The organism is Streptosporangium sp. NPDC049248 (assembly GCF_040678965.1).
Classification (GTDB): domain Bacteria; phylum Actinomycetota; class Actinomycetes; order Streptosporangiales; family Streptosporangiaceae; genus Streptosporangium; species Streptosporangium fukuiense.
This window is the reverse complement of record NZ_JBFAQY010000002.1, coordinates 118,105-231,517: the sequence shown is the minus strand read 5'-3', so window position 1 is coordinate 231,517 and position 113,413 is coordinate 118,105. Positions and strand designations below refer to the sequence as shown.

Sequence of the window (113,413 nt, the reverse complement as noted above, 5' to 3'; positions counted from 1 at the left end):
CGCCCGCCACCTGGACCGAGTTCCTGGACGCGGTGAAGAAGCTGAAGGCGGCAGGGATCACCCCGATAGCCCTCGCCGGCAAGGCCAAGTGGCCGGGCCACTACTACTGGGCCTACCTGGCCATGCGGGTGGCGGGCCTGGACGCGCTCAGCCAGGCCGGCACCACCAACGACTTCACCGGCCCCGACTTCGTCGCCGCCGGGCAGCGGCTCAAGGAACTCGTCGACCTGCAGCCTTTCCAGAAGGGCTTCCTCAACGCCGACTACTCCACCCCCGACGGGCAGGCCGCGACCGTGAGCAACGGCAAGGCCGCCATGGAACTGATGGGCCAGTGGGCGCCGTCCGTACAGAAGGACTCCGGCAAGGGCCTCGGGGACGACCTCGGGTTCTTCACCTTCCCGTCCGTGGACGGGGGCAAAGGCTCCGCGGGCGACGCGTTCGGCGGCGGCGGCGGCCTGGCCGTGGGCGTCAACGCCCCGCCCGCCGCGCTGGACTTCCTGAAGTTCGCGCTCAAGAAGGAGAACCACTCCAAGGCGGTCGCCGCGGGAGGTGTGCTCCCGGTGCTCAAGGGGGAGGAGTCGGCCGTCACCGACCCCAACATCAAGGTGGTCTCCGACGCGCTGTCGGCCGCGACCGGCTTCCAGCTCTACCTCGACCAGGCGTACCCGCCGGCCGTCGGCCAGGAGGTCAACGACGCCGTGGCCGAACTGATCGCGGGCAGGAAGACGCCGGAGGAGGTCGTCAAGGTCATCACCGAGACGGCGAAGTCGGAGTCGGAGTAGCCGTCCGCATGAAGGTGACAGAGCCGATCGAGGCCAGGGAACCGACGGTGAGCACGGTGAAGGGGCGAGGTCGGTGACGACGATGACCGGGCCGGACGCACGTCCGGCCCCTCCCGGAAGAAGACCCGCCGAGCGGCGAGGACGGCGCGAGGGGCGGCGCCGGGGAAAGGGCTGGATCACCGCGATCCTGTTCGTGCTCCCCGCCCTGGTCCTGTTCACCCTGCTGGTACTGACGCCGATCCTGGTCGCCGGCTACACCAGCCTCCACAAGTGGAACGGCATCGGGCCGCCGAGCGACTTCATCGGCCTGGACAACTTCACCCGGCTGCTGAACAGCGACATCTTCATCGGCGACCTGCGAAACGGCGGCATCCTGGTCCTGCTCTCCCTGGTGGTGCAGCTGCCGCTCTCGCTGGGCCTGGCGGTGATGCTGAACCAGCGGATCCGGGGGCGCGCCCTCTACCGGCTGCTGTTCTTCGCGCCGTACATGCTCTCCGAGGCGATCACCGGCGTGCTGTTCTCGCTGATCCTCTCGCCCGAGGCGGGTCTGGCCAACCGGCTGCTGACCTCCTGGGGGCTGGAGCCGTGGAGCTGGCTGTCGGAGCCGGACACCGTGTTGTTCTCGCTGTTTCTGGTGATCACCTGGAAGTACTTCGGATTCCACATGATCATCTATCTGGCCGGGCTGCAGGGCATCCCCAAGGAGTTGCACGAGGCGGCCAGGATCGACGGCGCCGGCGGCTGGAAGGTGTTCCGGTACGTCACCCTGCCGCTGCTCGGCCCCACCGTCAGGGTCAGCGTGTTCCTGTCCGTCATCGGCACGATCCAGCTCTTCGACCTGGTCTGGATCCTCACCGGCGGCGGCCCCTCGCACGCCTCGGAGACCATGGCCGTGAGCATGTTCGAATACGGTTTCAAACGGACCCAGATCGGTTACTCCAGCGCGATCAGCGTCGCCATGTTCCTGATCAGCCTCGTCTTCGCCCTCGGCTACCAGCGGTTCGTGCTGCGCCGGGACCTGGAGGGGGCCAGTACCACGATGGGAGACCACCGATGATCGCCCGGTTCCGGACGGTCCCGATCCACGTGATCGTCTGGGTGGCGGCGGTCTTCATCGTCGTCCCCTTCGTGTACGGCCTGTTCGGTGGTTTCAAGACCACCGCCCAGCTGTCGGAGAACCCGCTCGGCCTGCCCTCCCCATGGGTCACCGAGAACTACACCGACGTGATCGCCACCGGCGCGTTCTGGCGCCAGCTCCTCAACAGCCTGTTCATCGCGGTGGCGACCACCGTGCTGGTGGTGTTCCTGTCGGCGATGGCGGCCTTCGCCTTCGCCCGGTTCGCCTTCCGCGGCCGCGAGTTCCTGTTCACGCTGTTCGCCATCGGGCTGATGTTCCCGTTCGCGGTGGCGATCCTGCCGCTGTTCATCCTGCTGCGCACCTTCGGCCTGCTGGACAACCCGCTCGGGGTGATCCTGCCGCAGGCCGCGTTCGGGCTGCCGCTGACGATCATCATCCTGCGCACCTTCTTCCGGTCCATCCCCAACGAGGTCGAGGAGGCCGCCACCCTCGACGGCTGCACCCCCTTCGGGTTCTTCTGGCGGGTGCTGCTGCCGATGGCCAGGCCCGCCCTGGCCACCGTCTCGGTGCTGGCGATCGTGGCGAGCTGGAACAACTTCTTCCTCCCGCTGGTGGTCTTCAACGACCCGAACCTGTGGACGCTGCCACTGGGCGTCCAGCAGTTCCAGGGGGAGTACGCGGCGGACACGGCCAAGATCCTGGCCTACGTCATCGTCTCCATGGTCCCGGCCCTGGCCTTCTACGCGGTCGCCGAGCGCCAGCTGATCAGCGGCCTCACCGCGGGCGCCACCAAGGGCTGAGCCGGGACCTCATCGCTGTGTCGAACGACCGTTGTGGAGAGTGAGAAACATGACCCTGAGTGTCGCCGGATCCCGTCTCGTCGATTCGGCCGGCACCCCGGTACGGCTGCGCGGAGTAGGCCTCGGGGGCTGGCTGAACATGGAGAACTTCATCACCGGATATCCGGCCAACGAGGCCACGATGCGCGCCGCGGTCCTGGAGGTGCTCGGCGACGACCGGGCCGAGCTGTTCTTCGACCGCCTGCTCACCTCGTTCTTCGGCGCCGACGACGCCTCGCTCCTCGCCGACCTCGGCACCAACTGCGTCCGGATCCCGATCAACTACCGCCACCTGGAGTCCGACGACCGCCCCTTCGAGATCATCGAGCAGGGCTTCCGCCACCTCGACCGGGTGATCGGCCTGCTCGCCGAGCGCGGCATCTACAGCGTCATCGACCTGCACGCCCTGCCCGGCGCGCAGAACCAGCACTGGCACTCCGACAACCCCACGCACATAGCCGCCTTCTGGCAGCACCGGCACTTCCAGGACCGCGTCGTCCACCTGTGGGAGGCCGTGGCCGACCGCTACCGGGACAATCCGTGGGTGGCCGGCTACAACCCGGTCAACGAGCCCGGCGACTCCGGCGGGCAGGTCGTCGGCCCCTTCTACGACCGCCTGGTCAAGGCGGTCCGCGCCGTCGACCCCGGACACGTGCTGTTCCTGGACGGCAACACCTACTCCACCGACTTCTCGATCTTCCGCGAGGTGTACGAGAACACGGTCTTCGTCTGCCACGACTACGCCCTGGCCGGCTTCGCACACGGCGGCCCCTACCCCGGCCACACCCGAGGCGAGTGGGTGGACCGGGCCCAGCTGGAGAAGTCCTTCGAGCGGCGGACCGTCTTCCAGCGCGAGACGGGCACCCCCCTGTGGGTCGGCGAGTTCGGTCCCGTCTACACCGGCGACGCGGAGGTCGACCGGCAGCGCTACCAGATCCTCCGCGACCAGCTGGAGATCTTCGACTCCCACCAGGCCGGCTGGTCGCTGTGGACCTACAAGGACGTCGGGCTGCAGGGCCTGGTCAGTGCGGGTGAACCGTACATGAGCCGGTTCGGCGACTTCATCGCCAAGAAGGGACGGCTGGGCGCGGACCGGTGGGGCTCGACGATGGAGGAGTCGGCGAGTGAGCTGGCGCCGCTGCACCGGCTGGTGGAGACCGAGTTCCCCTCCTGGAACCCCTACCCGTGGGGTGCCCGCTACCAGACCGACGACCTGATCCGGCACATCCTCATCGCGCAGGCGCTGGTTCCCGAGTACGCCGAGCTGCTGCGAGGCTGCTCCGACGAGGAACTGACCGCCCTCGCCGACTCCTTCGCACTCGCCCGGTGCGCCCGGCGGCAGCCACTGCTCGACCTGCTCGCCGAGAACCTGCTCGCCGGGAACCCGGGCGGCGACGCTTGACGAAGCCGTAAGGCGGTGACGTCTGAGTACCCACTCCTACCTGACCGAGGAGCCCAGGAGATGCGCACCCCCCGGCCGCGAACAGCGGTCCTGGCCCTGTTGTCCCTCGCACTGTCGTTCCTGGCAGGCGCGTCGACCGTCCCCGCCGCGCACGCGGCCGCCACCGTCGTCGGCTACGACTTCGAGTCCGGCACGCAGGGCTGGGAACCCCGGGGCTCCGGGGTCTCGGTCACCGCGACCACGGACTCCGCGCACGGCGGAACCCGATCCCTGCTCACCGGCGGCCGCAGCGCGACCTGGCACGGAGCGGCCGTGACCCCGCCCTTCGAGAAGGGCGTCGGCTACCAGGTGACCGCGTGGGCGCGGGCCGCCGCCGGTCAGCCGTCCTCGACGATCGCGCTCACCATGCAGCGCACCCCGGCAGGCGGCACGACGGTCTACGAGCGGATCGCGGCGGCCACCGTCACCGACTCCGAATGGGTCCGGCTGTCCGGCACCTACACCTACGCGACCGACTCGGCCCTGTCGCTGTACGCGGAGAGCTCGGACGAGACCGTCGCCTTCCAGCTCGACGACATCGTGGTCACCGCCGACACCGACCCCACCCAGTCCGGCCTGACCAGCGACTTCGAGACCGGCACCGCGCAGGAGTGGACCGCGCGCGGCGGCGCCACCCTGACCCCGGGAGACGGCTTCGCGCACACCGGGGTCTACGGCCTGGGCGTGACGAACCGGCAGGCCTCCTGGGACGGTCCCGCACGGACCGTCCTCGGCAAGCTGGCCAAGGGATCGAAGTACGAGCTGTCGGTGTGGGTGCGCACCGACAGCGCCCAGAGCCTGGGCCTGTCCGTCGAACGGAGGCTGGACGGCACCCCCGCCTACGAGCGGGTGGCCGCGCCCAGGGCACCGGCCACCGGCGAGTGGACCAGGCTCGCGGGCACCTACACCCTGGCCCACGACGTGGACTTCCTGAGCGTCTACGTCGAGTCGGCCGCGGGGACGGAGCCGTTCGCCATCGACGACTTCCAGCTGTCCTACGTCGAGCCCAAGCCCGTCCAGACCGACATCCCCTCGCTGAAGGACAGAGTGCCGTTCACCGTCGGCGCGGCCTTCTACCGGGGCGCCACCCTGGGCGAACACGCCAAGCTGATCACCAAGCACTACGAGAGCGTCACCCCCGGCAACAGCCTCAAGTGGGACGCCACCGAGCCGGCCGAGGGTACCTTCACCTTCGCCGACGGCGACTACCTGGTCGACTGGGCGACCGCAGAAGGCCTGGAGTTCCGCGGCCACACCCTGGTGTGGCACAGCCAGACCCCCGACTGGGTGTTCGAGGGCGCCACCAAGGAGATCCTGCTCCAGCGGATGGAGAACCACATCCGCGCCGTGATGGGCCGCTACAAGGGCAGGATCGGCACCTGGGACGTGGTCAACGAGGTCATCGACGAGAACCGGCCGGACGGTCTGCGCCGCTCCCCATGGTTCGAGATCGCCGGTCTCGACTACATCAGGACCGCCTTCCGGGTGGCCCGCGAGGTGGACCCGGACGCGACGCTCGTCATCAACGACTACAACACCGAGTTCCCGCGCAAGCGGCAGGCGCTCTACGACCTGGTCAAGAAGCTGCGCGCCGAGGGGGTCCCGATCGACGCGGTCGGCCACCAGTTGCATGTCAACGTCGAGCAGCCGCCCACCTCGTTCATCGAGGACACGATCGAGAAGTTCGCCGGGCTAGGTGTCGAGCAGCAGGTCACCGAGCTGGACGTGAGCGTCTACACCGACTTCGTGACCTCCTACGACACGGTGCCCGCCGAGATCCTGGCCCTGCAGGGCCACCGGTACCGGGAGATCTTCGACGTCTTCCGGCGGCAGGCGGACCACCTGTCGTCGGTGACGATCTGGGGCGTCGCCGACGACGCGACCTGGCTGTCGTCCTTCCCGATCACCCGGACCAACCCGCCGCTGCCGTTCGACGACGAGCTCCAGGCCAAGCCCGCCTACTGGGGCATCGCCGATCCCGGCAGGCTGCCCCCGCTGACCCGGAGCCTGAACGCGCCCGCCGGCACGGTCACGGTGGACGGCAAGCGGGACGACGAGTGGAACCTGCTGCCCGACGCGCCCATCGCCAGGATCGGCGACCTGTCCGCCGGCTGGCAGGCGCGCACCACACCCGCCGGCCTGTACGTGCTGGCCGAGGTCAACGACCCGACCGACAACAGGAACGACACGGTCACCCTCACCGTGGGCGGCACGCCGTACCGGGTCCAGCGAGGTGGCACGCACGCCCACGGTTTCAGGGCGCACACCAGGAAGACCGCCACCGGCTACCGGGTGGAGGCGCTGCTCCCCTCGGGGACGGCCACCGGTGTCAAGGTCGTTGTGGCCGACGCGGGGGGTCAGGAGACCTCCTGGGCGGGTGAGCTGGCTCCCATCCCGGCGATCCGGACGACCCGCGCGCCGAAGAGGACCCCGGTGGTGGACGGCGTCGTGGACGCCGCGTGGCACCAGGCGCCGGAGATCACCACCGGCACCCGGATCCAGGGCACCTCGGGGGCGACCGCCAAGGTGCGGGCGATGTGGAACTCCGGCACCCTCTACGTGCTGGCCCGTGTCACCGACCCCGAGCTCAGCGAGGAGTCGCCCAACGCCTGGGAGCAGGACTCCGTCGAGATCTTCGTGGACCCGCAGAACAACAAGACCAAGGGCTACGACGACGACGACGGCCAGTACCGGATCAGCTTCACCGGCAGGCGGACCGTCGGCGGCACCTTCGACGCCTTCGCGGTCAAGGAGAACCTGACCGGCGCGGTCACCCGCACCCCGGACGGCTACCTGGTGGAGGCGGCGATCAGGCTGCCCACGGTCACCCTGGCCAAGGACGCCCTGCTCGGCTTCGACATCCAGGTCAACGACGCCGTCGGCGCCACCCGCGCGGCCGCCGCGACCTGGAACGACCCGACCGGGCGCGGCTACGTCGACACGTCGAGGTGGGGGGTGCTCCGGCTCGTCAGGTAGCGCCCCGGGCCGCCGGCCCGCACGCCACACGGCGTGCGGGCCCGGTGCCCCCTCTTTCGGGAACGCGGACCTCCGGAAGAGGCCGCCTGCCCCGGCCAGGAGGTCGCGCGGGCGAAGGATCCGCACACGCCAACGGAGGACCCGTGTACGCCAACCCCGTCATCCCCGGTTTCCACCCCGATCCCTCGGTATGCCGGGTGGGCGCGGACCACTACCTCGTCACCTCGTCCTTCGAGTGGTTTCCCGGGGTCCCGATCTTCCACAGCCGGGACCTCGTGCACTGGCGGCAGCTCGGTCACGTGCTGGACCGGCCCTCCCAGCTCGACCTGGACGGCGTACGGCCGTCCGGCGGCATCTACGCTCCCACCCTCCGGTACCACGACGGCGTCTTCTACATGATCACCACGCTGATGGACGAACCGGGCAACTTCCTGGTCACCGCCACCGACCCGGCCGGGCCGTGGAGCGACCCGGTCTGGTTCCCCGACACCCGGGGCTTCGACCCCTCGCTGTTCTTCGACGACGACGGCCGCGCCTGGATGACCGGCACCCGGGAGAAGGCGGCCAGGCGCTATGACGGCGACACCGAGATCTGGCTGCGCGAACTCGACCTCGCCACGCTCAAGCCGGTCGGCGAGGAGCACGTGATCTGGGAACCGGTGCAGCGCGGCGGCATCTGGTCCGAGGGCCCGCACATCTACCGGATCGGAGCCCACTACTACCTGCTGACCTCCGAGGGGGGAACCGCCGAGGACCACGCGGTCATGGTCGCCCGCTCCGAGCGGATCACCGGCCCCTACCGGGGAAACCCGCGCAACCCCGTGCTCACCCACCGCCATCTCGGGCTGCGCCACCCCATCACCAGCGTCGGCCACCCCGACCTGGTCCGGAACGCGGAGGGCGAGTGGTGGTCGGTGCTGCTCGCCACCCGCCCCTACGGCAGCCCCCGTGACGGCCACCCGTCCGGCGGCGGCTCCTTTGACGATCACCTCGCCGGCGGTTCCCCGGACGGCCGGCTCACGACGGCCGCGGTCCGGGCCGCCGGCGGCTACAACCTGGGCCGCGAGACCTTCCTGACCCGGGTGCGCTGGGAGGACGACTGGCCGGTGTTCGACCAGGTCGAACCGCGTATGCCGGCCCCCTCGACGCCGGTCCACCGCTGGCCCGCGGCTCCCGCCTGCGACCACTTCGACGCCGGACGCCTCGCGCCGGTCTGGAATCACCTGCGCACGCCCAGGGAGCCGTACTGGAGTCTGGCCGACAGCCGCCTCACCCTCCGGGCGCTCCCGCAGACCGTGTGCGAGCGGGCCGCGCCCAGCCTGATCGCCCGGCGGCAGCAGCACATCGCCTTCGCGGCCCACACGGTGATGGAGTTCCGTCCGGAGGGGGAGGAACGCGCCGGGCTCGTCCTGCTCCAGAACGACGACTTCCACCTCGCGCTCACCCGCACCGCGCGCGGCCTGGAACTCACCCGAAGGGCCGGGGGCGCGGACACCCTCCTGGCCGGCGCCGACATCCCGCCAGGGCCGCCCGGACCGCCAGGACCGCTCTGGCTCGGCGTGGAGGCGCACGGCCAGGACTACCAGGCCCGGTACGCGCTACGGCCCGGCGAGTGGACCGACCTCGGAGATCCGGTGGACGGCCGGGTCCTGAGCTCCACCGTGGCCGGAGGCTTCACCGGTGCCATGATCGGCCTGTACGCCACCTCCAACGGCCACCCGAGCACCAACACGGCCGCCTTCGACTGGTTCGAGTACCTGCCGCTGCCGTGGTGACCGTCGTTCGGCGGCCACCCGGGTAAGGTCGCGCCCGGCCTCGCGGAATTCGCCGAGTGGGGAGCCGTCCGGAGCGCCGTGCCGCCCGCCTCAGCTCTCCGAGGGGCTGGGGCTCTCCGGCAGGCTCGGGCTCTCCGAGGGGCCGGTGCTCTCCGTGGGGCTTGGGGTGGAGACCCTCTCGGCCTTGAGCAGCAGGTCTATGTGCTCCTGCACGACGGGCTTGGCAACGGTGGCGAGCTTCTTCACCTCGGGGGAGGAGCCGTTCTCGATCTCCTGCTCTATGGCGGCGAGGGTCTCGTGGTGGCTGTGGAGCTCCGCGCTGATCCAGGCCCTGTCGAACTCCGCGCCACTGAGGGCCGACAGCTCGTCGAGCTGCTTGCGCTGCTCGGTGTTGGGCGTGTCAGGGAGTTTGACGCCGAGCTGATCGGACACCCGGCGGACGGCCTTGTCGAGTTTCTTGTGATCCTTGATGAAACGCTTCGCCAGTTTCCGGACGATCTTGGTGGTCTTCTGGTCCTGCTGGCCGGCGGTCTTCTCAAGGGCGGCCTTGCTCGACTCGATCTCGGTCAGGTTGGACTGGTGCGCCTGGACGAGGAAGTCCCTGTCCTGCTGGCTGACGGCCTGAGGGGAGGGGGATGGAGCGGGGGTGGGGGAGACGACGGCACCGGCCGTGCCGCCCATCGCGGCCACGGTGACGGCCACCAGGATGATCATTTTTCGAATCATCGGATCCTCCGTCGATCAATCCACGGTCGGAACTGCTATCTCCTCCTCATATGCGCGTATCTATGGAGATATAGCGCCACAGGCGGTAAATCATGACAAAAGGTCATGCGTATGAGCACGACGGCCGATCAGGCACCCGCCGCACCTCGCCCGTCCCACCCGGTACGGATGCGAACGCCCCGCCAGGACGTCCGGCGGTGGGGCGTCATGCCGCGATGCCGTCCACGTGGGCCACCCGGACCTCGGGGGCCCACGCGGGCGTGCCGGAAAGGTCAGTTCCTGAAGGGCCGGGGGCGGTACGGCTCGGCGAGGAAGGCGAGTTCCTTCTCGCTCAGGGCCAGGTCCACCGCGGCGACCGCGTCGTCCACGTGCCTGTCCTTGGTCGCGCCCACGATCGGCGCCGACAGGCCGGGCTGGTGGAGCAGCCAGGAGAGCGCCACCTGGGCGGGAGGAACCTCGCGCTCCTCGGCCAGCTGGGCGACCCGCTCCAGGATCAGCCGGTTGTTGTCGGCGTCGTCATAGAGGGCGTCGATGCGCGGGTCGCTGCCCGCGCGGGTGGTGGTCTCCTCGGCTCCGGCGCGGGCGAGCAGTCCCCGGGCCAGCGGGCTCCACGGGATCAGGCCCACTCCCTGGTCGAGGCAGAGCGGGTTCATCTCCCGCTCCTCCTCGCGGTAGAGCAGGTTGTAGTGGTTCTGCATCGAGACGAACCTCGTCCAGCCGTGGGTCTCGGCGACGTGCTGGGCCTTGGCGAACTGCCAGGCGTACATGCTGGAGGCGCCGATGTAGCGGGCCTTGCCCGCGCGGACCACGTCGTGCAGGGCCTCCATGGTCTCCTCGATCGGGGTCTCCGGATCCCAGCGGTGGATCTGGTACAGGTCCACGTGGTCGGTGCCCAGCCGGCGCAGCGAGGCGTCGATCGAGGACAGGATGTGCTTGCGCGACAGACCGCGGTCGTTGGCTCCCTTGCCCATCGGCATGCACACCTTGGTGGCCAGCACGTAGTCGTCCCGGTCGGCGAAGATCCTGCTCAGCAGGCGGCCGGTGACCTCCTCGCTGTCGCCGAGCGAGTAGACGTCGGCGGTGTCGAAGAACGTCACCCCCGCCTCGACGGCCCGGCGCACGATCGGCTCGGCGGCGGCCTCGTCGAGCACCCACTCGCCCCACTTGGCGGGATCACCGTAACTCATCATGCCGAGGCAGACCCTCGACACCTTCATGCCGGTGGACCCAAGGCGCACGTACTCCATGTCGAACCTCCAGATCTTCACAACCCTGGGCCCCACCCTACGACCGCCGACTCCGCCCGGTTCGCGCCCCCGCCCGCGCCCGCGGTGCGGTCCCCGCCTCGATCCACCGCCCCAAGAAAATGCCGAGTCTCGTCGTCGCTCCTCACGTACAGTGCGGTCGGCAGGGCGTCCAGGTTGTTCGGCACAAAATGATCTTGGACATCCTGTCCGCGTTCCCGGACACCGTCGGTATTCGAATGTCTCGACGAGAGATATGCCCCCGGTCGAGTCGGCAGTCGTGACAGGGTGAACGAATGGCGACGAACCGCGAGCACTCCCTCCATCTCCACCCCACCGGATTCAAACCGTGGCCGGACACCACTCCGGCCCACAGGGATCTCCTCGCGGCGAAAGCGCTTGTCTACGACCCCTGCGGGTTCACCTGCTCGCAGCCGGTCCCGGAATCCGAGGGGGCCGCGTACGCCGCCCACGCCTTCACCCTTGACGGGCTCGCCATCCGATTCCGCGCAGCCAAGACGACCCCCACCAAGGTCGGCCAGTTCGTCACCGTATGGAAGAGGTCCCCGGGCGGGCCCATCCGGCCTTTCGCCGTAACCGACCCCGTCGACCTCTTCGTCGTCAGCACCCGCGACCATCACCACTTCGGCCAGTTCGTCTTTCCCGTGGACGCGCTCCGCCGACACGGTGTCGTATCAGCGAACGGTTCCGGTGGGAAACGAGCCTTCCGCGTCTACCCGCCCTGGGTGACCACCACCAACCGCCAGGCGGGCACTGCTCAGGCGTGGCAACTGGACCACTTCCTGCACCTGCCCCAGGACCGCCCCGTCGACTCCGCCCGCGCCCAGGAGCTCTACCACCCGTAGGACGGACACCCCAGTCGGGGGACACGACCTCTAATGACTCGTCTTGGTCGACTGCTGCCTTACCGGGGGCCTCATCTCACCTCAGCCCGGCTGTAGAAGTCGTCGCCGGCGGTGGACGAGGCTTCCATCGTCGTGGCGGGTGCGGTAGGCGCCGGGTCCGCCTTCACGGACGGCGCCGCCGCGGCCTGCGCCGTCTGAGGCCGCGTGAACAAGCCCGGCGACTCCGGCGGCCGTCAAACGGTGGCCATCGGATCTACGTGGCGCCCGCGCTGGACCTCGTGGTCGCCGTCAGCGCAGGCCAGTACGACAGGCCCGATCAGCCGACCGCCTCGGTTGTACCCGACGAGGTGATCCTGCCGGGGATCGTGAACTGAGGCGTGCTGACCGCTCCCGCGGGGCGTGTCGTGCCGTCTGGCTGGACACCAAGAAAGTCGCAAGTCCGCTGTCCTAGATTGCGGCCAACGGCCTGCCCGGCAGACGTGAACCGCCCCCCGGCGTGGTCCTGACCATGTTCGGCGGTGAACCGTCCGCCCCTACCTCCCCCTGTCCTCCTAGTTCTTTTGCAATGTGGCGACGTCCTCACCGGTAGTCACGATCCGGGGGTTCCCGCGCCCCCGGTCGGCCCGCCGCCGGACACCGCCACCTCGGGTGAGCAGTTCGCGTGAGCGGTTCGGACACATCCACTGAGAGGTCTTTGAGCATGCACAACGGAAGTGACATCGAGGTCCGCTGGCTGAAGTGGGAAGAGGCCGCCGAGGAGATCCTTGACCTCCGGCGGCGGGTGTTCATGTCCGAGCTGGGGTGGAGTGAGGAGAGGGTGCACCACGACAGCGATCCGGAGGGTCTTCACCTGTGCGCCCTGTCCGGGGGGAAGATCGTGGCCGCCATCTCCGCGTACGTCTACGGTCCCGGAGCGCCGGGGACGGCAGCCCTGGAGTTGCCCGACCTGGACGGGCCGACCGTCGAGATCGGCAAGCGGGTGGCCCTGCAGACCCATCGGGGCCGCCTGATCAGCACGCGGATCGCCAACTCGATGGTGCGGCAGCTCTGCGAGTCGCTCTGCCCGTCCCGGTTCTTCCTCATCGTCCGGCCGAGCCAGTACGACCACCTCCTCGATCGGTACGCGAAGCGGGACTTCGTGGTGCGCGGTGAGGTCGGCTCGGGCGACGACGCGGTCACCGTGATGACCGTGGAGGGCGGAGAGGCCCTGGAGAGGTTCTACCTCAGGCATCGGGAGCTGACCTGGGAGTCGCGGTCCGATGACGAACGGCTGGCGATCCCCTCGCTGGTCCGGTTTCTCGCCGACGAGGGCCGGGGTGACCTGCTGGCGGCGGAGCGCCTCGGCGCGGAGAACTTCTACCTGGACCTGCTGTCCCTACAGGAGGAGGCGCCGCGGCTGAGCGCACAGGGCCGATTGGTACTCGCCGAGCAGCGGCCGCGCCTGGCCTCGACGCCCTTCCCGCCCGCGCCCGCGTCGCTGCTCGACGTCGGCAGCGGGCCCGGGGACTATCTGGCGGCGGTCACCGAGGAGAGCCCGTTCGCCGGCTATCGCGTGTGCGGCGTCGAACCCGCACCCCAGCTGCTCGCCAGGGCCCGCTCGAACTTCCCCGGCCTCACCTTCCACCAGGGCACCGCGTACGCCACCGGTGAGGCGGACGCGTCGCACGACGTGGTCACGGCGAGCTTCCTCTTCGTCCACCTGCGCAGTCCGGATCTGGCCCTGCTCGAAATGCGCCGGGTGCTGCGGCCCGGCGGGCTGCTGTACGTGGTCGACGTCGACGACGCGGCCTTCCGCGGCCCGGACGTGGTCCGCCGCATGCTGGAGACCTACGACCGTGAGTACGCGGCCGACCGTACGATCCTCAACGACCTCCCGGAGCGCGCCGCGGAGTTCGGCTTCCAGCCCGTCCGGAGTTTCTCCACCACGCTCGGCTACGTGGTGGACGCCGAACCGGGGTTCGGTCCCGATGAGATCCGGCTCGGCAGGGAGGAGGCGTGGAGCCTGCTCTCCTTCGTGAGGTCGCAGCGCGGTATCGAGGAGAGCTTCCTGGAGGCGCGCGACCACTACTTCGGCGTGGAATGTGAGATCGGGGTGGACATCAAAACCCAGGTCTACCGGAGACGCCCCTAGACGTACCGGCGACCGTCTCGACACGCCGCCGGTCCGCTCCGGCCGAGGGCACGGCGGCCGGAGCGAGGCAGGGTCCGGGAAACAGGCCCCGGTTCCGTTTCCCGGACCCGGTCCGAGGAGCTACAGGCGCGCCCCGGAGGCCATCGGGGTCACGTCCAGGCGGCCGTCGTCGCAGACGGTCGCCTTGAACGGAATCTCCAGGTGCGCGACCTCGTCCGGCGGGATGATCATCAGCCGTGCGGAGGCCGGGCAGGAGCGGCTCCCGCCGGGCACCTCGCTCCAGTGCAGCCTGGCGTGCGCGCTCGCTCCGGGGCGCAGGGTGATCCGCCGGGGCTGGACGCTCTCCCTGCGCGTCCTGGTGCGCATCGCGTCGCCGCTGCCGTCGATCATGATCAGGCCGACGAAGCCGTACACCCAGCAGGCCCTGGCGGAGGTGTTGGTGAACACCAGCGGCGCGTACCGCTGTCCCGCTCCGGCGTCCACCCTGCCGACGCGCGCGGCGAGCGCCTCGGTGCGGCAGCGTCCGGCGGCGGTGCCGCTGTCCGCCACCCGCAGGCCCGCGGCCTGGACGGCGACGGCGGGGCGCGCGGGGGCGGAGCCCGGAGACGAGGAGGCGGTGGCTGGGGAGAGACTCGCGGGAGCGCCGCCGGAAGCCGGGGCGGCGCCCCGGTCGCGGGTGACGGGCGGGGCGCACGCGGTCGTGGCCGCCAGCACGGCCAGTGCCGAGGCGGCGGCGAGCAGTCCGGCGCCGATGGATCGTTTCATGGTCCGTTGGACGCGCACCGCGCCTGCTTTGTTGCCGTACCGGGCATTCGATGCGGGAGGCCGAGTGAGTGTTCTCTGCTCCGGCGTTCGGGGTGCAGGGGGAAACGGCACGGCGGAGCCCCCCGGCGTCTCACCGCCGGGGAGTGCGTCCGGTCAGGACAGGTGGCGAGACCACCATTCCAATACCGCCTCGAAGCGCTGCAGGCGGTGTTTCGGGCGCCCGCCGCGGCTGAGCTCGTGTCCCTCGCCGGGGAAGAGCAGGAACTCCGCGGGGGTGCCGTTGCGGCGCAGCGCGACGAACATCCGCTGTGCCTGCTCGACCGGGCAGCGGATGTCCTCCTCGGAGTGGACCACGGCGAACGGCAACGTGATCCGATCGGCGCGGTAGAGCGGGCTCATCGCGCGCTGCGCCTCGATGTCGGGACCGCAGTACGCCTCGGCGAAGAACCAGCCGATGTCGGAGGAGCCGGTGAAGGAGTCCCAGGCGTTGACCGCGCGCTCGCTCCAGGCGGCCCTGAACCGGTCCCCGTGCCGGGTGGCCAGCCAGCTCGTCATGAAACCGCCGTAGGAGCCGCCCATCACGCCCACCCGCCCGGCGTCGCACTCGGGCCGCTCCAGCGCGGCGTCGAGCAGGGCCAGCACGTCGTCGGCGTCCACGGTGCCCAGCGCGCCGATCACCGACCGGCCGTGCGCCTGTCCGTATCCGGAGGAGCCGCGCGGGTTCGGCAGGACCACCGCGTATCCGGCGCCCGTGTAGACCTGGGTCTCGTCCAGGAAGGCCCACCCGTGCTGGTGGAACGGGCCGCCGTGCACGTTCAGCAGGACGGGATGCGGGCCTTCGCCCTCGGGCAGGGCCAGCCAGCCGTGGACCGGGTAGCCGTCGGCGGAGACGGCGGTGATCTCCAGCAGCGGGCTGATCCCGGCGAGGGTGCCGGAGAAGTCGGTCAGCGGCCCGTCAGGGGTGACCACCTCGCCGGGGCTCGCGGGGGTGGACACCACCGCGACCACCTGCTCGCCGCAGGAGGTGAAGAACTTGACGCTCGCCCGCTCGCCCAGGATCGGGACGAGCTTCTCCAGTGGCGTGTCGAGGGCGCCGGAGGGGACCAGCCGCAGCTCGACCGCGCCGCGTACCCGCACCGCGACCAGGACGCCGTCCCGCAGCGGTACGGGAGGCAGTGGTTCGCAGTCCACCGACTCCTCCTCGGTCAGCCGGGTCCCGGCCGCCGTCTCAGCCGCCGTCTCGGCCGCTGCCTCGCCGGTGATCCGCAGTGGTGCGCGGTAGAGGCCCACGTTGTGGGCCACCGCGTCGAGTCCGGAGAACTCCGTGCCGAGGTAGAGCACCTCCCCGCCGGGCAGGGCGACGGGATGCTCGGCGGAGCCGTCGCTGCGCACCGCGAGGACCGGGGCGCCGCCGCCGGCCGGGACGGCGTAAACGTCCGTGTGCAGGCTCTCACCGTCGAGGTCGCGGGGGGCCGAGACCAGCACATGCTCGCCGTCCGGTGTCCAGCAGGGGGAGTCGACGTCGTAGGGCCCCTCGGTCAGCCGTACCGGCACCGGGATGTCCGCGAGGGCGTTGACCACGAACAGGCTCTGCCGCCGGTCGAAGGTGAAGCCGATTCCCTCGGTCCGGTAGTGGAGCCCGGTGATCCGGCGCGGTGCCTCGGCCTCGGCGCTCACGCCCTTCTCGGTGCCGTACCGGCCCGGTTCGGCGACCCGGGCGACGAACGCGATCCGGCGCGAGTCCGGTGCCCAGACCGGGACGCCCGCGCCCAGCGGCAGGTCGGTGACCGGCCGGCCCTCACCTCCGCCGGTGGGCATCACGTGCAGTTGCGGGCTGCCGTCGCCGGCGCGCAGGAAGGCGACCCAGGCGCCGTCGGGGGAGATGCGCGGCGCGCTGTCGCGGTCGCCGAAGGTGAACCGGACGGGCGGGCCGTCCTGCGGCACCCGCCACAGGCTCCCGGAGTAGGCGTCGGTCTCCAGATCGGGCCGGGCCACGTCGACGAGAAGGAGATCGCCGTGGCGGGTGACACTGCCGGGCACGTTGAGCAAGGCGAGATCTTCTGGACGCATGGTCAACGACGCTATCACCGTTTTGATCATTTATATGAGCGTTCAAAGCTCTGCGGCTGCCCCGTTCTGGCTGGTCGTCGCGCTGTGCCCTGTTCTTCGGAGAGGAGGATTCTTTATCAGGACTCATTGCGTGAAAGGACAGGCCGGTCGTTGATGGGGGTGCCGCTTTTGCCGGAGAACCCGGTTCCAGCCGGCCGGCGACGGGTGGGACGGGCCATCGGCTGGTGCTCCTCCCGGTCCGTCGCCATCGGCGGGTCATGAGCACGGAGCCCGCCGGGCTCCGTGCTCATCACCCGCCGATCCCCTACCGTGCTCTCAACCGGTGGAAGGCGAAGCCGGCGCCGCCGCTGAAGCGGGCCAGGCGCACCTCGGGCTCCTCACGCGCGGGCTCGGCGCCGGGGTCGATCACGGCCTCGTAGGCGTGGCGCTCTCCCTCGCGGGGCGGGACCGGGACGCATCGGGCACGCGGGTTGACCGCCTGGACCACCGCGTCCAGGGCGCGGTCGCCGTCGCCGCCGAGCTCGGCCAACCAGGTGAGCGGATCGGTCTCCCGGAAGATCGGCGAGTCGGTGAAGCCGAACCTCACCCGGAGCGGTCCGGTGACCTCGACCTCCAGGCCGACGTAGGAGCCCGGCTGGAAGGTCGGATGCAGTTGCAGCACCCTGCCGATGGCGGCGGCGTCGTCGCCGGGGACGTTCATGGCCGCGCGGACTCTGCCCGAGGTGAGGCCGGCCAGTCCGACGAGCACCCGGGACCCCGCGCTACGGGCGGCCGGCTCGCCGTAGTGGTCGCTCATGCTGAGCAGGTAGCCGCGGAAGAGCAGGTGGCTCTGAATCGCCACCTCCTCCAGCACGGCCTGCAGTGCCGCGTGCGAGAGGTCCTCCAGCTGGAAGTCGGTGTCGAAGGGGCCGTCGTAGCCGTCCAGCCCGCCGGGCTCGGCGGAGATCCTGCCCGAGGTGATCGGCAGCCGGGCGAGCAGCGACTCCGCCACCGAGGCCTGGTTGGGGTGCGGCGCGAGGGGCTCGGCGGCGTCGGAGATCTCGACGCGCCAGCGGCAGTGCGGCGTCCGGCCGGGTGGCACGCGGGGCGGGCGGTGCACGGGCAGGAACCTAGCGCGGGGGTTGGTGGCCGACCCCGTCGCGTCGAAGGTGGGGTCCTCGATGGTGTGGCACATGCCGCGGACCCAGTCCTCGCCCATCGGCTCGACGTCGAGCAGCGCGCCGCAGTGGGCCAGTTCGAACTCACCGTGCCGCTCGTCGATCAGCCGCAGCCGGAAGTCCATGAACTGCGGCGGCGCCCCGATGTCGAGCTGGAGATTCTTCAGGATGGCCGAGACGGTGTCACCCCGGAAACCCAGGGCCTCCTGCATCCTGACCGAGTAGATCGGGCTGGCGGCCGCCCACTCCTCGATGGCGACCCGCTCGGCCTCCTGCCTGCCGCCGAGCTCCAGGACCATCGGGACGCCGACGCGGTCCTGCAGGTGGCCGTGGAGCAGCCATTCTCTGCCGAGGACGGCGAGCGCCCCGCGAGAGAGGCGTTCCAGCCGGAAGCCGGGATCGAAGGGGCCTGAGTAGTCGGGCAGCACTGTCACGTTGTGTCCTTCGCCGAGCCGGGACCCTCAAACTAGACACGTGTCCAGGTCTTGGTCAACGAAAAACTGAAACGCGTTCTCTTTTGGTCTGGGGTCCGCCGTCAGCGCAGGGACGGAATGATCATTGTGACGCCGGGGACGGATCCGATCGAGGCGAGCGCGCCTCCCACCTCCTGGAGGCCGATGGAGCGGGTGACCAGTGCGTCCGGGCGGAGGGTGCCGTCGGCGACGGCCGCCAGCATCGCCGGATAGGCGCGCGCGGCCATGCCGTGGCTACCGAGAAGTTCGAGTTCGTAGCCGATCACCCGGCCCATCGGAACCGCGGTGAGCCCCGGCAGCAGACCGACCTGGACGTGGCGTCCCCGGCGGCGCAGGCTCTCGATCGACGCCGCGCACGTCCCCGGGCTGCCGAGCGCGTCGATGGAGACGTGGGCGCCCCCCGAGGTGAGCTCCACGACCCGCGCGGGGACGTCGGCCTCGGCCGAGGTGGCACTGACACAGGCGGTGGCGCCGAACGCCCCGGCCATCTCCAGGGCGCCCGCGGAGACGTCCACGGCGATCACCCTGGCCCCGGCCGCGGCCGCGATCATGATGGCGGACAGGCCCACACCGCCGCAGCCGTGCACGGCCACCCACTCGCCAGGCCGCACCCGGCCCACGGCGTTCACGGCCCGGTAGGCGGTGGCGAAGCGGCAGCCCAGGCTCGCGGCGGTGCCGAAGCTCATCTCCTCGGGGAGCCGCACCAGGTTCACGTCCGCGTGATCGATCGCCACGTACTCGGCGAAGGAGCCCCAGTGGGTGAACCCAGGCTGGGTCTGGCGCTCGCAGACCTGCTGCTCACCGGCCGCGCACGCCGCGCAGGAACCGCAGGCGCAGACGAACGGGACGGTCACCCGGTCGCCGGGCCGCCACGAGGCGACGCCCGCGCCCACCGACTCGACCACCCCGGCGAGCTCGTGCCCCGGCACGTGGGGCAGGACCCGGATGTCCGGGTCGTGCCCCTGCCAGCCGTGCCAGTCGCTCCGGCAGAGCCCGGTGGCCTCCACCCGGATCACCGCTCCACCGGGCGGGGGTTCGGGGGAGGGCACCTCCCGAACCTCAAGCTCGGTTCCAAAGTCGTCGAAGACCACCGCTCGCACCCGCCCACACTCCCTTCCGGCTGTCGGCCGCCGCTTTTCGGCCCCACTCGAACCTGAACACTACTCAATCCGGTCCCGGACACCGTTCCCTTCCCGGTGCCCGCGAGGCATCGTGGGAAGCCAGGGGAGACGCACAACGGGCCCCGGACGTGCCGCGTGCCCTCGTCCGCGGAGGGCTGTGACGAAAGCCCTGATTAGAAGGCGCAAGCTGGGAGAGAGGAGGGAGCACGAGGACCAACTGATCGGACGGTGTGATGGGGCAGAAAGTCGACAAGGACCGTTACTCCGAGGCGGAGTTCCTCCGCTTCGGGGAGAGATTGGCGGAGCAGCTCGGCGCTCTCCGCGAGGTACTCGCACGGCCCGGTTTCGGGGACGGTCCCGTGACGATCGGGGCTGAGCTGGAGATGTTCCTCGTAACGCCTGAGGGCCGCCCGCTGCCCCGCAACCAGGAGGTGCGGGCGGTCGCCGCCGACGACCGGCTCACGCTGGAGCTGGGCAGGTTCAACCTGGAGGCCAACCTGACCCCGCTGCCGATCGCCGGGCGGCCGTTCACCGCCATGATGCGCGAGATGCGGGAGATCATGGCCGTGGTGGACACGGCGGCCGAGACGCAGGGCGGGCAGGTCGTGATGATCGGGATCCTGCCCTCACTGAGCGAGTTCGACTTCACCCACGAGGCGTTGAGCGGTGAGGGGCGCTACCGAGCGCTGGCCAGGGGCATGCGGCGGCTGCGCACGGAGCCCTTCCGGGTACGCATCGAGGGGGTCGAGCTGCTGGAGCTGGAGGTCGAGGGGGTGATCCTGGAAAGCGCCAACACCTCCTGGCAGGTCCATCTCCGCACGCCTCCCGCCGACTTCGCCCGCGTCTACAACGCCGCCCAGCTGGCCATCGGCCCGGTCCTCGCGGTCAGTGGCAACTCACCCGCCTTCCTGGGCAGGCAGCTCTGGGAGGAGACGAGGATCGCGCTGTTCGAGGAGGCCGCCGACGACCGGGACGTCGAGCGGCTCGACCGCAGGGACCGGCGGGTGGGGTTCGGCTCCGGCTGGGCGCGAAGTGCCCAGGAACTGTTCGAGACATGCGTCCGGGACTACGAACCGGTGCTGCCGATGAGCTCGGTGCCGGAGGAGGTGCCCGCGGGCGGCGTCCCGAAACTGGCCGAGCTCCGGCTTCACCAGGGCACCGTGTGGCAGTGGAACCGGCCGGTCTACGACCCGGTCGGCGGCGGCCACCTTCGGGTGGAGATGCGCGCCCTGCCCGCCGGGCCGAGCGCGGCGGACATGGCGGCCAACAGCGCGTTCCTGCTCGGGCTGACCGCGGCCTTGGCCCTCCATCCGGTGGAGGAGTTCCCCTTCGCCGGGGCCTACCGCAACTTCTACCGAGGCGCGATCCACGGCCTGGACGCGCCGCTGAGCTGGCCCGGCCTGCGCGAGGAGGTCCCGGCCTGGCGGCTCGCCCTGGACCTGCTGCCGGTCGCCGAGGCCGGTCTCGGCAGGATGGGCGTGGAGCCGGCCGAGATCCGGTGGGCGCTGGACATCGTGCGGGAACGCGTCACGCGCCGCCGTACCGGTGCGATCTGGCAACGGAAGGCGCTGGCGGGAATGGGGGGCGACCAGGCGGCACGGGCGCGCCTGGTGAGCCGGTACCGGGAACTGTCACAGACCGGGGAGCCCGTCCACACCTGGCCCTTCTAGCTACAAAAGGGATTTGAGTAGAGGCATACTCATGAACTCCGTATCTTGATCCGCCGATCCTGGCGAGACCGGACGAGGAGACCCCCACATGAGTCAGATGAAGGCCGCGCCGGCGGAGCCGTTCGGGTTGAAACGGGACGCCGGCGGCCTCGCGGCCGGGATCAAGGTCCTGGAGCAGGAACTCCAACGGGTCTCCCTCGACACCGTGCTGGCCAAGGCCAATCGCGTCGCGGTCAGGAAGGGGTCGACCGGTGCCGGGGCGTTCGCCAAGATGACCCCCAAACCCGTCGACTGGTACTGCTTCGACGCGGACGACAACGTCGCCAGGGAGTGGTATCCCCAGGGCCTGACCTCCGCCTCCGACGCCGGGATCGCCGGGGGCACGTTCGTGGTGAGCTGGTATCACTCGCCGACCTCGGGGGCCGAGCGGGGCGTGCGCCTGAGCTTCCTGAACACCGCGACGCTCCGGTACCGGCACGTCCTGCTGGTGCGGGTCGCCGCCGACGGGAACATCACGCCGATCAACATCCACGCCGGCGGCGTCGCCTGGTACGGCGGCCTGCTGTACGTCGTCGACACCACACGGGGCCTGCGGGTGTTCGACACCCGGCAGATCTTCGAGGTCAACGGGGACGGCGCGGCCACGATCGGCAGGAAGAGCGGCAGGTACGAGGCGTTCGGCTACCGGTACGTGATGCCGCAGACCGACGCCTGGACCACCACCAGTGGCTCGGTGCGCTTCTCCTACACCGCCGTCGACCGCAGCACCACCCCGCACACCCTGATCTGTGGCGAGTACGTCGACACGGCGGGCACGGTCGGACGGGTGGCCCGCTGGTCGCTGACCGCGCAGGAGACGCTGAACGCCCCCGCCGGCGGCGTCGTCCAGGCCGTGGACGCCCACGCGCTCCCCGTGAGCAAGGTCCAGGGCGCGCTCTCCTACAACGGCACCTGGTACCTCAGCCAGACCGCGGGCGCCGCGGGGAACGGCACCCTGGTCCTGGTCGGCGACACGGTGCGCAGACGGCCCTACCCGGTGGGGCCCGAGGACCTCACCTGCGTCCGCGACAAGAAGACGCTGTGGAGCGTGACCGAGTTCGTGGGCCGCCGGGTGGTGTACGGCGTGCCGCTCTGACCGGCGGGCCGCCTTTCCCGGGAACGGGGACGCGGGAGCGGGTGGCCCCGGCGCGGGGCGCCCGGTCAGTGCAGGGAGCCACCGACCAGGCGGAGATCACCGCCGAGCGAGACGGAGACGGCGGTGGTCACGATCGCGGTGAGCGCCTGGGCGGACATCGGGACGGGCATGGAGGGCCTGGCCTCGCCGAGGACCTGATCGGGGCTGTACGGCAGGTGCACGAAACCTCCGCGGACCCCCGGCCGCTCGGTGGCGATCAGGTGCATCAGGCCGTAGAAGAGGTGGTTGCACAGGAACGTGCCGGCGCTCTGCGAGACGCTCGCGGGCACCCCGACCGCCCGCGCCGCCGCCACGCACGCCTTCACCGGCAGCGTGGCGAAGTAGGCGGCAGGGCCGCCGCGTACCACCGGCTCGTCGATCGGCTGCCACCCGGCGCTGTCGGGGACGCACGCGTCGTCGAGATTGACGGCCACTCGCTCCACGGTCACGTCCGGCCGCCCCCCGGCCTGCCCGACGCACACGACCACCGCCGGGTCGTGCTCGGCCACCGCCGCGCGCAGTCGCTCGAGCATCTCGCCGAACCGGCAGGGGAGCAGTGCGGTCCGCACCCCGGGCACCAGGGCGATCGCCTCCCACGACGAGTTGCCACCGCCGTCGAGCGGCTCGAACCCGGTGAGCAGTACGCCCTTCATCGGCGGTCCTGAGGCAGGGCGCAGGCGGGGGTGCCGCCGGGCAGGCGGTGCCGGTTGCCGGCGATCAGGCGGTAGAGGCCCTGAGCAGCCCAGCGCAACGGCGGGACCCGCAGCGCGAACCCCAGCGGGCTCCACGGGAGACCGGCGGCGATCAGCAGCCTGGCCACCGCCTGCGCCCCGCCGTACACCCCGCCGCCCTGGACCCAGAGCACCTCGCGCTCGGCCCGCTCGCGTGTCACGCCCAGCGCCGGAAGGTCGGCGAACTGCCAGGGGACGACCAGGGCGCGAACCCCGATGCGGCGCTCGGCGAACCTGACGCTCGTCGTGCAGAAACCGCAGTCGCCGTCGAAGATCAGTACAGGTCGTCCTGTCATGCACCCGACACTACCCAGCGGAACCCGATCAAGGCCCGGCGACCAGGGTGACCGCGATCGGGCGGTGGTCGGAGTGTGGGACATCGGGGTTGGCCTGGTCCTTTCCGGTGAAACCCGGGGTGACGAGCACATGGTCGATCTGCTCGACGACGTGTCCTCGGGACGGAACGGTGTTGAACGGCCTGGCCGGGGCGAGGGGGTCGGTCAGGCCCGCGCCGGTCAGCACCTCCCAGGCCCGCTCCCCGGGCTGAAGGTTGAGGTCGCCGGCCACGATCACCGGGGCGCCGTTCCTGGAGGCCTCCCTGACGATCCCGCCGAGCTGCTCGACCTGGTCGAGCTCGCGCCAGCCCGGCGGAGGCTGCAGGTGGGTGCCGATCACGGTGATGTCCCCGCCCTGCCAGCGCAGCCCGACCTCCAGCGCCTGCGCGCCGGTCGGTCCGCCCTGGACCAGCACGTGGTTCCTTATCGAGGTGATCGGCAGCGTGGTGAGCAGGGCGTCGCCCCACACCTCGTCGGTCGCCGGGGCCCAGATGTAGTGCATGCCCAGCCGCTCGGCGATCAGCCGCACCCCGTCGTGGCCGCCGTTGAGCAGCCAGCCCCGGTCGGCCTCGCTCAGCACCACCACGTGCGGCCGCAACTCCCTGAGCGCGTCGGCCTGCTGCTCCAGGGAGAGCCTGCCGGACTCGCCGTACCCCATCCTGATGTTGTAGGCCGCGATCCGCAGCCCGTCACGCGGTGCCTCCCAGCGGGGCCGCTCCCCCTGCCAGAGGGGAACGGCCGCCACCAGCACGACCGCGGCCACGGCGGCCGCCGCGAACCGCCGGTCGTAGGAGCGGCGCGGCAGACCCGTGCTGCCGACCAGACCCAGGACCGCGACGACGAGCGCCGCGCCGATCGGCACCCACTGGTTGGAAAGGTAGAGGTCGTAGGCGGCGTAGTAACCGAAGACGAACACGACGAACAGCAACATGCCTGCCGCCGCGGCCAGGCCGCGCCGCGCCGCCCTGTCCGGGCCGAAGGCCGCCGCGGCGTGCGCCAGACAGGCACCGAGCGCGAGCTGGCCGATGATCTGCGCGGCGATCGTCCAGCTGGGCGCCACACCGTGGACGCCGCCCACGGTGGCCCTGCCCAGGGTGAACGCCACCGCCGAGGCGACCAGGGCGACGGCGGGCGGGAGCGGGCGGCGCAGCACCGGCAGCGCGGCGGGCGCCGCCGACACCACCGCGAACGCCGCCACGATCACGGCGGCGGCCTGCTGGGCGGAGACGGTCGCCGCCTGGGCGTGCGCGGTGTTGCCCGTGTAGAGACCCCAGAGCAGCAGGGCGGGGCCGATGGCCAGCCAGGCGCGGGGGGCACCGGAGTACTCCTCGTCCGAGGGGTCCGCCCGGATCAGGAACAGGCCGAAGAGCCCGAGTTCCACAGCCAGCAGCGCCCATGGGATCGCTCCAGGCCGCCACATCAGGTCGATGCCGTCCAGCGCCGCGTGGATCACCGTGGAGGCCGCCAGGCCGGCGATCACCCCGGCCATCACGGGCCGGGCGTCCCGGCCGCCCATCGCGGTCGCCACCAGCCAGACCAGGCCGGCCAGCAGGCCGAGGCTGGCCACGTACAGCTGCGGGTCCCCGCCCCCGGTCAGCTGGAGTGCCAGCCGAGCCAGGAGCAGCAGGCATCCGGCACCGAGGGCGATCAGCCGCGGCTGGACGAGTCTGGCCAGCGGGACGGTCAGGAAGGCCAGGACGAACCAGGAGAGGGCGTACAGGCCCATCATCTCCGCGGGAGTGCTTCCCGCCCGGCCGAAGAGTGTGATCAGCGAGGGCAGGAAGACCCGCAACACGTCGACCAGCACGACCACGCCGAGGGTTGTGTCCAGGCGGATCCGCATGCTACCTCCAAAGAACGCGAGCTATCCTCGCCTTCTTTGTGACGCATGACAAGGTGCGGTCCGTCCAGGGAGGGAAATCCGTCTTCAGAGCGCCGGAGGTTCCTGCCCGGAGCCCCCGGAGTTCGGGGGGCGGACGGGCCCGCTCGGAGAGGACGAGGGGCCGGCGGCCCCGTCGGCAGCCTCGTCGGCGGACCTGTCGAGGTGGCGGAAGGCCTCGTGCGCCGAACGGACACTGTCGCGCAGCGCCTGTTCCAGGTGGCCGGCGTCCTCGGTCAGCTTCCCTATCTCCGGTACGGCGAAGGCGTCCGCGCCCGACTCCGCCAGGAGTTCCTCATAGCGGGGAAGCCGTGAGCGGAGTATCTCGATCTGCTCGTGGGCGCGTAGCGCCCGCTCGGCGTCGGACACGTGGCCCGCGTAGCGTTCCAGTGCCTCCACCCGCGCGAGCACGGCGGCCTCGCTGGCGGCCAGGGCACGCTCCAGCGGTGCCATGGCCGCGGCCACCTCCGGCGTGCTGCCGCCGTACCCGAACTCGTGGTGCTCGTCGCGCAGTGCGGAGAGCTTGGTCAGCAGCTGGGCGATCTCCCATTCCTGTGAGGGGAGCATCACCGCGTTGCGCACGTCGTCGAGCATGCCCATGGCGTTGACCCGGGAGCGCAGGATGAAGTCGATCGCCCGCTGGGCCCGTTCGAGCAGCCGGCCGGCGTTGTGGTCGAAGTCCTCGGCGGGCAGCAGGTAGCGGCCCTCGTACCAGCGGGCCTCGCGGTACAGGTCGTGTTCGGTCGACTCCGGCTCCAGCGGCTCGCGGGTGGTGAGGAAACCGACGAGGACCACGAGGGCGAGCAGGGCGAGCACGAAGAAGAACAGCTGTCCGGCGTCCGCGAGGAGGAGCAGGCAGGCCAGCAGGAGCGCCGAGACCGCCCCTCCGGACCACAGGAAACGGACGGGCAGCCGCGAGGCGGGCTCGGCAGGCTCGGGACTCCAACCGGCGCGGATGCGCGCCAACAGGGACGCGTGCTGGCGAAAGAGATCGGCGGTCCGGGCGGGAACTTCGGGATCGACCACCACTCGCCGCACAGGCTCGCCCCTCCATCCGGTCGGATTCTCACATCATCGGTCGAGATAGCGGAACGCCTCGTGTGCCGAGCGTACGCTCTCGCGGAGCGCCCGCCGGAGCATGTCGGCGTCATCGCTGAGATGCCCGATCTCCGGTGCGGAGAACCTGGCCGCGCCCGTCTCGGCGACGAGCTGCTCGTACTCGGGCAGGTGAGCTAGCAGGGCCTCGATCTGTCCCTGGGAGAGCAGGGCGCGCTCGGCCTCGGACACGTGGCCCGCGTATCGTTCCAGTGCCTCCACCCGCGCGAGCACGGCGGCCTCGCTGGCGGCCAGGGCACGCTCCAGCGGTGCCATGGCCGCGGCCACCTCGGGACTCCTGCCGCCCCTGGCGAGATGGCGGTGCCTGGCCCGCAGCGCGGAGAGCTTGGTCAGCAGCCGGGCGATCTCCCACTCCTCGGCGGGGAGCATCACCGAGTTGCGCACGCTGTCGAGCATGCCCATGGCGTTGACCCGGGAGCACACGATGAAGTCGATCGCCCGCTGGACCCGGCCGAGCAGGTTCCTGGCGTCGTGGTCGAAGTCCTCCAGGATCAGGAAGCGCCCCTGCCACTGCAGGGAGTGCCGGTACAGGACCCGCTCGACGGAGTCGGCGGGTGAGGGTTTCCTGGCGATGTAGATCACCGTGAGGATGAGGAGGTAGAAACCGATCAGCGTGGTGAGCACGGCCGCGAACGCCGGGAGCGGGACGCCGCCGAGTGCCAGTCCGGCCGCCGCGACCGCGGCCGAGCCGCCGAAGAGCCCGATGAGCACTCCCGGAACCCGGGGTTCGTCGTTCCCCCTTGGGACACGTCCGGTGCGAAGGCGGTAGAGCAGGGGCCCGTTATGACGAAGGAGTTCGGCGATGTCCCTCGGCACCTCAGGATCGACCACCACGCGCTGCACAGGCTCGCCCCCTTTGCCACGTTTCAAAAGCATAGCGATTAACGGTGTTTCAGGTCATGCGTCCTCCCATGGTGCCTCTTTTGGTGCCTCTTTGCCCGCCGGTGATGCGGGCCAAAAAGGTGATCGTGACAATTGTTCCGGACCCGAGGCCGCGTCAGGCGGGGTTCGCCGGGGAAGTCCGGAGGCGAGCGGGCAGGTAGGGCCTTTCCGGGGCGCTCTGGCGGACCTCGCGAGGCCGGGGTTGTCGGATGAGGACCGGGTGCGACAAAGTGGTCAAAATGAAGGAACGACTCCTTTCCGTCGCGGTCCTCGGGCTGGTCGTGTCCGGGTGCGGCTCCGAGGCGTCACTCGGACAGGGTGTGCTGGAGCAGGCGCGGCGGCAGGGAGCGGCTCCGGAGCTGATCTACGCACTGGATCTGCCGGGGTACCGGCTGGCCGAGCAGTCGGCCGGGGTGATCGGGAACGACGGGTTCGGAGCCTTCTACTTCTCCGGTGGCGCGCGCGTTCAGCTGAGGGTCGACCGTGGCACGTTCAGCGACGCCCTGTGCGCGGACACGCCGCTGATGGACGCGGAACCGCCGTCGGCGCCGGTGAGGTGCGAGCGTGACGAGGTGGGCTGGTACCGATCGGGCGGGGGCCGCCATGAGTACACGGCGGTCCGAGCCGATCACTTCATCCGGTTGAACGGCCGCGTCGACGAGGTCGACCGGGCCGCGCTGAAGGCGGCCGTGGCCGGAGCGCGGCACGCGGTCCCGGACGGTTCCGCTACGCCCTCACCGACGCCCGGTCCGGTGGAGCGCGGCGATCTGCCGACCAGCGGCGACGGTGCGCCGAACAACGAGGTGGGACCCGGCGGCTGATCCGCGGAGCCGCTTCTGTCGCTCCGCGCGGGCGGCACGGCGCCGGGAAACAGAAAATCCCAGGCCGAGGGCCTGGGATTTCTCTGGTGGACGATACAGGGATTGAACCTGTGACCTCTTCCGTGTCAGGGAAGCGCTCTCCCGCTGAGCTAATCGTCCTCGGGCACCACCAGAGCGGAAGACGGGATTCGAACCCGCGACCCTCACCTTGGCAAGGTGATGCTCTACCACTGAGCCACTTCCGCATTTCGCTTCGGGTTTCCCCTCGGCGCTCGCACCACCCTACCGGATCCCGGGGGGTCCGAAGGTCGTGCGCTGAGGTGGAGACGGGATTTGAACCCGTGTAGACGGCTTTGCAGGCCGTTGCCTCGCCTCTCGGCCACTCCACCAGCCAGATCCCTGAAAGGACCTGCCGGAGCGGAAGACGGGATTCGAACCCGCGACCCTCACCTTGGCAAGGTGATGCTCTACCACTGAGCCACTTCCGCGTGCTCCCCGGAGACGACTCCGGGGCACGTGAAAACTCTAGCGCCTCCGCAGGGCGGATGCGCGCAAGGCTCGGATCTTCACCTGCCGGCCGGCTGGACGTCGGAGGCCCGGACGAACATGATCCGGTGTCCGAACTGGATCTGCCGGTAGCGGGTCTCGCCCCTGACGACGCGGTGATCGGCGGGATCGAAGGCGGCCGCCCGCAGGTAGGAGGCGCGGGTCGTCGGGCCGGAACTGTAGACCTGACCGGCGGGTATCGAGTACTGCAGCGGGGTCAGGGCCTGCACGGGGACGCCCACCGGGTAGGCGTGCGCCTTCGGGTAGGCCCTGCCGTACACCCTGATCGGGGCGCGGCCGGGTCTGGGCGTCACCAGGGGGCCTGACGCGGGCAGGGAGGTGGGGGCCTCGGCGGGGTCGCTGAACCACGCCTTCCGGCCGAGGTACCAGATCGCGGTCCAGCCGTCCCTGCGCTCGGCGAGCGCGTACCGCTGGCCGCTGGAGGCGCGGGCGGCGTGGTCGTAGACGCTGTACGTGGAGTCGCCGGTGGGGTGCTTGCCGATATCGGAGACCAGCGGCGCGGTGAGGGAGGGGCGGGTGTGCAGCCAGACCGAGGAGGCGCCCAGGCCGCGGCACCCTCCAGGACAGCCGGTGAAGTTCGGGCTGTTGGTGCCGTAGTCGGGTTTGATCAGCACCGAGCGCGCGGCGTCACCGCCGGAGGCGCGCAGCGGGCTGCCGAGCAGTTCGAAGTAGTGGCTCCAGTCCCAGTACGGGCCGGGGTCGTCGTGCATGCCGCTCACGGTCTCCGGGGTGGTGCCCGGCACGTTGTCGTGTCCCAGGATGTGCGCCCGGTCCAGAGGGACGTCGTACTTGGCCGCGAGGTGGCGTACCAGTCTGGCCGAGGCCCGGTACATCGCCTCGGTGAACCAGGATCCGCCCCTGGCCAGATAGCCCTCGTGTTCCAGGCCGATGGAGCGGGAGTTGACGTACCAGTTTCCGGCGTGCCAGCCGATGTCCCTGGCCCGTAGGTGCTGGGCGATGTGGCCGTCGCTGGAGCGGATGGTGAAGTGCCAGCTCAGGTATTCGGGGTTCCTGACCAGGCGGGTCATCGCGTCGTAGCTCGTCTCGCCGTCGTGGATCACGATGTAGTCGATCTTCCGGGGGCCGTCGGAGCGGTCATGGTTGCCGTAGCCGCCGCCCTTGAGCCGCCGGTAGACGGCGGGGAGCCACTCGCAGGAGACGTTCCTCGGGCAGTCGGGCCCCGCGGTGGTTCCCGCGGTGGTTCCCGCGATGCTTCCCGCGGCGGGAGCCGCCGCGAGGGCCGCCGGCATCACCGTGGGCAGGGGGGAGGGGGCCGAGGCGAGCACAGTGGTGATCTTCGTGGCAGGCTCCGTCGCGGGTTTCACGACGATGTCCGTGACGGGTTCGGGCGTGGGGGTGGGGGTGGGGCCGTGCGCGCGGCGCTGTGCCATCGGAGCGGGCGGTTCGGAGAGTGGTGCCCGCGGCGTGGGGAGGCCCGGCGTCGCGGGCAGTACCACCCGTTCGCCGTCATCGGTCACCCGCGCGGCACCGGCCCGGATCGTCGCGTAGACCTCGTCGGCGAAGGACCGTGCCGCCTCCGTCCCCACGGCGCCCTCCTCCGGTACGCCGGGATAGCGGGCCACCGCGCCGTACCAGCCCGCCGGGCCGGCGTCGGGGCTCCCGCCGGTGCGGCGCCGGTAGTCGGCGAGCAGTGCGGCACCGCCCATGATGTTGGCGGAGGGGTCCTCGCGCAGTCGGCGGAGGGGCAGGCCGGTCAGTTCCGAGGCCCGTCGCAGGGTGTCCCGGGGTGGCGCCGCCGCGGTGGTCGGAAGGGCGATCACGCGTGGCCGGGTCTCGTCGCCGCGCGGGTCCTCGCCGACACCGTGGGGCCGACCCGGCCTGGCCCGGCCGTCGACCAGATGCATCGGGCCGTAACCGGCGGAGACGCTGGGCAGCCCGCGGTGGCCCTCCCAGCGGGACTCCAGGTAGGAGACCGCGAGCAGCACGCTCTCCGGCACCCCGTACGTCCGCGCCGCCTTCGCGAAGGCGGCCTGTCTGCCGGACCGCGCACCCGTCCCCGCCGATGACGACGGGCCGGCGACAGCGCCGGGGGAGGCCGCGGCCGTGGCGGGTGCCGGGCGCTTCCGGGGCCAGGTCGGCCGATCCCCCGGGTACGCCGCCTGTGCCGGGACGGCCGAGACCAGTACGGCGAGAGCGGTGACGACGGTGATCCCCGGCAGACGGCGCATGATGGTTCCTCCCCCTCTGATGGCTACTTAGAGTTATCAGAGATTGCCGATTGTCGCGCGTTGTGGCGGGGTTGCGGCATTGTGGAGATTCTCTGCCCGAAATCGGGCAGAAAACTTGGTGTGCTCTCTCCCGGATGCGTATGGTCCTGCTCTGTGCCCACGACACGGCATCCGTATGAGGATCTGATCACTCACCTGACCCGGACGAGCGCGCTCGGCCCGGGGGAGGCGGCGCGAGTCGTCGCCGATGTGCTGGCCTACTTCTCCGAACCCGTTGAGGATTTCGTCAGGCGGCGTCACGCGGAGCTCAAGGGGAGAGGGCTGGTCAATGACGAGATCTTCCCCAGGCTGATCGCCGAGCTGGCGGTACGCCGTGTCGCCGCACCTGAACTCTCCCTGCGTCAGCTGCGCCGGATTGTCTACGGATAAGGAACGGTTACATGTGTGGAATCGTGGCCTATGTAGGGCCCAAGGACGCGGCACCCATCCTGCTGGAGGGTCTGCAGCGTCTTGAATACCGAGGTTACGACTCGGCCGGGGTGGTGGTCTCCAACAAGGGCCTGAAGATGCGCAAGGTCAAAGGCAGGGTGGCCGACCTGGCGGCGGTCGTGCCCGCGAGGTTCAAGGGTGGGCTGGGCATCGGCCACACCCGCTGGGCCACCCACGGCGCGCCCAGCGACGTCAACGCCCATCCTCATCTGTCCGGTGACGAGCGCATCGCCGTCGTGCACAACGGCATCATCGAGAACGCCGACGAGCTGCGCGCCAAGCTGGAGGCCGACGGCGCGATCTTCCTGTCGGAGACCGACACCGAGGTGCTCTCGCACCTGATCGCTCGTACGGTCAAGGAGTCCGACTCCTTGGAGGAGGCCGTCAGGACGGCGCTCAAGCGGGTCGTCGGCACGTACGGCATCGCGGTGATCGACTCCGAGCGCCCCGGCGAGGTGGTGGTGGCCCGCAACGGGAGCCCGATCGTGCTGGGCATCGGGGAGAAGGAGATGTTCGCCGCCTCCGACGTCGCCGCGCTGGTCCGCTACACCCGCCAGGTGGTCCACCTGGAGGACGGCGAGATCGCCGTGCTCAAGGCGGACGGGTTCAACACCTTCGCCAGCGACGCGCGGGAGACGGCCAAGGAGACGCTGACCGTCGACTGGGAGGCGGGGCACTACGACACGGGCGGTTATGAGCACTACCTGCTCAAGGAGATCTCCGAGCAGCCCGACACCGTGGCCAGGACGCTTCGCGGGCGTCTGGACGACCGCTTCCACATCGCCCACCTGGGCGGCCTCAACATGGACGCGCGGGAGACCCGCTCGTTCCGCCGGGTGAAGATCATCGGCTGTGGTTCCGCGTACTACTCGGGCCAGATCGGTGCGCAGCTCATCGAGGAGCTGGCGCGCATCCCGGCCGACGCGGAGCCGGCCAGCGAGTTCCGCTACCGCAGCCCGGTGGTGGAGGCGGACACCCTGTACGTGGCGATCAGCCAGTCGGGGGAGACCTACGACACCCTCGCCGCCGTCCAGGAGCTCAAGCGCAAGGGCGGCCGGGTGCTCGGCATCGTCAACACCGTGGGCAGCGCGATCGCCCGCGAGTGTGACGGCGGCGTGTACCTGCACGCGGGTCCCGAGGTCTCGGTGGCGAGCACGAAGGCGTTCACCTCGACCGCCGTGGCCTTCGCGCTGCTCGCGCTGCACCTCGGCCGGGTGCGGGACCTGTCTCCCGCCGACGGCCGCCGGATCTGCGAGGGCCTGCGGAGGCTGCCGGACCAGATCAAGGAGATCCTGGCGCTGGAGCCGCAGCTCCAGGAACTGGCGAAGAAGTACGCCGAGGCGCCGAGCATGATGTTCGTGGGCCGGGTCCGAGGATATCCGGTGGCACGCGAGGGCGCACAGAAGCTCAAGGAGATCTCCTACGTGCACGCCGAGGCGTACCCGGCCAGCGAGCTCAAGCACGGGCCGCTGGCGCTGATCGGCCCGGACATGCCGACCGTGGCGATCGTTCCCGACGACGAGCTGCTGGACAAGAACCTCACCACGCTGGGTGAGATCCGCGCCCGGGGCGGCCGGGTGCTCATGGTCGGTCACCGCGCGGTGGACCCCAAGCTGGCCGATGACTGCGTCGTGGTGCCCAGGAACGAGATCGAGCTGGACCCGATCCTGCTGTCGATCCCGCTTCAGCTCTTCGCCTACCACGCCGCCGTGGCGCTGGGGCGGGACGTCGACAAGCCCCGCAACCTGGCCAAGAGCGTCACGGTGGAGTGAGAGGGCTCCCGGGGCGGCCGCCGACGGTGGTCGCCCCGGCCGGGGGCGCGGCGACCCCCGGTCTGTGACAGATAGTGATAAAGCGGTAACCTATGGTATAGGGGGTTCTTGGGGGAAGGGGCGCTTATGCGCCGTAGGAGGTTTTTCGCGCTGGTCGCGGGTGCCGTGGTCGTCGCGGGCTGCGACCTGAACGGCGACTCCGCCGGCTCGGCCGTGGGCCGCCTGAGCATCCTCGAACCCACCGCCGACGGCCACGGCTGGGACGGGATCGCGGGCAGGCTCGCCTCCGTCCTGGTCCTGTCGGGGCTGGCACGCTCCGCCATGGCCGTCGAGCGGCCGGGGCCCCTGGGTTCCGTCCCGCGTGACGCGTTCGGCGCCGTGCGCGGTTCGTTCGCGCGCGAGGGCAGGCTGCTCGTCGCCGCGATGCCGATGGTGACGGCCGCGGAGATCGCCAACACCGCCGCGGTGGTGGACGCCGCCACCCCCCTCGCCCGCCTGGTCGGCGACTGGACGGTCCTGGTCGTCCCCTCGGACTCCCGGCTGCGCACCTTCGAGGACTTCGCCGCGGAGCTGCGCCGCACCCCGGCGGCGCTGACGGTCGGCGGCCGGCCGGAGGGCGGTTCCGACCACGTGCTCTACGGCATGATCGGCAAGTGCCTCGGGGTGGACACCCGGTTGCTGGAGTACGCGGGGTTCCACGGTGCCGAGGACGCGGCCGAGGCGCTCCAGGTCGGACGGGTCGCGGCCCTGCTGGGGTCGGCCCGCGCCCTGCGACCCGAGATCGCCGCGGGCCGCCTGCGTCCCCTGGTGGTCTCCTCGGGCAGCCGGCTCGACGGGATCGACGCGCCGACGCTCCTGGAGGTCGAGGTCCGGCTGGAGTACAGCGACTGGTGCGGCCTGCTGGGACCCAAGGGCATGGGCCAGGCGGACCGGGACGCCGCGATCGCCCTGTGTGACAGGATCGACGCCGCGCCGCGCTGGCGCGCCCTGTGCGCGGCCAATGGATGGAGCCGGGTCTACCTCAGCGGTGACGACTTCCGTCAGTGGCTCTTCACCGAGACGGCCCGCACCCGCGGGGTGCTCCACGAGCTCGGACTGCTGAAGTCTTCCGACACAACTTGTTGGGGTAGTTGCGTCAGACGCCCCTAGATGTAGGATCCTGCTCGTTGCTGGTTCGCCCCGGGAGGGGCGAGGCAAGAGGGAACCCGGTGAGATTCCGGGACTGCCCCGCAGCGGTGAACGGGAACGAAAGCCGTCATGTGAGCACTGGGTGAGCCATGCCCGGGAAGCGACGGCCGGTAGGCACGCGCAGGGCGCCCGTGAGTCCGAAGACCTGCCGGTGACGTGATTGTCCAGGGCCTCGTGGGAGGGCCCGCGGAACGAGGCGGTCCGGCGTGTCCGGGATCGCTCGCGGACGCGTGCCCCTCCGGCGGAGCCACAGGGGGAAGTTCGAGCGAGCGAGGGACACCACGTGACACAGGTATTGGCGGAGACGGCGGCGGAGAGCGCGGGGAACGCGCCGGTCGATCGCAGGCAGGCCATCGACGAGGCCGCCGCCCGAGTGATCACCGACCCCGAGAACTCCAAAGTCGCCGCCGCGCTGCTGGCCGAGCTGATCGCCGACGAGGCCGCCGAGCACGGCGTCCGCGACTTCTCCGAGTCGGTCGCCGCGACGCACGAGGCGGGGTTGATCGCCGACGGGCTCGCGGAGTTCGTGGCCGCCCACGCCGGGGTCCTGGACGCGCTCATCGAGCCGGACGCCGACGCCAGATTCGAGTACTTCGGGCTGCGTACCGTCTACGACCGCTACCTGCTGCGTCACCCGCGCACCCGCAAGGTGCTGGAGCGCCCGCAGCACTTCTTCCTCCGGGTGGCCTGCGGCCTGTCCGAGACCGTCGAGGAGGCCGCCGAGCTGTACGCGCTCATGGCCACCCTGTCCTACCTGCCCAGCTCGCCCACGCTGTTCAACTCCGGCTCGCGCAGACCCCAGCTCTCCTCGTGCTTCCTGCTCGACTCGCCCCGCGACGAGCTGGAGGCCATCTACGAGCGCTACGGGCAGGTCGCGCGGCTGTCGAAGTACGCCGGGGGCATCGGGATCGCCTGGAGCCGGATCCGCTCGCGGGGCTCGCTGATCCGCGGTACCAACGGCCATTCCAACGGCATCGTGCCCTGGCTGCGCACCCTGGACGCGAGCGTCGCCGCGGTCAACCAGGGCGGCCGCCGCAAGGGCGCGGCCTGCGTCTACCTGGAGCCCTGGCACGCCGACGTCGAGGAGTTCCTCGAACTGCGCGACAACACCGGCGAGGAGGCCCGCCGCACGCACAACCTGAACCTGGCCAACTGGATCCCCGACGAGTTCATGCGCCGGGTCGAGGCCGACGGCGTGTGGTCGCTGTTCGACCCCAAGGAGGTCCCGCACCTCACCGACCTGTACGGCGCCGCGTTCGACGACGCCTACCGGGCCGCCGAGGCCGAGGGCCGGTTCACCGCGCAGCTCCCCGCCCGCACCCTGTACGGCCGGATGATGCGCACGCTCGCGCAGACCGGCAACGGCTGGATGACCTTCAAGGACGCGGCCAACCGGACCTCCAACCAGACGGCCAGGCCCCAGAACGTCATCCATCTGTCGAACCTCTGCACCGAGATCCTTGAGGTCACCAGCGACGCCGAGACCGCGGTCTGCAACCTCGGCTCGATCAACCTGGCCGCCCACCTGTCTCCGGGCTCCGAAGAGGGGATCGACTGGGCGCGGCTGCGTGCGACGGTCCGCACCGCCGTGCGGTTTCTCGACCGCACCATCGACCTGGGCTTCTACCCGACCCCCGAGGCGAGGGCCGCCAACCAGAAGTGGCGTCCGATCGGGCTCGGCCTGATGGGCCTGGCCGACGTGCTGTTCGCGCTGCGGCTGCCCTTCGACTCGCCGCGCGCGCTGGAGCTGTCCACCCGGATCTCCGAGGAGATCGCGCTCGCCGCCTACCGGACCTCCTCGGACCTGGCCGTCGAGCGTGGCCGCCATCCCTCGTACGAGGAGACCAGGGCCGCCGCCGGGGTGCTCCACCCCGACCACTACGGGGCCGCGACGTCGGCCGCGTGGACGGAGCTTCGGGAGCGGATCGCCGGAACGGGGCTGCGTAACTCGCTGATGATCGCGATCGCGCCCACGGCCACGATCGCCTCCATCGCCGGTTGCTACGAGTGCATCGAGCCGCAGGTCTCCAACATCTTCAAGCGCGAGACCCTCTCGGGTGAGTTCCTCCAGGTCAACCGCTATCTCGTCGCCGACCTGCGGGCCCGGGGGCTGTGGACCTCGCGGATCCGTGACGCGATCAAGCGCGCCGACGGCTCCGTCCAGGACATTCCCGAGATCCCCGCCGACCTGAGGCTGCTCTACCGGACCGCCTGGGAGCTGCCGCAGAAGGCGCTGATCGACCTGGCCGCCGCGCGCACCCCGTACATCGACCAGTCGCAGTCGCTGAACCTGTTCATGGCCACGCCGACCATCGGCAAGCTCTCCTCGATGTACGCCTACGCCTGGAAGGCGGGCCTGAAGACCACCTACTACCTGCGCTCGCGCCCGGCCACCCGGATCGCGCAGGCCACCGTGGCGGCACCGGCGGCCGGGGAGGTCCCCGTCCTCGACCCCGAGGCCGTCGCCTGCTCCCTGGAGAACCCCGAGTACTGCGACGCCTGCCAGTAGACCTGCCGGCGGCCCGTCCAAGGGCACCCCGTCCCTCCCAGCCACCCCTCGGCCACCCCGAAAGGCGTTCTCCCGATGTTGCTCGACCCCGGCATGGATCTCACCCTGCGGCCGATGCGCTACCCCGAGTTCTACGAGCGCTACCGGGCCGCGATCCGCAACACCTGGACCGTCGAGGAGGTGGATCTCGCCTCCGACCTGGCGGACCTGGCGAGGATGACCTCCGATGAGCGTCACCTGATCAACCGCCTCGTGGCGTTCTTCGCCACCGGCGACTCGATCGTGGCCAACAACCTCGTCCTCAACCTCTACCAGCACCTCAACGCCCCCGAGGCGCGCCTCTATCTCAGCAGGCAGCTGTTCGAGGAGGCGGTGCACGTCCAGTTCTACCTGACCCTGCTGGACACCTACCTGCCCGACCCCGACGAGCGGGTCAAGGCGTTCGCCGCGGTCGAGCACATCCCCTCGATCCGTGACAAGGCGGAGTTCTGCTTCCGATGGATCGACTCGCTCGGAGGGCTGGCCCGGCTGGAGACCAGGGAGGACCGGCGGGCGTTCCTGCTCAACCTGATCTGCTTCGCGGCGTGCATCGAGGGCCTGTTCTTCTACGGGGCCTTCGCCTACGTCTACTGGTTCCGCTCCAGGGGGCTGCTCAGCGGCCTGGCCACCGGGACGAACTGGGTCTTCCGTGACGAGTCCATGCACATGGAGTTCGCCTTCGGCGTCGTGGAGACCGTACGGGCCGAGGAGCCCGAGCTGTTCGACGACAAACTCACCGAGCAGGTCACCCGGATGATCGAGGAGGCGGTGGCGGCCGAGCTGGCCTTCGCGGCCGACCTGTGCGGCGACGGCCTGCAGGGAATGGGGGTGGAGCAGATGCGGCGCTACCTTGAGTACGTGGCCGACCAGCGGCTGGTCAGGCTCCAGATGCCCGTCCGGTACGGTACGGCCAACCCGTTCGCGTTCATGGAGTTGCAGGACGTGCAGGAGCTGGCCAACTTCTTCGAGCGGCGGGTTTCTGCCTACCAGATAGCCGTCGAGGGGAATGTCACCTTCGACGAGTCCTTCTGATTGGCTGATGGTCCGGGGAAGAGAGCGACGAGGGGAAGTCGTCAGTGTCCAGCTGGATCATCATGGTCGTTTCCGTGGCCGCCGCGATCGTGGCGGTGGAGGCGGTGCGGAGGGTACTGCGCTCACGGCTGATCGGCGAGAAGTGGGCGCTCGCCGGTCCGGTCGTGAGCCGCTGCACCTGGCCGGGGTTCGCCACGGCCGCCGTGGCGACCGCCTACACCGTCTACGAGCCGGGCATGGCGGAGGGCTCGGTCAGCCAGGTGATCGACCGCGGCCTCAGCGTGGCGATGATCGGGTGCGCCACCTGGCTGGTCATCCAGGCCGCCTACGCCGTCACCGACGTGGTCCTGGACCGCCTGGTCACCGTCCAGGGCGAGGGCAACCGCAAGGCCCGGCGTATCCGCACCCAGATCACCCTGGTCCGCAGGGTGGCCTCGGCGGTGATCATCGTGGTGGCGCTGGGTGCGATGCTCTTCACCTTTCCGCAGGTACGGGCGCTCGGCGCCGGACTGCTGGCCTCGGCCGGGATCGCCGGCGTCGTCGTCGGCATCGCCGCCCAGTCGACACTCGGCAACCTGCTCGCCGGACTCCAGTTGGCCTTCAGTGACGCGCTCCGCCTGGACGACGTCGTCGTGGTGCGGGGCGAGTGGGGCCGCATCGAGGAGCTCAGCCTGACCTACGTGGTGCTGCGGCTGTGGGACGAGCGCCGGCTGGTCCTGCCGGTCTCCTACTTCACCGCCAACCCGTTCGAGAACTGGACCCGGCACAGCAGCAGGGTGATCGGCCACGTGTTCATCCGGGTCGACTGGTCGGTGCCGGTCGAGGAACTGCGCGCCGAGCTCTACCGCGCCCTGCGCGCGCACCCGCTGTGGGACCAGAAGGACTGGACCCTCCAGGTCACCGACACCCTTCCCAACGGGCTGCTGGAGTTGCGCGCCCTGATGAGCGCCGCCGACTCCGCCAGCGCCTGGGATCTCAAGTGCGACATCCGTGAGCATCTGGTGGCCTTCGTCCGCGAGAGGTACCCCCAGGCCCTGCCCCGCTTCCGGGTCGAGAATCCGCTCGTGCCCGCCACCCTTCCCGGGGCACTCACCGGCCTGACGGCGCCGGCGGCGAGGCGTTCCGGCGATGAGGACGGCGATCGGCCGGTTCCGTCCTGAGGCGACCGGTTCCCTGAGCCGGCCGGGCCGGGGGTGCGACATGGAGACGTCTCGGATGCCGCGGTCGCGGCCGCACCCGCCGCGGCCGTTCGGGCACGGTGCCGCGCAGGATTGCTCACTTCAGAGGCAAATGATGCTGAACATGCGGTTTCTCATGATTTGGGGTGGTCTGATGACAAGGTCATAAGACGTACCGGGAGAATCTATCCCGTGCAGATCTCCGAAGGCTTTGAACTGTCCGTTGACCGGTATGTCGCCACATTGAGGATCAACCGTCCAGAGAAGCGCAACGCGCTGAGCGCGGCCATGTGGCGGGCTCTGCCCACGCTGCTCGCGCCGCTGGCGGACGATCCGGCCGTGCGGGTGCTGGTGCTCACCGGGGCGGCGGGTACCTTCTGCTCCGGGGCCGACATCTCGGAGCTCGCCGAACTCGCCGGCAACGGCGACGAGAGCGGCGATGACACGGGGGCGACGGTCGCCGCGGAGCGGGCGCTGGCGGAGTTCCCCAAACCGGTGATCGCGATGATCGAGGGCTTCTGCGTGGGCGGCGGCTGCCAGCTCGCCCTCGCCTGTGACCTGCGCCTGGCCGCCGAGGGAGCCCGTTTCGGCATCACCCCCGCCAAGCTCGGCATCGTCTACCCGCCGAGCTCCACCCGCCGCCTCACCGCCGCCGTCGGCCCGTCCACCGCCAAGTTCCTGCTCTTCTCCGCGGAGCTCATCGGTGCCGACCGGGCCCTGCGCACCGGCCTGGTGGACGAGGTCCTGCCGGAAGGGGAGCTGTCCGAGCGCGTGTACGGCCTCGCCCGCACCCTGGCCGGCCGCTCCCAGCTGACCGTGGCCGCCGCGAAGGAGATCGTGGACGGCCGCGCCGACGAGGCGCGCTTCCTGCTGTGGCAGAAGGAGGCGCGCGAGGAGGTCACCGAGGGCGTCGCGGCCTTCCTCGAACGTCGCCCGCCCCGCTTCACCTGGACCGGGGGTGCCGCGGTCAGTCGGACATGACCTCGTAGAGGTTGCCCGTCTCGTCCGTGAAGAACAGGCCGCGCGGGCGAAGTGGATGGTCGATCCGCCCGTTGTCGTGGTGGGCGGGGTGGTTGCCGTACGGCACGCCTCGGTCCTTGAGACGGGCGAGGATCCCGTCGAAGGTGGCCGGGTCGACGTCGAAGGCCAGGTGGTGCCCTTCGGGGTCTTCCACGGTCATGAAGTCGAGGGTGAGGGACTCGTTCACCCGGACCGGGGCGAAGTGGGCGTGTGCTCCGGCGAGTGGCAGGCACTCCAGGTTCATGATGCCCGCGAAGAAGTCGGCCGCCCCCTGGTTGTCGAGCGCGGGCACGATGGTGTGGTTCAAAGTGATCGTCACTGCCGGGCCTTTCGGTGGAGTCTTCTGAGATCGTTCGAGGACGGGTGCGGTCAGGCGAGATCGGGGCGGGCAGGGGAGACGGCCGCCGGGCAGCCGGTAGGCCGCGATGCCCTCCTCCGGTCGTGACGCTCCGAGGCGGCGGGCCCGGGTGTCGGTGAGCCTGTGCGGCCCACGGAGAGTCAGCTCAGGGCACCGTGGACGAACACGTCGACGAGGTCGGCGCTCGGCTCGGGGGCGCCCTCCGGCCGGCGGGTGCTGGAGAACACCATGGCGAGGAAGAGCGCGGCCAGGCGTTCCGGGGGCAGCCGGAGGGAGTCGCGGTCGGGCTCGAACAGCTCGGCCAGCGCCGTGCGGGTCTCCCGGAACGAGGACTCCCGGTCAAGCCGGGCCGCCTCCTCGCGCTCCGGTGACGGATCTCCCTCCCGGTCCGGGGCGGGCGTTCCGGCCGCCTGCTCCGGCGCAGAGGGCGCCCCCGCGGGGTCCCGGGACGTCGACTCGGGACCCCGCGGGGGAAGGCGCACGCCGGAGCGGTCGCGGGAGCGGCGCCCGGAGGCGTGCAGGGCGGCGATGACGGTGCCGACCCGGGCCATGTGCGCCCGCATCGCGTCGGCGGCCTCGACGAGACGCCCGGTCACTGAACGTCGGCATCCTCGCGATAGCCCCTGGCCTGCACCTCGAACAGCTGGGAGTAGCCTCCGCCCGCGGCCATGAGGTCGTCATGCGTTCCCTGTTCGACGATCCGCCCGTCGCCGAGTACGACGATCAGATCCGCGTCGCGGACGGAACCGAGCCGGTGCGACACGAGCAGGCTGGTGCGCCCCATGCGATGCTCGCGCAGCCGCCGGTGCATCTCGTACTCGGCCCGCGCGTCCAGACCCGAGCTGGGTTCGTCGAGGATGAGCAGGTCGCGCCGCTCGCGCACCATCGTGCGGGCCAGGGTCAGACGCTGCCACTGGCCTCCGGAGAGCAGCACCCCGGTCTGCGTGTCCTCCTCCTCGTCCCCGAAGAAGAGCAGCGTGTCGTAGCCCCGGGGCAGTGCCTCGACGATGTCGTGGACGTCCGCCATCCTGGCATCGGCCGCGATACCTTTCCGCTGCCGACCCGGGGAAGGGCCGATCCGTTCCGGGAAAACGATCTCCACTGCGGTGGGACTTGTCAACCTGCGGTTCCGGTGCGGTCCAGGTGCGGTGAAGCCGCCGGCGGCCGGTGACGGTCTGTGGAGCTCCCGAGGCTGGGGGATGGGCGATGGCCGGCGCCCGGCGCAGTCGCCTCACGTCCCGGCCCGGCCGTCAACGTCGGCTGAACCGGGCGGGGCCGGATCAGCGTTCGACGATCTCGTTCTTGCCGATGACGACGACGCCGCCCCTGGTCACCGCGAACCGGCTGCGGTCGTACTCGAGGTCGAAGCCGATCCTGGCACCGTCCGGGATGATCACGTTCTTGTCGATGATGGCCTTGCGGACGATGGCGCCCCGGCCCACCTTCACGTTGCCCATCAGGACCGAGTCCTCGACCTGGGAGTGGGAGTGCAGCACCACGCCGGGGGAGAGGATCGAGCGCTCCGCCAGCCCACCGGAGACGATCACGCCGGAGGAGACCAGCGAGTCGATCGCCCGGCCCACCCGGTCGCCCTCGTTGTGCACGAACTTGGCCGGGGGGAGCGGATCGTGGCCGGTGTAGATGGGCCAGTGGCTGTTGTAGAGATTGAAGACCGGATGCGCGGAGATGAGGTCCATGTGGGCCTCGTAGTAGGCGTCGAGCGTTCCGACGTCCCTCCAGTAGCCCCGATCGCGCTCGGTGGAGCCGGGCACGACGTTGTCGGCGAAGTCGTAGACCTCCGCGCTGCCCGACTTCACCATCATCGGGATGATGTTGCCGCCCAGGTCGTGCTTGCTCGTCGGGTCGAGTGCGTCCTCCCTGAGCGCGTCGATCATCGCCTGGGTCTTGAAGACGTAGTTGCCCATCGACGCGTAGATCTGGTCGGGCGCGTCCGCCAGGCCCACCGCGTCCTTCGGCTTCTCGCGGAACGCGACGATCCGCCGCCCCGCCGGATCCGCCTCGATGACCCCGAACTGGTCGGCGAGGGAGATCGGCTGCCGGATCGCGGCCACGGTCACGTCGGCTCCGGTCTCGATGTGCTGCGCCACCATCTGCCGCGGGTCCATGCGGTAGATGTGGTCGGCGCCGAACACGATGACGTGGTCCGGCATCTCGTCGTAGATCAGGTTCAGGTTCTGGAACAGCGCGTCGGCGGAGCCGGAGAACCAGTGCGGCCCGAGACGCTGCTGGGCGGGGACCGGGGTGACGTAGTTGCCGAGCATCGCCGACAGGCGCCAGGTCCGGGAGATGTGCCGGTCGAGACTGTGGTTCTTGTACTGCGTCAGCACGACGATCTGGAGGTAGTGGCCGTTGGCCAGGTTGGACAGCACGAAGTCGACGAGCCTGTATATCCCTCCGAAAGGCACCGCGGGCTTCGCCCGGTCAGCTGTCAGAGGCATGAGCCTCTTGCCTTCTCCGCCGGCGAGCACGATCGCGAGGACTCTCATAGGTGGACCCTAACCTGATGAACAGGGATGAAACACTAGGCTGATCGTATGCGAGTGGATCTGCTGACCCGTGAATATCCCCCCGACGTGTACGGAGGTGCGGGAGTCCACGTCGAGTACCTCGCCCGGGAGCTGCGCAGGCTCGCCGACACCCGGGTCCGTTGCTTCGGAGCGGCACGGCAGGAGGAGGGCGTCGCGGCCTACCGGGTGCCCGGCGGCCTGGAGGCGGCCAACGCCGCGCTCCAGGTGCTCGGCGTCGACCTGGAGATGGCCGCCGGATGCGAGGGCGCGGACCTGGTCCACAGCCACACCTGGTACGCCAACTTCGCCGGTCACGTGGCCAAGATGCTGTACGGAACGCCCCACGTGGTCACCACGCACAGCCTGGAACCGCTGCGGCCGTGGAAGGCCGAGCAACTGGGCGGCGGTTACACGCTGTCGTCGTGGGCCGAGCGCGGCGCGCTGGCCGGCGCCGACGCGATCATCGCGGTCTCGGAGGGGATGCGCCGCGACGTGCTGGCGAGTTACCCCGAGATCCCGCCGGAGCGGGTCACGGTGATCCACAACGGGATCGACACCGCGGAGTACGCCCCCGACCGCGGCACCGGCGCCCTGGTCCGGCACGGCATCGACCCGAGCCGGCCGTACGTCGTCTTCGTCGGGCGCATCACCCGGCAGAAGGGCCTCGTCCACCTGCTCCACGCGGCGCGTGACTTCGACCCCGACGCCCAGCTGGTGCTGTGCGCGGGCGCGCCCGACACTCCGGAGATCGCCGCCGAGGTGACCGGGCTGGTGCGCGGGCTCGATCGTGAGGGGGTCGTCTGGATCTCGGAGATGCTGCCCCGCCCCGAGGTGATCCAGATTCTCACCCACGCGACGGTGTTCGTCTGCCCCTCGGTCTACGAGCCGATGGGCATCGTCAACCTGGAGGCCATGGCCTGCGAGACCGCGGTCGTGGCCACCGCCACCGGTGGCATCCCCGAGGTGGTGGCCGACGGCTCCACCGGCCTGCTGGTCCCGATCGACCAGGCGGCCGACGGCACCCCGCACGACCCCGGTGTCTTCGCCGCCGACCTCGCCGAGCGGGTCAACCGGCTGCTGGCCGACCCGGCCCTCGCGGCCCGGATGGGCGAGGCCGGGCGCCTGCGCGCGGTGGAGCACTTCTCCTGGGAGCGCATCGCCGAGCGGACCATGGAGCTCTACCGGCAGGTCGCGGACGGCCGGACGCCGGCCTCCGCCGGAGGGTGAGGGATTCCCTAGTGCTGTGACCGGAAAGGTTCACCGGGTTGCTGCTCGTGGGGCAGCAACCCGGTGAACGTATGTGGTCACAGCACTAGGGCTTGTCCTGGCAGGGAATCGTCGCCGCAGTCGGCGCGGCAGGCGCGTTCTCAAGGAAGGCCTGGGTTGAGACGGCATAGGCGGAACACAGAAGCCGGCCAAGGCGTGTCGCCCTGCCGTCACCGAAACGCCGGGTGGGAACACCCATGACATGCAGGCGCCGTTCCAGGGCCACGCCTGAGACCGCGACCACCGTGTCACCGTACCGATCAACCCAGCGAAACGCGTCCCGGAGCAGCGCAAGGGCAAGCGGGCCGAAACCCGCTGCCGTAGTGCGGGGCCAGGCTCGGCCGGTGGCCAGGCGGCTGAGCTCCCAGATGCTCGGATCGCGAGGAGCGGGGGCGCCGCGCAACGTCTCGGAGAAGACGTCGGGGATCATATAAGGACCGTCGGTGGGCAGGAGCCGACAGCACCCCGTGACCTCCCGGCAGACCTCCCCATGGCTGATCACGTAGACCGGATCGCAGTCGTCGTAGGAATCTCGCTCCATTCCGTGGAGGCTGCCGACGTCCCAGCGGAGGCGTTCGTGGAACACCTCGTAGCGGAGGCGGAACATGCCGGTGAGTAACCACGCCGGGAGGTCATCCGTGCGGCCGACGACAATCCGCTGTACGCACTCCATGGGGCTGGTCAATGAATGGTTACCGGCGTCGATGTCATATCTCTCCAGTGATCGGGTCCCGCGCCACCCACTGGCTGGCGTTCGGCATGCGCTGCACCTCATCGCGCCACTCGTCGACGAGCAGTCCGGCTACACCCCCGGCGTGGCCACCTCACCGGCGAACCGGTAAGAAATCATCCTGATCGGACCATACGCCCTAAACAGGGCGGGTCAAGCACTTTCTATGCCCTCACCAGGACGGGAGCATCCCGTGATTCTGCTGTGTGGTTCTGGCTGCTTGTCCTTCGTGGTCTTCTGTTCGACCTGGTGGCCATCGGCCGCGGCCGCCCCGCCCGCGCGGCTGTGGTCCTGCGCAGGCCGGCCAGGCGCGAGTTCAGCAAACGGCATGGTGGGTTCGTGGTCGCGGGCGGGCTGCCTGCCGATTTCCGCCGGACAGATCTTGGTGGCCGGTCGGTCGGCGAGCTTGTCCTCATCGCCGACCGTCGGCTCGCGGAAGTCGTGGAACTTCCTGATCCGCGCCGGGGGGTACTCGATCGTGCGCCCGGACCAGTCGTAGGCGGCGAACAACTCCGCGTCCACCTTGACCTGTCCCGCCATGAACTCCACCGCTGGGCGAGACAGGTCCTCCCGGCGAGGAAACCTCGCTTCGAGCTCGAAGAACCTCAGCGGCAGACCGAGGCCGAGCCGAGTCGCCTCACAGCACTAGGCGGAGATGAAGTGCAAGATCACGTTGTGCACGTGGTGTGCCTTGTTGTCGCCCCGGAACTCCACCTCGTAGGTGTGGGTGCCCACGTGGATGGCGATGGCACCGGAGGAGAAGAAGGAACCGGCGAGTGACTTGTTGCTCACCACGCTCACCGCTGAGACCCTGGAGTAGGGAATGCTGGTGATGGCGATCCTCTTGCCGACGAACGACTTGTCCTGCACGATCACACGCTTGTCGGTGAGTCCCAGGAAGCCGGTGCCCGTGCCGATGGCGTCGTAGACCGCGATGATCTGCTCGCCGGGCATGAGACCGCTCGCGATCTGCTGGTACTGCTCCTTGCGGTCGTACACAACCTCCGCCATGACGCTCGCAATCTCTCGGGGGATCCGTGCTCCTGTGAAACGAACGTCCGGGGAACGAGGTTCCTGGGCGAGTAAGGTCGGGGCCGTGCACTTTCAGATGAGGATCACCGATCGTCACGGCGGCGTCAGCGCCGAGCCGTACGGCAGCCGCAACCTCGGAGGCCTGTGCGGTGACGAGCCGGCCGCGGTCGCGGAGAACAGGGCCAGGACGGCCGCCGAGTTCGGTCTGGAACGGGTCGTGTTCATGCGGCAGGTTCACAGCGCCGACGTCCGTTACGTCACCGAGCCGTTCGGTGACGACCCGCCGCCGCTGGACGGGATCTGCACCGACGTGCCGGGTCTCGGCCTGGCCGCGCTCTGTGCCGACTGCGCGCCGGTCCTGCTGGCCGAGCCACGGGCCGGCCTGGTGGGGGCCGCGCACTCGGGAAGGGTCGGCACCGTGTCCGGCGTGGTAACGGCACTGGTCGAGGAGATGGCCAAGCGCGGTGCGGACCCGGCGAGGATGACCGCCCTGATCGGTCCGATGGCCTGCGGCACCTGCTACGAGGTCCCGGCCGAGCTGCGCGAGGAGGTCGCGGTACACCTCCCCGAAGCCTGGTCGATCACCTCCAGGGACACTCCGGCACTGGACCTGCGGGCCGCGATCACCTCGCAACTCGGCAGGGCGGGTGTCGGGGAGATCACCCACGACACCCGCTGCACCATCGAGACCGCCGACTTGTTCTCGCACCGCAGGGAGGGCACGACCGGCAGGTTCGCGGGTTACGTCTGGCTGGAGCCCTGACCCGGCTCTCACCCCGGTCCCGCCTCACAGGGGGGGGCGCTCCGGCGCGACCGAAGGTGGTGGAACCCGGCCGGTCGCCGTGACGCCGGTCATGAGGTGACGCGTTCCAGCACGACCACCGGAATCTCCCGGCTGGTCTTCGTCTGGTACTCGTCGTAGGCGGGCCAGGCCGCCGTCATGATCTGCCACAGCTCTGGCTTCTCCTCCGGGGTGGCGGTGCGCGCCCTGGCCGTGAAGCGGTCGCCCAGCACCTGGACCCCGACCTCGGGGTCGGCCTGGAGATTGAGATACCACAGTGGAGGGTTGTCGGCGCCGCCCTTGGAGGCCACCACGAGGAAGTCGTCACCGTGGCGCTGGTAGATGAGCGGGGTGTGGTGCCGTTCGCCGCTCCTGCGGCCGGTGGTGGTGAGGATCAGGGTGGTGGTGCCCTGCCACTCGTGTCCTTCCGCACCATCGGTCGCCTGGTACCGCGCGACATGTTCTTTTCCGTACAGCATGACCTGTCCCCTCTGACGACTTACGCAGGTCATTACCCGTCAGAGGGGATCCGTCACGTCGGGCCGCTCAGTCCGCCGACAGGATGCTGCCGTAGGCGCGGGCGGCCAGATCCGCGATCAGGTCGTGGGGGCCGAGGAGGTCGGCGCACTCGGCCCCGATCTCCTCGGCCGCCGCGCTCGCGAGCCCCGGGGCCGCCTCGGGCCCCAGGACGCACGGGGACAGGGCGATCCGCTGGGCGCCGATGCCGCGGAGCCGTCCGGCGGCGTCGGCCACCGTGGGCGCGCTGTCCAGCGAGGCGACCAGGACGGGCAGCGTCAGCCGAGAGGCCAGCAGCACGGCCGTCGGCTGTGCCTCCGCCGCCGCGTTCTCCCCGCCGACGGTGGCGAGGATGACCCCGTCGACCGGGGTGTCGACCGGGTTGGAGATGTTGAGCAGCCGCATCCGGTCGGCCCGGGCCAGGCTCTTCTCCGACAGCCGGATGTGCAGGGCCTCGGCGAGCAGCGGATGCGGCCCCAGCGGGTCGGTGACCGTCACCGGCACGCCGCTGGCCGCGACGGCCATGGAGATCAGCCGGTCCGCGACCGGGTGCGGGCCGGTCAGCAGCGGCACCACGATGGCGGCTGTGGCGTTCTCGGGCCGCTCCCTGGCCGCCGACTCCAGTTCGGAGGTCAGCTCCTTGGCGTCCTCGCCGAGTCCGGCCAGTCTGACCTGGATCTGTGGGTTGTCCACCCGGATGAGGGCCGCGAGCTCCGCGGCGGTGCCGGTGGCGTCGCCGAGCGCGGCCAGCACCAGTGCCGGCGCCTCGGGCGGGAGCTGGGAAGGCACGGGCCTGCGGTGCCTGCCGGAGGGCCGTACCGGGCGCCCTCGTACGGGGAGGATGGGACTCTCACTCACATGCGCGGACTCTAGGGCCATTTGACTCTTCCCGTGACCGGAAACGGCAGCATTTCCGTCACAACATTCTGAAAGGTGAGGTGCGCGGGATCATCCGGGACGGGTCTCCCGGCGTCTGCCCTCGGCGCGCGGCCGGGGGCCCTTCGATATCAGACATCGCGGTGGCCTTCCCACTCGTCCTCCAGGGCCGAGTGCACGATGGAGTCGCGCCAGGCTCCGCGGGCCCGGACGTGGTGCCTGATCCTGCCCTCCTCGACCATTCCGGCGACCAGCATCGCCAGTTGGGCGGCGGTGTTGGCCGGGGAGCGGGCACCCCAGATGCGGTGCAGGCGCAGGTCGCGGAAGCCGAACGCGAGGATCAGCCGGATCAGGTCGGTGCCGATGCCCCGGCCCCAGTGGTCGGGGCGGAGCCCGAGGCCGATCTCCGCGCTGTGCGGGTGGTCGGCCTCGATGTGCAGCCTGGCGACGCCGAAGGCCTCGCGGCCGTCAAGGTCGGTCACCGCCAGTACGTAGAGACGCCGGGGCTCGGTCTCCGAGGACTTCATCGCCTCGATGATCGACTCTTCGACCTCCTCGCGGGTGCGGGGGTCGAACGGCAGGTGTTCGGTGGCAGTGGGGTCGCCGTATACCGCGTGCAGGGCGTCCACGTCCTCGATGGTGACCTCCCTCAACCGGAGTCTCCTGCCCGAGATCTCAACGTGGCGCATGCGCAGACGCTAACCTCTCGGGAGTTCCAGGACCAGAGATCAATCCAACAAGCGGACATACCATCATTTAATGATCTTATATGTACCGCTTCGCGCCTGCCCAGGCCTGGGGCGCCAGGTGATCTCGGCACCGCCCCGGGGCGTGGACGTCACCTCGACGGGACGACGACGTCGGAGTTTCCCGGAGCGTAGACGGTGATGCCCCCGGGGAGGGCCTTCAGCTTGTCGATCTCGACGCAGGCGCGGCACTTCCGATAGCTCTCCTGGAGCTTCTTGTTCGCCTGGGCCTTGCCGGTGGCCAGCGCGATCGACGCCTTCGCGTCCGCCTCGGCCTGCCTGATCTTCGTTTCGGCCTCGACGTCGGCCTGCGACGCCTTCGCCTTGGCCTCGGCGATCCCCGCCTGGGCGACCTGGGCGCTGTTCACCGCGGTCTGGATCTCGGGCGGCAGCGTCACCCGGACCAGGGTGAACCGCAACCCGGTGAAGAAACGGCCGCCGAGCAGCTGTTCCAGATCGCGCTCCAGGAGCCGGTTGATGCCGTCCTGGGCCCGGGTGATGGAGGCGTTGCTGTCGACGCCGGCCGGATCGGCCCTGGTGGTCGAGGGCTGTACCAGCGCGCAGGAGGAGAGCAGGTCGGCGCAGTCGGCGGCGCCGATCTGGGTGCGCAGGGCGTTGTAGACCACCGGTCGCACGGACTGGATGAAGAACGCGTTCCAGCCCTCGTCCCCGTCCCAGGCGTAGCGGGACTCGCCGTCCTGTCCCAGGTAGGTGCGGGTGCCGTACCTGTCGTCGAAGCGCTTGAGCATCTCGGTGTCGAGGTTGAGTGTGAAGTAGAGCGTGCCCTCGATGCCGAGGTTCACCCCGTCGGCACTCGGCACGGTCACCTCGTCCACGCCGCTGCTGCTGGCTCGCTTGGCGTCGGTGGTGATGGTGTAGATCCGCTGCTGGGCGGGATAGGAGTGCAGCGACGACCACAGGCCGACCCAGGTGAGCCCTGAGCCGGGCGGGATGACCTGGCGGATCCCGGTGTCGTCCAGCGGGCCGCCGTCCCTGACGACGGCCACCTGGCCGGGGTCGGTGCGCTTGAAACCGCCTCCGACGACGATCAGAACGGCCACTGCGGCGACCGCGAAAACCACGGCGACGATGCTCTTGCCAAGGCGCATGCCGGTCCTTTCCTGGGGACGGGCACCGGAGGGCGGTGGCGGGGGATGGCCGTCCCAGGCCACCGACCCACCCGGCTTCCCTGCGTGGTGGGTTCTGATGGGTTTGACGGGCCGGTGAGCCGATGAGTTCGGTGATTTGTGGAAAAGCTTCGGACGATGCGCCCGTTGCCGGCCGACCTCCGCCCGGCTTCCACGTGATGAGAACCCGCGCGCCTTCCACGAGCCCTTCGTGGCCTGCGACCCGGAGTCGATCGGGCTCGTCGAGGACGGTCGTACGCCGAGGCCGAGCGGGTCCTGGGGGGCTGTCTGGACGACGCGGAGGAGGTGCTGGTACGGGCGTATATCCGCGGACCGTAATCACGGAGTAATGCGGCAGAATGGGCGAATGATTCCCTCGAATCTGCATGTGCTCGTGGTCACCGGTCCCGGCCTGGTCGCGGACCTTCGCCTGCTCACCGAGGTGGCCGACCGTGAGTTCGCGGCCCTCGGGGTCGGCGGGACGGTGTCGATGACCTCCGACCTGCCAGGCTTCCGGGCGGCGCTGGAGTCGCCCGGCGCCCTGGTCGTCGTGCCGGGTCCGGATCCGGGGGCCCGCGGCCTGTTCGCCGAGTATCCCGAGGCGGTCTGGCTCGACCTGACGAAGTCCGAGGCCCCGCTCTCCGGGGCGGCGGACGGCGCGTCGGGCACCCACCTGCACGGGCGGGGGGTCTGGGGGCTGACCTGGGCGATCAGGCACGCCGTACACCGGCTGCGCCGACCGGCGCACCGGGTCGGCTACGGTGATCACCCCGAGCAGTGGGCGGAGATACGGCCGCCGTACGGGACCCCGGGGCAGGCGCCCTCGCCCGAGGCCGACGGACGGACACCCGTCGCGGTGCTGCTACACGGTGGTTTCTGGCGCTCGGTCTGGGGCGCGGATCTGATGGACGCGCTCGCCATCGACCTCGCCGAGCGCGGGTTCGCCGCCTGGAACCTCGAATACCGCCGCCCCGACCTGCACGGCTGGGACGCGACCACCGCGGACGTCGCCCGGGGCATCGCCCTCGCGGCACAGGGCGCCCGCGGCCCGCTGGTGGTGATCGGCCACTCCGCGGGCGGGCAGCTCGCCCTCCGCGCCGCCGCCGACGACCGGCGGATCACCCTGGCGGTCTCCCTGGCGGGGGTGCTCGACCTGGCCGAGGGGGATCGCAGGCACATGAGCTCCGGCGCGGTCGCCGCGGCGCTCGGCGGATCCGCCGCCGAGGTGCCCGAGACCTACCTGCGGTCGGGGCCGCTGGAACGGCTCCCGCTGGGAGTGCCCCAGCTCGTCGTGCAGGGGAGTGGGGACGACCTGGACCTGGTCGACTTCAGCCGTCGCTACGCGCGAGCCGCTCAGGAGTCAGGCGATCAGGTGATATATCTCGAAATGTCGGGTGATCATTTCGACGTCATCGATCCCGCGTCACCGATCTGGCGGGCCACCGCGGGGGCGATCGCCGAGCACGGCAAGGTCACCTGACGCGACGGTGGGTCTCAGCCGGACGACAGGGGGCGCCAGGGGACGGGGCTGGACAGCACCATCATGCTCGACGGGTGGCCGTACGGGGCGAGCCGGTCGATCATCTCCTCGAATGTCGTCATCGAGGAGGTGACGACCCGCAGCAGGCAGCAGGCGTCACCGGTCACCCGGTGCACCTCAAGGATCTCCGGCCAGGCCAGTGCCTGCTCGTCGCGGAGCACGCAGCGGGGGCCGTAACACGACATCCTGATCAGGGCGGCCACCCCGCGCCCGGCCCGTGACGCATCGACCCTGGCGTGGTAGCCCGTGATCACCCCGGTCTCCTCCAGCCGCCGTACCCGCTCCGCCACCGCCGGGGCGGACAGGTGCACCCGCCGGGAGAGCTCGCTGTAGGACAGTCGCGCGTCCTGCTGCAACTCGGCCAGCAGTGCCCAGTCCATCGCGTCCACGATCACGCTCCGTCATGCCGTAAGTTGATCTGCCGGATGCCTTCCGTTCCGAAGGCGCAACCCAATAATCACCTTTCTCGCATTATTTTCGTACAGACCGATACGGAGCACCATGGGGGTGTACAGGCGTAGGAGGAGCGATGACCGCTATCAAGCAGCTCACGGAGCAGGACCGTAAGGCACGCGCGGAGGCCAACGACGGTCTGCCGACGCTGGGCTTCGAAGCCGGCACGCCCTACGACGAATACGTGGGCACCGCCGCCCTTCATGATCTTCAGCACACTGTCACCGACGCCCCGGAGGAACTGGCGTTCCTGGTCACCACGCAGGTGATGGAGCTCTACTTCGGGCTGCTCCGCTCGGAGTGGCGTCTGGCCCAGCGGCAGCTCGACGAGGACGACGTCAACGCCGCGACGTGGACGATCAGGCGCACGGTACGGCACTTCGAGGCGCTCAACGCCGCCTGGGCCGCGCTGAGCTGGCTGACCCCGGCGCAGTTCAACACCTTCCGTGACGCGCTCGGCGAGGGATCGGGTTTCCAGTCCGCGCTCTACCGCCATGTGGAGTTCCTGCTCGGCAACAAGTCCGAGGCGCTGATCAGGCCGCACCGCCGCAACCCCGAGGCGCACCGGGAACTGGTGGAGGCGCTGCACCGGCCGAGCCTCTACGACTCGGTACTCGCCATGCTCGCCCGCGCGGGCCACCCGATCCCGGCCTCGGTGCTCGAACGCGACCTCGCCGCGGAGTACGAGCCGAGCGCCGAGGTCGAGGCGGTCTGGGTCGAGGTCTACGCCGGGCCGCTCGCCCCGCTGGCCGAGACGCTGACCGACCTGGCCGAGCAGTTCTCCGACTGGCGCTACCGGCACCTGATGGCGGTGCGCCGCTCGATGGGGGCCAAGCCCGGTTCCGGCGGATCCAGCGGCCTGAGCTGGCTGGAGCGGAGCATGCGGCGGGAGGTCTTCCCCGAACTCTGGACGGCCCGCACCCTGATGTGAGCGCGCCCGACCGGGGCCTGCGAGTCCCCGGAGGCTACTCGATCTCGCTCGGTGCGGCGCCGTCAGCCGGTCTGGCAGACCGGGCACCAGAAGAGGTTGCGCCCGGCGAGCACCTGCGTGCGCACCTCGGTGCCGCAGAGGAAACAGGGCATGCCGGAACGCCGGTAGACGTAGACCTCGCCGCCGTGGTCGTCGACGCGGGGCGGGCGGCCCATCGCCTCCGGAGTGTGCTCGGGCCTGACCGTGTCGATGCGGCCCACCCGGACACCGTCGGTCATCAGGAGCACCAGATCCGCCCAGATCGCCTCCCACTGCTCGCGGGTGAGGTCGCGGCCGGGCCGTGACGGGTCGACGCCCTGCCGGAACAGTGCCTCGGCCCGGTAGATGTTCCCCACGCCCGCGACGACCGACTGGTCCATCAGCAGGACCCCCACGGAGGTGCGGCTGCGGCCGATCCGCCGCCAGGCCGACTCGGGATCGGCGTCCGCGCGCAGCGGGTCGGGTCCGAGTCTGGCGTGCAGCGCGGCCTTTCCCGCCGGGTCGAGCAGTTCGCAGGTGTTGGGGCCGCGCAGGTCCGCGTACTCGCCGGTGTTGCTCAGGCGTAGCCGCACCATCCCGGTCGGCGCGGGCACGGGGACAGGGCCGAAGGCGTACTTGCCGTAGATGCCCAGGTGGACGTGGAGCCACCGCTCGTCGTCGAAGCCGAGCAGCAGGTGCTTGCCGTGGGCGTCGGCCTCGGTGAGCACCCGCCCGTCGATCCGCAGCGCCCCGGCGGCGAACCGCCCCTGGGGGCTTTCCGCGCGGACCTCACGGCCGCCGAACGCCCGCCGGTGCTCTCCGGCCAGTCGATGAATGGTGTGTCCTTCAGGCATTCCACAGAGCGTAATTCATGACGACCACTGCCGCCCCCGGGTGGTCTCCGCTGCCGAACGCGTGCCGGGAAGATCATCGCCGGCCGCTGTGACAGGCCGATGTCCCGCCCCCCGGCGGGCCGAGTCGGGACGTGCTCCGACGATGCGATCACCGAGAGCTTCCTCACCTCACCCGAGTGATCTTGACCATCCCGCTGTGGCACGTTGATCCTTCTGTCATGACCTTGTGGCCGTGGGGCCGCTCTCTCAGACTCCGGTACCTCTCGCACCCGGTTCCTCCGCCGATCCCAGAAAAGGACCCCTCCCGCCGATGACCGTCATGAAAGACCCGGCTGCCGCGACCTGCCCGATCCGCCACCCACTCGACCTGGGCCCCGACGGGGTCAACCGGCCCGGCCTGTACCTCAACGAGCTCTACCACGAGATCCGGGAGGCCTACGGGGTGGTCCCGGTCGTCCGAGCCAACGGCACCGACGCCAAGCTCGTCACCCGCTACGAAGACGTCAAGGCGGCACTGCGCGATCCGCTCCTCTCCCGGGAGAAGGCCCTGCCCTTCGACGACGTCTCCGGCCTGGAGGGCACCATCCTCGGCCTGGACGGCGCCGCGCACGCGGCCGTGCGCGGGCTGGTCAAGGACCACTTCACGCCTCGGGCCATCGAGGCCCGCCGTACCGAGATCGAGCGCTGTGCCGCCGCCCAGCTGCAGGTGATGATCGGCCGCGGTGCGCCCGCCGACCTGCTGGCCGACTTCGCGCTGCCGTTCGCCCTGGAGCTGATCTGCGACCTGCTGGGCCTGCCCGAGGCCGACCGCGCCGACTTCCACCGCTGGAGTGAGGCGTTCCTGTCCCACAGCAACCTGTCGCAGGAGGAGGCCGAGGCCTCGCTGTTCGCGATGTACGGCTACCTGGCGGGCCTGCTGCAGCAGCGCCGCGGCGCGCCTGCCGGCGACCTGCTGTCGCAGATCGCCGTCAACGGCGCGCACCTGCCCGAGCACCAGCTGGTCATGCTGCCGATCGCGCTCATCGTCGGTGGCTGGGAGACCTCCGCCAGCAGTATCGGCACATTCACCCAGGTCCTGCTCACCCACCCCTACGGCGGGTACGACAGCGCCTACCGCTACCTCGTCGACCACCCCGACGACCTCGTCGGCGCGATCACCGAGCTCGAGCGGATGTTCTCCACCACCGCGGCCGACGCCATGCCGCGCTACGTCACCGCCGACACCACCCTGCCCAGCGGCACGCACTTGTCGGAGGGAGAGCTCGTCATCTCCTCTGTCAACGCCGCCAACTACGACCCGCGCGCGTTCGCCGACCCGCACACGATGAACTTCGCGCGTTTCGCGCGTGCCGCCACCGACACCGACATCGAGCGGCACCTGTCGTTCGGCTACGGCATTCACCACTGCATCGGCCGCCACCTCGGCCACGGGGAGGTCGTCGCCGCGATCGGGCTGCTACTGCGCGAGCTGCCCACGCTACGCCTGACGGTGGCCACCGAGGACATCCCCCGAAAGATCGGCCACGCCGTCGGAGGGCCGACCCACCTGCCGGTGGCCTGGAGCTGACAGCTCGACCGACGGTCAGGGCGGCGTGGTCACCGGCTCGGGGCGGTGCTCGCGCCGTCGCCCGAGCAGGGCGTGGGCCGAGGCGGCGAGGGCTGCCCCGGCCGCGTAGGCCACCAGGTCGGCCGCGCCGAACGTGCTGCCGAGCACCAGCCTGGCCACCACGCTCACCTCGGAGAGCGCGGCCGGGACGGGTGTCAGCTGGGCGAGCTCGACCGCCCAGCTGAACGCCAGCGCGCCGAGTGCGGCCCGCGCCGGCGTGATCCGGGGCCACACCAGCACGATCAGCGCGTACACCAGCACGGTGTAGAGGGCGTCGCCCGCGTACTTGCCGAACCAGCCGCCGGTGACCGCGCGGACGGTCAGCCCGGCGGCGACGGTCAGGGCCGCGGCGAGCGCGGCGAGCAGACGGGTGCGGAGGGCGGGCGGCATCCACCCACGATAGCGATCACGCTCCCCGGCCGCGCCGCCGGACACCGTCCGGAGGGAGCGGGGCTCAGGGCAGCCGCCACACCGCGGGCAGGCCCTTGCCCGCGCCGTCCTCGGAGTAGTCGTGCGTGACCTCCAGCAGTTCGGCCATCCGGGCCTGCCAGGTGATGTTCACCGGCAGACCGGCCAGCGACGAGAGCAGCGCCTCGTAGTCGTCGCACTCGATCACGTGGAACAGGTCCTGGCCGCTGCGCCAGATCGTCCACTCGTGCGCGCCGCCCCGCTTGATGGCCTCGACCAGCTCGGCGGGCACCTCCCGGTGCGCCTGGTCGTACTCGGACTCCCTGCCAGGCTTGACCCGGGTGTGCAGCGCGACGCGCATCTCGTACCTCCATGAAGTTGTAGACCGTTATAGCAGTGGTCCGATGTGTGGAGGCCGGGAGGGGGCATGCCTGTTGACGCCCCTCCGGTGCGAACTTAAACTCATCGCATAGTGAATTTACTGCGGCGAACGGCCGTACCGCGGGCGGCCCCCTCGCCGCCGTCGCCGGCCGGTCGTGACAGGGGAGTGTGACACTGTGCGCAGGAGACCCGCGGCCCTCGGAAGCACGATCTTCTTCGCGCTGGCACCGGGCACCGTGGCCGGGTTCGTGCCCTGGTGGATCACCCGGTGGGAGACGGCGGACTCGATGCCGGCGGTGCCGTCCTGGGTCACGGTCTCGCTACGTCTCGTCGGCGCGTCACTCGTCGTCGCCGGGGCCGTGGTGCTGGTCAGGGCGTTCGTCCGGTTCGTCGTGGAGGGGCTGGGCACTCCCGCCCCGATCGCCCCGCCCGAACGCCTGGTCATCGGAGGTCTGTATGGATACGTCAGGAATCCGATGTACGTGGCCGTCCTCGCGGCGATCGGCGGGCAGGCGCTGCTCCTGGGCCGCCCCGTCCTGCTGCCGTACGGCGCCGTCACGGCCGCGGCCGTCGTCGCGTTCGTCCACTGGTACGAGGAGCCGAGTCTGCGCCGCAGGTTCGGCGCCGACTACGAGAGGTACCGCGCGGCCGTGCCCGGCTGGTGGCCCCGTACGCGCGCCTACCGTCCCTGATCCCCGGTCAGGTGGGAGGCGGAGCCGCCGTCACGGACGGGGCAGCCACCCTCTGGTGGCCGCGAGGTAGCCGGCCTGGAAACGGCTGCGGGCCTCAAGCCGCTCCATCAGGTCGGCGGTGACCCGGCGCAGGGTGCGGACCGAGACGTCGAGCCTGCGGGCCACCGCCTCGTCGGTGAGTCCCGCGGAGAGCAGGCGGAGCACCTCGCGCTCCTGGTGACTGAGGCCCTTCTCGTCGCGTCTGCGCTCCTCGCCGAGGGGGGTGGCGGCACCCCAGGTCTGCTCGAACAGCGCGACCAGGGCGGTGACGACGCCCGCGCCGCGGAGCAGGACCGCGCCGACGCTGCTGTCCTCGGGGTCCGTCGGCAGCAGGGCCACCCGGCGGTCGAAGACGAGCATGCGGAGCGGAAGGCCGGGAGTGGTGCGCACCTGGCCGCCGCGCTCGGTGAGCCAGGCCGCGTACGCGCTGGTCGGCTGGTCGTTGCGGATGCTGTCGGTGTAGACGACGCGGATCGCCGTCCCCCGGTCGAGCAGCGCCTCGTCCAGGGGACGGCTCGCCGCGATGTTGTCCAGTGTCTGGGCGCTCTTCGGCTCGAACCCGAGCAACTCCTGCCGGCACTCGGCGACCTGCTCCTCGATCCTGGCGCGGATCGTGTCGATGCCGACGAGTGACTCGGAGTCCTCGCCGGAGCGGGCCGGATTCTGGTCGGCGTAGGCCGCGATCATCTGGGCGACGGCCATCCGGCTCCGCTCGATCTCCTGCTGCTTGGCCAGCAGCGCGGCCTCCTCGCGGGCCAGCAGCGCGGCCAGCCCCACCTCCGGCCGGACCAGGCGCAGCACGTCCGGCTCCTCCCAGGAGGGGCGCAGCAGCGACAGCTTGGCCAGTTCGTCCAGCGTGTCGCGGATCTGGTGGACCGGCCAGCCCAGCTCAAGGCTCAGCTCCACCACGCCGTAGGAGGGATTCTCCAGGATGGTTCGGTAGACGGTTTCCTCGGCGGACCCGATGCCAAGCAGCATGAGCACGACCCCTCCACGGTTCGAGCATGACCAAGACCCGATCTGCGGGCAGGACCCACGATGGTCTCAGCCTGAAACTAGCCAGACGCAGTGACGACGGGGTTATGCGCTCGCCTCCGGGCACGCCGGGGGTGGCGGATCCGGTCCCGGGCCGGTCCGCGGCACGCTGGCATGACCCTGCCACGTTAGGGACCTGCCAGCGGAAACACCTGGTCTATTCGCCGCGTGCCGACCACTGTCGATTCATGTATCTCATCAACGTGCGCCTACGCGCCCCCGAGATCGAAGGCCGCCTGGCCCCACCCGGCGGCCGGATGTCCGCGCGCGAGATCCGGCGTCTGCTCCTGGTGCTGGCGGAGCCCGAGGAGGGGCTTGAGCACGTCTACGGCGAGGAACGCGCCGGCGGTGTGGACCTCGGCCTCTTCATTCGCAGACCCAACCTCGACGCCGCCGAGAGCGCGGCGGCCCGACTCTGCGGGCGCTGTCTCGACGGCGTGCCCGAACTCGCGGGCTGGTCGCTGCTGGGCTGCGGCACCGACCTCGTCCTCGCCCTCGCCCGCTTCGAGACCTCCGGTGGCCAGGTCTGTCAGCGTCCTGCCATTGCAGCGCGCTGACAGCCCCGAGGCCTTCCGGAATACCCGGATATCCACCAAGAATCGAAGTGTCAGAACAAAACGGGAAATGTCCGGTGAAAGTAAGCCGGAAGATCACCCGGGGAACAGCAAAAGGGCGCCGATGATTACCGGCCGAAAGGAAGAAAGAACGATGAATGCCGCGATCCGTCCAGCCGCCCTCGTAATCGGCGTCCTCTCGCTCACCGCCATCCTCACGACCGCCGTGGCGGCCGCGGCCGCGACCGGAGAGAAGGCCGGTGGCCCCGCGGCGACCACGGCCCTCATCCTGGCCGGCGGAGCCGGCTGGCAGTGAGCCGACCAGGAGAAACCCATTCGTAACGGGCACAATGCCCGAGAAGTCGTCCGGGAGGCGACCACCGTGAAGCACCAGGAAGTCGAGTTACTCGCTCTCGGCGCAGGGCCGTCCAACCTCGCCCTCGCCGTGGCTCTCGAAGAGCTCGCTCCGGAACTGGCAACCAGAACGCTGATCATAGAACAGCACGAGAACGTGGCCTGGCATCGGGGAATGCTGCTGCCTTGGACGCAGAGTCAGGTCTCCTTCCTCAAGGACCTGGTCACCCTGAGGAACCCGCAGAGCAGATTCTCCTTTGTGAATCATCTGCACTCGGTGGGAAGGCTCACTGAATTCGTCAACCTGGGTAGTTTCACCCCGTACAGAATGGAGATCTCGAATTATCTGCTCTGGGTCGCGGAGTCGCTCGCCCAGGTGCGCATCGAGTACGGCCGGCGTTGCGTGGCGGTCGAGCCGGTCCTGTCCGGTGACGGCCAGGTCGAGCGCTGGATCGCCCGGCTCGCCGACGGCTCGACCATCGGCTGCCGCACCCTGGTGGTCGGCGCGGGCCGCGACGCGCACATCCCCGAGGTGTTCGAGACGCTCCCTCGCGAGCGGATCATCCACAGCACCGAGTTCAGCCAGAAGGTCGCCGGACTCGACCACGCCGCCCCGCACCGGGTCGCGGTCATCGGCGGCGCGCAGAGCGCGGCCGAGATGCTGTGGGCCACCCACCAGAGCATGCCCAACGCCGAGTGCACGATGATCATGCGCTCCATCGGCCTCAACGGCTACGAGAGCAGCAAGTTCACCAACGAGCTCTTCTACGCCTCCTTCGTCGACGAGTTCTACGAGTCGCGCCCCGAGGCCCGCCGCCAGCTGCTCAGCGAGATGCACCGGACCAACTACGCGGGCCTCTCCCCGGGCATGCTCGAAAACCTCTACCGGCAGATCTACCTGGATCGCCTCACCGGGCAGGAGAGGATCCAGATGATCACGATGGCCGAGATCTCCCAGGCCAGGATCGAGGGCGACGAGATCGTCCTCACCCTCAAGGACAGGAAGAGCGGCCGTCACGACGAGCTGCCCTGCGACGTCCTGCTGCTCGGCACCGGCTTCGACCGCCGGATGCCCTCGCTGATCCGTGACCTGGCCGCCAGGGCCGGCCTCGGCGAGATCGGTGTCGACCGTGCCTACAAGCTGGCCCTGCCCGCCGGGTCGAGCGCCGCCTGTTACCTGCAGGGCGTCAACGAGGACACGCACGGCATCGCCGACTCCCTGCTCAGCACGCTGGCCAACCGGGCCGAAGAGATCGTCGGCGACATCCAGGAGAGCCGGGCCACCGCCGAGCTCCTGTCCCCGTTCGCCCTCCCGGTCGCCTCCTGATCCCCCAGCCCCCCTGAAACCCACCGAGGAGAATCCCCGTGGACCTCCGTTCCTATGACCCTGCCCACCTGCGCCCGGACAACGGCCTGCTCGCCAAGAGACTGCTGCCCTGGGAGACGCTGAACGCCCCGTTCGAGGGGGCCTGGTGCGTCATCGCGCCCGGTACCGCCTCGACCCGGCACGCCCACCACGAGTACGAGATCTTCATCGCGGTCTCCGGCGAGGCGGTCCTGGAGAGCGAGGGCGAGCGCGCCCGCTTCGCCGCCGGGGACGTCGCCTACTTCCCGCCCGGCACCGACCATCAGGTGGTCAACGACGGCAGCGCCGACTTCGAGATGTACGGCATCTGGTGGGACCACGACATGACCCGCACGTTCGAGACCCGGCACCTGGAGGAGAAATGACGGGGACGATCGTCATCGCCGCCACCCCGACGCCGAACGGCGACCTGCACGTCGGCCACATGGCCGGCCCCTACATCGCCGGTGACGTCTACGCCCGCTACCTGCGGGCCGACGGCCGCCCCGTCAACTACAACACCTGCACCGACGACAGCCAGTCCTACATGATCTCGACCGCCCGCAAGCACGGCACCACGCCCGCCGAGCTGTGCGCGACCTCCACCGCGGCCATCCAGCGGTCGGTCGAGGCGATGGGCATCTCGCTGGCCCCGCTGCCGCCCGTCGACGACACCTACCGGCAGACCGTGCTCGACTTCGTCACCGCCCTGCACCGCCAGGGCCGCTTCGAACTCCGTACCGTGCGCATGCCGTACGCGGAGAACGCCGGAACCCACCTGTTCGACGGGCTGGTCAAGGGCGAGTGCCCGGCCTGCCTGACCGAGAGCTGCGGCGGGTCGTGCGAGGGCTGCGGCCACCCCAACCACTTCGACGACCTCGGCGACCCGCGCTCGGTCCTGGACCCCGACGACCCGGTGACCTCGCGCGAGGTCACCGTCCTGGTCCTGCCCATCGAGAACTACCGGGAGGAGCTCACCGCCTACTACGCCGCCCGGACCAGCACCTGGCGTGGGCACAGCAGGCAGCTCATCCGCGAGATCCTGGCCCGGCCGCTCCCGGAGATCCCGATCACGGTGCCGTCACCGGGGTGGGGCATCGACGCCCCGTTCGCCGAGACCCCCGGACAGATCCTCTACCCGTGGGTCGAGGCGATGCCCGCCTCGATCTACAGCACCTGGAAGGCGGCCGGCGGGCCCGAGGGCCCCGTCGACAGCGCCTGGCGTGCCGAGAGCGGCAACCAGCTGGTCTACTTCCACGGCTTCGACAACGTCTACTTCTGGGGCATGGTCGACCTGGTCATGCTGCTGGCCCACGGCGACCGCTACATCACCCCGGACGCCAACGTCTGCAACGAGTTCTACGAGCTGGAGAACGAGAAGTTCTCCACCAGCCGTAACCACCTGATCCGCGGCGCCGACCTGGTCGCCGAGGTGCCGCGCGACCTCGTCCGGTTCTACCTCGCGCTCACCTGCCCCGAGGACCAGCGGGCCAACTTCACCAGGGAGGGACTCGACAAGGTCGCCGGCAGGCGGCTGCGCGAGCCGTGGAACGCGCTCGCCGACCGTCTCGACACCCTCGTCACCGACCCGGGGGAGGAGTTCAAGGTCACCGCCGCCGGCCGGCGCCGGGCCGCGGTGATCGTCGAGAGGTTCAGGCTCTGCTACGACCTCACCTCCTTCAGCCTGACCAGGGCGGCGGACGGCATCGTCACCCAGCTCGGCAGGCTGCTGACCGCCGAGCGTGACGAGACCGGCGACCTGCTGATGGAGGTACGCGCCTTCCTGGCCTGCGCCGCGCCCATCCTGATCGACGTCGCGGCCGAGGCCGAGGCGGCCGGCGTCGAGCTCACCCTCGACACCTCCGCCGAGACGATCGACGCCTTCTCACTACCGCGACTGCCCGGGAGTCCCCGATGAAACTCCTCGCCATCGAAGCCAGACAGAACGCCACCTACTACCAGTCCCGCTACCAGCAGGTTCAGGACTTCGGTGCCGAGCTCTATGTGCTCAACGGCATCGGCACCCCGGACTTCTGGCCGAAGGACCGCTACCGCGTCGTGGGTTCCCAGCGCATCGACGACCTCATCACCGAGGCCAAGAACTGGCACGAGCAGGAGCGCTTCGACGGGATCATCACCTTCTCCGAGTCGGCCGTGACCACGGTCGCGGCGGTCGCGGAGGCGCTCGGCCTGCCGGGCGTGGGCGTCGAGGCGGCCAGGACCAGCCGTAACAAGCTGCTGATGCGCGAGGCGCACCGCAGGTACGACGCCCCGCATCCGGACTTCCGCTTCGTCACCGACCTGCGGGAGGCGCTCGGGGCCGCGGACGACTTCGGCTACCCGGTCATCCTCAAACCCACGCTGGGCGCCGCGAGCAACTTCGTGTTCAAGGTCGACGACCGCGAGGAGATGACGGAGCTGTTCCCGCAGGCCCTTGAGGGCATCGAGGGGATGTCGTGGTTCGAGATGGAGGCGCACGGCCTCGACCTCGGCCCGCACGGCCTGCTGATCGAGTCGTTCCTGGACGGCGAGGAGTTCCTCATCGAGGCCGTGGCCTGGGACGACGAGGTCTACCTCGGCTCCATCGTGGACCGGATCACCGTCGAGGGCGGCACCTTCGACGACGACGTGCACCACGCGCCGACCTCGCTCACCACCGAGCAGGTGGCCGCGGTCCACCGGGTGGTCAGGGCCGGCGCGCACGCCCAGGGGCTGCGGCGCAGCGTGCTGCACGCCGAGGTCCGCTTCCACCGGGGCGAGCCGTACCTGCTGGAGATCGCGATCCGGCCCGGCGGCGGGGGGCTGGATCTCATCGCCGGGATCACCGCCACGCACAACCCGATCCGCGCGGTCATGGACGTGGCGCGCGGCGCCACGCCGAGGGTGCGCCACTACCGGCCGACCGGCGTCCACGTCACCGCGATGTGCCTGCTCTGCGACGCCGGCCGGATCGCCTCGATCGAGGTGCCGGCCGAGGTCGCCGAGTCCGACCGGGTCTTCTTCCTCAAGGTCACCGCCAGGCCCGGGGACGTCATCCGGCGCCCGCCGGAGGGCAACAGCATCCTCGGTTTCCTCGGCACCACCGGCACATCCCTGGAGGACGCGAGGGAGACGATGCTCGACTACGCATCCAAGATCAACGTCACTTTCGTCCAGGAAGGAGAGCTGACATGACACAGCTGGCCGCAGAGGCGTCGCAGCGGACCCGGCGTGTGGCGCGCACCCGCCGCTACCTGATGTGCCCGCCCACCCACTTCGATGTCGTCTACTCCATCAACCCCTGGATGAACCCGGACAAGCCGGTCGACGGCGCGCTGGCCAGGCTCCAGTGGGACGGTCTGCTCCGCGCCTTCCTGGCGCTGGGCCACCAGGTGGAGTTCATCGAACCGCTGCCCGGCTACCCCGACATGGTGTTCGCCGCCAACGGCGCGACGGTCATCAACGGGAAGGTGTTGTCGGCCCGCTTCCGGTACGAGGAGCGGGCCGCGGAGGGCCCCGCCTACCTGGAGTGGTTCCGTGCCAGGGGCTACGAGACCCGCGAGGCGGTCCACGTCAACGAGGGCGAGGGCGACTACCTGCACGCCGGCAGGTACCTGCTGGCCGGCACCGGGTTCCGCACCGACATCCGTTCGCACCGCGAGGCGGAGCGGTTCTTCGGGATGCCCGTGGCGGGGCTGCGCCTGGTGGACCCGCACTTCTACCACCTCGACACCGCGCTGGCCGTGCTCGACCACGACCAGATCATGTACTACCCGGGAGCCTTCTCCAAGGAGAGCCAGGGCGTGCTGCGCGTCCTGTACCCCGACGCGATCATCGCCACCGAGGCCGACGCCGAGGTGTTCGGGCTGAACGCCGTCTCCGACGGCCGCCACGTCCTGATGCCGCCCTCGGCCACCCACCTGATGGACGAGCTGCGCGAGCGCGGCTACGAGCCCATCGGTGTCGAGCTCTCCGAGCTGCTGAAGTCCGGTGGCAGCGCCAAGTGCTGCACCCTCGAACTCAGGGCGGGCCGATCATGATCGACTACGACGGGCGCCGCTTCACCACCGGCGGCGTCCCTCCCACCGAGAGGCACCCGATCGCCCTGTACCGCCAGGACGGGGACCTGCTGTGGGGCGAGTTCTCCGGCGGGCACGCCCGCCGGGGGACCCTCACCGGGCTCTGCGCCCCCGACGGCACCCTCGACTTCGCCTACACCATGGTCCTCGACAACGGCGCCGTCGTGTCGGGCCACTGCCGCAGCACCCCGGAACTGCTCCCCGACGGCCGCGTGCTGCTCCACGAGACGTGGGAGCGCTACGGCGCCCACGCCGACAGCGGTGTGTCCCTGCTTGAGGAGATCGACCCCAACACGTTCACGCTGCCCCACCAGAGGACTGAGAGCTGACCATGACCCTGAACACCATCGCCCGCCCGAACGTGGAGAAGCCCGTCAAGGGCGGCACCGTGACCTGGGCCTGCGCGCCGGGATTCCCCCCGTCCATCATCTTCCCCTTCACCCCGCCCGAGCGCTTCGGCACCCGCAACCTGCTCGAGTTCCAGATCCTGATGTACCGGCCGCTCTACTTCTTCGGCACGCACGGCACCCCCGAGGTCGACTACGACCTCAGCATCGGCGAGCCGCCGCAGTGGAGTGAGGACGGACTGACCGTCACCGTCACCGTCAAGCCCTGGAAGTGGTCCAACGGCGAGACGATCTGCGCGGACAACGTGCTGTTCTGGGTGAACATGATGGCGGTCAAGGGCGAGCGCTACGGCGAGTACGTCCCGGGCTGCTTCCCCGACAACCTGGTCTCCTACGGCAAGCTCGCCGAGGACAAGGTCTACTTCACCTTCGACAAGGTCTACTCCAAGCGCTGGGTGCTGATGAACCAGCTCAGCACCATCACCCCGATGCCCAAGGCGTGGGACCGCACCGCGGAAGGGCCTTCCGACGCCTCCTACAGCCTGGAGAACGTGGCCGCGGTCTACGACTTCCTGATGGGGGAGAACGGCGGCGTCATCGAGGAGGACAACTCCGACCGGGTGCACTGGGCGACGAGCCCGGTGTGGAGCGTGGTCAGCGGTCCGTGGCGGCTGAAGAGCTACACCATGGAGGGCGTCGTCACCTTCGTCCCCAACGAGCACTACTCGGGACCGAACAAGGCGCACCTGGACGAGTTCCGGCAGGTCCCCTTCATGTCCGACGGGGAGGAGTACCAGAAACTGCTCGAAGGGCCGGGCGGACCCGACGGTGTCCAGGTCGGCTACCTGCCGCTGAGCTTCAGCGCCGAGCCGACGGACGACCCCACCAAGGGCGGCCCCAACCCGCTGGGCGACAACTACACGCTGGTCCCGCAGGCGGCCTTCTGCATCCGCTACATCCCGCTCAACTACAACAACCCGACGGTCGCCGGCAAGATGCTCGCCCAGACCTACATCAGGCAGGCGATGCAGCACGCCCTCGACCAGGACCGGGCGGCCCGCGACATCTACCACGGCTACGCCTACCGGCAGGACGGGCCGGTGCCCCGCTACCCGGTGAGCGACCTGGTCTCGCCCACCCTGCAGGGCGCGCCGATCCTGCCCTTCGACCCCGACCGGGCCCGCGAGCTGCTGGAGGCCAACGGCTGGGACACCAGCGTGACGCCCGCCGTCTGCGTCAACCCCGGAGAGGGGCCAGGCCAGGCCGGGGCGGGCATCCCCGGCGGTACCAAGCTCAGCTTCTCCCTCAGGTACGCCGAGGGCCGGCCCGCGCTCACCCGGTTGATGGAGCAGTTCCGCGACGACGCCGTCAAGGCCGGCATCGAGCTGCGCCTGCAGGAGGTCTACGGCTCGGTCCTGGTGGCCGAGGACGCCCCCTGTGTCGCCGGGCCCGACAGCCCCTGCCTGTGGGAGCTGAGCACCTGGGGCGGCGGCTGGGTGTACCACTACCCGAGCGGCGAGATCCTGTTCCGGACCGACGCCGGCGGCAACTTCGGCCACTACACCGACCCCAAGGCCGACGAGCTCATCGACCGCACCCTGACCAGCGACGACCCGGCCGCGCTCTACGAGTACCAGGACTACATCGCCGAGCAGGTCCCGGTCATCTTCATCCCGAACTTCTCGCTGCGGTTGTTCGAGGTTGCCAACAACCTCCGGGGCTTCGAGCCGATCAACCCCTTCGGGATGATCAGCCCGGAGAACTGGTACTACGTCGAGAACGGCGAATGACCCCATGGTGATCGCCGCGGCGCCCGTCGCCGTCATCCCCGCGCAGAACCTCATGGTCCTGCTGCTGCAACTCGGACTCCTGCTCGGCCTGGCCACCGTCCTGGGCCGCCTGGCCGTCCGGTTCGGGCTGCCCGCCCTGCTCGGCGAGCTCAGCGCGGGCATCCTGATCGGCCCCTCGCTGCTCGCCAACGTCGCCCCCGACTTCTCCGCCTGGCTGCTCCCCACCGACCCGGCCAGATTCCACATGATCGACGCCGTCGGCCAGCTCGGCGTCCTGCTGCTGGTGGGTCTGACCGGTATGCATCTCGACCTCGGCTTCATCCGCCGCCAGGGCAGGACCGCCGCCTGGATCAGCGGGATGGGACTGATCATCCCGCTGGCCCTCGGCGTCGGGATCGGTTTCCTGGCCCCCGCCGAGATGATCGCCGAGGGCGTCGACCACACGGTCTTCGCGCTCTTCCTCGGCGTCGCGCTCTGCGTCAGCGCCATCCCCGTCATCGCCAAGGTGCTGATGGAGATGCGCCTGCTCCACCGCGACATCGGCCAGCTCATCCTGAGCAGCGCGGTCGTCGACGACGTGGTCGGCTGGCTGCTGCTCTCGGTGGTCTCCGCGCTCGCCACCGCCGGGGCGCGCACCGGGCAGGCCGCGCTGACCGCGATCGCGCTGCTCGCCGCGCTCGTCCTGGTGGCCGTCCTGCTCGGCCGCAGGGTGGTCGCCAGGGTGCTGCGCGCCGCCGACCGAGGCGGGAGCGCCACCACCATCGCCGCGGTGACGATCATGATCCTGCTCTCGGCCGCGGCCACCCAGGCGATGGGATTCGAGGCCATCCTCGGCGCCTTCGTCTGCGGCGCGCTCGTCGGCTCCTCACCCGACCTGAAGGTCGCCAGGCTGGCCCCCCTGCAGACGCTCGTCGCCGCGGTGCTGGCGCCGATCTTCTTCGCCACGGCGGGTCTGCGGATGGACCTGACCGAGCTGGCCAAGCCGCCCGTGCTGGTGGCGGGGATCGTGGTGCTGACCGTCGCCATCGCCGCCAAGTTCGCCGGCGCCTACCTCGGGGCGCGTATCGCCAGGCGCACCAAGTGGGAGGCCCTGGCCCTCGGCGCGGGTCTCAACTCCCGGGGCGTGATCGAAGTGATCATCGCGATGGTCGGCCTCCGCCTGGGTGTGCTCACCACCGCGTCCTACACGGTCATCGTCCTGGTCGCGGTCGTGACCTCGATGATGGCGCCGCCCCTGCTCCGCTACGCGGCCTCCCGGATCGCCCCCACCGAGGACGAGTCCGTCCGCGAGGAGTTCTTCGACACCCTGCAGGGCTCCGACCGGGAGCTCGTGACCACCGCCAAGGAGGCGTGAGATGACCACCGACACCAGGCCGCTGATCCTGGTGGTCGCGACGGGAATGCGGCACTACCGCGAGTATCTGCTGCGCTCCATCGCCACCGAATACCGCATCCACCTCCTGGTGACCGCCGAACCCGGCTGGGAGCAGGAGTACGTCACCGGCTGGACCGTGGTCGCCGACACCACCGACGGCCCCGCGATGGCAGGCGTCGCACTGGAGCTGGCCGCCCGCGAACCCGTGCACGGGGTGCTCTGCTGGGACGAGGCCAGGATCCTGGCCGCCTCGTACGTCTCCGAGGCCCTCGGCCTGCCCGGCGGCGACCCCGAGATGGTGCGCCGCTGCCGCGACAAGCACCGCACCCGCGTCGCGCTCGACGCGCTCGGCGTGCCGCAGCCCAGGTCGCTGGCCGTCGCCACGCTGGAGGAGGCCCTGCGGGCCGCGGAGGAGGTCGGCTATCCGGCCATCCTCAAACCGCGCGGCCTCGGCGGCAGCCTGGGCGTCATCAGGGTCGAGGATCCCACGGAGCTGGCGGAGCGGTTCGCCTTCGTCAGCGAGCTGACGGTCCCCGACGGGGCGACGTACGAGATCCCCGTCCTGGTCGAGGAGTTCGCCGACGGCCCCGAGGTCAGCGTGGACGCCGTCGTCCAGGGCGGCGTGGTGACCCCGCTCTTCCTCGGCAGGAAGGTCCTGGGCTACGAGCCGTACTGCGAGGAGGTGGGTCACTTCGTCGACGCCCAGGACGCGCTCCTGCAGGACGCGGAGTTCTGCCGCGTCCTGCAGGACACGCACACCGCTCTCGGGTTCACCGACGGGTTCACCCACACCGAGATCAAGCTCTCCTCCAGGGGACTGCGCGTCATCGAGGTGAACGCCCGCCTGGGCGGGGACATGATCCCCTACCTCGGGCTGCTCACCACCGGGATCAACCCCGGCCTGGCCGCCGCCGCGGTGGCCTGCGGCCGTACCCCCGCGCTCGCCCCCGAGCGCAAGCTCGTGGGCGGGGTGCGTTTCTTCTACGTCGCCGAGGACGACACCACGATCGAGTCGATCGAGTTCGACGAGGCCGGCCTGCCCCCGGAGATCGACAGGGCGGTCGTGGTGGTCGCCCCCGGGGCGACCGTCTCGCCACCGCCCAAGGGCACCCTGTGGGGGCGTATCGCCTACGCCACCGCGCTGTCAGAGACCGTCGACGAGTGCCGGGCGGCGTTGGACGCCGCCGAGGCCGTCCTGAAGGTGAGGTCAACCGCGTGACCGCCGTTGTCGAGAACGAGAAGAACATGCCTCCAGGCCCTCCGGACAAGCCGGACGACGGGGTGTTCGTCACCCTGCGGGAGACCCCGCGCGCCGTCAAGGCGCTGCTCTTCGGCGGCTTCATCAGCAGGCTCGCCGCGTTCATTCAGATCTATCTGGTGCTCTTCCTGACCGACCGGGGCTTCTCCGCCACCCAGGCGGGGCTCGCGCTGGGCGTGTACGGAGCCGGCGCGGTGGTGGGCTCGTTCGTCGGCGGATCGCTCTCCGACCGTCTCGGCGCCCGGACGGTCACGCTGATCAGCATGGGCGGCTCAGCGGCCCTGATCGTGTCCATCCTCTACGCCCCGACCTACACGCTGCTGCTCGCCGCGGTCTTCATGGTCAGCACGGTCGGCCAGTTCTACCGGCCGGCGGCCCAGACCATGTTGACCGAGCTGACGCCGAGGCACCGGGTCGTGATGATCACGGCGATGTACCGGCTCGGCCTGAACCTCGGCATGACCGCCGCCCCGCTGATCGGCGCCGCGCTGCTCTCCGTCTCCTACAACGCGCTCTTCTGGGGAGAGGCCGCCGCGGCACTGATCTTCGGCGTCACCGTGATGTTCGCGCTGCCCAGGCGCGGGGCACACGCCGCGTACGTCGCGAAGCAGCAGGAGGCGGTGGCGGAGAAGGCGGAGGAGGCGACGCAGGGCCGCTCCGGCTACCTCGCGGTGTTCGCCGACTGGCGCTACAGCGTCTACCTGCTCGCGATGCTGCTCACCTCCATCGTCTACTGCCAGTACACGGCCACCCTTCCGCTGGACATCTCCGCCGCCGGGATCAGCCTGTGGTGGTACGGCGCGGCCGTCTCGCTGAACGGTTTCATCGTCATCACCTGCGAGCTGGCGATGACGAAGGTCGTGCAGAAGTGGCCGATCCGGCTGACCGCGCTGCTCGGCCTCGGCCTGGTCTCGGTCGGTTACGCGATCTACGCGATATCCCCGCTGCCGATCTGGTTCATGATCGGCACCCTGGTCTGGACGCTCTCGGAGATCATCGGTGGGCCCACCACGTTCGCCTATCCCGCGCTGGCCGGCCCCGAGCGGCTCCGCGGCCGCTACATCGGCGCCATGCAGAGCGTCTTCGGGCTCGGCACCGCGATCGGGCCGGTGATCGGAACCCTGGTGTGGTTCCAGGTCGGACGCTCGGTGTGGCTGTGGGCGGCCCTGGTCTCCGCGATCGCGACCGTGGCGGGCCTGATCGGCATGCGTGACCCGCACAAGGCCGAAGAGTCGCGGCCTGCGACCGCCTCGGCGACATGAACGGAGGAGTGAGATGCTCAGAATCGCCGTTGTGGGCGGTGGGATCGCGGGGGCCATGCTGGCCTGGCGGCTGTGCGAGGTCATCAGGGGCAGCGCCGTCCACCTGTACACCGGAGAGCCGCACAGGCGGGCCGACGCCAGCTCCGCCTCGGGCGGCCTGACCAGGGCGTTCGAACCGGACGCCGCGCTCTGCCTGGAGGCCGCCGACAGCCTGGCCGAGCTCCAGTCGAGTCCGGAGCTGCGCCAGTGGGCCTCCTACCGGGAGACCGGCTCGGTGTACCTGCTCCCCGGCCTGGGGCCGGGCACCGAAGGCCTGGTGGAACTGGTGCGCAGCCGGCTGCCCGGCTCGATCTCCCTGATCGGCGGCGAGGAGCTCAGCAGCCGCGGCACGTTCCGCGAGCTGCCCGAGGGAAGCGTGGCCGTCGTCGAGAAACGCGCGGGTTACCTCTCCCCGAACGCCTTCCGCGACCGGCTCCTGGTCGAGCTCGCCCGGTCGGGCGCGTTCGTCACCGACGGGCAGGTCGACGGGATCACGGCGGAGGCCGAGGTCCGCCCCGCCGAGGGCAGCCCGGCCAGGTTCGACGCCGTCGTGGTGGCGGCGGGGGCCTGGACCCAGGACCTGCTCGCCCGCACCGGCCTGTCGGACGCGGGACTGCGCACCAAGGTGATCCAGTACGTGCTCGGGCCCGCGGCCGGGAGGAATCCCGGCGCGTTCGTCGACGACACGTCCGGCCTGTACGGCAGGACGTACGCGGAGGGAAGGATCCTGCTCGGGCTGCCCACCGACAGATGGGACATCACCCCTGGAACCGTGCCGATCGACCCCGCCCTCACCAGCAGGATCCTGGATGTCGCCGAGTCCAGGATCGGGTACCGCCCGCCAGGCGGTGAGGTCAGGGCCGTCACCGCGGTCGAGTGCTACCACCCCACGGGCGGGCTGTCGCTGCGCCCCCTGGCGAAGGGCGTCTACACCTTCACCGGGGGCAGCGGCGGCGCGGGCAAGACGGTGCTCGCCGCGAGCCGCACGGCCGCGCGAAGCCTGGTCAGGTCACTGCGCTGACCGGCGGGAGGAGGGCCTGGCCGGGGCGCGGTGAACGTCACCGCGGCACCCGGTCAGGTCGTCGCGGTGAACACCAGATAGCAGTAGTCGTCCAGCATCTTCGCCAGCGGCCGGCCCGGCCGGCCCAGCCGCACCGCCAGCGCCTCCTCGTCGAGACCGGCCTCCGCGAGGAGGCGCCGCGCCCACCGGCGGCCCAGCCGCAGGTGGGCGCGGTAGGCGTCGGCGCCGCGGGCACCGTGCAGGGCGTCGGCGATGGCGGCGTCCCAGGGCATCAGCGCTCGCGGGCGCAGGGCGTGCAGCATCTTGGTCGCCGCGGTCGGCCCCAGCGAGCGGGGTCTGGATCCGGGGGCCGCCCGCATCGCCGCGAGGTCCGCGTAGCACTCGCCCACCGCGTCGATCTCGGCGTCGCCCAGCTGGGCGAGTGCGACGTCCCGGCCGGGAAGGCGATCCCGCCAGCGCTCCCACCAGGCGCCGGTCTCCGCGCAGAAGACGTCCGGCTCGCCCTCGCGCGGGTAGCGCAGCCGGCACCCCCAGGCGTTCAACCAGGTCAGCAGTGCCCGGCGATGGGCCGCGAGCGCCGGGTCGACCCACGGCCCGGTCGCCAGCAGCAGCCGTTCCCAGGACCGCTCGGCCGCGGTGTAGCCGGCGAACTCGCCGACCGCCGCGCGCAGGCGCTCCAGGTCGGGCCCCCCGTCCGTGCCGGAGCCTCCCGGGCCGGAGGCGGCGGAACGCGATCCCATCTCCCACGATGGAGTCGTCATGGTCACCGGCCGGTCAGCGGCGGCCGGCTCCGGCCCCGCATCAGCGCGGCCAGCAGCCGTTCGGTGCGCTCGTTCGGCTCCACCCCGAGGTCGGTGCGGAGCCGGTGACGGCACACCTCGTACCAGCTCAGGACGCGGCCAAGCTCGTCGAGCTCGCCGTGCATCATCATCAGGGTCTGGTAGGTGGCCTCGTGGTGGGGGTCGACGTCGAGGGTCCGGCGGCACCAGTGCATCGCGGCCGGCCAGTCCTCTCGCTCCAGCGACTCGCTGCGCAGCGCGGACAGCGCGCGCAGGGCGGTCCCGCGCATCCACTGCCGCTGCTCGTTGATCCAGCCGCCGGTCTCGCCGGTGAGGAAGTCACCGATGTAGAGGTCGGCGGTGCGCTGGAACCAGGCGATCGCGGTGTCGTGGTCCTTGGCGACCCAGGCGTCCCGGCCCCGGTCGAAGGCGCGCTGGAACTCCTCGATGTCCACCCACGCGCTGTTCGTCCGCAGCAGGTAGCCGTGGTTCTGGTGGAGCAGGGTGAAGCCGTCCCGGTCCTCGAACCCGTTGAGCACCCGGCGTACGCCGTGCACGGCCACCTTGAGCGAGCTGGAGTGGTGGTCCGCTCTCTCCGGCCACAGCACCTCGTGCAGCCGGTCCCGGTGGACGAACCGGTCACGGTTGACCAGCAGGTACTGGAACAGGGCCCGGGCCTTGCCGGCGCGCCAGTGTGACACGGCCTGCCCGTCGACCTCCAGACGGAAGTTGCTCAGGCAGCGGGCGACGACCGAGGGCGTGCCCTCGTCGGCTCCGGAGTTGTGGGGGCCAGGTACCGCCAATTGTTGAACAGGCATGTTCGCTTCCCTCAGGAGAACGGACTCCGCCGCTCGCGGAGTCAACCGCGGACGCCGAAATACGTCGTGTACGAGTGCGGTGCCAGCACGACCTGGATGTGATAGGGCATGCACTCGTCGTGCATTCTGAACATCACCGTGACCTCCGGGTAGGAGGTGGTCATGCCAAGCCCGGCGAAATAGTGGTCGGTGGCGAGGACGAGACGATAGAGCCCGCGCTCCATGAATTCGTCCATCCATTCTTTTACGTTTCCCTCGATGTCGGTCTCTCCCTCGGAGACCTGTTGCCAGTCCGCGCCCACGGCTCGCTCCAGGCGAGCTCGGACACCGGCCGCGGATCGGCCGTAGACGCCGTCAAGTGCCTGCGTGGCGATGCTCATGGTGAGGATACCCATCTTCTGGTCGGGGCCGCTTGACCTGTATCACGCGACCTCGGTCCCATCAGGTTCCACCGGAGCGTTATCCGTCCGCTTTCGGCCCGCTATCCATCGGCTACCGCTCCCTATCTTTTCCCGGCGAATGGGGCGGATGTCGGATCAGAAGAGATCGGATAAAGGCTGGATAGGGGGGCTGCCTACGTTTTGAAGCAGACAGGCGAACAGCAGCCAGGAAGACACGAACAAGAGGTGCAGAAAATGCGGAAATTCGCTAGCTCCAACGCTCTCCGGTCCATCATCGCCGCCACCGCCATCCTGGGATGCCTCGGCCTCACCGCCGTCCTCCCCGCAGTCGCCGCCGGCGGATCCCCGGAGACCGTGGTGCTCGCCAGCAACACCCCCTGGGGCTGAACCGCACCCCCGCCCGGTGGTCGCCGGCGGCGGGATTCGCCGGAGCGGTCGGAGCCGTCCAAGGCCCGGCCGCTTCTTCGCGTCTCAAACCCACCCGTTAGTCGCAAGTCAGGCCAGACCTTAACAAAACCCCCTGGTTCTCCACTCAGCGACGTTGTATGATCCCGGGCAGACAGCGGTTCATGCACATAAAATCACCCGTCGTGATCACTGAGTTATATGTCTGGGGTTACGGTTGGCCGAAATTCGATATATTTTCCTGAGTTTAAGTTAATGGTCAGGTGCCTGACGTCTCTCTTACGCAACACCATGCGGTGATTTCCTGGACAGGCCGCGACTCTGTAAGGAGATTCGGGTGGAGTATCGGATCCTCGGTCCTCTGGAAGTCGTGGCCGGTTCCCAGCGCCTGGATCTGGGAGCACCCCGGCAACAGGTGGTTCTCGGTTGCCTTCTGCTGGAGGCCAATCGCATGGTCACCATCGGGCGACTGACCGACGCGATCTACGGTGACGACCTTCCCAGCACGTCGCGCGCGCAGGTGCAGATCTGTATCTCCTCACTCCGGCGACTGTTCGCCGCCCACGGCAACCTCGACGTCATCGCGACCCATTCCCAGGGATACACCCTGCGGGTCACCGAGGGGCAGCTCGACTCCCAGAACTTCGAGAACCTGCTTAGCCAGGCCCGCCAGGCCCGTGAGAACCGCAACCCGGAGGAGGCGGTCAGACACTACCGGGACGCGCTCGCCCTCTGGCGGGGCCCCGCCCTCGACGGCCAGGAGAGCCGGCTTGTGCAGGCGGCGGTCAGCAGGCTGACCGAGCGCCGGATCAACGCCAACGAGGACTGCGTCGATCTGGAACTGGAACTCGGCAGGCACCACGAGCTGGTCGGCGAGCTCAGCGAGCTCGTCGAGGAACACCCGCTCAGGGAGCGGCTACGCGGCCAGTTGATGCTCGCTCTCTACCGCTCCGGGCGCCAGGCGGAGGCGCTGACGGTCTACCGCCGCGCCCGCCAGACGATGATCGACGAGTTGGGCATCGAGCCCAACGAGAGCCTGCAGCAACTCGAGTACGCGATCCTCACCTCCGACGAGAGCCTTGACCCGCCGGAGCGGCAGCAGCAACAACCGCAGCAGCTCCAGCGCCACGGCGAGGCGAACGAGGCGCCGGTCGCCCACCGGGCCGTACCCCGGCTGCTTCCCACCGACATCGCGGACTTCACCGGCCGGATCAAACTGGTCGAGGCCATCCGCAGCCAGCTCACCTTCGCCGCGGAGGACCGGCAGCGACTCGCCGTGCCCATCATCGCCGTGGTCGGCAAGCCGGGGATCGGCAAGTCCACGATCGCGGTGCACGTCTCGCACAGCGTCGCCGGCCGCTACGAGGACGGTCAGCTCTTCGCCGACCTGCACGGAGGGGAGTCGCGCCCGCTCGGCTCCGGGCAGGTGCTCGAACGCTTCCTGCGGGCGCTGGGCGTGCCGGGCGCCGCCATCCCCGACGGGGTGGACGAGCGGGCGGAGATGTACCGCGCGCTGCTCGCCGGACGCAGGATGCTGATCGTCCTGGACGACGCCAGGAGCGAGAGCCAGGTGCTGCCCCTGCTTCCCGGCAATCCCGAGGCCGCGGTGATAATCACCAGCAGGACCCGGCTGGCGGGCCTGCCCGGTGCCGCCCACCTCGACGTGGACCTCTTCGACTCGCGGCAGTCGGTCGACCTGCTCTCCCGTATCGCGGGTATCGAACGGGTGCAGGCCGAGCACGAGGCGGCGGCCCGGCTGGCGGACCTCTGCGGCCACCTCCCACTGGCGCTGCGCATCGCGGGCGCCAGGCTCGCGGCCCGGCCGCACTGGACGATCGACCAGCTGGTGGGCCGGCTCGAAGACGAGACCCGCAGGCTCGACGAGCTCAAACACGGGGACCTGGGCATCAGGGCGAGCATCTCCCTGACCTACGAAAGCGTCAGCGAGGACGCGCGGAGGCTGTTCAGGCGCCTGGCCATCCTGGAGTTCCGGCACTTCTCCGGCTGGGTCGCCGCCGCGCTGCTCGACAGCGACCCCTCCGACGCCCAGGACCTGCTCGACGACCTGGCCGACACCCAGCTGATCGAGGCGACGGACACCGGATACGGCGTGCACGGCCAGTACCGCTTCCACGACCTGATCCGCGTCTTCGCCCGCGAGCGCCTCGCCACCGAGGAGGCGGTCGCCGACCGCAAGGCCGCGCTGGAGAGGGTGCTCGGCGGGCTGCTCTTCCTGACCGGGGAGGCGCACCGCCGCGAGTACGGCGGCGACTACGTACAGGTGCACAGCGAAGCCCCGCGCTGGTCGCTGCCCGACCGGCTGGTCGAGAAGCTGGTCATGGCCCCCCTGCCCTGGTACGAGCGCGAGCGGCTGACACTGGTCGCGGGGATCCGCCAGGCGGCGCAGGCCGGGTTCGTCGAGCTCTGCTGGGATCTCGCGATCAGCGCCGTGACCCTGTTCGAGTCGAGGATCTACTTCGACGACTGGCGGGAGACCCACGAGGTCGCGCTGGCCGCCGCCCGGCGGGCCGGGGACCGCAGGGGGCAGGCGGCGATGCTCTACTCGATCGGCTCGCTCTACATCGCCGAGCAGCGGTTCGGAGACGCGCGCCGCGACTTCGAGGCGGCCGCGGAACTGTTCGAGGAGGCGGGCGACGACCTCGGCGTGGCCCTCGTCATCCGCAACATCGCCTTCCTGGACCGGATCAGCGGCCGGCTCGACGACGCCGTGGAACGCTACGAACGCGCACTGGCGATCTTCCGTAGGACCGATGACCAGGTCGCCTCCGCCTACGTGCTGCACAGTGTGGCCCAGATCAGACTGGACTGCGAGGACCTCGAAGCGGCCAAGCTACTGCTGAGCGAGGCGCTGGAACTCAGCAGGGTCGGCGGCAGCCGCCGCGTGGAGGCACAGGTCCTGCACCGGCTGGGCGAGACCTACCTCCGCTCGGGAGAGCTGCCGTCGGCGGCCGAGGTCTTCGAACAGACGCTCACCACGGTACGCAACATCGGGGACCCGACCGGAGAGGCGTACGCCCTGCACGGCCTGGGCATCGCGCGGCTGCGCCAGGGCGACTTCACCGAGGCCGACCTCACGCTCCAGCGCGCCCTGGAACTGGCGAGCACCATGGGAGAGAAACTGGCCGAGGCGCGGGTCGTGCTCGGCCTCGGTGAGCTGGCGCTGGCCACCGACCAGACCGAACAGGCCATCGGCCGCTTCCACCAGGCCCTCGGCCTGTTCCACAAGATCGACGCGCCGTTCCACGTGGTCCGCGTCCTGGTCATGCTCAGTGAGGCGTACTCGGCCGTCGGCGAGACCGAGGCGGCGCTGAGCGTCTCGGAGGAGGCACTCGAACTGGCCGACACGATGCCCCCCGCGATCGCCGCCCAGATCCGCACCCAGCTGGCGGATCCTCCCGCCGGCTGACCCCGGCCGTGCCCGGCGGGAGGCGGCGGAGACGGCGCGGCCACGCCCCTGGGCGGGGCGCGGACGTGTGGTGCGGCGGGTCGGTCACCGGCCCTGATCGAGTGGCCGTCGTCGCTGTGGGCGGTGCGGGCGCTCACCGGTGGCCCTCGTGTGATGCCGCCCGGCGACATCACACGAGGAGCGGGGCCGAAGATCAGCCGATCCGGCGCAGGGCGTCGGCCAGGCTGGACAGGCCGACCGGTCCGAGCTCCAGCGCGGCGGTGTGCCAGGCACGCAGGTCGAAGGCGTCGCCCTGGCGCAGCCTGGCCTCCTCGCGGGCCTGCACCCAGGCCCGCTCGCCCAGCTTGTAGGCGATGGCCTGGGCGGGCCAGCCGAAGTAGCGCACCACCTCGGCCTCGACCCGGTGCGGCTCGCAACGACCCCGGTCGCGCAGCACCTCGCAGGCCTTCTCGAAGGTCCACTTCGAGCCGTCGGGGAGCGGCAGGTCCAGGTGGACGCCCAGGTCGATGACCACCCGGGCGGCGCGCAGCGCCGACCAGTTGAGCATGCCCAGCCGGGTACCGGGGTCGGTGAACCAGCCCAGCTCGTCGGCCAGCCGCTCGGCGTACAGGCCCCAGCCCTCACCGTGGCCGTCCACCCAGGAGACCTTGGCGAACCTGGACAGGCGGTCCTCGGCCATCCGCATCGCGCCGAACTGCAGGTGATGGCCGGGAACGCCCTCGTGGAAGATCGTGGTCAGCTCGCTCCAGGTGGCGAAGCGCGTCCGCCCGCCGACCGGCCACAGCGTGCGGCCGGGCCGCGACAGGTCCTCGCTGGGCGAGTTGTAGGAGGCCGCGCCGGAGGTGGAGCTCACGTCGACCTCGGCCACGATCCGCCGCAGCGGCTCGGGGATGTCGAAGTGGGTGCCGTTCAGCTGCTCGATGGCCCAGTCGTGGCGTTCCTGCAGCCAGGCCTGGTACTCCTCCAGGGAGTCGACGGCCTGGGTCTCGTTGAGGATCTCGGTGGCCTCCTCGATGGTCGCGCCCGGCTTGATCCGCTCGACCTCGGCGGCCATCTCGGCCCCGATGCGCTCCAGCTCGGCCCAGCCCCACTCGTAGGCCTCGCGCAGGTCGATGTCGGAGCCCAGGCTGATCCTGGCCGCGACCGCGTAGCGCTCGGGGCCCACCGCGTCGGCCTCGTCAGCCCTCGGGGCGTACTCCTCGCGCAGGTAGCGCCCGGCGTCGGCGTACGCGGCGTGGGCCGCCGCCGCCGCGCTGAGCAGCTCCTCCTTGACCGGGCCCTCGCCGTAGGTGGCGACGAAGGCGTCGTGCGCCGGGGGAGTCCCGCCCGCGCCGGCGAACTGGTCGGCCTGGTCGGCCATGGCCAGCGCCTGCCTGCGAGCGCCCCGCAGGCCCGAGGCCAGGCCGACCTCCAGGCTCTCCCGCCATCCGGCGAGCATCGTGGGGATCGCCGCCAGGCGGGCGGCGACGTCGCGCCACTCGTCATCGTTGCCGTGCGGGAGGAGGACGACGCTGGAGCGCACCCGGTAGGGCAGCCCGTACGGCGCCGCCACCCAGCGGAGCGGCTCACCCATGTCGTGCCAGCCGAGCTCGGCCTCCAGCCGCTCCCGCAGGTGGGCGGCCGCCCGGATGTCCGACTCCCCGGTCGGGACCAGCTCGTCGAGACGCTTGAGGGTCGTACGGATCAGCTCGGCACGGGCAGAGCTCCCGGCGGGGCTGTGGTCGGTGGCGGCGACGAAGTCGGACACGATGCCCTCGGCACCTGCCGCGATCGGGTCGAGAGCCGCCCAGCGGGTGACGTACTCATCGCAAAGCGCAAAAATCGGAGTGCTCATGTCCGAAACGTAGGACCGCCCAACATCCATGCCTTATCGCTCCGCTATCGAACCTGGTGGCGGGCTTCAGTGACCGGGGCACGTCGGCGAATGTGGCGTACGGGTACCCGGGGGTGGGGTTCGGTCACGTCCGGGCTCGGTCACCATCGGAGGCGGCGGCGGGGCGGTCCCCGAACCCTCACCTGCTCTCGCTGCGCCTTTGACCTTCTATCCCGAACAGGCCGCACAGATGAGCGGCTCTGAAACCGCACCTGCCCTCGCTGTGTTTTCTGCCGTGCGCGACACCGGGCTTTTCAGCGGAGACCGGTCTCGTCGGCGGTGGGCACCCGCGGCCAGGGCGTCCCAATGATCTACAAGTCGTTCTCCAGTGTCGGCCTCTAACCTCATCCGCGGTCCTCCTGAGCCGGGAGCGGCTCGGCGCGGCGCAGGTCCCCGAACGGGACTGCGCCGGCGGCCCTTGAACGAGATGAGAAGGAGGCGGTGGTGGACATGAGCACCATGCCGTTGGTGGGAATCCTGTTCGGAGCGGTGTTCGCCGGGATGGGCATCCGGGTGATGACCATCGGGCAGCGGCTGAAGCGGCACGGGGTGCGGGTGCCGGGCGTCGTCGTGGGGCTGCGCTGGTCCAGCAGCAACGGCAACGACAGCGGCGTGTACTACCCCACGCTGCAGTTCCAGACGGTGCAGGGCTCGGTGGTGGAGACCGAGTCGGATCTGGGCTCCAACCCCTCGCCGGTCCATCCGGGCCAGCAGGTCATGGTGACCTACGACCCCGAGCGACCCCAGCGCGCCCGTCTGGACGGGGTGGGCGGCAAAGGTGTGCTCCACGGCGTGCTGTTCCTGACCGTCGGGGCGGTCATCCTGGTGGTCTCCCTGGTCGTCGCGGTCAGCTCCTGGTTGTGAGGACGGGGCCCGTCCCCCTGGCGGCCGATTCGGCCGCCTGTCCTGCCGAAGGTGACTCATGAGGACTGTTCTATTACGGTTCCCGCAGTGGGTTCCTCTCGCCCGTCGCCCGAGTCCCCGAAGGAAGGCAGCATGGAAATCTGGATAAATCCCGACTGTTCCAAGTGTCGCTCCGCGCTGTCCGTCCTGGACGCGGAGAAGGCCGAGTACACGGTCCGGCGCTATCTGGAGGACCCGCCCGACGAGCGGGAGATCCGTGAGGTGCTGACCAGGCTCGGCCTCGAACCCTGGGACATCACCCGGACGGGCGAGAGCGCGGCCGTCGAGCTCGGCTTGGCCGACTGGCCCCGCACCCCCGAGAGCCGCGACCGCTGGATCCGGGCGCTGGCCGCCCATCCGATTCTGATCCAGCGCCCCATCATCACCGCCGACGACGGACCGGCCGTCGTCGCCCGAACCGAGGAGGCCGTCCGTTCGCTGCTTCCACCCCGGTAGGCGCCGGAGACATGGGCGAAGCCGGTTGAGGCTTCCTGCCCGGAGGTGTCAGCCGGTCAAGGTGCCTATCGCCGCGACGAGGTAGAGGCCGCCGGCCGAGGAGACCGCGAGGCCGGCGGCGGCCGGGGCCCAGGCCATCGCGGTGGAGGCCAGTGACCACCTGTGGGTTCCGCGGGCCAGCAGGGTGTAGCCCCGGATCGTCACGACGCCCACACCGGTCAGGGTGAGGGCCATCCCCACGCCGAAGGCGGCGACGAGCGCGACGGCGTCGAAGGCCCGGCCGGTGAGCAGCCCGCTCATCAGGACGACGAAGGCCGACGGCGAGGGCAGCAGCCCACCGGAGAGGGCCAGCGCGACGAGGCCCCGGCGCGACCAGGGATCCGGTCCGTCCTCAACCTGATGACCATGACCGTGACCGTGGCCGTGGCCGTGACCGTGGCCGTGCTGCGCCCGGTGTCGGCGTCCCCGGAGGTGGCGGTAGGTCAGGTGGACGCCCACGCAGACGGTGACCAGTCCGGCCAGCACCTGCATCCAGGCGGTGACGCTCTCCGTGCCGAAACTCGCGGCGCTGCTCAGCCCCACCCAGGCGAACGCCAGTACCAGCACCGAGAAGGTGTGCATCAACGCGACGATGACTCCCAGGCGCAGCGCGTCGCGGTGGTTGCCCCGGGTGCCGACCAGGTAGGCCGCGGTGACGCTCTTGCCGTGGCCGGGGGCGACCGCGTGCATCGCTCCGGCGACGAGGGCGACGGCGAGGACCACCCAGAAGACGCCCCTGTTGTCGAAGAGCGAGATGAACCGGCTCTCGAAGCCGCTGAGCTCCGTCACGACCGGGTACCCGTCGTACTCACCCTGCGCCGGGTGCGCAGCACGACGAACGCACCCGCCCCGGCCAGCAGTACGGCGGTGCCGACGGCGACGCTCGTCGTCTGCCCGGACCCGCCGTTCCCGCCCGATCCGGAGAAGCTCAGGCGCCGGGTACTGACGGCCTCGGTGAAGAGTGTCTGCCGGGGAGTGGCGGAATCGCCCGCGATGAGCATCGTCCGGTACGCCGTGTTGAGGTCGGTCAGGGCGGCGATCGTCACGTCCACCTCGGTCACCGGGCTCCGGCAGTCGAAGACGAACCGGGCGCCGTCGACGAGCAGTGCCCGGAGTTCCTCCAGCCGGCTCTCGCACGGCCGGCCGGCCTGGGCGACCGTGATCTTCTCCAGCAGGTAGTCGCGGAGAGCCGTTGAGCGCTCCAGCTTCTGCTCGCCGGTCAGCTCCGTCGAGACGGTGCCGGTGGACGGGTCCTCGAACGCGCCGAGCGACTGGCCGAGCGCGACCCAGTCGTCCTCGGCCGGGAGCCACGAGATGGTCACGCGCGAGCCGTCGGCCTCGATCCGCGCGGTGGACGGCGGTCCGAAGGGGTGGGCGGCGGCCGGGGTGGCCCAGCCGGCCAGGACGCAGACGAGCAGCGCGCCCGCCAGCGTGCGGGCATGGATTTTCAATGGATTTCCTGTCCGACAAGGTTCCGGCACGTCCGGGGGCGGGGCCGCGGTAACGGCGGCCCCGCCCCCGGCGGGCTTACTACTTGTTGACCGTGACGGCCGGGCTGGTGATCTTCTGGTTGGCGCTGTCCAGGTGGACCACGTAGGTCTCGCCCTTCTTCACGTTGGCCGGAAGCCGGAAGGTGTAGGTCAGGCGGCCCAGCTCATCGGCGTCCCGCACGCCGACCGAGACGCTGTCCTTGTCCTTGCCCCGCGCGTTCGCGTCGGCCTTGCGCAGGGAGACGGAGACGCGCTCGGCCGGGTCGTAACCGTACGCGGAGACGGTGAGCTCGCCGCGGTGGTCGACGGTGGTCTTGTCGACGCCGACCTGCTCGCCGACGGTGTTCTCCGCGGTGCGGACCTCGTTGACGGTGCGCTCGCCCTTGCTGTTCTTCCGGACGACGAAGCCGTCGTGGTGCTCGCCGTTGGCGTAACGGGCCTCGAACGTGATCTTGTCGGCCTCGACGTCGATCAGCTGGTAGAGCTGGGTGTTCTGGCTCTTGCTGACGACCTCGGCGCCGTTTCCGGTCCAGTTCTCGCCGTTGTTGAGGGCGTACATCTTGCCGCCGGAGACGGACACGACGTAGGCGACGCCGTTGTTGACCGTGACCGACTTGCGGGCGGTCGCCACGTTGCCGCGGCCGTAGGAGTGGTCGTGGCCCTGGAGGACCAGGTCCACGCCGTACTTCTCGAACAGCGGGCCCCACTGGTCGCGTACGGCGGGGTTGTTGCGGGTGCCGGTGGTGGAGTAGACGGGGTGGTGGAAGGTCACCACGGTCCACTTGTTCGGGTTGTCCTTGAGCAGCCCCTCCAGCCAGGTGGCCTGCGCGGCCATCAGGGCGGCGTTGCTCTGCACGTTGGAGTCCAGGCCGATGAAGCGCACGCCCTGGTAGTCGACGGTGTAGGCGGTCTGCTTCAGCTCCGGGTTACCCGGTCCGTTGTCCGGATAGGGGAACTGCGGACGCCAGAAGGCGGACAGGCCGCCGCTGTACTCGTGGTTGCCGGGGATCGAGAGGTTGTTGACCTGGCTGTCGATGAAACCCGCGGCCTTGTACCACTGGCCCCACTGCTCCTCGCTGTTCGCGGAGTCGATGAGGTCACCGGCGTTGACGATCATCTTGGCCTGCGGGCGCTCGGCGAACGCCTGGCGGAAGACGCGCGGCACCGCGGAGTCGATGTAGTTCTGCGCGTCGCCGTAGTAGATGAACGAGAACGGCTGGAGGTCGGCCGCCGCGGTGGTGAAGTCGCTCCACTCGTTCCAGTTGGTGCCGTCGCCGACCCGGTAGCTGTAGCGGGTGTTCGGCTTCAGGCCGGTGAACTCGACGGTGTGGTAGACGGAGGCGTACCCCAGCGTGGTGTTGACCGGGGTGGTGCTGATCGCCCTGACGTTGGCGACCGCGCCCGCGGGCGGTGCGACCCCGCCGAGCGCGCGGGGGGCCTCAAGGATCTCGGCCTGCGCGGACTCGGCCTCGGTCACGGCCCGCCAGGTGACCTTCTGGCTGGCCGACGGCGTGGTGGTCGGGGTGAGGATGACCCGGTCGGGCATGGGGGAGGGCTTGTGGATATCGGCGGCGGGGTACTTCGGCGGCGCGGCCGCGCCGAACGCCACCGGGCTGAAGGCGAGGCCGCCGACGATCAGCACGCCAGCGCCGACCGCCGTCAGCCTGGTACGCCGGGATCCGGCGGATCGGGGCAGCTTGACTTTGCCCATCATGAGCTCTTTTCCAGGGAGGATCACATTCCACCGAGGGAGTGCGGTGGACGTCGGTATTGATCCAGAAAAGATGGACAAAAACCCATATAGGGCATTACGTCCGGATGAACACCGTCTCCCTGGTATCTCTGGCCCCAAACGCACCATTGATGTGGCCGGAAGGCCGTGCGCTCGACACTTTCCGTTGCCCTCGCGTTCGGTGGCGCGCGCCTAACATCGTGCGAGCGGGCGTCGCGTCCCCTCCCGGGCCGAGGCCGAGATCCCCGAACGGGAGGTATTTGATGACGAGCCCCCGGCAGGCCGCCGACCGGCGACCTGCCCGCCGCTGGACGCTGCTTCCCGGCTTCGTGGTGCTCGGCACGCTCTTCCTGCCGCCGTCCACGGTGGGGCCGGCGGGACCGACGGTCAAGGACGAGACCTTCATCACCGCGGAGACCGGCGGGCTCCTGCACATCGAGGCGGGGGAGTGTTTCACCGACCCGGCCTACTCCCCGGAGGCGGCCGAGGTCGTCGTGCTCTACACACCCTGCAAGGAACAGGCGGCCAACCAGTCGTACGGCTTCGTGCACGCCCCCGACGGTGCGTGGGATCCGGCCGCGCTGACCACGTTCGCCCGGGAGAGTTGCCGACGGGGGTTCGACGGCAACTGGAGCGGTGAGTCGGCCTCGGGGCTGGATTTCTACCCGGTCATGCCGACCCGGAAGACCTGGGCCGACGGCGACCGCGACGTGATGTGCGTGGTCTACAGCCCAGAAGGCTCGATGAACGGTTCGGCGCTGCCCCTGGCGAGGTGGTGACCGCCGACCGGTGACGCGCCGCCGGGCACCGTCCACCGGGCGGGCGCGGCGCCCGCCCGGTCCTGACCGTCGTGTCCCTACTCCACCTCGGTGAGGGTGAGGGGGCGGGGGAGCGCTTCGGGATCCGCGACGACCACGCCGGAGAAGCGCTCGGGAGCGAGGAACTCCTCGGCCACCGCCACCACGGCGTCCGGCGTCACGGCGGCCAGGCGGCGCGAGAAGCCGAGCAGCCAGAGCGGGTCCATGCCCTTGGCGGCCAGGTCGGCGAGTGAGGAGGCGAAGGCGGCGCGCGGGGCCAGGCGGGTCGCCATCGAACCGAGGGCGTAGGCGCGGGCGGCCTGGATCTCCTGTCCCGTGGGGGGACGCGTCCGCATCCCGCGGAGCTCGGCGGCCAGCGCCTCCATCGCGGCGCTCGTGGTGCCGGCCGCGGTGTCGGCCTCGATCGCCAGCAGCCCGCTGCCGTGCTGGAGGTCGAAGAACGTGGTGACGCCGTACACGTAGCCCTTGTCCTCACGCAGGCTTCTCGACAGCCGGGAGGAGAGGTAGCCGCCCAGGACGTTGCAGGCCAGGAAGAGCGCCGGATAGCGCTCGTGCTCCGCGGTCACCGCCTGCGCGCGCAGCCGGATGCGAGACTGCTGCGCGCCCGGCCGCGGCAGCGGCGCCAGCCGGCCACCCTCGATCCTGGGAGGCGGCGGCAGCGGCGGTGCGCTCCGTGCGAGCGGCCGCCAGCCGGCCAGCGCCTTCTCCACGGCGTCGGCCATCCGCTCGGGGTCGTCCGGCGAGAGGATCATCAGGACGGCGCCGCGAGGGTCGAACGGTCGGCGCCGCAGCTCTGCGATCCCGGCCAGCTCGTCATCCTCCGGCACCTGGAAGGCCAGCGGGTGGTCGCCGAACAGGTGCCGCGCCAGCTCGGACCTGACCGAGATGTCGGGGTGAGCCCTGACCATCCTGAGCTGCGCGATCAGTTGTCCACGCACCGACTCCACCTCGGCGGGCACCCCCTCCACCACCTCTGTCAGCGCCGACATGAGGGAGTCCAGGGCGTGCACGGAGCAGGAGGCGGTGACGGTCATCTTGTGGACGTCGGCCACCACGCTCAGCTCCACGCCGTCGTCCGCGCCCTGCCGTTGCGACAGGCAGGCCGCCAGCAGCACGGACTCGGCCAGAGCGCCCCGGGTCGGACAGGGCGAGGGAAGGTGAAGACGCACCTCGACCAGGGGGGTGACGCCGTGTCGCAGGGCCAGCAGGCGCAGGCCGTTCCCCAGGGTGCGATCCACGACCGCGTTACTCATCGCCCCTCCTCGGGAACGGCCCTGAGCAGCGCACGGGAATCCGGGCGCAGGCCGCGCGCCGCCGCCGCCACATCGGCGGCGGTCACCTCGGCACACAGCTCGGGCAGCCGCGCGACGCGGCCGGGATCACCGAACAACAGCTCGAAGCGCCCGATCATGCGCACCCGGTTGGCGAGCTGGTCCATGGACCGGTGATGGGAGTTGACCCATCTGGTGCGCCAGCGCGGCACCTCCTCGTCGGTGGGCCCGAGCGCGCCGATCGCCTCCAGTTCGGCGTCCACGGCGGCCAGCACCTGCTCGGCCGGCAACTCCTTCGGATGGACCGCGGTGAGGATCCACATGTCGGGGTCGCGGGCGTCGAGGAAGTCGAACAGACCGACACGGGTGGAGAAGATGATGGTATGCCCCGTCTCACGCCGCAGTCGCTCACGCAGCCGCGGCTGGGAGCCTCCGGCCAACACGTCGGCGAGGGCGGCCAGCGCGAAGTGGGCTCGCGGGTCAGTGGCCGGGTCGGGCACCCGGTGGCCGATGGCGAAGGCGGGAAGCGGCGCCAGAGCGTCGGTGTACCCGGCCTCCGGTCGCCCGGTCGGTTCCGGCTCCCAGCGGGAGGTGAGCGTGGGGGCGGGCCGGGGCGGGATCTCCCCGAACGTGCGACCGATGACCTCCAGCACCGCGTCGGCCTCGACGTCGCCCGCGACCGTCACCACGGCGTTGGCCGGGCTGTAGTGGCGGTCGAAGAAGTCCTCACAGTCCTGAAGGGTGACCTGCTGGAGGGCGGTGTAGTCGCCGTACCCGTCGTGCGCGTTGGCGAAGTCGCGGAAGAGCACGGGTGACAGCCTGGGCCAGGGGAAACCGCCGTAGGGCTTGCGGATCTTGCCCAGGATCTCCTCCCGCACGACCGAGGTCTGGGCCAGGATGGCCCGCTCGGTGATCTTCGGGGCTCGCATGCGAGCGGCCTCCAGCGCGATCACCTGGGCGGCGGCCTCGGCGGGGACGACGTTGTAGAAGTCGGTGTAGTCCTGCCGGGTGGAGGCGTTGCAGAAGCCCCCGATGCTCTCGACCTGCTGAAAGTGGTCGAGTTCGCTGCCCGCCTCCCCCTGGAACATCAGATGTTCGAACAGGTGCGCCAGGCCCGATCTGTCTTCGGTCTCCGCGCGGAAGCCGACGTCGTAGTGGACGGCGACGCCCGCGATGGGCGCGGAGCGCTCCTCCGCGACGACCACCCGCAGCCCGTTGCCCAACGTCACGCGCACGATCTCGGCGGTCTTCATCGGCGGCTCACCTCGCGCGAGGAAGAGGGCGGCGGTTGCCAGGCGTCCGCCGGGGCATCGTGCCGGCCCACGTCCCATGCCGGCGGACCGGCATGGGAGCCGCCCCCGCCGCCGTGTCTCCTGCGCATGATTCTGTCTCCCCGTGAATGGGACGAACACCTGGACGCGACCACGTTCGCCGGGATGACGGCGAAGATCCGTCGTGGTCAACTCGGGGTGAGCGTGTCGTGACCGTCTTGAAGGTGACTTGTGGGCTACTGGACCGGCATGTCAACGGCCACGAGGGACCTCAAGCAGACGGGCGCGGGCGTCATCGGCCGGGTGTGCGTCGCCGCCGACGGCCGGCCAAAGGCCCTTGCCGGGGGACTCCTGTGGGCTCGGTGAGGTGTCCACCCGTCCGTGTCCGGGCTGACGCACGCGGAAGGACCCGCCTTTGGCGGCCACGGCGACGCCATGCCGCGGAAGCCGACCCGGCGGGCTGACGGCGGTGGTGTGCCCGCCGAAGGCCGGTGCGGGCCAAGGCCCCGGAGCGCGGCGACCGGATCCGGCCCTCGCCGCCGGGGACAAGGCGGCCTGGTCGCTCAGAAGATCAAAAAAGGCCGTTTCCCGCTGGGGGAAACGGCCTTTGATGTGGGTGGACGATACAGGGATTGAACCTGTGACCTCTTCCGTGTCAGGGAAGCGCTCTCCCGCTGAGCTAATCGTCCGCATGGGGAAGGACCAGAGGTGGAGACGGGATTTGAACCCGTGTAGACGGCTTTGCAGGCCGTTGCCTCGCCTCTCGGCCACTCCACCGGAGTGAGAGCCCGAAGACCCTTCGAGCGGAAGACGGGATTCGAACCCGCGACCCTCACCTTGGCAAGGTGATGCTCTACCACTGAGCCACTTCCGCGTGTTTCCTCCGGGTTTCGCTCCCGGTGGCGACGAGAGAACTCTAGCGGGTTTTCCGCGCGGTTGCGTAACCGTACGTTCGGCCGCCCGCCCGGTGGCCGCAGGCGGCTCAGCCGGTCTGGTGGCGCAACTGACGGACGACGGCGCGTTCCACCGCGGGCAGGGTGAGGAAGATCTCCAGGATGCGGGTGAGGCGGTGCACCTCGATGCGGTGGAAGGCGGGGCCGTCGGCGCGGGCCAGCAGGAAGGTCAGGGCCAGCGGGGGCAGCGGGGCGGCGATCACGTGCAGGCCGGAGTCGAGGGTGAAGGAAGTCGGGCGGGCGGGGGTCTCGGCGGGGAAGGGGACCTGCTCGGGAGCCCGCCAGCTGGAGTGGACGGTCGCGCGAGGGAGCTTCTCGGTCGCCGCCGCGGCCCAGTCGGCGCTGAACAGCACGGGCATGGAGTCGATCAGGGTGGCCAGCGCCCGATCGCCCGCCGTGCTGATGTACTTGAGGATCTCCAGCTCCGGGTAGGTGCCCGGTGCCTCGCGCGTGCTCCAGACCCCCTCGATCGTCACCCCCGGCACGCTCTCCAACCCCTCGACCAGGGTTTCCCTGGGAGCGGAGTCGGGCCAGTAGACGGTGATGTCGTCCAGCGCCCGGCCCTCGCCGCGCTCCAGGACGACCACCTGGGTGATGTCCGCGCCCGCGACGCCGAGGACGCGGGTGACCTTCCCCAGCGAGCCCGGCTGGTCGGGCAGTGCGATCCGCAGTCGCAGCAGCATCCGCGGCCTCCCATGTCACGTCGGGTTACGCCAGGTACACCATATCCAGCGGATGATTCGTCCCGTCCGTCGCGGTGCGGTAGAAAAGCCAGGTGGAGTCGTTGAAGCTGGGATCGCTGGAGGTGTGGCCGCCGGTCGTCCTCGCCCCGATGGCCGGGATAACCAACACGGCGTTCCGCGCCCTCTGCCGGGAGCAGGGCGGCGGTCTGTTCGTCTGCGAAATGATCACGACACGGGCGCTGGTGGAACGTAGCCCCAAGACGTTGAAGATGATCCGCTTCGAGCCCGACGAGCGTCCCCGCAGCCTCCAGCTCTACGGGATCGACCCGGTGACGGTCGGCAGGGCTGTCCGCATGATCGCCGAGGAGGACCTGGCCGACCACGTCGATCTCAACTTCGGCTGCCCGGTGCCCAAGGTGACCCGCAAGGGCGGCGGCTCCGCCCTGCCGTACAAGCGGAACCTGCTCCGGAAGATCCTGCGCGAGGCGGTGCGCAACGCCGGGACGCTGCCGGTGACCATGAAGATGCGCAAGGGCATCGACGACGACCACCTGACCTATCTGGACGCCGGGCGGATCGCCGTGGAGGAGGGCGTCTCCGCGATCGCGCTGCACGGCCGCACCGCGATCCAGCACTACGGCGGAACCGCCGACTGGGAGGCGATCGCGCGGCTCAAGGAGAGCGTGCCGGAGATCCCGGTGCTCGGCAACGGCGACATCTGGAGTGCCGGCGACGCGCGCCGCATGATGGACGAGACCGGGTGTGACGGCGTCGTCGTCGGCCGGGGGTGCCTGGGACGCCCGTGGCTCTTCGCCGACCTGGCGGCCATGTGCGAGGGCGGCGACGCGCGGCTCCGTCCCCGGCTGGGCGAGGTCGCCGCGACCATGGACCGGCACGCCACCCTGCTGGCCGAGTGCTTCGAGAGCGAGCCGCACGCCGTGGCCGACTTCCGCAAGCACGTCGGCTGGTATCTCAAGGGCTTCACCGTCGGCTCCGCCCTCCGTCGCCGCCTGGCCACCTCCGAGACCCTGGCCGGTCTGCGGGAGGGGCTCGCCGAACTCGACGCCGACCAGCCCTGGCCCGAGGGCGTGGACGTCCCCCGGGGCAAGACCAATCCGCGCGATCGCGTTCACCTGCCCGCCGGCTGGCTCGACGACCCCTACGATCTCGCGGTTCCCAGCGCCGACGCCGAGACCGACACCTCGGGCGGCTGACCGCGCCCTCCCTCGGCCGGCCGCCATCGGTGGTCGCGCGTCCCGATCCTGCCGTCTGACGCTCGCCTCGCCGTCGGAGCAGAGGTCTCCCGCGGGGTGGGCGTGACGCGACTGTGACCCGTTCTGACAGATAAGAGTCAACCTTCTCGATAACCTGCAGTCGAATATCGCGGCTCACACGTGGAGACGACGGTTGACGAACACCACATCAGCGGATGAGTTGATCGCGGAGTTCGACGCGGAACGGCCCGCCCGGCGCCTCTCCGGCCGGGTGGCACAGGCCGTCACGCTGGTCGCCCTCGGCCTGTCGCTGTACGTCCTCTACCGCGCGTTCCGGCCCGGCCCCGTTCTCCCGTACCGGATGCTCTTCCTCGCGGTCGTGCTGCCGCTCACCTTCGTCTGTTACAAGCCGGGGCGGCGGGGCACCGACCGGCCGGGCGCCGACGACTGGGCGCTCGCCGCGCTGGCGCTCGTGGCCTGCCTCTACCCGCTGGCGGTCTTCGACGACTTCATCCGGCGCGCCTTCGAGCCGACGACCCTCGACGTGGCGGCCGGGGCGGTCATCGTCCTGCTGGTGCTTGAGGCCTGCCGGCGCACCGTCGGCTGGATACTGCCCGCGGTCTGCGTCGGGTTCGCCGCCTACGCCTACTACGGTGGCTACCTGCCCTTCGACTGGGCCGTCGGGCACCGCGGCTACGACCTCGACCGGATCGTCGTCTCGTTCGTGATGGGCACCGACGGCGTGTACGGCGTGCCGCTCGACGTGGCGGCCACCTACATCATCCTGTTCACCGTCTACGGTGCCGTCCTCGACCACTCCGGGGCGGGGAAGTTCTTCGTGGACGTCTCACTGGCCGCGTTCCGCCGCTCGCGCTCGGCGCCGGGCCGCACGGTCACCCTCGCCGGATTCCTGCTCGGTACGGTCAGCGGTTCCGGCGTCGCGACGACGGTGAGCGTGGGCAGCGTCGCCTGGCCGATTCTGCGCCGGGCCGGATACCCGCCCGAGCAGGGGGGCGGAGTGCTCGCGGCGGCGGGCATCGGAGCGATCCTGTCGCCCCCGACCCTCGGCGCCGCGGCGTTCATCATCGCCGAGTACATGCGGGTGAGCTACCTGACGGTGCTGCTCTACGCCACCATTCCCACCGTCCTGTACTACCTGGGCGTCTTCCTGGCCATCGAGATGGACGCCCGCAGGTACGGGACACGGGCGGTCGAGGTGGACGCGCCGAGCCTCTGGCCGCTGATCAGGCGGTTCGGCTACCACTTCAGCTCGCTGTTCGTGATCGTCGTCCTGATGGCACTCGGCCAGTCGCCGTTCCGCGCCGTGGTGTACGCCACGCTGCTCGCCCTCGTGCTCTCCTTCCTCGACTCCGAGCACGCCCTGACCCCCCGCAGGGCGGCCAGGGCCCTGGCCGCGGGGACGACCGGGGTGCTGCCGGTCGCGGCGACCTGCGCCGCCGCCGGGCTGATCGTCGCCGTCGTCACGCTCACCGGGCTGGGTCTCAAGGCGAGTTCCCTGATCGTCGGCGCCTCGGGCGGGCTCCTCGCCGTCACCGCGTTGCTGTGCGCGGTCGCGGTGCTCGTGCTCGGTCTGGCGGTGCCGGTGACCGCGTCGTTCGTCATCGCGGCGGTCGTCATCGGACCCGCGCTGACGGATCTCGGTGTCAGTCAGGCCGAGGCATACATGTTCATCTTCTACTACGCGGTGCTGTCGGAGGTCAGTCCGCCCACGGCGCTGTCGGCCTTCGCGGCCTCGGCCATCACCGGGGGCAACGCCTACCGGACCATGATGACCACCTGGAAGTACACCCTTCCCGCGTTCCTGGTGCCTTTCGCCTTCGTGCTGACCCCAGGTGGGGCCGGGCTGCTGGCCCAGGGCACGTTCGGGGAGATCCTGGCGGCCACGGCGGTCTCGGCGGTGGCGGTCGCCGCGCTGGCCGCCGCCACCGGCGGGCGGCTGCTCGGTCCGGCAGGGCCGGTCGAGCGGGTGCTGTGCGCGGTGGCGGCGATCCTGCTGCTGTTCCTGTCGCCGCTGCCCGCGCTCGCCGGAGCGGTGCTTCTGATCGTGGCCGTCTCCCTCCATCTGGTGACACGCGAACGAGAGGCGGAGCATTGACAGTCAGACGCGGGATCGCCCTGCTGGCGGCGGGGCTGCTGTTCCTGGCCGGCTGTGGCGGAGACAGGTCGGCCGACCAGGCCACGGGCAAGAGGCTGTCGATCGCCACCGGCAACACCACGGGCGTCTACTACGTCCTCGGCGGGGGGCTGGCCGACCAGATCGGCAAGAACATCCCCGGCTATCAGGCAACGGCCGAGGCGACCGGCGCCTCGGTGGAGAACATCCAGCGGATCGTCAGGGGTGACTCCGACATCGCCTTCACCCTGGCCGACTCCGCCGCCGACGCCGTCACGGGCAAGGGCTCCTTCGGCGCGCCCCAACCGATCCGCGCCGTCGCCCGCCTTTACGACAACCACACGCAGGTGGTCGCCACCACCGGTTCCGGAGTGAGGTCCGTCGCAGATCTCAGGGGCAAACGGGTCTCCACCGGCTCGCCCAACTCCGGCACCGAGGTGATCGCGCTACGCCTGCTGAAGGCGGCCGGACTCGACCCGGAGGAGGACATCACCCGTCAGTCGCTGGGACTGCCGGAGAGCGTGCAGGCCCTCAAGGACGGTGACCTCGACGCCCTGGTCTGGTCGGGTGGCCTGCCGACACCGGGCATCACCGATCTGCTGACCTCGCTCAGAGGCCAGGTCGCCTTCGTACCGCTGGACGGGGTGCTGCCCGCGATGCGCGCCGAGCACGGCTCGGCGTACGCCCCGGGCACGATCGCCAAGGACGTCTACGACACCCCCTCGGACGTGTCGACCATCTCGGTGCCCAACCTGCTCGTGGTGCACGAGAGGATGGACCCCGCCCTGGTGGAGAGCCTGACGAGGCTGCTCTTCGAGCGCAGGGCGGAGCTGGAGAAGATCCATCCCGTGGCCGGGGAGATCAGCCGCGACAACGCGCGGAAGACCGAGCCGGTGCCCCTGCACGACGGCGCGAGGAGGTACTACGGCTGATTCAGGCTTCGACGGAGCCGCCGCTGCGCCAGTAGACGTTGTTCTGCCTGCTGAGCATGCCCTCGTCGACCAGGTAGCGGCGCAGCGCCGCGTAGTCGTCGTGGAAGGCGCGCAGTGCGACGTTGACCTCCTTCTCCGGGTAGCGGACCCCCGGCTCGAAGACCTGGACCACGTAGTCGAGCACGACCAACTGCTTGTCCCGCTTGCTGGGGATCGCCCGCAGCCGCCCCTCGACGAGGAAGGAGCGCAGCACCTTCTCCTCGGGAGAGACCGGGGACGCGGGCCTGGCCGTGGTGTGCAGCAGCTCGCGGAACCGCTCGCGCCGCACCTGCCACTCGCCGCCCTCCCCCCGAACGGCGAGCCCGCCGCGTTCCAGGCGGTCCAGCGCGCGCCTGACCGCCTCCCCGTCGAGGCCGGACTCCTCCTCGGGCTTGCCGCCCAGTGCCAGGGTCGCCAGCACCCGTAGCGTGTCCTCCTGGTAGAGCAGGCCGAGCACCTGCCTGATCGCTTCGTCGCTCATCCCGTCATTCTCGCCGGTCGAGCCCGGTGTTTCCGCGCTCTCGGGCAATCGAGGAGCCAGGACGAGCACGGCGAGCGGGGGCCCGCCTCGGGGATGTCAGAGGCGGTTCAGGCCGATGACGTGGACCACGGCGCGGCCCTCCTCGTCGGAGGCGGCCAGGTCGACCTGGGCGTCGATGCCCCAGTCGCCGTCGCCGGCCGGATCGGAGACGACCTGGCGGACCCGCCAGAACTCCTTCTCCTCCTCGATGCGGAGCAGGCCGGGCCCTCGGGCGTCCGGGCCGGTGCCGATCTCCTCATGGTCCTCGTAGTAGGCGTCGAGCGCGGCGCCCCAGTCGACGTCGGGGGCCAGTTGCTCCAGTTCCTGCTCGTTCTCCAGGGCGGCCAGCTCGATCAGGCGGAACATCGCGTTGCGGACCAGCACGCGGAACGCGCGGGTGTTGGCGGTGACCGGCTTGGTGCTCTCCTCCAGGGAGGGCGCCTCCAGCTCCCCGGTCGGGTTCTGCAGCTGCTCCCACTCGTCCAGCAGGCTGGAGTCGACCTGCCGGACCAGTTCGCCGAGCCACTCGATGAGGTCGACCAGGTCCTCGGTCTTGAGGTGCTCGGGAATGGTCCGCGACAGGGTGCGGTAGGCGTCGGCGAGATAGCGAAGGACCGTGCCCTCGGACCGGGTCAGCTCGTAGAACTGCACGTAGTCGGCGAAGGTCATCGCCCGCTCGTACATGTCGCGGATGACGCTCTTGGGACTGACCGTGTAGTCGCCCACCCAGGGATGGCCGCGCCGGTAGGTCTCGTACGCGCCCAGCAGCATGTCGGCCAGCGGCATCGGATAGGTCACTTCGTTGAGGAGCTCCATCCGCTCCTCGTACTCGATGCCGTCGGCCTTCATCTGCGCCACCGCCTCGCCGCGCGCCTTGTTGAGCTGCGCGGACAGGATCTGGCGGGGGTCGTCGAGAATCGACTCGATGATCGAGACCATGTCCAGGGCGTAGTTCGGCGCCTGGATGTCGAGCAGTTCGAGGGTGGCCAGCGCGAAGGTGGAGAGCGCCTGGTTAAGCGCGAAGTCCTCCTGCAGGTCGACGGTCAGGCGGGCCATCCGGCCGTGCTCGTCGGGCTCGTCCAGCTTCTCCACCACGCCTCCGGCCAGCAGCGACCGGTAGATCGCGATGGCCTGGCTGATGTGCCGCCGCTGCCACTTGCGGTCCTCGTGGTTGTCGGTGAGCAGGTGGCGCATGGCCGCGTAGCAGTCGCCGGGCCGGTTGATCACCGCGAGGAGCATGGCGTTGCTGACCTTGAACCGGGAGTTCAGCGGCTCCGGTTCGGCGCTCTGCAGCTTCTCGAAGGTCTCCTCGCTCCAGCCCACGAAGCCCTCCGGCGGCTTCTTGCGGGCGAATCCGCGCCGCCGCTTGGGGTCGTCGCCGATCTTGGCCAGTGCCTTCTCGTTCTCCACCACGTGGTCGGGGGCCTGGCAGACGACGTAGCCGATGGTGTCGAATCCGGCCCGCCCGGCCCGTCCGGCGATCTGGTGGAACTCGCGGGCGCGCAGCCGCCGCACCCTGTTGCCGTCGTACTTCGACAGCGCGGTGAAGAGCACGGTCCTGATCGGGACGTTGACGCCGACGCCGAGCGTGTCGGTGCCGCAGATGACCTTCAGCAGGCCCGCCTGGGCGAGCCGCTCCACCAGGCGGCGGTACTTCGGGAGCATCCCGGCGTGGTGTACGCCGATGCCGTGCCGCACCAGGCGGGAGAGCGCCTTGCCGAACCTGGTGGTGAACCGGAAGTGGCCGATCATGGAGGCGATCGCCTCCTTCTCGGCCTTGGTCGACATGTTGATGCTCATCAGCGCCTGCGCCCGCTCCATGGCCGAGGCCTGGGTGAAGTGGACGACGTAGACCGGGTACTGGTTGGTGGTGAGCATCTCCTCCAGCGTCTCGTGGAGGGGGGTCATCCGGTAGGAGTAGACCAGCGGGACCGGGCGCTCGGCGTTCTTCACCACGGCGGTGGGCCTGCCGGTGCGCCGGGTGAGGTCCTCCTCGAACCTGGTGACGTCGCCCAGTGTCGCCGACATCAGAACGAACTGCACGTTCGGCAGTTCCAGGAGTGGCACCTGCCAGGCCCAGCCGCGGTCGGGTTCGGAGTAGAAGTGGAACTCGTCCATCACCACCTGGCCGATGTCGGCCTGTGCGCCGTCGCGCAGTGCGACGTTGGCGAGGATCTCCGCGGTGCAGCAGATGATCGGCGCCCCGGGGTTCACACTCGCGTCGCCGGTCATCATCCCGACGTTCTCGGTGCCGAAGACCTCGCACAGGTCGAAGAACTTCTCGGACACCAGTGCCTTGATCGGGGCGGTGTAGAAGGTGCGGACATCCTTGGTCAGCGCGGTGAAGTGGGCTCCGGCGGCGACCAGGCTCTTGCCCGAGCCGGTGGGGGTGGCCAGGATCAGGTTGTTCCCCGAGACCACCTCGATCAGCGCCTCCTCCTGTGCGGGGTAGAGGGTCAGCCCTCGCTCGGAGTTCCATTCGACGAAGGCGTCGAAGATGGCATCGGGATCGGCGTCGATCTCTTCTGGCAGGCGGTCTACAAGGCTCACAGTTCCAATACTGCCGAAGAACTTGTGGTGGTCGAACCGGGGGCGGCGATGGTCGGCATTACATTTCGCGTAAAATATGTAACGTTATGTAGTTATGATCACTTTTTTTGGCATAAACAGCTACTAAAAGGACTTGATGTCGGCTGAGGTGCCGGAGCCGTCAGGCGTGCCGAGGGTGATCCGGGAGCGGACGCGGTCCGGGAACGTCCGCCCGTGAGGCGGGCGAGGTGCGAAAGGACGGGCCGGTGAGCGCCAGGCCCGCCACGATCGCGCCCGCCCCGAGCAGGGGGGCCGTCCCCGGGACGAAGCCGAGCGCGGTGAGTGTGAGCAGCCCCAGTCCCACCAGCACGGTGGCCACGACGATCCTGGCCATCCCCCCGGTGTACGGCCTGGCCGAGGGGGGCGCCTCGAACCGCGCGAGACCCCGCAGCAGCGGCCACATCGCCAGGGCGAGCATGAGCAGCCAGTGCGGCCAGCCGGAGATCCAGGCCGAGGTGCCCGGCTGGGGGGTGGAGACTCCCAGACCGACCACGACCATCGAGACGATGACGAACAGCGCGCTCATGTGCCACAGATAGAGGGTCATCATCCGGCCGCCGGCCCAGCCGAGCATCCTCGCCACCCCGGGCCACTCCGCGAATGAGACGATCCAGCGGCGCAGCCCCAGCGCCAGCCCGATCTGGCCGACCCCGACCGAGAGCAGCGCGAGCGTGGGCGGTGCCATGTTGGAGACGGCGGCACCCGGCATCCCGATCATGCTGAGCGGGTAGGGGCCGAAGGTCACCAGCGCCGCGGCCAGACCGTACCCGGCCGCCGCCAGGATCCAGGGGCGGCCCAGCCGCCCGTCGGCGTACAGGAAGCCGAGCTGGTGCACCGCCAGCCAGATCAGCACGATGTTGGGGAGACCCGCCACGTCCAGACCGCTGGTGAAGCGCAGGAGGTCCACCGCCACCGCCCCCGCCGCCAGCGTGGCCGGCACCCGCCAGCCGTACGCCATGTTGAGCCTGAGCATCGGCGGGGTCAGCGCCACCGCGACAAGATAGATCGCCAGGAACCAGAGAAGCTGTCCGGCCAGCCGCGAGGCGGTGATGACCGGCTGCTCCGGCATGCCGAGCGTCAGGAGCAGGTGGGGGAGGGGCAGCCAGACCGCCGCCAGCGGCACCACCGGCCAGGCCAGGCGACGCAGGCGCGTCGCCAGCCAGGCGGGAGCGGTGTCACCGCGCCGTACGGCGGCGCGCCTGCTGATCGCGCTTGCCGCGCCCCCGGCGAAGAAGACCAGCGGCATCACCTGGCTGATCCATGTGATCATCCAGCCGTTCCCGGTGGCCAGCGCGTTGCCGGTGGTGATCCGGCCGTCGGCGAAGGAGAGCACCGGCATGCTCCAGTGCTGGAGCACCACCAGGGCCATGCCGAACACACGGAGCACGTCGATGAACGGGTCACGACCGGCGGGCGCCGGTGCCGTGCGGGCTGTCGGACGTGTTGCCGGGCCGGGGATCACGGCGGTCAAGGGGGTCTCGATTCTTCGGGAGGGCGAGTTGGAAACCTCGGGAAAGGCTGTGTGAAAAGCCTCCCGCCGGGACCCCGGCGGCGCAGTGACGCACGCAGCAGTCTTCTCGCCGGATCTCCCCACCCTCGGGGGTAGTGCTGGCCCCACCCCGGTAAGCGGGTGCGCAGGGTCGATTGCGGTGGCCCGTACTCATAGCGTTGGCGGTATGAGAACCCTCCTCCGCCGCATCGGCTCCGACACCCGCTACCTGGTCGTGGGCTTTCCCCTCTCCGTCATCTGGTTCGTCCTCATGGTGGCCGGTTTCTCCGCCGGGACGGGCCTGGTCGTGGTGTTCGTGGGCCTGCCCGTCCTCGCGACGACACTCCTGGTCGCCCGGGGCTTCGCGGACGTCGAGCGGCGCTGGTTGCCCGAGGTGCTCGGCCGCCCCGTCGCCAGGCCGAGGTACCGGCCTGCCCCGCAGGACGCCGGATGGTTCCGCAAGATGATCAACCCGCTCACCAACGGCCAGTCCTGGCTCGACCTGCTCTATGGCATCGTGGCCTTCCCGATCTCCATCGTGACCTTCGTCTTCGCGGTGGTCTGGTGGGCCGGGACGATCCTCGGCCTCACCTACCCGCTCTACGGGTGGATCGTCTACGCCATCCCCGGCAACGACGGCGGGCTCGGCCCGCTCCTCGGCCTGGGGAACAGTCTCTGGGTCGAGGTGGTGATCAACACGGTCATCGGCGTGCTGTTCGCGATCACCCTCTCGCCGGTCGTGCGAAGCGCCGCGCTCATCCAGGCCGGGCTCGGCAGGGCCCTGCTGACCGGGGTGGCCGAGCTGCACGATCGCATCGACGACCTGGCCGAGGGCCGGGCCGCCGCGGTGTCGGCCGAGGCCAACGCGCTGCGCCGGCTGGAGCGCGACATCCATGACGGGCCGCAGCAGCGCCTGGTCTCCCTGGCCATGGACCTGTCACGGGCACAGCGCCAGCTCAGGCGCGACCCGGCGGGGGTCGAGCAGATGCTCGGCCAGGCCATCACCTCCACCCGCGAGACGCTGGACGAGCTGCGTGCCCTCTCTCGCGGCATCGCCCCCCCGGTCCTCAGCGACCGCGGCCTGGCTCCCGCGCTCGCCGCGCTCGCCGGGCGCTGCACCGTCCCCGTCGAGCTGGACGTCCAGGTGGAGGGACGGTTCCCCGCCGCCGTGGAGAACAGCGTCTACTTCGTCGTCGCGGAGTGCCTCACCAACGTCGCCAAGCACAGCCACGCCACGATCTGCACCGTGACGCTGACCAGGACGGGTGACTTCCTGATGCTGACAATCGGGGATGATGGGGTCGGCGGCGCACATGTCGCCAAGGGGCATGGCCTGTCCGGTCTCGGTGACCGCCTGAAGGCGGTCGACGGCGAGCTGGCTGTCGATTCACCCGTCGGAGGGCCGACGGTCATAGTGGCGGAGGTTCCGTGCGGGTAGTCGTGGCCGACGATGCGGTGCTCATCAGGGAGGGCCTGATCAGGCTCCTGGAGGAGTTCGGCTGCCAGGTGGTCGCCGCGGTGGGGGACGGTGACCGGCTGGTGGCCGCCGTCGCCGAGCACCGGCCCGACGTCTCGGTGGTGGACGTGCGGATGCCGCCCGGCTTCACGGACGAGGGGCTGCGGGCGGCCGTCGAGGCGCGCCGGAAGGTGCCGGGGGCGCCGGTGCTGATCCTGTCCCAGTACGTGGAGGTCTCCTATGCCGACGACCTGCTCGCCGACGCCAGGGGCGCGGTGGGATACCTGCTCAAGGACCGCGTCGTGGACGTGGACGACTTCATGGCGGGCCTGCGCACCGTCGCGGCCGGCGGCACGGTCTTCGACCCCCAGGTGGTGGCACAGCTGATGGTGCGGCGCCGCCGTGACGACCCCCTCGCCCAGCTCACCCCGCGCGAGCGCGAGGTGCTCGGCCTGATGGCCGAGGGCAGATCCAACCCCGCCATCGGCCGTCAGCTGGTGATCAGTGACGGGGCCGTGGAGAAGCACATCCGCAGCATCTTCGCCAAGCTCGGCCTGTACGCCGAGGACGGCGACCAGCACCGCCGCGTCCTGGCGGTCCTGGCCTACCTGCGTTCCTGACGGCCCTCGCCGCCGGTCGGGACGCCACCCACCGCGCCTGCTGTTATTCGATCGTGACTTGACGATCTCTATTACGTGCGAGTTACATGCCTCTAACCCCGTAAACGTTTTCAGTAAGCCTCAAGATCATGGTAAACGTTTACAGAAAGGCATGGTCCCTGTGAGCGACGGGCCGACGATCACCACGATCGCGGAACGGGCGGGCGTCTCGATCGCCTCGGTCTCCCGCGTCCTCAACGGTTTGCCGACCCGCGAGAACACCGTGCGCCGGGTGCTCAGTGCGGCTGAGGAACTGGGGTACGTCCCCAACTCGGTGGCCCGGTCGCTGAAGTCACGCCGGACCAACCAGGTGGCCTTCGCGATGGCCGACATCGGCAACCCGGTCTACCTGGCGATGATCCGCGAGATCCAGCCGGTGCTGAAGGCCGCCGGATACCGTCTCGTGCTGCACTCCACGGACGCGGACGTCGCCGACGAGATCGACGTGCTCCGCGGCCTCGGCGAGCGCTACGTGGACGGGCTGATCATGATCCCGCTCAGGGTGAGCGAGGCGCATCTGAAGGCCGTCGAGGCGGCCCGCGCCCCCGTGGTCATCATCGGCTCGGTACCGGACGGCACGCGGGTGGACAACATCCGCGCCGACTCCCGCACCGGTGTACGGCTGGCGCTGGACCACCTTCACTCCCTGGGACGCCGCCGGATCGGGTTCGTCAACGGCCCGCTGGACACGGTCCCCGGTTCGGCCAGGTCCACCGCCTACGCCGAGGCGCTCACCGCCCTCGGCCTGCCATATGACGAGAACCTGGTGGAGGTCGGTGACTTCTACCGCGCCGAGGGCGCGGCCGCGGTGAGCCGGCTGCTGGCCAGGGCACCCGACCTGGACGCGATCATGTGCGCCAACGATCTGATCGCGCTCGGCGCCCTGGAGGTCCTGCGCCGGGCCGGCCGCCGGGTGCCCGAGGACGTGGCGGTGGCCGGCATGGACGACATCGACATGGCCGCGGCCGCCTGGCCCGCCCTGACCAGCGTCTCCCTGGGCTCGGCCGAGCGGGGCAGGGCGGCGGCGGAACTGCTTCTGGACCGGCTGGGCAACGGCGAGCGGGAGCCCAGAGTGGTCACTGTGCCGCCCCGCCTGGTGGTCAGGGCCTCGACCACAGGAGAGGAGACGCCATGACCCTCACCGCGGACCGGGCGGTCAGGACGGCGAGTCCGAGGAAACCCCGGAGAGGCGGGCGGCAGGGGCGTGAGGCGCTGCTGCTGATGCTGCCCGCGCTGGTGCCCGTGCTGGTGTTCAGCGTGGGGCCGTTGCTTTACGGGATCTTCCTGGCGTTCACCGACGCGCGCTCAGGGCGCAACTCGGTCACCTCGTTCGTCGGGCTGTCGAACTTCGGGGACCTGCTCTCCGACGGGGACTTCTGGGCGTCGTTCCGGATCGGGATGATCTGGGCGGTCTCGGTGACGGTGCTGCAGTTCCTGGCCTCGCTGGGGCTGGCCCTGCTGCTCAACCAGGATCTGCGGTTCCGGGGGTTCGCCCGGGTGCTGGCACTGGTGCCGTGGGCGATGCCGCCCGTGGTCATCGGACTGATGTGGCGACTGGTCTACCATCCGGACGCCGGAATCCTCAACGGCATGCTGGGCACCGAGATCGACTGGCTCAACGACTTCTCCGTCGCGCTGCCCGCGGTGATCGTCGTCGGGATCTGGACCGGTATGCCACAGACCACGGTGGTGCTGCTGGCCGGGCTGCAGGGCGTTCCCAAGGAGTTGTACGAGGCCGTCGAGGTGGACGGCGCGGGGGTCTGGCGGAAGTTCTGGAGCATCACCCTGCCCCAGCTCCGCCCGGTCATCGTGGCCATCACCTCGCTCGACTTCGTCTGGAACATCAACCAGTTCGGGCTGATCTACGTCCTCACCCAGGGCGGCCCCGGCGGGCAGACACGCCTGCCCATGCTTTTCGCCTACGAGGAGGCCTTTCGCTACGGCTTCTTCGGTTACGCGGCGACCCTGGGCGTGGCGATCGTGATCGTCGTGCTGGCCGTGCTCGGCGCCTACCTCTGGCGGCAGATGCGGGAGGCGAGCTGACATGGGCAGGTCACTGCGTTATCTGGCCCTGGCCGGTTACCTCGTCTTCCTGGCGTTCCCCCTGGTCTGGCTGCTGTCCACGGCGTTGAAGACGCCGCAGGAGCTGGCCAGCCTGCACCCGACGTGGATCCCGCGCGCGCCGACGTCGGCCAACTTCACCGACGCCTTCGGCGAGCAGGACCTGGTCGGCAGCGGCCTGCGCAGCCTCGTCGTCGCGACGGCCAGCTCGGTGCTCACCGTGGTCCTGGCGCTGCCCGCCGCCTACGCGCTGGCCCGCCACCGCTCGCTGGTCAACCGGATCGCGATCGGATGGGTGCTGGTCAGCCAGGTTTTCCCGTTCATCCTGATCATCATCCCGCTGTTCATGGTGCTGCGCGGGCTGGACCTGGCGAACACGTTGCCGGGGCTGACCGTCGTGCACGTCACCTTCACGCTGCCGTTCGCGCTGTGGATGCTCCAGGGCTACGTGCGCGCCGTACCGCGTGAACTGGAGGAGGCCGCCGCGATGGACGGGGCCGGGCGGGTGCGCTCGCTGGTGAGCGTCGTCGCCCCGCTGCTGGCCCCGGGAGTGGTCGCGACCCTGCTGTTCTCGTTCATCTCCTCCTGGAACGAGTTCCTGTTCGCCCTGATCGTCCTCAAGGATCCGGATGTGGCGACCCTGCCGCTGACGCTGGTGAAGTTCACCGGCGCCGAGGGTGTCGTGCGGCTCGGGCCGCTGGCGGCCGCCTCACTCCTGGCGACGATCCCGAGCCTGCTGTTCTTCGCATTCATCCAGCGGCGGTTGAAGTCCGGCCTCATGGCCGGCGCCGTCAAGGGATAACTTCACCCCCCCGATAGGAGAACTCGTATGCGTATGAGGACCGCGCTGGCCGCAGGCCTCCTCGTGCTCGTCGCCGGATGCGGCTCGGAACCGCCCGCGGCCGCCCCCGACGAGCCGGTGACGATCAAGTTCCAGAGCCTCGCCTGGCAGAAGGAGTCGATCGCCGCGAACAAGGAGCTGGTCGCCGAGTGGAACAAGGCCAACCCCAAGATCCAGGTCGAGTACATCCAGGGAAGCTGGGACAACGTCAACGACCAGCTCGTCACCTCCTTCGAGGCCGGTGACCCGCCGGACGTCATCCACGACGACTCTCCGGCCCTGTCCGGATTCGCCAGCCGCGGCTACCTGATGGACATCAAGGACAAGATCCCGGCCGAGCTGAAGAGCGACATCCCGCAGCCCGCCTGGGACACCGTCACCTTCGGCGACGGCAAGGGCGGCCAGGGCGTGTACGGCGTGCCGTTCCTGCAGGAGTCGCAGGTCACCATCGCCAACAAGAAGCTGCTCGAGGCGGCGGGCGTGCGGATGCCGACCTCGGACGATCCGTGGACGTGGGACGAGTTCGCCGAGATCTCCAAGAAACTCACCAAGGGCGACACCTACGGCGTCGCCTGGCCGATGAAGTCGCCGGTCAACAAGGTGCTCAACCTCGCCCTGAACTTCGGCGGCACCTTCTTCCAGACCGACGCCGGCGGCAGGACGACGGTCAAGGTCGGCGCCGAGGAGCGCGAGGTGCTCCAGCGCATCCACGACCAGCTCTACAAGGACAGGTCCGCCGACCCGTCCGCGCTCGGCATGGGCTCGGCCGATCCGCTGCCCGGTTTCTACGCCGGCAAGTACGCGATGCTGCCCGCCGGCGTCTACCTGCGCCAGCAGGTCGTGGAGCAGGCGCCGGACGGCTTCGAGTGGATCACCCTCCCGCCGCTGAAGGGCGTCGGCTCCGAGCAGGGGGCCGTCTCGCAGACGCTGTCGGTCGCCGCGGACAGCAGGTATCCCGAGCAGTCGCTGAAGTTCGTCTCCTTCTTCCTCAACGGTTCCAACCAGGTCAAGCTCGCCAAGGGCGACTGGCTGCTGCCGACCTCCGTCAAGGCCGCGGGCGATCCCGCCATGACGGCCGAGGAGAACGGATGGAACGTGGCGACCGCATCGGCCAAGAACCTCGTGGTCGCGCCGTTCCTGAAGGTCAACGGTTTCGACGAGTGGAAGAGCAAGGTGGCCACGCCGACCCTGCAGCAGTACTTCGCCAACAAGATCACCATTGACGAGGTGGCGAAGAAGCTGGTCGACGAGGGCAACAAGGTGCTGGAGCGGTACAACCAGTGACGTTGACACATCGGGGGCGCGCCCGGGGATGTCTGCTCGGCCTCGCGGCCGGCGACGCCCTCGGGCGCCCGGCGGAGAACCTCTCGCCCGAACAGATCGCCGCCCGCTGGGGGAGGCTGACCGAGATCGACGGCGGCGGCACCGACGACACCGAGTACACCATCTTCGCGGCCTCCCTGCTCATCCGGCACGGGCACGTGCTGACCTCCCAGGACGTCGTCCAGGCCTACCACCAGGAGATCATCCCGCTGATCGACGGGCCGATGAAGGGCGCGGGCTTCTCCGAGCTCGGTGCCGTCCAGGCACTCCGGCGGGGACTCCGGCCACCGCTGACCGGCCAGTGGCACCGCCACGGCTGGTCGGACGGCCTGGCCATGCGCGCCGCACCGTACGGGATCTTCGCCGCGGGTGACCCCGGCGAGGCCGCCCGTCTGGTGGAGGTCGACGGCAGCGTGAGCAACTCGGGGGAGGGCATCCTCGGCGGCCGTGCGGTCGCCGGGGCGGTGGCCGCCGCGATGGCGGGCGCCTCCCCGGACGAGGCGGTCACGGCCGGTCTCGGCGTGATCCCCGAGGACTCGTGGACCGCCCGCAGCGTCGACCGCGCCCGCGAGGCCCTCGGCCCCGGAGCCGGCGACGTCGCCGGGCGGCTGCACGAGGCGGTCGTGGTCCGGCACTACCCGTGGACGGATCTGGCTCCCGAAGCCGTCGCCCTCGCCTTCGCCGCCTACCTGATGGGCGGGGGAGAGGTCGAGGAGTCCGTGGTGATCGCGGCGAACCTGGGACGGGACGCCGACACCACCGCGGCCATCGCCGGCGCCCTCGCCGGGGCGGGACGCGGCGAGGCGGCGGTGCCTGAGCGGTGGGCACGGCAGATCGGCCCGGTCGAGGGGCGCTGCCTGCCGGTGACCGCGGGACGGCACGTGCTCGACGTGGCCGATCGACTCGTGGAAGGGACGTAGGGCGATGACGTCGGGGGACAGGATCCTGGGGGCGTTCGCCGGTCTGGCGGCGGGCGACGCGGCGGGATGGCCGTCGTCGCGGCACAGGGCGGGGGTGCACGCACCGTGGAGCAGACGCCTCCACCGCGAGCTCGACGCCTTCGCCGAGGAGCATCGGGTGACCACCCTGCCGGTGCCGTTCGCGCTCAACCAGCCGGTCGCGCCGCTGGTGATGGGGCCGTCCGACGACGCCGAATGGCTCGCCTGGACCGTGCTCACCATCGACGAGGACCGCGCGGAGGCGTTCGCCGGCCTGATCGGCAGGGACGACGTCAGGGCGCGGATCTCGGTGCGGACCGCGCTGGACAACCTCGCGCGCGGTCTCGGCCCTCCCGCCAGCGGGCACGACAACCCGCACTTCTTCGACGACGCCGCGGCCGTGCGGGCGGTCGCCTTCGGGGCCGTCGGGCTGGACCCCACGGCCGACGCCCAGGTCACCAACGCCGGTGACGGCGTGCTCGGAGCCGTCGCCATGGCCAGGGCGATCGGCGTCCTGGTGGACGGCGGTCCGATGGGCGACGCCGTGCGGGCCGCGTTGGAGGCGCTTCCCGATGACACCGTCATCGGCCGCGCGACCCGTATCGCGCTCGCGGTCGCCCGCGAGGCGGGCGACCCGTTCGCGGCGGTGCCCGCGCTGGACGCGGCGCTGTTCGACCACGTCTACAGCTACGGGGTGGCCGCCGCCGAGACGCTGCCGGTGGCCCTCGCACTGGCGGAGGTCTCCGGCGGCTCGATAGGCACCGCCGTACCGGCCGCCGCCTGCCTGGCCACCGTGGCGGACTCCGCGCCCGCGCTGACCGGTGCGCTGACCGGCGCGTTCACCGGCCATGGTGCGCTGCCGCGGGGATGGAGCACCACCCTTACGGGTTGCTGCCTACCCGAACTGGCGGGAATCGACCTACTGGACATCGTGAGGGGACGGATCGGATGAGTACAGCGGGCAGGGGCACGCTCGAGGACAAGGCCGTGGGATGCGTGGCGGGTGCCGCGGTCGGCGACGCCCTCGGCGGCGCCACCGAGGGCTGGACGCCCGAACAGATCCACGAGCGTTACGGCGGGTACGTCGAGGGCCTGGTCCCGCCGTACTTCGAGGACTGGCGGAACGCCCGCCCCATCGCGCCCTACCACAAGGGCGACGGCCACATCACCGACGACACCCTGATGACCCACGCGCTGATCCGGGTCTACGAGCGGGTCGGGGGACACCTGGACGCCTACGCGGCGGCCGAGCACCTGGTACCGGAGATGCTGGGGGAGAAGCGCTGGATCCCGGAACTGGAGGCCGAGGCGCTGCTGCTGCAGCGGGTCTTCCTGGCGGAGAAGTGGCTGGTGCTGCGGCTGCACCACGGTCATGCGGACCCGCGTGAGGCAGGCGTGGGCAACATCGTCAACTGCGGTGCCGCGATGTACATGGCACCGGTCGGCGTGGTGAACGCCGCCGACCCCGACGCCGCCTACGCCGAGGCGATCGAGCTTGCCGGCGCCCACCAGTCCAGTTATGGACGGGAGGCGGCCGGGGTGCTCGCCGCCGCGGTGGCCGAGGCCATGCGCCCGGGCGCGACACCCGACTCGGTGGTCGCCGCCTGCCTGCGGCTGGCACGGGACGGTACCAGGGCGGCCATCGACGCGGTGTGTTCGGTGGCCCGCGACCTCGGCCACTGGGACGGCTCCTTCGAGAGGCTGCGCGCCGCCATGAAGCCCTACGACACGGTCGCCGACACCTACCGTGACCAGGGTCTCGGCGCCCGCCGCCCGAGCCGCCTGCACAGCATCGAGGAACTCCCGCTCGCCCTGGCCTTCCTGCTGATCGCCAAGGGCGACTACCGTGACACCGTCCTCGGTGGCGTCAACTACGGCCGCGACGCCGACTCCATCGCCTCCATGGGCGGCGCCGTCGCCGGAGCCCTCGGCGGGCGCGGAGCCGTCCCGGCCGACTGGGTGGAGCAGATCTCCGCAGCCAGCCGCACCGACCTCCTCACCCCCGGCCTGAACCTGGCCCGCGTCGCCCGCCGCATCCACGGCGCGGACCTGGCACGCCGCCGCGCCCACGAGTCCGCCTTCGCCGCCCTCGCCGGGGACGCCGGATGATCAGGCTGACCTGGGTGCAGCCGGAGGACCTGGTCGGCCACGAGCTGCGCCAGGCCACCGAGGACGGCCGCGAGGTGACGGAGATCGCCGCGCGCTGGCAGGCCGCGGGAGGACACGGCGCCCCGGCCCGGGCGGGAGCCTCGCCAGAGGCCCCTCCGGTACGGCTGCGCCGCCTGGCCGAGGAGCTGCTCGACGAGCTGGCCGCGATCCCGTCCCCGCTCGCCGAGCCCTCCACCCTGGCCGAGATCGTCACAGCCTGCCCGAGGTGGCCGTCACAAAGGGGCACGGCCACCTCGGGCACACAGGACATGGACCGGATGCTCGGCGCGTGGCTGGGCCGGGCGGCGGGCTGCGTGCTGGGCAAGCCGGTGGAGAAGATCCCCCGGGAGGGGATCAGGGCGATCGCCGAGGCGACGGGGAACTGGCCGATCCGGGGATGGTTCACCGCCAGGGGGCTTCCCGCCGAGATCGGCCGGCGCTGGCCGTGGAACCGTCGCAGCGCCGTCAACAGCCTCGCCGAGAACATCGACGGCGTTCCCGAGGACGACGACCTCAACTTCGCGCTGCTCGCCGTGGCCCTGCTGGAGCGGCACGGCCGGGGATTCGGCACCGACGACGTCGCGCGGCTCTGGCTGGACGAGCTGCCCGGCGGCCGGGTCTTCACCGCCGAGCGCGCCGCCTACCGCAACCTGCTGGCCGGTCTGGAACCGCCCACCTCCGACGACCCGCGGGCTCTCAGCACGGCGACCTTCCGCAACCCGTTCCGGGAGTGGATCGGTGCGCTGATCAGGGCCGACGTCTACGGCTGGGTCAATCCCGGCGATCCGGCCACGGCCGCGGAGTTCGCCTGGCGCGACGCGCGGCTCAGCCACACCGCCAACGGGATCTACGGCTCCATGTTCGTGGCGGCGATGTGCGCCACGGCGCTGACCGCCTCCTCCACCGAGGAGGTGGTCGCCGCCGGTCTTGCCGTGATCCCGCCGGACTCCCGCCTGGCCGCCGCCGTACGGCAGGCCGCCGAGGACGCGCGCCGGGAACCGGACTTCGAACGGGTCGTCGACCGGCTCCACGCACGCCACGGGGAGCTGCACTGGGTTCACACGGTCAACAACGCCGCACTGATCACGGCGGCCCTGGTCCACGGCCGGGGTGACTTCACCGCCTCGATCGCCGGCGCCGTGGCGGGCGGCTGGGACACCGACTCGGCGGGGGCGACCGTGGGCTCGATCGTCGGCGCGCTGCGCGGCGCGTCGCGGATCCCGGAGGGGTGGGCGTTGCAGAATCGGCTGTCCAGTAGCATCAGCGGATTCGACGGCATCGGCCTGGACGAACTGGCCCGCCGTACGCTGGCCCTGGGGGTGGAGGAATCATGATCTCGGTGTTCGGCAGTGTCAACATGGACCTGGTGGCCTATGTCGATGCCGCACCCGCGCTCGGCGAGACCGTGACCGGCCGCGCCTTCAGCACGGTTCCCGGCGGCAAGGGCGCCAACCAGGCCATCGCCGCCGCGCGGGCGGGTGCCAGGGTGGCCTTCCTCGGGGCGGTGGGCGACGACGACTTCGGCACCGAGATGCGCGGGACGCTCGCCGAGGCGGGCGTCGACGTGACGAACCTGCGCACGGTCCCCGGGCCCTCGGGCATCGCCCAGATCGTGGTGGACGGCGGCGGTGGCAACTCGATCATCGTGGTGCCCGGTGCCAACGGGGCCGTGACCGCCCCCACCGAGGCCGAGATCGAGGTCATCTCCCGCTCCGACGTGCTCCTGCTCCAGCTGGAGCTTCCCATCGAGGCGGTCACCGCCGCCGCCAGGGCCGCCCGTGCCGCGGGGACCACGGTGGTCCTCACCCCCGCCCCCGTCCAGCCCCTGCCCGCGGAGCTGCTGGAGGCCGTGGACATCCTGGTGGCCAACGAGCACGAGGCCGTCGCGATCACCGGCCAGGCGGACCACGAGCGCGCCCTGAAGGAACTGAGGGGCACGGTCGGATGGGTGATCGTCACCCTGGGGGCGCGCGGCGCGCTCACCTCCTCTGACGACGGAGCCGCCGTGTGGGTCGAGGCACCCAGGGTGAACGCGGTGGACACCACGGCCGCGGGCGACACCTTCGTGGGGGCCCTCGCCGTGGCCCACGTCGAGAAGCAGCCCGCCGACCAGGCCGTCCGCTTCGCCACCGCGGCGGCGGGCCTGTCCGTCCAGCGCGCGGGCGCCAGCAGTTCGATGCCCACCCGCGCCGAGATCGACCGGAGCCTTTCCGCGGCCGGTGCCTGACACTCCGGTGCTGACACCCGGCGGGGACCTCCCGGCCGATCTCGGGTGCGGGAGCACTAGCCGCTGATGAGGGAGGTCTCCGACAGCGTGAGCAGGAACGCTCCCGCCGAGAGCAGCGCGATCGCCCAGGAGCGGCTGATGGCGGACCAGATCGTGGCGGCCAGGAAGCAGATCAGGGCGAGCAGCACGAGAACGTCCACGAGAATCCTCCAAAGGGTCGGCCCCCGGACGATCACTGTCCGGGGCAAGCCCTCACTGCCCCGCGCGCACCGGGGGTAACACGTCGTGCCCCCGTTTCATGGGAGCGGGAACTTCGGCCAGCCCGCCTTTTCCTGATATTTCCCGCTATGCCCCTTCCCAGAGGGCGGCGGCGGCCTCGGCGCATGCCACGTCCTGGCCGACGGTGCCGCCGCTGACGCCGACCGCGCCCACCACCCCGCGGCCGTCACCGGGCTCTCCGAGCGGGATGCCGCCGCCGAAGCACACGTACCGGTCGCCGGCCAGGCCGTGCAGTTCACCTCCCGGCAGGACCAGCGGCGCGAGGTCGGCGGTCGGCATGTGGTGGGCCACCGCGGTGTGGGCCTTGCCGGGGGCGAGGACGGGGCCGGAGATCCGTGCGCCGTCCATCCGCTGGAACGCCACCAGGTGTCCGCCCGCGTCGACCACCGCGACCGAGATGAGCGCTCCCTCCCGCACGGCCTGCCGCACCGCGGCCTCACACATGCGCAGCGCGAGTTCCAGGTTCACCGGACTCCTCAATGTTTCGAAAACCTTCGGCGCGGACGGTCGGGGGATGCGAGATGCCATTAACGATCCGACGTTCGTGTGCGCTCTTCGGAGGACCGGGGTGAGCCGGGAATGTCGCCCGGTGCGGAGAGGATCACACGCGGCGACATTCCGATGACTCTTACCAAGAGTGATGTTTATCTTACTCCAAGCTACGATCTCGTCACTGGCGGAATCGTTGAGGTGCCGTCTCGACGTGGGGAGAGGCATGCGCAGTCATAACCGTGCGAACATCGTTCACCAGCTCAAATACGCCCTCAACCATCCGGGGCGAGTCCCCAGGCACCTGAGCCGGCTGAGCAGGAACATGTGGCTGCGCCTGAGCACCCGTGACCATGTCTCCTACTACCGGGCCATCATGAGGTCCGACACCGCGCGCAGCCCCCACGCGGCCGTGGGCAGCAAGTCCTACCGGCGCTGGACGGTCCTGGGAAAGATGCAGTTCGACTACCTGGTGCGGCACGGGCTGGAACCCGGGCACCGCATGCTGGAGATCGGCTGTGGCAACCTGCGGGCCGGGCGCCTGTTCATCGGTTACCTCGACGCCGGAAACTACTACGGTCTCGACATATCCCCGGACATCCTGATCGCCGCCCAGGAGACCCTGGTCTCCTACGACCTGCGGGAGAAACTCCCCCATCTCATGCTGGTCGGAGACCTGCGCTTCGCCGCCCTGCCCAGTGAGATGTTCGACGTCGTGCACGCCCACAGCGTCTTCTCCCACTCCCCGCTGCCGGTGATCGAGGAGTGCTTCCGGCACATCGGCCGGGTCGTGAAGCCGGGAGGCTGGTTCGACTTCACCTTCGACCGCACCGAGGGCAGGGAGCACCAGGTCCTGGGCGAGGACTTCTACTACCGCGCCGAGACCCTGCTCGACCTGGCCTCCGGATACGGCCTGCAGGCGACTCTCATGGAGGACTGGGAGCTGCTCCCGCACCGGCAGTCCAAGATCCGCATCAGGTTTCCCGGGCCCGAGCCCTCGGCGGGTCGCGCCGTACGTGATCAGGACCGGTCCGAGGCGGATCGCCGGAGAGACCTGGACCGCGAAGCCGGGCAGGCGATGTCGGATCTCGGATAGGATCTGGCGCCCTGTGCGACCGAGCTGGAGGAACCGATGCGGGCCCACGACCTGTCCGCCGGGGGCGGTGTGCTGGCCCGCGCGCATGACGTGGCCCGCGCGGCGGCGCGGATCCACGGACTGCCCGACGCCGAGGTCACGCTGATCAACGTGTCGGAGAACGCCACCTACCGGGTGGACGACCCGGTCACGGGGAGGCGCTCCATCCTGCGGGTGCACCGCCTCGGCTACCACTCCATCCCGGCGATCCTGTCCGAGCTGGCCTGGCTGGAGGCGCTCCGCGAGCAGGAGGGGATCCGCACCCCCCGGGTGCTCCAGGCCCCCGACGGCTCCCGGGTGCTGACCGTCCCCGGCGCCGAGCCCCGGGAGTGCGTCATGTTCGAGCTGCTGCCCGGTGCCGAGCCGTCCCTGGAGAACCCGGTGCCCGGGTTCGAACGGCTCGGCGCGCTCACGGCGCGGATGCACCGGCACGCGCGCCGCTGGTCTCGGCCCAAGTGGTTCACCCGCTTCCACTGGGACTACGAGGCGGCCCTCGGCGCCGGGGCGCGATGGGGCCGCTGGCAGGACGGCCTGGGCATGGAGGCCGAGGCGCGGGCCGTGCTGGGGCGGCTGGACAAGGAACTGCGCGAGCGGCTCCACCGCTTCGGCCGGGGGCCGGAGCGCTACGGCCTGGTCCACGCCGACCTGCGTTCCGCCAACCTGCTCGTGGCGGGCGAGGGACCACCCAGCGTCATCGACTTCGACGACTGCGGCTTCGGCTGGCACCTCTACGACCTGGCCGCGGCGGTCAGCTTCATCGAGCACCTCCCCGAGGTCCCCGAACTGCTCGACGCGTGGGTGCGGGGTTACCGGACCGTCCTGGACCTTCCGGCCGAGGACGAGGCGGAGATCTGGACGTTCGTCATGTTCCGCCGCCTGCTGCTGGTCGCCTGGATCGGCACCCATACCGGCGCGGACATCGCCGTCGAGCTGGGCTCCGGTTACACCGAGGGCGCCTGCGAGCTGGCCGAGCGCTATCTCGGCGGCTCGCTCCGCTGACCAGGTCCGTCCGGTGGCACTCGCGGCGTTCTCGTACGGGCCGCTCGGCGAAGTGGCGCGCTGTGATCGCGCATCGGGAAATCGTCCCTACCCACTCCTGGGACACGGCGGGTCCGCGGTGGTGAATACGCGTCGGCGCCCGCGTCGCCGTGCGGGTAACGCGTAATCCGATAATGGGATTTCCGTGACGGGGATTCCATCTCCCGGCCCTTGTTTTCCGCCCCCTTCGTCGAATCCGGGTGTTTTCCGGCAGCCTTCGTCACCGTGGCCGCGGGCGGCGGTCCGGTGGGGCCGGGACTGCGAGGTCAGGACTTGAGTTCGCGTCTGATGTCCTCGTCGTCCGGTGCCAGTTCAAGCGCCCGGGTGAGGTCGGCGACCGCCTCCGTCTCCCGCCCGGCGGCGCGCAGTGCCATCGCCCGGTTGAACAGCAGCGCGGGGTCCGCTCCGGGTTCGAGGGCCCGGGTGAAGTCCGCGACGGCGCCCTCGGGGTCACCGGTCTCGAACGCCAGCAGTCCTCGGTTCGCCCAGGCGGCCGCCAGCGAGGGGGCGAGCTCCAGCGCCCTGTCGAAGGCGGTACGCGCCCTGTCGTAGCGCCCCTCCGCCGTCTCCACCTGGCCCAGCGCGCACAGCAGGTACGGGTTGGCCGGATCGATGGCGAGCCCGGTCTCCGCGTCCACCCTGGCCTTGCCGTACTCACCGAGGGCGGCCAGCAGCCCGGCCCGGTTGGCCAGGCCGTCCACGAACTCCGGGTCCAGTTCCAGCGCGTGGTCCAGGTCGCTGAGCGCACCCCGGTGGTCCCCCCGGGAGAAGCGGATCTCGGCCCGGTTGTAGTAGGGCTCGGGGAAGGGCGGGCCGACCCGCATGGCCGTCTCGTAGTCGTCGATCGCCGCGTCCATCCGGCCCAGCCGGTGCAGCAGGTTGCCCCGGTCGATGTAGTAGTCGGGGTATCCGGGGTCGGCTGCGATCACCGCGTCCAGGTCCTCCAGCGCCTCCTCGGGGTGGCCCAGCATCACGGTGAGCTGCGCCCTGTTGGCCAGCAGCACCAGCCGGTGTATCGGGTGCTCGCCGGGACGCAGGTCGCGGTCGGCCAGGGCGACGGCCTCGGAGACCAGCTCCAGTGCCTTGGCCGGGCGGCCTCGCCGTACCTCCACCAGTGCCCGGCCGTTGAGGTCGAACCCCAGCTTGAACGCCCGCTCGCGCGGGTCGGGCAGCAGCGAGGAGATGGCGATCGCCTGGTTGACCAGCGCGAGCGCGGCGTCCGGGTCAC

General features: G+C 70.4%; 102 protein-coding genes, 7 tRNA genes and 1 riboswitch (2 of these 110 running past the window's edge). Of the genes, 58 read left to right on the top strand and 51 right to left on the bottom strand.

The window, feature by feature from the left end; genetic code table 11:
* The 6 genes from AB0K21_RS04985 to AB0K21_RS04960 form a co-directional block, all read left to right on the top strand.
* On the top strand, positions 1–782 hold the 3' portion of the coding sequence (locus tag AB0K21_RS04985; RefSeq protein WP_343976626.1) for an extracellular solute-binding protein. The gene continues 514 nt to the left of window position 1, outside the view; the window shows 782 of its 1,296 coding nt (coding positions 515–1,296); the start codon falls outside the window, past its left edge; the stop codon is at positions 780–782.
* An 82-nt stretch (positions 783–864) separates the two neighbouring features.
* Positions 865–1,839, top strand: a complete 975-nt coding sequence (locus AB0K21_RS04980) for a sugar ABC transporter permease (protein WP_343976658.1) — start codon at positions 865–867, stop codon at positions 1,837–1,839.
* Positions 1,836–2,660, top strand: a complete 825-nt coding sequence (locus AB0K21_RS04975; RefSeq protein ID WP_343976631.1) for a carbohydrate ABC transporter permease — start codon at positions 1,836–1,838, stop codon at positions 2,658–2,660. The genes AB0K21_RS04980 and AB0K21_RS04975 overlap by 4 nt, the downstream gene beginning before the upstream one ends.
* 49 nt (positions 2,661–2,709) lie before the next feature.
* A complete protein-coding gene (locus tag AB0K21_RS04970; protein ID WP_364147915.1) occupies positions 2,710–4,101 on the top strand; it encodes a cellulase family glycosylhydrolase in 1,392 nt (463 codons plus the stop codon).
* 60 nt (positions 4,102–4,161) lie between these two features.
* Positions 4,162–7,116 (top strand): endo-1,4-beta-xylanase, encoded by a 2,955-nt coding sequence (locus AB0K21_RS04965; RefSeq protein WP_364147912.1) that lies wholly within the window; start codon positions 4,162–4,164, stop codon positions 7,114–7,116.
* Positions 7,117–7,259: 143 nt separating this feature from the next.
* Entirely contained in the window at positions 7,260–8,891 is a 1,632-nt protein-coding gene (locus AB0K21_RS04960) for a glycoside hydrolase family 43 protein (RefSeq protein WP_364147909.1), read from the top strand.
* 90 nt (positions 8,892–8,981) lie between these two features.
* On the opposite strand, the gene AB0K21_RS04955 is transcribed toward AB0K21_RS04960, so the two are convergent.
* Both AB0K21_RS04955 and AB0K21_RS04950 read right to left on the bottom strand, forming a co-directional pair.
* Entirely contained in the window at positions 8,982–9,605 is a 624-nt protein-coding gene (locus AB0K21_RS04955) for a DUF4142 domain-containing protein (protein ID WP_364147906.1), read from the bottom strand.
* Between the two features lie 284 nt (positions 9,606–9,889).
* Complete coding sequence (locus AB0K21_RS04950; RefSeq protein ID WP_364148375.1) at positions 9,890–10,864, bottom strand: aldo/keto reductase; 975 nt, start codon at positions 10,862–10,864, stop codon at positions 9,890–9,892.
* A gap of 293 nt (positions 10,865–11,157) precedes the next feature.
* On the opposite strand from AB0K21_RS04950, the gene AB0K21_RS04945 reads away from it, so the two are divergent.
* Together AB0K21_RS04945 and AB0K21_RS04940 are read left to right on the top strand one after the other, a co-directional pair.
* Positions 11,158–11,727, top strand: coding sequence for a MepB family protein (locus AB0K21_RS04945; RefSeq protein WP_364147903.1), 570 nt, complete (start codon positions 11,158–11,160; stop codon positions 11,725–11,727).
* Between the two features lie 700 nt (positions 11,728–12,427).
* The gene (locus AB0K21_RS04940) at positions 12,428–13,858 is read left to right on the top strand and encodes a class I SAM-dependent methyltransferase (protein ID WP_364147901.1); all 1,431 of its coding nucleotides are present in this window, start codon (positions 12,428–12,430) and stop codon (positions 13,856–13,858) included.
* A 120-nt stretch (positions 13,859–13,978) separates the two neighbouring features.
* Here AB0K21_RS04940 and AB0K21_RS04935 read toward each other — a convergent pair whose 3' ends face one another.
* The 4 genes from AB0K21_RS04935 to AB0K21_RS04920 all read right to left on the bottom strand — a co-directional run bounded on the left by AB0K21_RS04935 (position 13,979) and on the right by AB0K21_RS04920 (position 19,423).
* The gene (locus tag AB0K21_RS04935) at positions 13,979–14,623 is read right to left on the bottom strand and encodes a DUF4232 domain-containing protein (RefSeq protein WP_364147898.1); all 645 of its coding nucleotides are present in this window, start codon (positions 14,621–14,623) and stop codon (positions 13,979–13,981) included.
* A 153-nt stretch (positions 14,624–14,776) separates the two neighbouring features.
* The gene (locus AB0K21_RS04930; protein ID WP_364147895.1) at positions 14,777–16,693 is read right to left on the bottom strand and encodes a S9 family peptidase; all 1,917 of its coding nucleotides are present in this window, start codon (positions 16,691–16,693) and stop codon (positions 14,777–14,779) included.
* A gap of 304 nt (positions 16,694–16,997) precedes the next feature.
* Positions 16,998–18,284: a hypothetical protein gene (locus tag AB0K21_RS04925; RefSeq protein WP_343967817.1), complete on the bottom strand. Its 1,287-nt coding sequence runs from the start codon at positions 18,282–18,284 to the stop codon at positions 16,998–17,000.
* Positions 18,285–18,385: 101 nt separating this feature from the next.
* On the bottom strand, positions 18,386–19,423 hold the full coding sequence (locus AB0K21_RS04920; protein ID WP_364147892.1) for an alcohol dehydrogenase catalytic domain-containing protein: 1,038 nt from the start codon (positions 19,421–19,423) through the stop codon (positions 18,386–18,388).
* Between the two features lie 254 nt (positions 19,424–19,677).
* Between AB0K21_RS04920 and AB0K21_RS04915 the strand changes: the two genes are divergently transcribed.
* Both AB0K21_RS04915 and AB0K21_RS04910 read left to right on the top strand, forming a co-directional pair.
* Positions 19,678–21,114 (top strand): glutamate--cysteine ligase, encoded by a 1,437-nt coding sequence (locus tag AB0K21_RS04915; RefSeq protein ID WP_343967812.1) that lies wholly within the window; start codon positions 19,678–19,680, stop codon positions 21,112–21,114.
* An 88-nt stretch (positions 21,115–21,202) separates the two neighbouring features.
* Positions 21,203–22,249, top strand: a complete 1,047-nt coding sequence (locus tag AB0K21_RS04910; protein WP_364147889.1) for a hypothetical protein — start codon at positions 21,203–21,205, stop codon at positions 22,247–22,249.
* A 65-nt stretch (positions 22,250–22,314) separates the two neighbouring features.
* On the opposite strand, the gene pcp is transcribed toward AB0K21_RS04910, so the two are convergent.
* From pcp to AB0K21_RS04885, 5 genes are all read right to left on the bottom strand, one after another.
* Entirely contained in the window at positions 22,315–22,941 is a 627-nt protein-coding gene (gene pcp / locus AB0K21_RS04905) for a pyroglutamyl-peptidase I (RefSeq protein WP_364147886.1), read from the bottom strand.
* Complete coding sequence (locus AB0K21_RS04900) at positions 22,938–23,315, bottom strand: DUF393 domain-containing protein (RefSeq protein WP_343967805.1); 378 nt, start codon at positions 23,313–23,315, stop codon at positions 22,938–22,940. The genes pcp and AB0K21_RS04900 overlap by 4 nt, the downstream gene beginning before the upstream one ends.
* Before the next feature lie 28 nt (positions 23,316–23,343).
* Positions 23,344–25,197, bottom strand: a complete 1,854-nt coding sequence (locus AB0K21_RS04895; RefSeq protein WP_364147883.1) for an endonuclease/exonuclease/phosphatase family protein — start codon at positions 25,195–25,197, stop codon at positions 23,344–23,346.
* A gap of 84 nt (positions 25,198–25,281) precedes the next feature.
* Complete coding sequence (locus tag AB0K21_RS04890; RefSeq protein ID WP_364147880.1) at positions 25,282–26,271, bottom strand: hypothetical protein; 990 nt, start codon at positions 26,269–26,271, stop codon at positions 25,282–25,284.
* A gap of 33 nt (positions 26,272–26,304) precedes the next feature.
* Positions 26,305–27,060, bottom strand: coding sequence for a hypothetical protein (locus AB0K21_RS04885; protein WP_364147877.1), 756 nt, complete (start codon positions 27,058–27,060; stop codon positions 26,305–26,307).
* 410 nt (positions 27,061–27,470) lie between these two features.
* On the opposite strand from AB0K21_RS04885, the gene AB0K21_RS04880 reads away from it, so the two are divergent.
* On the top strand, positions 27,471–28,052 hold the full coding sequence (locus AB0K21_RS04880) for a hypothetical protein (RefSeq protein ID WP_364147874.1): 582 nt from the start codon (positions 27,471–27,473) through the stop codon (positions 28,050–28,052).
* Between the two features lie 84 nt (positions 28,053–28,136).
* Here the strand turns inward: AB0K21_RS04880 and AB0K21_RS04875 are convergent.
* The 5 genes from AB0K21_RS04875 to AB0K21_RS04855 form a co-directional block, all read right to left on the bottom strand.
* Positions 28,137–28,211 (bottom strand) — tRNA-Val (locus AB0K21_RS04875).
* 14 nt (positions 28,212–28,225) lie between these two features.
* Positions 28,226–28,297, bottom strand: a tRNA-Gly gene (locus tag AB0K21_RS04870).
* Between the two features lie 73 nt (positions 28,298–28,370).
* A tRNA-Cys gene (locus AB0K21_RS04865) sits at positions 28,371–28,441 on the bottom strand.
* A gap of 27 nt (positions 28,442–28,468) precedes the next feature.
* Positions 28,469–28,540: transfer RNA gene (locus tag AB0K21_RS04860), tRNA-Gly, on the bottom strand.
* 78 nt (positions 28,541–28,618) lie between these two features.
* Positions 28,619–30,808, bottom strand: coding sequence for a peptidoglycan recognition family protein (locus tag AB0K21_RS04855; RefSeq protein WP_364147872.1), 2,190 nt, complete (start codon positions 30,806–30,808; stop codon positions 28,619–28,621).
* A gap of 153 nt (positions 30,809–30,961) precedes the next feature.
* Between AB0K21_RS04855 and AB0K21_RS04850 the strand changes: the two genes are divergently transcribed.
* From AB0K21_RS04850 to AB0K21_RS04820, 7 genes are all read left to right on the top strand, one after another.
* The gene (locus tag AB0K21_RS04850; RefSeq protein WP_343967793.1) at positions 30,962–31,237 is read left to right on the top strand and encodes a hypothetical protein; all 276 of its coding nucleotides are present in this window, start codon (positions 30,962–30,964) and stop codon (positions 31,235–31,237) included.
* Positions 31,238–31,248: 11 nt separating this feature from the next.
* A complete protein-coding gene (glmS, locus tag AB0K21_RS04845) occupies positions 31,249–33,069 on the top strand; it encodes a glutamine--fructose-6-phosphate transaminase (isomerizing) (RefSeq protein ID WP_364147869.1) in 1,821 nt (606 codons plus the stop codon).
* Positions 33,070–33,195: 126 nt separating this feature from the next.
* Complete coding sequence (locus AB0K21_RS04840; RefSeq protein ID WP_364147867.1) at positions 33,196–34,218, top strand: tripartite tricarboxylate transporter substrate-binding protein; 1,023 nt, start codon at positions 33,196–33,198, stop codon at positions 34,216–34,218.
* A 4-nt stretch (positions 34,219–34,222) separates the two neighbouring features.
* Positions 34,223–34,425: riboswitch (cobalamin riboswitch) on the top strand.
* A 115-nt stretch (positions 34,426–34,540) separates the two neighbouring features.
* Positions 34,541–36,766 carry a ribonucleoside-diphosphate reductase subunit alpha gene (locus AB0K21_RS04835; RefSeq protein ID WP_364147864.1) on the top strand — a complete coding sequence of 742 codons (2,226 nt, stop codon included), beginning with the start codon at positions 34,541–34,543 and terminating at the stop codon, positions 36,764–36,766.
* A 75-nt stretch (positions 36,767–36,841) separates the two neighbouring features.
* On the top strand, positions 36,842–37,837 hold the full coding sequence (locus AB0K21_RS04830; RefSeq protein WP_364147861.1) for a ribonucleotide-diphosphate reductase subunit beta: 996 nt from the start codon (positions 36,842–36,844) through the stop codon (positions 37,835–37,837).
* A 44-nt stretch (positions 37,838–37,881) separates the two neighbouring features.
* Entirely contained in the window at positions 37,882–38,997 is a 1,116-nt protein-coding gene (locus tag AB0K21_RS04825) for a mechanosensitive ion channel domain-containing protein (protein ID WP_343967780.1), read from the top strand.
* Between the two features lie 210 nt (positions 38,998–39,207).
* Complete coding sequence (locus AB0K21_RS04820) at positions 39,208–39,996, top strand: enoyl-CoA hydratase/isomerase family protein (protein WP_343967778.1); 789 nt, start codon at positions 39,208–39,210, stop codon at positions 39,994–39,996.
* Here the strand turns inward: AB0K21_RS04820 and AB0K21_RS04815 are convergent.
* From AB0K21_RS04815 to glgC, 4 genes are all read right to left on the bottom strand, one after another.
* Positions 39,983–40,354 (bottom strand): VOC family protein, encoded by a 372-nt coding sequence (locus AB0K21_RS04815; protein ID WP_364147856.1) that lies wholly within the window; start codon positions 40,352–40,354, stop codon positions 39,983–39,985. The genes AB0K21_RS04820 and AB0K21_RS04815 overlap by 14 nt on opposite strands.
* Before the next feature lie 179 nt (positions 40,355–40,533).
* A complete protein-coding gene (locus AB0K21_RS04810) occupies positions 40,534–40,989 on the bottom strand; it encodes a hypothetical protein (RefSeq protein WP_343967774.1) in 456 nt (151 codons plus the stop codon).
* A complete protein-coding gene (locus AB0K21_RS04805; protein ID WP_364147853.1) occupies positions 40,986–41,420 on the bottom strand; it encodes an ATP-binding cassette domain-containing protein in 435 nt (144 codons plus the stop codon). The genes AB0K21_RS04810 and AB0K21_RS04805 overlap by 4 nt, the downstream gene beginning before the upstream one ends.
* Positions 41,421–41,673: 253 nt before the next feature.
* Positions 41,674–42,900, bottom strand: a complete 1,227-nt coding sequence (gene glgC / locus AB0K21_RS04800; RefSeq protein WP_343967770.1) for a glucose-1-phosphate adenylyltransferase — start codon at positions 42,898–42,900, stop codon at positions 41,674–41,676.
* Positions 42,901–42,948: 48 nt separating this feature from the next.
* Here glgC and glgA point away from each other — a divergent pair, with 48 nt between their 5' ends.
* Positions 42,949–44,148, top strand: a complete 1,200-nt coding sequence (glgA, locus tag AB0K21_RS04795; RefSeq protein ID WP_343967768.1) for a glycogen synthase — start codon at positions 42,949–42,951, stop codon at positions 44,146–44,148.
* Positions 44,149–44,233: 85 nt separating this feature from the next.
* Here the strand turns inward: glgA and AB0K21_RS04790 are convergent, their stop codons facing one another.
* The 3 genes from AB0K21_RS04790 to AB0K21_RS04780 all read right to left on the bottom strand — a co-directional run bounded on the left by AB0K21_RS04790 (position 44,234) and on the right by AB0K21_RS04780 (position 45,928).
* On the bottom strand, positions 44,234–44,794 hold the full coding sequence (locus AB0K21_RS04790; protein WP_364147849.1) for an acyl-homoserine-lactone synthase: 561 nt from the start codon (positions 44,792–44,794) through the stop codon (positions 44,234–44,236).
* Positions 44,795–45,070: 276 nt separating this feature from the next.
* The gene (locus tag AB0K21_RS04785; RefSeq protein ID WP_364147846.1) at positions 45,071–45,457 is read right to left on the bottom strand and encodes a hypothetical protein; all 387 of its coding nucleotides are present in this window, start codon (positions 45,455–45,457) and stop codon (positions 45,071–45,073) included.
* Between the two features lie 105 nt (positions 45,458–45,562).
* Positions 45,563–45,928 (bottom strand): PH domain-containing protein, encoded by a 366-nt coding sequence (locus tag AB0K21_RS04780; protein ID WP_343967764.1) that lies wholly within the window; start codon positions 45,926–45,928, stop codon positions 45,563–45,565.
* A 97-nt stretch (positions 45,929–46,025) separates the two neighbouring features.
* Between AB0K21_RS04780 and pgeF the strand changes: the two genes are divergently transcribed.
* Positions 46,026–46,712, top strand: coding sequence for a peptidoglycan editing factor PgeF (gene pgeF / locus AB0K21_RS04775; RefSeq protein ID WP_343967824.1), 687 nt, complete (start codon positions 46,026–46,028; stop codon positions 46,710–46,712).
* Positions 46,713–46,801: 89 nt separating this feature from the next.
* Here pgeF and AB0K21_RS04770 read toward each other — a convergent pair whose 3' ends face one another.
* From AB0K21_RS04770 to AB0K21_RS04755, 4 genes are all read right to left on the bottom strand, one after another.
* Positions 46,802–47,209 carry a nitroreductase family deazaflavin-dependent oxidoreductase gene (locus tag AB0K21_RS04770; protein ID WP_343967762.1) on the bottom strand — a complete coding sequence of 136 codons (408 nt, stop codon included), beginning with the start codon at positions 47,207–47,209 and terminating at the stop codon, positions 46,802–46,804.
* A 67-nt stretch (positions 47,210–47,276) separates the two neighbouring features.
* Positions 47,277–48,104 (bottom strand): CbiX/SirB N-terminal domain-containing protein, encoded by an 828-nt coding sequence (locus AB0K21_RS04765; RefSeq protein ID WP_364147843.1) that lies wholly within the window; start codon positions 48,102–48,104, stop codon positions 47,277–47,279.
* A 149-nt stretch (positions 48,105–48,253) separates the two neighbouring features.
* A complete protein-coding gene (locus tag AB0K21_RS04760; RefSeq protein ID WP_343967756.1) occupies positions 48,254–48,811 on the bottom strand; it encodes a GNAT family protein in 558 nt (185 codons plus the stop codon).
* 149 nt (positions 48,812–48,960) lie between these two features.
* Entirely contained in the window at positions 48,961–49,977 is a 1,017-nt protein-coding gene (locus tag AB0K21_RS04755) for an SPFH domain-containing protein (protein ID WP_364147840.1), read from the bottom strand.
* A gap of 385 nt (positions 49,978–50,362) precedes the next feature.
* Here AB0K21_RS04755 and AB0K21_RS04750 point away from each other — a divergent pair, with 385 nt between their 5' ends.
* Positions 50,363–51,475, top strand: coding sequence for an alpha/beta hydrolase (locus AB0K21_RS04750; protein WP_343967750.1), 1,113 nt, complete (start codon positions 50,363–50,365; stop codon positions 51,473–51,475).
* A 14-nt stretch (positions 51,476–51,489) separates the two neighbouring features.
* Here AB0K21_RS04750 and AB0K21_RS04745 read toward each other — a convergent pair whose 3' ends face one another.
* Positions 51,490–51,915, bottom strand: coding sequence for an Lrp/AsnC family transcriptional regulator (locus AB0K21_RS04745; RefSeq protein WP_211263939.1), 426 nt, complete (start codon positions 51,913–51,915; stop codon positions 51,490–51,492).
* A gap of 149 nt (positions 51,916–52,064) precedes the next feature.
* Between AB0K21_RS04745 and AB0K21_RS04740 the strand changes: the two genes are divergently transcribed.
* Positions 52,065–52,919, top strand: coding sequence for a tryptophan 2,3-dioxygenase family protein (locus tag AB0K21_RS04740; RefSeq protein WP_343967748.1), 855 nt, complete (start codon positions 52,065–52,067; stop codon positions 52,917–52,919).
* A gap of 62 nt (positions 52,920–52,981) precedes the next feature.
* Here AB0K21_RS04740 and AB0K21_RS04735 read toward each other — a convergent pair whose 3' ends face one another.
* Positions 52,982–53,791 carry a DNA-formamidopyrimidine glycosylase family protein gene (locus tag AB0K21_RS04735; protein ID WP_343967746.1) on the bottom strand — a complete coding sequence of 270 codons (810 nt, stop codon included), beginning with the start codon at positions 53,789–53,791 and terminating at the stop codon, positions 52,982–52,984.
* 310 nt (positions 53,792–54,101) lie between these two features.
* Here AB0K21_RS04735 and AB0K21_RS04730 point away from each other — a divergent pair, with 310 nt between their 5' ends.
* The gene (locus tag AB0K21_RS04730; protein WP_343965205.1) at positions 54,102–55,358 is read left to right on the top strand and encodes a cytochrome P450; all 1,257 of its coding nucleotides are present in this window, start codon (positions 54,102–54,104) and stop codon (positions 55,356–55,358) included.
* Between the two features lie 15 nt (positions 55,359–55,373).
* Here AB0K21_RS04730 and AB0K21_RS04725 read toward each other — a convergent pair whose 3' ends face one another.
* Together AB0K21_RS04725 and AB0K21_RS04720 are read right to left on the bottom strand one after the other, a co-directional pair.
* Positions 55,374–55,787, bottom strand: a complete 414-nt coding sequence (locus tag AB0K21_RS04725) for a DUF2809 domain-containing protein (RefSeq protein ID WP_343965207.1) — start codon at positions 55,785–55,787, stop codon at positions 55,374–55,376.
* Positions 55,788–55,851: 64 nt separating this feature from the next.
* Positions 55,852–56,166: an L-rhamnose mutarotase gene (locus tag AB0K21_RS04720; RefSeq protein ID WP_343965211.1), complete on the bottom strand. Its 315-nt coding sequence runs from the start codon at positions 56,164–56,166 to the stop codon at positions 55,852–55,854.
* A 196-nt stretch (positions 56,167–56,362) separates the two neighbouring features.
* Here AB0K21_RS04720 and AB0K21_RS04715 point away from each other — a divergent pair, with 196 nt between their 5' ends.
* On the top strand, positions 56,363–56,878 hold the full coding sequence (locus AB0K21_RS04715) for a methyltransferase (protein WP_343965213.1): 516 nt from the start codon (positions 56,363–56,365) through the stop codon (positions 56,876–56,878).
* A 30-nt stretch (positions 56,879–56,908) separates the two neighbouring features.
* On the opposite strand, the gene AB0K21_RS04710 is transcribed toward AB0K21_RS04715, so the two are convergent.
* A complete protein-coding gene (locus tag AB0K21_RS04710; RefSeq protein ID WP_364148371.1) occupies positions 56,909–57,895 on the bottom strand; it encodes a helix-turn-helix transcriptional regulator in 987 nt (328 codons plus the stop codon).
* 245 nt (positions 57,896–58,140) lie between these two features.
* Between AB0K21_RS04710 and AB0K21_RS04705 the strand changes: the two genes are divergently transcribed.
* From AB0K21_RS04705 to AB0K21_RS04645, 13 genes are all read left to right on the top strand, one after another.
* Entirely contained in the window at positions 58,141–58,509 is a 369-nt protein-coding gene (locus AB0K21_RS04705; protein WP_343965215.1) for a hypothetical protein, read from the top strand.
* Between the two features lie 151 nt (positions 58,510–58,660).
* On the top strand, positions 58,661–58,822 hold the full coding sequence (locus AB0K21_RS04700; protein WP_343965219.1) for a hypothetical protein: 162 nt from the start codon (positions 58,661–58,663) through the stop codon (positions 58,820–58,822).
* Positions 58,823–58,888: 66 nt separating this feature from the next.
* Positions 58,889–60,187: a SidA/IucD/PvdA family monooxygenase gene (locus AB0K21_RS04695; protein ID WP_343965221.1), complete on the top strand. Its 1,299-nt coding sequence runs from the start codon at positions 58,889–58,891 to the stop codon at positions 60,185–60,187.
* Between the two features lie 38 nt (positions 60,188–60,225).
* Positions 60,226–60,591, top strand: coding sequence for a cupin domain-containing protein (locus AB0K21_RS04690; protein WP_343965223.1), 366 nt, complete (start codon positions 60,226–60,228; stop codon positions 60,589–60,591).
* A complete protein-coding gene (locus AB0K21_RS04685; protein ID WP_343965226.1) occupies positions 60,588–62,123 on the top strand; it encodes a class I tRNA ligase family protein in 1,536 nt (511 codons plus the stop codon). Before AB0K21_RS04690 ends, AB0K21_RS04685 begins: the two co-directional genes overlap by 4 nt.
* A complete protein-coding gene (locus AB0K21_RS04680) occupies positions 62,120–63,379 on the top strand; it encodes an ATP-grasp domain-containing protein (RefSeq protein WP_343965228.1) in 1,260 nt (419 codons plus the stop codon). The genes AB0K21_RS04685 and AB0K21_RS04680 overlap by 4 nt, the downstream gene beginning before the upstream one ends.
* Complete coding sequence (ddaH, locus tag AB0K21_RS04675) at positions 63,376–64,224, top strand: dimethylargininase (RefSeq protein WP_343965230.1); 849 nt, start codon at positions 63,376–63,378, stop codon at positions 64,222–64,224. Before AB0K21_RS04680 ends, ddaH begins: the two co-directional genes overlap by 4 nt.
* On the top strand, positions 64,221–64,592 hold the full coding sequence (locus AB0K21_RS04670) for a hypothetical protein (protein ID WP_343965232.1): 372 nt from the start codon (positions 64,221–64,223) through the stop codon (positions 64,590–64,592). The genes ddaH and AB0K21_RS04670 overlap by 4 nt, the downstream gene beginning before the upstream one ends.
* Positions 64,593–64,594: 2 nt before the next feature.
* On the top strand, positions 64,595–66,400 hold the full coding sequence (locus tag AB0K21_RS04665) for an ABC transporter substrate-binding protein (RefSeq protein WP_364147831.1): 1,806 nt from the start codon (positions 64,595–64,597) through the stop codon (positions 66,398–66,400).
* A gap of 4 nt (positions 66,401–66,404) precedes the next feature.
* Positions 66,405–67,754, top strand: a complete 1,350-nt coding sequence (locus tag AB0K21_RS04660) for a cation:proton antiporter (RefSeq protein WP_364147828.1) — start codon at positions 66,405–66,407, stop codon at positions 67,752–67,754.
* A gap of 1 nt (position 67,755) precedes the next feature.
* Positions 67,756–68,994: an ATP-grasp domain-containing protein gene (locus tag AB0K21_RS04655; protein WP_343965238.1), complete on the top strand. Its 1,239-nt coding sequence runs from the start codon at positions 67,756–67,758 to the stop codon at positions 68,992–68,994.
* The gene (locus tag AB0K21_RS04650) at positions 68,991–70,295 is read left to right on the top strand and encodes an MFS transporter (RefSeq protein ID WP_343965240.1); all 1,305 of its coding nucleotides are present in this window, start codon (positions 68,991–68,993) and stop codon (positions 70,293–70,295) included. Before AB0K21_RS04655 ends, AB0K21_RS04650 begins: the two co-directional genes overlap by 4 nt.
* Positions 70,296–70,308: 13 nt before the next feature.
* Positions 70,309–71,355: an FAD-dependent oxidoreductase gene (locus AB0K21_RS04645; RefSeq protein ID WP_343965242.1), complete on the top strand. Its 1,047-nt coding sequence runs from the start codon at positions 70,309–70,311 to the stop codon at positions 71,353–71,355.
* Positions 71,356–71,408: 53 nt separating this feature from the next.
* On the opposite strand, the gene AB0K21_RS04640 is transcribed toward AB0K21_RS04645, so the two are convergent.
* The 3 genes from AB0K21_RS04640 to AB0K21_RS04630 are packed head-to-tail and all read right to left on the bottom strand — an operon-like array spanning position 71,409 to position 73,332.
* Positions 71,409–72,095: a hypothetical protein gene (locus AB0K21_RS04640; RefSeq protein ID WP_364147824.1), complete on the bottom strand. Its 687-nt coding sequence runs from the start codon at positions 72,093–72,095 to the stop codon at positions 71,409–71,411.
* 23 nt (positions 72,096–72,118) lie between these two features.
* Entirely contained in the window at positions 72,119–72,952 is an 834-nt protein-coding gene (locus AB0K21_RS04635; RefSeq protein ID WP_364147821.1) for a BTAD domain-containing putative transcriptional regulator, read from the bottom strand.
* A 41-nt stretch (positions 72,953–72,993) separates the two neighbouring features.
* The gene (locus tag AB0K21_RS04630; RefSeq protein WP_326641313.1) at positions 72,994–73,332 is read right to left on the bottom strand and encodes a hydroxyisourate hydrolase; all 339 of its coding nucleotides are present in this window, start codon (positions 73,330–73,332) and stop codon (positions 72,994–72,996) included.
* Positions 73,333–73,587: 255 nt separating this feature from the next.
* Here AB0K21_RS04630 and AB0K21_RS04625 point away from each other — a divergent pair, with 255 nt between their 5' ends.
* Both AB0K21_RS04625 and AB0K21_RS04620 read left to right on the top strand, forming a co-directional pair.
* On the top strand, positions 73,588–73,740 hold the full coding sequence (locus tag AB0K21_RS04625; protein ID WP_343965251.1) for a hypothetical protein: 153 nt from the start codon (positions 73,588–73,590) through the stop codon (positions 73,738–73,740).
* 355 nt (positions 73,741–74,095) lie between these two features.
* On the top strand, positions 74,096–77,185 hold the full coding sequence (locus tag AB0K21_RS04620) for a BTAD domain-containing putative transcriptional regulator (protein WP_343965253.1): 3,090 nt from the start codon (positions 74,096–74,098) through the stop codon (positions 77,183–77,185).
* Positions 77,186–77,378: 193 nt separating this feature from the next.
* Here the strand turns inward: AB0K21_RS04620 and AB0K21_RS04615 are convergent, their stop codons facing one another.
* Positions 77,379–79,019 (bottom strand): DUF885 domain-containing protein, encoded by a 1,641-nt coding sequence (locus AB0K21_RS04615; RefSeq protein WP_364147816.1) that lies wholly within the window; start codon positions 79,017–79,019, stop codon positions 77,379–77,381.
* 489 nt (positions 79,020–79,508) lie between these two features.
* Between AB0K21_RS04615 and AB0K21_RS04610 the strand changes: the two genes are divergently transcribed.
* On the top strand, positions 79,509–79,922 hold the full coding sequence (locus AB0K21_RS04610; protein WP_364148368.1) for a DUF3592 domain-containing protein: 414 nt from the start codon (positions 79,509–79,511) through the stop codon (positions 79,920–79,922).
* A 132-nt stretch (positions 79,923–80,054) separates the two neighbouring features.
* The gene (locus tag AB0K21_RS04605) at positions 80,055–80,417 is read left to right on the top strand and encodes an arsenate reductase family protein (RefSeq protein ID WP_343965257.1); all 363 of its coding nucleotides are present in this window, start codon (positions 80,055–80,057) and stop codon (positions 80,415–80,417) included.
* A gap of 48 nt (positions 80,418–80,465) precedes the next feature.
* On the opposite strand, the gene AB0K21_RS04600 is transcribed toward AB0K21_RS04605, so the two are convergent.
* The 3 genes from AB0K21_RS04600 to AB0K21_RS04590 form a co-directional block, all read right to left on the bottom strand.
* Positions 80,466–81,245 (bottom strand): hypothetical protein, encoded by a 780-nt coding sequence (locus AB0K21_RS04600; RefSeq protein WP_364147812.1) that lies wholly within the window; start codon positions 81,243–81,245, stop codon positions 80,466–80,468.
* The gene (locus AB0K21_RS04595) at positions 81,242–81,907 is read right to left on the bottom strand and encodes a hypothetical protein (RefSeq protein WP_343965261.1); all 666 of its coding nucleotides are present in this window, start codon (positions 81,905–81,907) and stop codon (positions 81,242–81,244) included. Before AB0K21_RS04595 ends, AB0K21_RS04600 begins: the two co-directional genes overlap by 4 nt.
* 79 nt (positions 81,908–81,986) lie before the next feature.
* A complete protein-coding gene (locus AB0K21_RS04590; RefSeq protein WP_343965263.1) occupies positions 81,987–83,657 on the bottom strand; it encodes a metallophosphoesterase family protein in 1,671 nt (556 codons plus the stop codon).
* A gap of 284 nt (positions 83,658–83,941) precedes the next feature.
* On the opposite strand from AB0K21_RS04590, the gene AB0K21_RS04585 reads away from it, so the two are divergent.
* On the top strand, positions 83,942–84,457 hold the full coding sequence (locus AB0K21_RS04585) for a hypothetical protein (RefSeq protein ID WP_343965265.1): 516 nt from the start codon (positions 83,942–83,944) through the stop codon (positions 84,455–84,457).
* Between the two features lie 77 nt (positions 84,458–84,534).
* Here AB0K21_RS04585 and AB0K21_RS04580 read toward each other — a convergent pair whose 3' ends face one another.
* The 6 genes from AB0K21_RS04580 to AB0K21_RS04555 all read right to left on the bottom strand — a co-directional run bounded on the left by AB0K21_RS04580 (position 84,535) and on the right by AB0K21_RS04555 (position 88,674).
* Complete coding sequence (locus AB0K21_RS04580; protein WP_364147808.1) at positions 84,535–85,749, bottom strand: insulinase family protein; 1,215 nt, start codon at positions 85,747–85,749, stop codon at positions 84,535–84,537.
* Positions 85,746–87,020, bottom strand: coding sequence for a pitrilysin family protein (locus tag AB0K21_RS04575; RefSeq protein WP_364147805.1), 1,275 nt, complete (start codon positions 87,018–87,020; stop codon positions 85,746–85,748). Before AB0K21_RS04575 ends, AB0K21_RS04580 begins: the two co-directional genes overlap by 4 nt.
* A gap of 635 nt (positions 87,021–87,655) precedes the next feature.
* Positions 87,656–87,727: transfer RNA gene (locus AB0K21_RS04570), tRNA-Val, on the bottom strand.
* Between the two features lie 17 nt (positions 87,728–87,744).
* A tRNA-Cys gene (locus AB0K21_RS04565) sits at positions 87,745–87,815 on the bottom strand.
* A 25-nt stretch (positions 87,816–87,840) separates the two neighbouring features.
* Positions 87,841–87,912: transfer RNA gene (locus AB0K21_RS04560), tRNA-Gly, on the bottom strand.
* A 108-nt stretch (positions 87,913–88,020) separates the two neighbouring features.
* Entirely contained in the window at positions 88,021–88,674 is a 654-nt protein-coding gene (locus AB0K21_RS04555; protein ID WP_343965272.1) for an amino acid-binding protein, read from the bottom strand.
* A 92-nt stretch (positions 88,675–88,766) separates the two neighbouring features.
* Here AB0K21_RS04555 and dusB point away from each other — a divergent pair, with 92 nt between their 5' ends.
* The 3 genes from dusB (at position 88,767) to AB0K21_RS04540 (ending at position 92,954) form a co-directional block, all read left to right on the top strand.
* Positions 88,767–89,888 (top strand): tRNA dihydrouridine synthase DusB, encoded by a 1,122-nt coding sequence (dusB, locus tag AB0K21_RS04550; protein WP_343965274.1) that lies wholly within the window; start codon positions 88,767–88,769, stop codon positions 89,886–89,888.
* Between the two features lie 193 nt (positions 89,889–90,081).
* Positions 90,082–92,004 carry a TRAP transporter fused permease subunit gene (locus AB0K21_RS04545; RefSeq protein WP_343965276.1) on the top strand — a complete coding sequence of 641 codons (1,923 nt, stop codon included), beginning with the start codon at positions 90,082–90,084 and terminating at the stop codon, positions 92,002–92,004.
* Positions 92,001–92,954: a TAXI family TRAP transporter solute-binding subunit gene (locus AB0K21_RS04540; RefSeq protein WP_343965278.1), complete on the top strand. Its 954-nt coding sequence runs from the start codon at positions 92,001–92,003 to the stop codon at positions 92,952–92,954. The genes AB0K21_RS04545 and AB0K21_RS04540 overlap by 4 nt, the downstream gene beginning before the upstream one ends.
* Position 92,955: 1 nt before the next feature.
* Here AB0K21_RS04540 and AB0K21_RS04535 read toward each other — a convergent pair whose 3' ends face one another.
* The 3 genes from AB0K21_RS04535 to AB0K21_RS04525 form a co-directional block, all read right to left on the bottom strand.
* Positions 92,956–93,474 carry a DUF2087 domain-containing protein gene (locus tag AB0K21_RS04535; protein WP_343965280.1) on the bottom strand — a complete coding sequence of 173 codons (519 nt, stop codon included), beginning with the start codon at positions 93,472–93,474 and terminating at the stop codon, positions 92,956–92,958.
* A gap of 96 nt (positions 93,475–93,570) precedes the next feature.
* Positions 93,571–96,063, bottom strand: coding sequence for a DUF3516 domain-containing protein (locus tag AB0K21_RS04530; RefSeq protein WP_343965282.1), 2,493 nt, complete (start codon positions 96,061–96,063; stop codon positions 93,571–93,573).
* Positions 96,064–96,223: 160 nt separating this feature from the next.
* A complete protein-coding gene (locus AB0K21_RS04525; RefSeq protein ID WP_364147800.1) occupies positions 96,224–97,489 on the bottom strand; it encodes an acyltransferase family protein in 1,266 nt (421 codons plus the stop codon).
* A 289-nt stretch (positions 97,490–97,778) separates the two neighbouring features.
* Between AB0K21_RS04525 and AB0K21_RS04520 the strand changes: the two genes are divergently transcribed.
* The 11 genes from AB0K21_RS04520 (at position 97,779) to rbsK (ending at position 109,244) form a co-directional block, all read left to right on the top strand.
* Positions 97,779–99,029: a sensor domain-containing protein gene (locus AB0K21_RS04520; RefSeq protein WP_343965286.1), complete on the top strand. Its 1,251-nt coding sequence runs from the start codon at positions 97,779–97,781 to the stop codon at positions 99,027–99,029.
* Entirely contained in the window at positions 99,020–99,667 is a 648-nt protein-coding gene (locus tag AB0K21_RS04515) for a response regulator transcription factor (RefSeq protein ID WP_343965288.1), read from the top strand. The genes AB0K21_RS04520 and AB0K21_RS04515 overlap by 10 nt, the downstream gene beginning before the upstream one ends.
* A gap of 151 nt (positions 99,668–99,818) precedes the next feature.
* Positions 99,819–100,841, top strand: a complete 1,023-nt coding sequence (locus tag AB0K21_RS04510; RefSeq protein ID WP_343965290.1) for a LacI family DNA-binding transcriptional regulator — start codon at positions 99,819–99,821, stop codon at positions 100,839–100,841.
* Positions 100,838–101,749 carry a sugar ABC transporter permease gene (locus AB0K21_RS04505; RefSeq protein ID WP_343965292.1) on the top strand — a complete coding sequence of 304 codons (912 nt, stop codon included), beginning with the start codon at positions 100,838–100,840 and terminating at the stop codon, positions 101,747–101,749. Before AB0K21_RS04510 ends, AB0K21_RS04505 begins: the two co-directional genes overlap by 4 nt.
* A 1-nt stretch (position 101,750) precedes the next feature.
* The gene (locus tag AB0K21_RS04500) at positions 101,751–102,569 is read left to right on the top strand and encodes a carbohydrate ABC transporter permease (RefSeq protein ID WP_343965294.1); all 819 of its coding nucleotides are present in this window, start codon (positions 101,751–101,753) and stop codon (positions 102,567–102,569) included.
* A 27-nt stretch (positions 102,570–102,596) separates the two neighbouring features.
* Complete coding sequence (locus AB0K21_RS04495; protein WP_364147794.1) at positions 102,597–103,892, top strand: sugar ABC transporter substrate-binding protein; 1,296 nt, start codon at positions 102,597–102,599, stop codon at positions 103,890–103,892.
* Positions 103,889–104,851, top strand: a complete 963-nt coding sequence (locus AB0K21_RS04490; protein WP_364147792.1) for an ADP-ribosylglycohydrolase family protein — start codon at positions 103,889–103,891, stop codon at positions 104,849–104,851. The genes AB0K21_RS04495 and AB0K21_RS04490 overlap by 4 nt, the downstream gene beginning before the upstream one ends.
* Positions 104,852–104,855: 4 nt before the next feature.
* The gene (locus AB0K21_RS04485; RefSeq protein WP_364147789.1) at positions 104,856–105,821 is read left to right on the top strand and encodes an ADP-ribosylglycohydrolase family protein; all 966 of its coding nucleotides are present in this window, start codon (positions 104,856–104,858) and stop codon (positions 105,819–105,821) included.
* Entirely contained in the window at positions 105,818–106,978 is a 1,161-nt protein-coding gene (locus AB0K21_RS04480; protein ID WP_343965303.1) for an ADP-ribosylglycohydrolase family protein, read from the top strand. Before AB0K21_RS04485 ends, AB0K21_RS04480 begins: the two co-directional genes overlap by 4 nt.
* On the top strand, positions 106,975–108,351 hold the full coding sequence (locus AB0K21_RS04475) for an ADP-ribosylglycohydrolase family protein (RefSeq protein ID WP_343965305.1): 1,377 nt from the start codon (positions 106,975–106,977) through the stop codon (positions 108,349–108,351). Before AB0K21_RS04480 ends, AB0K21_RS04475 begins: the two co-directional genes overlap by 4 nt.
* Positions 108,348–109,244, top strand: coding sequence for a ribokinase (gene rbsK / locus AB0K21_RS04470; protein WP_343965307.1), 897 nt, complete (start codon positions 108,348–108,350; stop codon positions 109,242–109,244). Before AB0K21_RS04475 ends, rbsK begins: the two co-directional genes overlap by 4 nt.
* A 56-nt stretch (positions 109,245–109,300) precedes the next feature.
* Here the strand turns inward: rbsK and AB0K21_RS04465 are convergent, their stop codons facing one another.
* Complete coding sequence (locus tag AB0K21_RS04465; RefSeq protein WP_343965309.1) at positions 109,301–109,444, bottom strand: hypothetical protein; 144 nt, start codon at positions 109,442–109,444, stop codon at positions 109,301–109,303.
* Positions 109,445–109,589: 145 nt separating this feature from the next.
* Positions 109,590–109,991, bottom strand: a complete 402-nt coding sequence (locus tag AB0K21_RS04460; protein ID WP_343965312.1) for a heme-binding protein — start codon at positions 109,989–109,991, stop codon at positions 109,590–109,592.
* Between the two features lie 247 nt (positions 109,992–110,238).
* On the opposite strand from AB0K21_RS04460, the gene AB0K21_RS04455 reads away from it, so the two are divergent.
* Both AB0K21_RS04455 and AB0K21_RS04450 read left to right on the top strand, forming a co-directional pair.
* Positions 110,239–111,108, top strand: coding sequence for a class I SAM-dependent methyltransferase (locus AB0K21_RS04455; RefSeq protein WP_343965314.1), 870 nt, complete (start codon positions 110,239–110,241; stop codon positions 111,106–111,108).
* Between the two features lie 36 nt (positions 111,109–111,144).
* On the top strand, positions 111,145–112,146 hold the full coding sequence (locus AB0K21_RS04450; protein ID WP_364147783.1) for a phosphotransferase: 1,002 nt from the start codon (positions 111,145–111,147) through the stop codon (positions 112,144–112,146).
* A 305-nt stretch (positions 112,147–112,451) separates the two neighbouring features.
* On the opposite strand, the gene AB0K21_RS04445 is transcribed toward AB0K21_RS04450, so the two are convergent.
* Positions 112,452–113,413: the 3' portion of a tetratricopeptide repeat protein gene (locus AB0K21_RS04445; protein ID WP_343965318.1), read on the bottom strand. Its footprint extends 835 nt past the window's final position; only the last 962 of its 1,797 coding nucleotides appear in the window; the start codon falls outside the window, past its right edge; its stop codon occupies positions 112,452–112,454.

Bases quoted from the DNA above. Each gene is read 5' to 3' on its own strand.
- AB0K21_RS04520 (WP_343965286.1), top strand. From the start codon at position 97,779: ATGAGAACCCTCCTCCGCCGCATCGGCTCCGACACCCGCTACCTGGTC.
- AB0K21_RS04500 (WP_343965294.1), top strand. From the start codon at position 101,751: ATGGGCAGGTCACTGCGTTATCTGGCCCTGGCCGGTTACCTCGTCTTC.
- AB0K21_RS04730 (WP_343965205.1), top strand. From the start codon at position 54,102: ATGACCGTCATGAAAGACCCGGCTGCCGCGACCTGCCCGATCCGCCAC.
- AB0K21_RS04700 (WP_343965219.1), top strand. From the start codon at position 58,661: ATGAATGCCGCGATCCGTCCAGCCGCCCTCGTAATCGGCGTCCTCTCG.
- AB0K21_RS04630 (WP_326641313.1), bottom strand. From the start codon at position 73,332: ATGAGCATCGCCACGCAGGCACTTGACGGCGTCTACGGCCGATCCGCG.
- AB0K21_RS04680 (WP_343965228.1), top strand. From the start codon at position 62,120: ATGAAACTCCTCGCCATCGAAGCCAGACAGAACGCCACCTACTACCAG.
- AB0K21_RS04830 (WP_364147861.1), top strand. From the start codon at position 36,842: ATGTTGCTCGACCCCGGCATGGATCTCACCCTGCGGCCGATGCGCTAC.
- AB0K21_RS04640 (WP_364147824.1), bottom strand. From the start codon at position 72,095: ATGGGATCGCGTTCCGCCGCCTCCGGCCCGGGAGGCTCCGGCACGGAC.
- AB0K21_RS04780 (WP_343967764.1), bottom strand. From the start codon at position 45,928: ATGGCGGAGGTTGTGTACGACCGCAAGGAGCAGTACCAGCAGATCGCG.
- AB0K21_RS04610 (WP_364148368.1), top strand. From the start codon at position 79,509: ATGAGCACCATGCCGTTGGTGGGAATCCTGTTCGGAGCGGTGTTCGCC.
- AB0K21_RS04745 (WP_211263939.1), bottom strand. From the start codon at position 51,915: ATGGACTGGGCACTGCTGGCCGAGTTGCAGCAGGACGCGCGACTGTCC.
- AB0K21_RS04670 (WP_343965232.1), top strand. From the start codon at position 64,221: ATGATCGACTACGACGGGCGCCGCTTCACCACCGGCGGCGTCCCTCCC.
- AB0K21_RS04895 (WP_364147883.1), bottom strand. From the start codon at position 25,197: ATGCGGATCCGCCTGGACACAACCCTCGGCGTGGTCGTGCTGGTCGAC.
- AB0K21_RS04605 (WP_343965257.1), top strand. From the start codon at position 80,055: ATGGAAATCTGGATAAATCCCGACTGTTCCAAGTGTCGCTCCGCGCTG.
- AB0K21_RS04855 (WP_364147872.1), bottom strand. From the start codon at position 30,808: ATGCGCCGTCTGCCGGGGATCACCGTCGTCACCGCTCTCGCCGTACTG.
- AB0K21_RS04770 (WP_343967762.1), bottom strand. From the start codon at position 47,209: ATGCTGTACGGAAAAGAACATGTCGCGCGGTACCAGGCGACCGATGGT.
- AB0K21_RS04510 (WP_343965290.1), top strand. From the start codon at position 99,819: ATGGTCCCTGTGAGCGACGGGCCGACGATCACCACGATCGCGGAACGG.
- AB0K21_RS04945 (WP_364147903.1), top strand. From the start codon at position 11,158: ATGGCGACGAACCGCGAGCACTCCCTCCATCTCCACCCCACCGGATTC.
- AB0K21_RS04790 (WP_364147849.1), bottom strand. From the start codon at position 44,794: ATGTTCCGCCTCCGCTACGAGGTGTTCCACGAACGCCTCCGCTGGGAC.
- AB0K21_RS04660 (WP_364147828.1), top strand. From the start codon at position 66,405: ATGGTGATCGCCGCGGCGCCCGTCGCCGTCATCCCCGCGCAGAACCTC.
- AB0K21_RS04880 (WP_364147874.1), top strand. From the start codon at position 27,471: ATGAAGGAACGACTCCTTTCCGTCGCGGTCCTCGGGCTGGTCGTGTCC.
- AB0K21_RS04455 (WP_343965314.1), top strand. From the start codon at position 110,239: ATGCGCAGTCATAACCGTGCGAACATCGTTCACCAGCTCAAATACGCC.
- AB0K21_RS04555 (WP_343965272.1), bottom strand. From the start codon at position 88,674: ATGCTGCTGCGACTGCGGATCGCACTGCCCGACCAGCCGGGCTCGCTG.
- AB0K21_RS04685 (WP_343965226.1), top strand. From the start codon at position 60,588: ATGACGGGGACGATCGTCATCGCCGCCACCCCGACGCCGAACGGCGAC.
- AB0K21_RS04705 (WP_343965215.1), top strand. From the start codon at position 58,141: ATGTATCTCATCAACGTGCGCCTACGCGCCCCCGAGATCGAAGGCCGC.
- AB0K21_RS04805 (WP_364147853.1), bottom strand. From the start codon at position 41,420: ATGGCGGACGTCCACGACATCGTCGAGGCACTGCCCCGGGGCTACGAC.
- AB0K21_RS04480 (WP_343965303.1), top strand. From the start codon at position 105,818: ATGAGTACAGCGGGCAGGGGCACGCTCGAGGACAAGGCCGTGGGATGC.
- AB0K21_RS04635 (WP_364147821.1), bottom strand. From the start codon at position 72,952: ATGCCTGTTCAACAATTGGCGGTACCTGGCCCCCACAACTCCGGAGCC.
- AB0K21_RS04950 (WP_364148375.1), bottom strand. From the start codon at position 10,864: ATGGAGTACGTGCGCCTTGGGTCCACCGGCATGAAGGTGTCGAGGGTC.
- AB0K21_RS04740 (WP_343967748.1), top strand. From the start codon at position 52,065: ATGACCGCTATCAAGCAGCTCACGGAGCAGGACCGTAAGGCACGCGCG.
- AB0K21_RS04535 (WP_343965280.1), bottom strand. From the start codon at position 93,474: ATGAGCGACGAAGCGATCAGGCAGGTGCTCGGCCTGCTCTACCAGGAG.
- AB0K21_RS04965 (WP_364147912.1), top strand. From the start codon at position 4,162: ATGCGCACCCCCCGGCCGCGAACAGCGGTCCTGGCCCTGTTGTCCCTC.
- ddaH (WP_343965230.1), top strand. From the start codon at position 63,376: ATGACACAGCTGGCCGCAGAGGCGTCGCAGCGGACCCGGCGTGTGGCG.
- AB0K21_RS04910 (WP_364147889.1), top strand. From the start codon at position 21,203: ATGAGTCAGATGAAGGCCGCGCCGGCGGAGCCGTTCGGGTTGAAACGG.
- AB0K21_RS04450 (WP_364147783.1), top strand. From the start codon at position 111,145: ATGCGGGCCCACGACCTGTCCGCCGGGGGCGGTGTGCTGGCCCGCGCG.
- AB0K21_RS04475 (WP_343965305.1), top strand. From the start codon at position 106,975: ATGATCAGGCTGACCTGGGTGCAGCCGGAGGACCTGGTCGGCCACGAG.
- AB0K21_RS04840 (WP_364147867.1), top strand. From the start codon at position 33,196: ATGCGCCGTAGGAGGTTTTTCGCGCTGGTCGCGGGTGCCGTGGTCGTC.
- glmS (WP_364147869.1), top strand. From the start codon at position 31,249: ATGTGTGGAATCGTGGCCTATGTAGGGCCCAAGGACGCGGCACCCATC.
- AB0K21_RS04750 (WP_343967750.1), top strand. From the start codon at position 50,363: ATGATTCCCTCGAATCTGCATGTGCTCGTGGTCACCGGTCCCGGCCTG.
- AB0K21_RS04980 (WP_343976658.1), top strand. From the start codon at position 865: ATGACCGGGCCGGACGCACGTCCGGCCCCTCCCGGAAGAAGACCCGCC.
- AB0K21_RS04760 (WP_343967756.1), bottom strand. From the start codon at position 48,811: ATGCGCCACGTTGAGATCTCGGGCAGGAGACTCCGGTTGAGGGAGGTC.
- AB0K21_RS04575 (WP_364147805.1), bottom strand. From the start codon at position 87,020: ATGAAGACCGCCGAGATCGTGCGCGTGACGTTGGGCAACGGGCTGCGG.
- AB0K21_RS04625 (WP_343965251.1), top strand. From the start codon at position 73,588: ATGCGGAAATTCGCTAGCTCCAACGCTCTCCGGTCCATCATCGCCGCC.
- pcp (WP_364147886.1), bottom strand. From the start codon at position 22,941: ATGAAGGGCGTACTGCTCACCGGGTTCGAGCCGCTCGACGGCGGTGGC.
- AB0K21_RS04940 (WP_364147901.1), top strand. From the start codon at position 12,428: ATGCACAACGGAAGTGACATCGAGGTCCGCTGGCTGAAGTGGGAAGAG.
- AB0K21_RS04655 (WP_343965238.1), top strand. From the start codon at position 67,756: ATGACCACCGACACCAGGCCGCTGATCCTGGTGGTCGCGACGGGAATG.
- AB0K21_RS04590 (WP_343965263.1), bottom strand. From the start codon at position 83,657: ATGGGCAAAGTCAAGCTGCCCCGATCCGCCGGATCCCGGCGTACCAGG.
- AB0K21_RS04505 (WP_343965292.1), top strand. From the start codon at position 100,838: ATGACCCTCACCGCGGACCGGGCGGTCAGGACGGCGAGTCCGAGGAAA.
- AB0K21_RS04785 (WP_364147846.1), bottom strand. From the start codon at position 45,457: ATGGCGGGACAGGTCAAGGTGGACGCGGAGTTGTTCGCCGCCTACGAC.
- AB0K21_RS04930 (WP_364147895.1), bottom strand. From the start codon at position 16,693: ATGCGTCCAGAAGATCTCGCCTTGCTCAACGTGCCCGGCAGTGTCACC.
- AB0K21_RS04710 (WP_364148371.1), bottom strand. From the start codon at position 57,895: ATGCTGCTTGGCATCGGGTCCGCCGAGGAAACCGTCTACCGAACCATC.
- AB0K21_RS04935 (WP_364147898.1), bottom strand. From the start codon at position 14,623: ATGAAACGATCCATCGGCGCCGGACTGCTCGCCGCCGCCTCGGCACTG.
- glgA (WP_343967768.1), top strand. From the start codon at position 42,949: ATGCGAGTGGATCTGCTGACCCGTGAATATCCCCCCGACGTGTACGGA.
- glgC (WP_343967770.1), bottom strand. From the start codon at position 42,900: ATGAGAGTCCTCGCGATCGTGCTCGCCGGCGGAGAAGGCAAGAGGCTC.
- AB0K21_RS04725 (WP_343965207.1), bottom strand. From the start codon at position 55,787: ATGCCGCCCGCCCTCCGCACCCGTCTGCTCGCCGCGCTCGCCGCGGCC.
- AB0K21_RS04900 (WP_343967805.1), bottom strand. From the start codon at position 23,315: ATGACAGGACGACCTGTACTGATCTTCGACGGCGACTGCGGTTTCTGC.
- AB0K21_RS04975 (WP_343976631.1), top strand. From the start codon at position 1,836: ATGATCGCCCGGTTCCGGACGGTCCCGATCCACGTGATCGTCTGGGTG.
- AB0K21_RS04970 (WP_364147915.1), top strand. From the start codon at position 2,710: ATGACCCTGAGTGTCGCCGGATCCCGTCTCGTCGATTCGGCCGGCACC.
- AB0K21_RS04955 (WP_364147906.1), bottom strand. From the start codon at position 9,605: ATGATCATCCTGGTGGCCGTCACCGTGGCCGCGATGGGCGGCACGGCC.
- AB0K21_RS04580 (WP_364147808.1), bottom strand. From the start codon at position 85,749: ATGAGTAACGCGGTCGTGGATCGCACCCTGGGGAACGGCCTGCGCCTG.
- AB0K21_RS04615 (WP_364147816.1), bottom strand. From the start codon at position 79,019: ATGAGCACTCCGATTTTTGCGCTTTGCGATGAGTACGTCACCCGCTGG.
- AB0K21_RS04495 (WP_364147794.1), top strand. From the start codon at position 102,597: ATGCGTATGAGGACCGCGCTGGCCGCAGGCCTCCTCGTGCTCGTCGCC.
- AB0K21_RS04645 (WP_343965242.1), top strand. From the start codon at position 70,309: ATGCTCAGAATCGCCGTTGTGGGCGGTGGGATCGCGGGGGCCATGCTG.
- rbsK (WP_343965307.1), top strand. From the start codon at position 108,348: ATGATCTCGGTGTTCGGCAGTGTCAACATGGACCTGGTGGCCTATGTC.
- AB0K21_RS04665 (WP_364147831.1), top strand. From the start codon at position 64,595: ATGACCCTGAACACCATCGCCCGCCCGAACGTGGAGAAGCCCGTCAAG.
- AB0K21_RS04720 (WP_343965211.1), bottom strand. From the start codon at position 56,166: ATGCGCGTCGCGCTGCACACCCGGGTCAAGCCTGGCAGGGAGTCCGAG.
- AB0K21_RS04915 (WP_343967812.1), top strand. From the start codon at position 19,678: ATGGGGCAGAAAGTCGACAAGGACCGTTACTCCGAGGCGGAGTTCCTC.
- AB0K21_RS04585 (WP_343965265.1), top strand. From the start codon at position 83,942: ATGACGAGCCCCCGGCAGGCCGCCGACCGGCGACCTGCCCGCCGCTGG.
- AB0K21_RS04485 (WP_364147789.1), top strand. From the start codon at position 104,856: ATGACGTCGGGGGACAGGATCCTGGGGGCGTTCGCCGGTCTGGCGGCG.
- AB0K21_RS04735 (WP_343967746.1), bottom strand. From the start codon at position 53,791: ATGCCTGAAGGACACACCATTCATCGACTGGCCGGAGAGCACCGGCGG.
- AB0K21_RS04755 (WP_364147840.1), bottom strand. From the start codon at position 49,977: ATGCGCCTTGGCAAGAGCATCGTCGCCGTGGTTTTCGCGGTCGCCGCA.
- pgeF (WP_343967824.1), top strand. From the start codon at position 46,026: ATGAGGATCACCGATCGTCACGGCGGCGTCAGCGCCGAGCCGTACGGC.